This window comes from Cellulophaga baltica (genome assembly GCF_900102165.1).
Lineage (GTDB): Bacteria > Bacteroidota > Bacteroidia > Flavobacteriales > Flavobacteriaceae > Cellulophaga > Cellulophaga baltica.
In genome coordinates this window covers 115,344-230,686 of record NZ_FNBD01000008.1, presented here as the reverse complement: position 1 = coordinate 230,686, position 115,343 = coordinate 115,344, and the positions used below count along the sequence as shown (strand labels likewise).

At 34.1% G+C, this 115,343-nt stretch carries 108 protein-coding genes (2 of these 108 cut by a window edge); 54 read left to right on the top strand and 54 right to left on the bottom strand.

What is annotated here, in order from left to right; all coding sequences use genetic code 11:
• From BLQ19_RS15040 to BLQ19_RS15010, 7 genes are all read right to left on the bottom strand, one after another.
• On the bottom strand, nucleotides 1-273 hold the 5' portion of the coding sequence (locus BLQ19_RS15040) for a sodium:solute symporter family protein (protein ID WP_074538879.1). It extends 1,467 nt beyond the left edge of the window; 273 of the gene's 1,740 nt are visible here — the first part of the coding sequence; its start codon is at nucleotides 271-273; its stop codon lies beyond the left edge, outside the window.
• Nucleotides 274-381: 108 nt separating this feature from the next.
• Entirely contained in the window at nucleotides 382-2,913 is a 2,532-nt protein-coding gene (locus BLQ19_RS15035; protein WP_074538878.1) for a PIG-L family deacetylase, read from the bottom strand.
• An 87-nt stretch (nucleotides 2,914-3,000) separates the two neighbouring features.
• Entirely contained in the window at nucleotides 3,001-3,552 is a 552-nt protein-coding gene (locus BLQ19_RS15030; RefSeq protein ID WP_074538877.1) for a mechanosensitive ion channel domain-containing protein, read from the bottom strand.
• A 3-nt stretch (nucleotides 3,553-3,555) separates the two neighbouring features.
• Nucleotides 3,556-4,506, bottom strand: coding sequence for a hypothetical protein (locus BLQ19_RS15025; RefSeq protein WP_025614964.1), 951 nt, complete (start codon nucleotides 4,504-4,506; stop codon nucleotides 3,556-3,558).
• A 39-nt stretch (nucleotides 4,507-4,545) separates the two neighbouring features.
• Complete coding sequence (locus tag BLQ19_RS15020) at nucleotides 4,546-5,133, bottom strand: Maf family nucleotide pyrophosphatase (RefSeq protein ID WP_024480550.1); 588 nt, start codon at nucleotides 5,131-5,133, stop codon at nucleotides 4,546-4,548.
• Nucleotides 5,134-5,136: 3 nt separating this feature from the next.
• Nucleotides 5,137-5,664 carry a KdsC family phosphatase gene (locus BLQ19_RS15015; protein WP_024480551.1) on the bottom strand — a complete coding sequence of 176 codons (528 nt, stop codon included), beginning with the start codon at nucleotides 5,662-5,664 and terminating at the stop codon, nucleotides 5,137-5,139.
• Entirely contained in the window at nucleotides 5,648-6,412 is a 765-nt protein-coding gene (locus BLQ19_RS15010; RefSeq protein ID WP_074538876.1) for a Rossmann-like and DUF2520 domain-containing protein, read from the bottom strand. The genes BLQ19_RS15015 and BLQ19_RS15010 overlap by 17 nt, the downstream gene beginning before the upstream one ends.
• 228 nt (nucleotides 6,413-6,640) lie before the next feature.
• Here BLQ19_RS15010 and BLQ19_RS15005 point away from each other — a divergent pair, with 228 nt between their 5' ends.
• From BLQ19_RS15005 to bshB1, 3 genes are read left to right on the top strand one after another with little or no spacing between them, the layout of a single operon-like run.
• Nucleotides 6,641-9,823, top strand: a complete 3,183-nt coding sequence (locus BLQ19_RS15005; protein WP_074538875.1) for a cytochrome c biogenesis protein — start codon at nucleotides 6,641-6,643, stop codon at nucleotides 9,821-9,823.
• A 51-nt stretch (nucleotides 9,824-9,874) separates the two neighbouring features.
• Entirely contained in the window at nucleotides 9,875-11,029 is a 1,155-nt protein-coding gene (locus BLQ19_RS15000; RefSeq protein WP_074538874.1) for a trans-sulfuration enzyme family protein, read from the top strand.
• Nucleotides 11,030-11,073: 44 nt separating this feature from the next.
• Entirely contained in the window at nucleotides 11,074-11,796 is a 723-nt protein-coding gene (gene bshB1 / locus BLQ19_RS14995) for a bacillithiol biosynthesis deacetylase BshB1 (RefSeq protein WP_025614969.1), read from the top strand.
• A gap of 65 nt (nucleotides 11,797-11,861) precedes the next feature.
• Here bshB1 and BLQ19_RS14990 read toward each other — a convergent pair whose 3' ends face one another.
• A complete protein-coding gene (locus BLQ19_RS14990; RefSeq protein WP_074538906.1) occupies nucleotides 11,862-12,578 on the bottom strand; it encodes a hypothetical protein in 717 nt (238 codons plus the stop codon).
• Nucleotides 12,579-12,806: 228 nt separating this feature from the next.
• Between BLQ19_RS14990 and BLQ19_RS14985 the strand changes: the two genes are divergently transcribed.
• A complete protein-coding gene (locus BLQ19_RS14985; RefSeq protein WP_074538873.1) occupies nucleotides 12,807-13,358 on the top strand; it encodes a fasciclin domain-containing protein in 552 nt (183 codons plus the stop codon).
• Nucleotides 13,359-13,397: 39 nt separating this feature from the next.
• Here the strand turns inward: BLQ19_RS14985 and pheT are convergent, their stop codons facing one another.
• Nucleotides 13,398-15,824 (bottom strand): phenylalanine--tRNA ligase subunit beta, encoded by a 2,427-nt coding sequence (gene pheT, locus BLQ19_RS14980; RefSeq protein WP_034667866.1) that lies wholly within the window; start codon nucleotides 15,822-15,824, stop codon nucleotides 13,398-13,400.
• A 276-nt stretch (nucleotides 15,825-16,100) separates the two neighbouring features.
• Between pheT and BLQ19_RS14975 the strand changes: the two genes are divergently transcribed.
• Nucleotides 16,101-17,339: a peroxiredoxin family protein gene (locus tag BLQ19_RS14975; protein ID WP_074538872.1), complete on the top strand. Its 1,239-nt coding sequence runs from the start codon at nucleotides 16,101-16,103 to the stop codon at nucleotides 17,337-17,339.
• A gap of 63 nt (nucleotides 17,340-17,402) precedes the next feature.
• On the opposite strand, the gene leuB is transcribed toward BLQ19_RS14975, so the two are convergent.
• Nucleotides 17,403-18,521 carry a 3-isopropylmalate dehydrogenase gene (leuB, locus tag BLQ19_RS14970; protein WP_025614973.1) on the bottom strand — a complete coding sequence of 373 codons (1,119 nt, stop codon included), beginning with the start codon at nucleotides 18,519-18,521 and terminating at the stop codon, nucleotides 17,403-17,405.
• Nucleotides 18,521-19,693: a 2-isopropylmalate synthase gene (locus tag BLQ19_RS14965; RefSeq protein ID WP_025614974.1), complete on the bottom strand. Its 1,173-nt coding sequence runs from the start codon at nucleotides 19,691-19,693 to the stop codon at nucleotides 18,521-18,523. The genes leuB and BLQ19_RS14965 overlap by 1 nt, the downstream gene beginning before the upstream one ends.
• 146 nt (nucleotides 19,694-19,839) lie before the next feature.
• Here BLQ19_RS14965 and BLQ19_RS14960 point away from each other — a divergent pair, with 146 nt between their 5' ends.
• On the top strand, nucleotides 19,840-21,384 hold the full coding sequence (locus BLQ19_RS14960) for a hypothetical protein (RefSeq protein WP_025614975.1): 1,545 nt from the start codon (nucleotides 19,840-19,842) through the stop codon (nucleotides 21,382-21,384).
• 58 nt (nucleotides 21,385-21,442) lie between these two features.
• On the top strand, nucleotides 21,443-22,258 hold the full coding sequence (locus BLQ19_RS14955; RefSeq protein WP_074538905.1) for a DMT family transporter: 816 nt from the start codon (nucleotides 21,443-21,445) through the stop codon (nucleotides 22,256-22,258).
• Nucleotide 22,259: 1 nt separating this feature from the next.
• On the opposite strand, the gene BLQ19_RS14950 is transcribed toward BLQ19_RS14955, so the two are convergent.
• From BLQ19_RS14950 to panB, 4 genes are all read right to left on the bottom strand, one after another.
• On the bottom strand, nucleotides 22,260-22,721 hold the full coding sequence (locus BLQ19_RS14950) for a DUF4252 domain-containing protein (protein WP_254788391.1): 462 nt from the start codon (nucleotides 22,719-22,721) through the stop codon (nucleotides 22,260-22,262).
• A 102-nt stretch (nucleotides 22,722-22,823) separates the two neighbouring features.
• Nucleotides 22,824-23,522, bottom strand: a complete 699-nt coding sequence (locus tag BLQ19_RS14945; RefSeq protein WP_074538870.1) for an RluA family pseudouridine synthase — start codon at nucleotides 23,520-23,522, stop codon at nucleotides 22,824-22,826.
• On the bottom strand, nucleotides 23,522-24,001 hold the full coding sequence (gene lspA / locus BLQ19_RS14940; RefSeq protein WP_024480566.1) for a signal peptidase II: 480 nt from the start codon (nucleotides 23,999-24,001) through the stop codon (nucleotides 23,522-23,524). The genes BLQ19_RS14945 and lspA overlap by 1 nt, the downstream gene beginning before the upstream one ends.
• Nucleotides 24,002-24,065: 64 nt before the next feature.
• Complete coding sequence (panB, locus tag BLQ19_RS14935; protein ID WP_024480567.1) at nucleotides 24,066-24,884, bottom strand: 3-methyl-2-oxobutanoate hydroxymethyltransferase; 819 nt, start codon at nucleotides 24,882-24,884, stop codon at nucleotides 24,066-24,068.
• 195 nt (nucleotides 24,885-25,079) lie between these two features.
• Between panB and BLQ19_RS14930 the strand changes: the two genes are divergently transcribed.
• Nucleotides 25,080-25,643, top strand: a complete 564-nt coding sequence (locus tag BLQ19_RS14930) for a hypothetical protein (protein ID WP_024480568.1) — start codon at nucleotides 25,080-25,082, stop codon at nucleotides 25,641-25,643.
• Nucleotides 25,644-25,664: 21 nt separating this feature from the next.
• On the opposite strand, the gene BLQ19_RS14925 is transcribed toward BLQ19_RS14930, so the two are convergent.
• The 3 genes from BLQ19_RS14925 to BLQ19_RS14915 all read right to left on the bottom strand — a co-directional run bounded on the left by BLQ19_RS14925 (nucleotide 25,665) and on the right by BLQ19_RS14915 (nucleotide 28,611).
• A complete protein-coding gene (locus BLQ19_RS14925) occupies nucleotides 25,665-26,150 on the bottom strand; it encodes a GyrI-like domain-containing protein (protein WP_074538869.1) in 486 nt (161 codons plus the stop codon).
• Between the two features lie 4 nt (nucleotides 26,151-26,154).
• Complete coding sequence (locus tag BLQ19_RS14920; protein ID WP_074538868.1) at nucleotides 26,155-26,931, bottom strand: DUF3050 domain-containing protein; 777 nt, start codon at nucleotides 26,929-26,931, stop codon at nucleotides 26,155-26,157.
• A 255-nt stretch (nucleotides 26,932-27,186) separates the two neighbouring features.
• Nucleotides 27,187-28,611 carry an L-serine ammonia-lyase gene (locus tag BLQ19_RS14915; RefSeq protein WP_024480571.1) on the bottom strand — a complete coding sequence of 475 codons (1,425 nt, stop codon included), beginning with the start codon at nucleotides 28,609-28,611 and terminating at the stop codon, nucleotides 27,187-27,189.
• A 120-nt stretch (nucleotides 28,612-28,731) separates the two neighbouring features.
• Here BLQ19_RS14915 and BLQ19_RS14910 point away from each other — a divergent pair, with 120 nt between their 5' ends.
• The 6 genes from BLQ19_RS14910 to BLQ19_RS14885 all read left to right on the top strand — a co-directional run bounded on the left by BLQ19_RS14910 (nucleotide 28,732) and on the right by BLQ19_RS14885 (nucleotide 34,904).
• A complete protein-coding gene (locus tag BLQ19_RS14910; protein ID WP_024480572.1) occupies nucleotides 28,732-29,100 on the top strand; it encodes a S24 family peptidase in 369 nt (122 codons plus the stop codon).
• On the top strand, nucleotides 29,097-30,362 hold the full coding sequence (locus BLQ19_RS14905) for a Y-family DNA polymerase (protein WP_074538867.1): 1,266 nt from the start codon (nucleotides 29,097-29,099) through the stop codon (nucleotides 30,360-30,362). The genes BLQ19_RS14910 and BLQ19_RS14905 overlap by 4 nt, the downstream gene beginning before the upstream one ends.
• Nucleotides 30,363-30,542: 180 nt before the next feature.
• Nucleotides 30,543-32,447 (top strand): molecular chaperone DnaK, encoded by a 1,905-nt coding sequence (gene dnaK, locus BLQ19_RS14900; RefSeq protein ID WP_025614982.1) that lies wholly within the window; start codon nucleotides 30,543-30,545, stop codon nucleotides 32,445-32,447.
• A 215-nt stretch (nucleotides 32,448-32,662) separates the two neighbouring features.
• Nucleotides 32,663-33,604 carry a hypothetical protein gene (locus tag BLQ19_RS14895; protein WP_074538866.1) on the top strand — a complete coding sequence of 314 codons (942 nt, stop codon included), beginning with the start codon at nucleotides 32,663-32,665 and terminating at the stop codon, nucleotides 33,602-33,604.
• A gap of 66 nt (nucleotides 33,605-33,670) precedes the next feature.
• Nucleotides 33,671-34,465 carry a hypothetical protein gene (locus BLQ19_RS14890; RefSeq protein WP_074538865.1) on the top strand — a complete coding sequence of 265 codons (795 nt, stop codon included), beginning with the start codon at nucleotides 33,671-33,673 and terminating at the stop codon, nucleotides 34,463-34,465.
• Between the two features lie 64 nt (nucleotides 34,466-34,529).
• A complete protein-coding gene (locus tag BLQ19_RS14885; protein ID WP_024480577.1) occupies nucleotides 34,530-34,904 on the top strand; it encodes a hypothetical protein in 375 nt (124 codons plus the stop codon).
• A gap of 191 nt (nucleotides 34,905-35,095) precedes the next feature.
• Here the strand turns inward: BLQ19_RS14885 and BLQ19_RS14880 are convergent, their stop codons facing one another.
• Both BLQ19_RS14880 and BLQ19_RS14875 read right to left on the bottom strand, forming a co-directional pair.
• Entirely contained in the window at nucleotides 35,096-35,683 is a 588-nt protein-coding gene (locus BLQ19_RS14880) for a GNAT family N-acetyltransferase (protein ID WP_024480578.1), read from the bottom strand.
• Nucleotides 35,684-36,328 (bottom strand): alpha/beta hydrolase, encoded by a 645-nt coding sequence (locus BLQ19_RS14875; protein ID WP_024480579.1) that lies wholly within the window; start codon nucleotides 36,326-36,328, stop codon nucleotides 35,684-35,686.
• Between the two features lie 118 nt (nucleotides 36,329-36,446).
• Here BLQ19_RS14875 and BLQ19_RS14870 point away from each other — a divergent pair, with 118 nt between their 5' ends.
• From BLQ19_RS14870 to BLQ19_RS14825, 11 genes are all read left to right on the top strand, one after another.
• On the top strand, nucleotides 36,447-36,869 hold the full coding sequence (locus BLQ19_RS14870) for a PaaI family thioesterase (RefSeq protein WP_024480580.1): 423 nt from the start codon (nucleotides 36,447-36,449) through the stop codon (nucleotides 36,867-36,869).
• 1 nt (nucleotide 36,870) lies between these two features.
• Nucleotides 36,871-37,977, top strand: coding sequence for a chorismate-binding protein (locus BLQ19_RS14865; RefSeq protein WP_074538864.1), 1,107 nt, complete (start codon nucleotides 36,871-36,873; stop codon nucleotides 37,975-37,977).
• A 24-nt stretch (nucleotides 37,978-38,001) separates the two neighbouring features.
• Nucleotides 38,002-39,756 carry a 2-succinyl-5-enolpyruvyl-6-hydroxy-3-cyclohexene-1-carboxylate synthase gene (gene menD / locus BLQ19_RS14860; RefSeq protein ID WP_074538863.1) on the top strand — a complete coding sequence of 585 codons (1,755 nt, stop codon included), beginning with the start codon at nucleotides 38,002-38,004 and terminating at the stop codon, nucleotides 39,754-39,756.
• Between the two features lie 40 nt (nucleotides 39,757-39,796).
• Nucleotides 39,797-40,141, top strand: a complete 345-nt coding sequence (locus BLQ19_RS14855) for a DUF2853 family protein (protein WP_024480583.1) — start codon at nucleotides 39,797-39,799, stop codon at nucleotides 40,139-40,141.
• Nucleotides 40,142-40,250: 109 nt separating this feature from the next.
• Nucleotides 40,251-41,081, top strand: coding sequence for a CvfB family protein (locus tag BLQ19_RS14850; protein ID WP_024480584.1), 831 nt, complete (start codon nucleotides 40,251-40,253; stop codon nucleotides 41,079-41,081).
• A gap of 158 nt (nucleotides 41,082-41,239) precedes the next feature.
• Entirely contained in the window at nucleotides 41,240-41,839 is a 600-nt protein-coding gene (locus BLQ19_RS14845; protein ID WP_024480585.1) for a sporulation protein, read from the top strand.
• 2 nt (nucleotides 41,840-41,841) lie between these two features.
• Nucleotides 41,842-42,750: a 1,4-dihydroxy-2-naphthoate octaprenyltransferase gene (gene menA / locus BLQ19_RS14840; RefSeq protein ID WP_074538862.1), complete on the top strand. Its 909-nt coding sequence runs from the start codon at nucleotides 41,842-41,844 to the stop codon at nucleotides 42,748-42,750.
• Nucleotides 42,751-42,786: 36 nt separating this feature from the next.
• Nucleotides 42,787-43,551 carry a LytR/AlgR family response regulator transcription factor gene (locus BLQ19_RS14835; RefSeq protein ID WP_074538861.1) on the top strand — a complete coding sequence of 255 codons (765 nt, stop codon included), beginning with the start codon at nucleotides 42,787-42,789 and terminating at the stop codon, nucleotides 43,549-43,551.
• 439 nt (nucleotides 43,552-43,990) lie between these two features.
• Complete coding sequence (locus BLQ19_RS21635; protein WP_254788387.1) at nucleotides 43,991-45,076, top strand: tetratricopeptide repeat protein; 1,086 nt, start codon at nucleotides 43,991-43,993, stop codon at nucleotides 45,074-45,076.
• Complete coding sequence (locus tag BLQ19_RS21630; protein WP_254788386.1) at nucleotides 45,021-45,974, top strand: sensor histidine kinase; 954 nt, start codon at nucleotides 45,021-45,023, stop codon at nucleotides 45,972-45,974. Before BLQ19_RS21635 ends, BLQ19_RS21630 begins: the two co-directional genes overlap by 56 nt.
• Before the next feature lie 25 nt (nucleotides 45,975-45,999).
• The gene (locus tag BLQ19_RS14825; RefSeq protein ID WP_024480589.1) at nucleotides 46,000-46,680 is read left to right on the top strand and encodes a metal-dependent hydrolase; all 681 of its coding nucleotides are present in this window, start codon (nucleotides 46,000-46,002) and stop codon (nucleotides 46,678-46,680) included.
• 2 nt (nucleotides 46,681-46,682) lie between these two features.
• Here BLQ19_RS14825 and BLQ19_RS14820 read toward each other — a convergent pair whose 3' ends face one another.
• Entirely contained in the window at nucleotides 46,683-47,477 is a 795-nt protein-coding gene (locus tag BLQ19_RS14820; RefSeq protein ID WP_074538904.1) for an SDR family oxidoreductase, read from the bottom strand.
• Between the two features lie 48 nt (nucleotides 47,478-47,525).
• On the opposite strand from BLQ19_RS14820, the gene menC reads away from it, so the two are divergent.
• The 5 genes from menC (at nucleotide 47,526) to BLQ19_RS14795 (ending at nucleotide 52,575) form a co-directional block, all read left to right on the top strand.
• Entirely contained in the window at nucleotides 47,526-48,578 is a 1,053-nt protein-coding gene (menC, locus tag BLQ19_RS14815) for an o-succinylbenzoate synthase (RefSeq protein ID WP_074538860.1), read from the top strand.
• Nucleotides 48,569-49,528 (top strand): CPBP family intramembrane glutamic endopeptidase, encoded by a 960-nt coding sequence (locus BLQ19_RS14810; protein WP_074538859.1) that lies wholly within the window; start codon nucleotides 48,569-48,571, stop codon nucleotides 49,526-49,528. The genes menC and BLQ19_RS14810 overlap by 10 nt, the downstream gene beginning before the upstream one ends.
• Entirely contained in the window at nucleotides 49,512-50,591 is a 1,080-nt protein-coding gene (locus tag BLQ19_RS14805; RefSeq protein WP_074538858.1) for an AMP-binding protein, read from the top strand. Before BLQ19_RS14810 ends, BLQ19_RS14805 begins: the two co-directional genes overlap by 17 nt.
• 134 nt (nucleotides 50,592-50,725) lie before the next feature.
• Nucleotides 50,726-51,133 (top strand): TonB-dependent receptor plug domain-containing protein, encoded by a 408-nt coding sequence (locus BLQ19_RS14800; RefSeq protein WP_175444439.1) that lies wholly within the window; start codon nucleotides 50,726-50,728, stop codon nucleotides 51,131-51,133.
• Between the two features lie 95 nt (nucleotides 51,134-51,228).
• Nucleotides 51,229-52,575 carry a M24 family metallopeptidase gene (locus BLQ19_RS14795; protein ID WP_024480595.1) on the top strand — a complete coding sequence of 449 codons (1,347 nt, stop codon included), beginning with the start codon at nucleotides 51,229-51,231 and terminating at the stop codon, nucleotides 52,573-52,575.
• On the opposite strand, the gene BLQ19_RS14790 is transcribed toward BLQ19_RS14795, so the two are convergent.
• Nucleotides 52,572-54,200: an acyl-CoA carboxylase subunit beta gene (locus tag BLQ19_RS14790; RefSeq protein WP_025614998.1), complete on the bottom strand. Its 1,629-nt coding sequence runs from the start codon at nucleotides 54,198-54,200 to the stop codon at nucleotides 52,572-52,574. The two genes, BLQ19_RS14795 and BLQ19_RS14790, sit on opposite strands and share 4 nt — an antisense overlap.
• A 76-nt stretch (nucleotides 54,201-54,276) precedes the next feature.
• Between BLQ19_RS14790 and BLQ19_RS14785 the strand changes: the two genes are divergently transcribed.
• The 3 genes from BLQ19_RS14785 to ettA all read left to right on the top strand — a co-directional run bounded on the left by BLQ19_RS14785 (nucleotide 54,277) and on the right by ettA (nucleotide 57,261).
• On the top strand, nucleotides 54,277-55,260 hold the full coding sequence (locus BLQ19_RS14785; protein ID WP_025614999.1) for a Gfo/Idh/MocA family protein: 984 nt from the start codon (nucleotides 54,277-54,279) through the stop codon (nucleotides 55,258-55,260).
• Between the two features lie 84 nt (nucleotides 55,261-55,344).
• Nucleotides 55,345-55,521 (top strand): CAL67264 family membrane protein, encoded by a 177-nt coding sequence (locus tag BLQ19_RS21335; RefSeq protein ID WP_091624683.1) that lies wholly within the window; start codon nucleotides 55,345-55,347, stop codon nucleotides 55,519-55,521.
• Nucleotides 55,522-55,569: 48 nt separating this feature from the next.
• On the top strand, nucleotides 55,570-57,261 hold the full coding sequence (ettA, locus tag BLQ19_RS14775) for an energy-dependent translational throttle protein EttA (protein ID WP_024480598.1): 1,692 nt from the start codon (nucleotides 55,570-55,572) through the stop codon (nucleotides 57,259-57,261).
• 208 nt (nucleotides 57,262-57,469) lie between these two features.
• Here the strand turns inward: ettA and BLQ19_RS14770 are convergent, their stop codons facing one another.
• Both BLQ19_RS14770 and BLQ19_RS14765 read right to left on the bottom strand, forming a co-directional pair.
• Nucleotides 57,470-58,264, bottom strand: coding sequence for an MBL fold metallo-hydrolase (locus tag BLQ19_RS14770; RefSeq protein ID WP_074538856.1), 795 nt, complete (start codon nucleotides 58,262-58,264; stop codon nucleotides 57,470-57,472).
• Nucleotides 58,265-58,272: 8 nt separating this feature from the next.
• Nucleotides 58,273-58,737 carry a GNAT family N-acetyltransferase gene (locus tag BLQ19_RS14765; protein WP_074538855.1) on the bottom strand — a complete coding sequence of 155 codons (465 nt, stop codon included), beginning with the start codon at nucleotides 58,735-58,737 and terminating at the stop codon, nucleotides 58,273-58,275.
• A gap of 152 nt (nucleotides 58,738-58,889) precedes the next feature.
• On the opposite strand from BLQ19_RS14765, the gene BLQ19_RS14760 reads away from it, so the two are divergent.
• A complete protein-coding gene (locus tag BLQ19_RS14760) occupies nucleotides 58,890-59,777 on the top strand; it encodes a DUF8428 domain-containing protein (protein ID WP_024480601.1) in 888 nt (295 codons plus the stop codon).
• A 79-nt stretch (nucleotides 59,778-59,856) separates the two neighbouring features.
• Here BLQ19_RS14760 and fumC read toward each other — a convergent pair whose 3' ends face one another.
• Complete coding sequence (gene fumC / locus BLQ19_RS14755) at nucleotides 59,857-61,254, bottom strand: class II fumarate hydratase (RefSeq protein ID WP_029446333.1); 1,398 nt, start codon at nucleotides 61,252-61,254, stop codon at nucleotides 59,857-59,859.
• A gap of 144 nt (nucleotides 61,255-61,398) precedes the next feature.
• Between fumC and BLQ19_RS14750 the strand changes: the two genes are divergently transcribed.
• Nucleotides 61,399-61,578: a hypothetical protein gene (locus BLQ19_RS14750; RefSeq protein ID WP_024480603.1), complete on the top strand. Its 180-nt coding sequence runs from the start codon at nucleotides 61,399-61,401 to the stop codon at nucleotides 61,576-61,578.
• 92 nt (nucleotides 61,579-61,670) lie between these two features.
• On the opposite strand, the gene BLQ19_RS14745 is transcribed toward BLQ19_RS14750, so the two are convergent.
• The 7 genes from BLQ19_RS14745 to BLQ19_RS14715 all read right to left on the bottom strand — a co-directional run bounded on the left by BLQ19_RS14745 (nucleotide 61,671) and on the right by BLQ19_RS14715 (nucleotide 69,587).
• Nucleotides 61,671-64,145 (bottom strand): TonB-dependent receptor, encoded by a 2,475-nt coding sequence (locus tag BLQ19_RS14745; protein ID WP_074538854.1) that lies wholly within the window; start codon nucleotides 64,143-64,145, stop codon nucleotides 61,671-61,673.
• Between the two features lie 12 nt (nucleotides 64,146-64,157).
• A complete protein-coding gene (locus BLQ19_RS14740) occupies nucleotides 64,158-64,631 on the bottom strand; it encodes a hypothetical protein (protein ID WP_024480605.1) in 474 nt (157 codons plus the stop codon).
• Between the two features lie 105 nt (nucleotides 64,632-64,736).
• Nucleotides 64,737-65,078: an arsenate reductase (glutaredoxin) gene (gene arsC, locus BLQ19_RS14735; RefSeq protein WP_074538853.1), complete on the bottom strand. Its 342-nt coding sequence runs from the start codon at nucleotides 65,076-65,078 to the stop codon at nucleotides 64,737-64,739.
• 20 nt (nucleotides 65,079-65,098) lie between these two features.
• Nucleotides 65,099-66,197, bottom strand: a protein-coding gene (prfB, locus tag BLQ19_RS14730) for a peptide chain release factor 2 (protein WP_139150270.1) whose coding sequence is annotated in 2 segments (ribosomal slippage) — nucleotides 65,099-66,133 and nucleotides 66,135-66,197 — 1,098 coding nt in all. Because the reading frame shifts where the segments join, the coding sequence is not laid out codon by codon here.
• 74 nt (nucleotides 66,198-66,271) lie between these two features.
• Nucleotides 66,272-67,126 carry a transglutaminase-like domain-containing protein gene (locus BLQ19_RS14725; protein ID WP_074538852.1) on the bottom strand — a complete coding sequence of 285 codons (855 nt, stop codon included), beginning with the start codon at nucleotides 67,124-67,126 and terminating at the stop codon, nucleotides 66,272-66,274.
• A gap of 43 nt (nucleotides 67,127-67,169) precedes the next feature.
• Complete coding sequence (locus tag BLQ19_RS14720; protein ID WP_024480609.1) at nucleotides 67,170-68,117, bottom strand: alpha-E domain-containing protein; 948 nt, start codon at nucleotides 68,115-68,117, stop codon at nucleotides 67,170-67,172.
• A gap of 3 nt (nucleotides 68,118-68,120) precedes the next feature.
• Nucleotides 68,121-69,587, bottom strand: a complete 1,467-nt coding sequence (locus BLQ19_RS14715; RefSeq protein WP_024480610.1) for a circularly permuted type 2 ATP-grasp protein — start codon at nucleotides 69,585-69,587, stop codon at nucleotides 68,121-68,123.
• Nucleotides 69,588-69,783: 196 nt separating this feature from the next.
• Between BLQ19_RS14715 and BLQ19_RS14710 the strand changes: the two genes are divergently transcribed.
• Nucleotides 69,784-72,180 (top strand): zinc-dependent metalloprotease, encoded by a 2,397-nt coding sequence (locus tag BLQ19_RS14710; protein WP_074538851.1) that lies wholly within the window; start codon nucleotides 69,784-69,786, stop codon nucleotides 72,178-72,180.
• A gap of 85 nt (nucleotides 72,181-72,265) precedes the next feature.
• Nucleotides 72,266-73,288, top strand: coding sequence for a threonine aldolase family protein (locus tag BLQ19_RS14705; protein ID WP_074538850.1), 1,023 nt, complete (start codon nucleotides 72,266-72,268; stop codon nucleotides 73,286-73,288).
• 1 nt (nucleotide 73,289) lies between these two features.
• Here BLQ19_RS14705 and BLQ19_RS14700 read toward each other — a convergent pair whose 3' ends face one another.
• Complete coding sequence (locus BLQ19_RS14700; protein WP_024480613.1) at nucleotides 73,290-73,610, bottom strand: YegP family protein; 321 nt, start codon at nucleotides 73,608-73,610, stop codon at nucleotides 73,290-73,292.
• A gap of 217 nt (nucleotides 73,611-73,827) precedes the next feature.
• Here BLQ19_RS14700 and BLQ19_RS14695 point away from each other — a divergent pair, with 217 nt between their 5' ends.
• Nucleotides 73,828-74,928 carry an OmpA family protein gene (locus BLQ19_RS14695; RefSeq protein WP_024480614.1) on the top strand — a complete coding sequence of 367 codons (1,101 nt, stop codon included), beginning with the start codon at nucleotides 73,828-73,830 and terminating at the stop codon, nucleotides 74,926-74,928.
• A gap of 389 nt (nucleotides 74,929-75,317) precedes the next feature.
• Here the strand turns inward: BLQ19_RS14695 and BLQ19_RS14690 are convergent, their stop codons facing one another.
• Together BLQ19_RS14690 and BLQ19_RS14685 are read right to left on the bottom strand one after the other, a co-directional pair.
• Nucleotides 75,318-75,770 carry a thioredoxin family protein gene (locus BLQ19_RS14690; protein ID WP_024480615.1) on the bottom strand — a complete coding sequence of 151 codons (453 nt, stop codon included), beginning with the start codon at nucleotides 75,768-75,770 and terminating at the stop codon, nucleotides 75,318-75,320.
• Between the two features lie 14 nt (nucleotides 75,771-75,784).
• Entirely contained in the window at nucleotides 75,785-76,111 is a 327-nt protein-coding gene (locus BLQ19_RS14685) for a YbaB/EbfC family nucleoid-associated protein (protein ID WP_024480616.1), read from the bottom strand.
• 62 nt (nucleotides 76,112-76,173) lie between these two features.
• Here BLQ19_RS14685 and BLQ19_RS14680 point away from each other — a divergent pair, with 62 nt between their 5' ends.
• The 3 genes from BLQ19_RS14680 (at nucleotide 76,174) to capB (ending at nucleotide 80,824) form a co-directional block, all read left to right on the top strand.
• Nucleotides 76,174-78,312, top strand: a complete 2,139-nt coding sequence (locus tag BLQ19_RS14680) for a S9 family peptidase (RefSeq protein WP_074538849.1) — start codon at nucleotides 76,174-76,176, stop codon at nucleotides 78,310-78,312.
• Nucleotides 78,313-78,400: 88 nt separating this feature from the next.
• On the top strand, nucleotides 78,401-79,441 hold the full coding sequence (gene capA / locus BLQ19_RS14675; protein WP_029446342.1) for a cysteate synthase: 1,041 nt from the start codon (nucleotides 78,401-78,403) through the stop codon (nucleotides 79,439-79,441).
• Nucleotides 79,442-79,564: 123 nt separating this feature from the next.
• Complete coding sequence (gene capB / locus BLQ19_RS14670) at nucleotides 79,565-80,824, top strand: cysteate-C-fatty acyltransferase (RefSeq protein ID WP_025615011.1); 1,260 nt, start codon at nucleotides 79,565-79,567, stop codon at nucleotides 80,822-80,824.
• 84 nt (nucleotides 80,825-80,908) lie between these two features.
• Here the strand turns inward: capB and BLQ19_RS14665 are convergent, their stop codons facing one another.
• Nucleotides 80,909-82,027 (bottom strand): hypothetical protein, encoded by a 1,119-nt coding sequence (locus BLQ19_RS14665; RefSeq protein WP_025615012.1) that lies wholly within the window; start codon nucleotides 82,025-82,027, stop codon nucleotides 80,909-80,911.
• Between the two features lie 97 nt (nucleotides 82,028-82,124).
• Nucleotides 82,125-83,186, bottom strand: a complete 1,062-nt coding sequence (locus tag BLQ19_RS14660; protein ID WP_074538848.1) for a transporter — start codon at nucleotides 83,184-83,186, stop codon at nucleotides 82,125-82,127.
• A 112-nt stretch (nucleotides 83,187-83,298) separates the two neighbouring features.
• Here BLQ19_RS14660 and BLQ19_RS14655 point away from each other — a divergent pair, with 112 nt between their 5' ends.
• From BLQ19_RS14655 to BLQ19_RS14640, 4 genes are all read left to right on the top strand, one after another.
• A complete protein-coding gene (locus BLQ19_RS14655) occupies nucleotides 83,299-83,565 on the top strand; it encodes a DUF4834 family protein (protein WP_024480622.1) in 267 nt (88 codons plus the stop codon).
• A 100-nt stretch (nucleotides 83,566-83,665) separates the two neighbouring features.
• A complete protein-coding gene (locus BLQ19_RS14650; protein WP_074538847.1) occupies nucleotides 83,666-86,098 on the top strand; it encodes a YfhO family protein in 2,433 nt (810 codons plus the stop codon).
• A complete protein-coding gene (locus BLQ19_RS14645; RefSeq protein ID WP_074538846.1) occupies nucleotides 86,098-87,369 on the top strand; it encodes a glycosyltransferase family 4 protein in 1,272 nt (423 codons plus the stop codon). Before BLQ19_RS14650 ends, BLQ19_RS14645 begins: the two co-directional genes overlap by 1 nt.
• Nucleotides 87,369-88,826, top strand: coding sequence for an oligosaccharide flippase family protein (locus tag BLQ19_RS14640; protein ID WP_074538845.1), 1,458 nt, complete (start codon nucleotides 87,369-87,371; stop codon nucleotides 88,824-88,826). Before BLQ19_RS14645 ends, BLQ19_RS14640 begins: the two co-directional genes overlap by 1 nt.
• A 59-nt stretch (nucleotides 88,827-88,885) precedes the next feature.
• On the opposite strand, the gene BLQ19_RS14635 is transcribed toward BLQ19_RS14640, so the two are convergent.
• From BLQ19_RS14635 to uvrA, 3 genes are all read right to left on the bottom strand, one after another.
• On the bottom strand, nucleotides 88,886-90,103 hold the full coding sequence (locus BLQ19_RS14635; RefSeq protein ID WP_074538844.1) for a hypothetical protein: 1,218 nt from the start codon (nucleotides 90,101-90,103) through the stop codon (nucleotides 88,886-88,888).
• Between the two features lie 191 nt (nucleotides 90,104-90,294).
• Nucleotides 90,295-92,193 carry an outer membrane protein assembly factor BamB family protein gene (locus BLQ19_RS14630; RefSeq protein WP_074538843.1) on the bottom strand — a complete coding sequence of 633 codons (1,899 nt, stop codon included), beginning with the start codon at nucleotides 92,191-92,193 and terminating at the stop codon, nucleotides 90,295-90,297.
• 239 nt (nucleotides 92,194-92,432) lie between these two features.
• Complete coding sequence (uvrA, locus tag BLQ19_RS14625) at nucleotides 92,433-95,210, bottom strand: excinuclease ABC subunit UvrA (RefSeq protein WP_074538842.1); 2,778 nt, start codon at nucleotides 95,208-95,210, stop codon at nucleotides 92,433-92,435.
• A 249-nt stretch (nucleotides 95,211-95,459) separates the two neighbouring features.
• Here uvrA and BLQ19_RS14620 point away from each other — a divergent pair, with 249 nt between their 5' ends.
• The 3 genes from BLQ19_RS14620 to BLQ19_RS21330 all read left to right on the top strand — a co-directional run bounded on the left by BLQ19_RS14620 (nucleotide 95,460) and on the right by BLQ19_RS21330 (nucleotide 97,618).
• Nucleotides 95,460-96,041 carry an RNA polymerase sigma factor gene (locus BLQ19_RS14620; protein ID WP_024480629.1) on the top strand — a complete coding sequence of 194 codons (582 nt, stop codon included), beginning with the start codon at nucleotides 95,460-95,462 and terminating at the stop codon, nucleotides 96,039-96,041.
• A 781-nt stretch (nucleotides 96,042-96,822) separates the two neighbouring features.
• Entirely contained in the window at nucleotides 96,823-97,404 is a 582-nt protein-coding gene (locus BLQ19_RS14615; RefSeq protein ID WP_024480630.1) for an RNA polymerase sigma factor, read from the top strand.
• A gap of 70 nt (nucleotides 97,405-97,474) precedes the next feature.
• A complete protein-coding gene (locus BLQ19_RS21330; RefSeq protein ID WP_173399764.1) occupies nucleotides 97,475-97,618 on the top strand; it encodes a hypothetical protein in 144 nt (47 codons plus the stop codon).
• Between the two features lie 18 nt (nucleotides 97,619-97,636).
• On the opposite strand, the gene BLQ19_RS14610 is transcribed toward BLQ19_RS21330, so the two are convergent.
• The gene (locus BLQ19_RS14610) at nucleotides 97,637-98,299 is read right to left on the bottom strand and encodes an endonuclease III domain-containing protein (RefSeq protein WP_024480631.1); all 663 of its coding nucleotides are present in this window, start codon (nucleotides 98,297-98,299) and stop codon (nucleotides 97,637-97,639) included.
• 103 nt (nucleotides 98,300-98,402) lie between these two features.
• On the opposite strand from BLQ19_RS14610, the gene bcp reads away from it, so the two are divergent.
• The gene (bcp, locus tag BLQ19_RS14605) at nucleotides 98,403-98,855 is read left to right on the top strand and encodes a thioredoxin-dependent thiol peroxidase (protein ID WP_074538841.1); all 453 of its coding nucleotides are present in this window, start codon (nucleotides 98,403-98,405) and stop codon (nucleotides 98,853-98,855) included.
• Nucleotides 98,856-98,893: 38 nt separating this feature from the next.
• Here the strand turns inward: bcp and BLQ19_RS14600 are convergent, their stop codons facing one another.
• Nucleotides 98,894-100,360, bottom strand: a complete 1,467-nt coding sequence (locus BLQ19_RS14600) for a nicotinate-nucleotide adenylyltransferase (protein ID WP_024480633.1) — start codon at nucleotides 100,358-100,360, stop codon at nucleotides 98,894-98,896.
• An 87-nt stretch (nucleotides 100,361-100,447) separates the two neighbouring features.
• Here BLQ19_RS14600 and BLQ19_RS14595 point away from each other — a divergent pair, with 87 nt between their 5' ends.
• Both BLQ19_RS14595 and BLQ19_RS14590 read left to right on the top strand, forming a co-directional pair.
• Nucleotides 100,448-101,212: an MBL fold metallo-hydrolase gene (locus BLQ19_RS14595; protein ID WP_024480634.1), complete on the top strand. Its 765-nt coding sequence runs from the start codon at nucleotides 100,448-100,450 to the stop codon at nucleotides 101,210-101,212.
• A gap of 18 nt (nucleotides 101,213-101,230) precedes the next feature.
• Nucleotides 101,231-101,728: a hydrolase gene (locus BLQ19_RS14590; protein WP_074538840.1), complete on the top strand. Its 498-nt coding sequence runs from the start codon at nucleotides 101,231-101,233 to the stop codon at nucleotides 101,726-101,728.
• Between the two features lie 41 nt (nucleotides 101,729-101,769).
• On the opposite strand, the gene BLQ19_RS14585 is transcribed toward BLQ19_RS14590, so the two are convergent.
• The 9 genes from BLQ19_RS14585 to BLQ19_RS14545 all read right to left on the bottom strand — a co-directional run bounded on the left by BLQ19_RS14585 (nucleotide 101,770) and on the right by BLQ19_RS14545 (nucleotide 108,980).
• Nucleotides 101,770-102,423 carry an alpha/beta hydrolase gene (locus tag BLQ19_RS14585; RefSeq protein WP_074538839.1) on the bottom strand — a complete coding sequence of 218 codons (654 nt, stop codon included), beginning with the start codon at nucleotides 102,421-102,423 and terminating at the stop codon, nucleotides 101,770-101,772.
• 25 nt (nucleotides 102,424-102,448) lie between these two features.
• A complete protein-coding gene (locus BLQ19_RS14580) occupies nucleotides 102,449-102,769 on the bottom strand; it encodes a hypothetical protein (protein ID WP_024480637.1) in 321 nt (106 codons plus the stop codon).
• A gap of 89 nt (nucleotides 102,770-102,858) precedes the next feature.
• Nucleotides 102,859-103,179 carry a hypothetical protein gene (locus BLQ19_RS14575; RefSeq protein WP_074538838.1) on the bottom strand — a complete coding sequence of 107 codons (321 nt, stop codon included), beginning with the start codon at nucleotides 103,177-103,179 and terminating at the stop codon, nucleotides 102,859-102,861.
• A gap of 50 nt (nucleotides 103,180-103,229) precedes the next feature.
• A complete protein-coding gene (locus tag BLQ19_RS14570) occupies nucleotides 103,230-104,483 on the bottom strand; it encodes a dihydroorotase (protein WP_074538837.1) in 1,254 nt (417 codons plus the stop codon).
• Nucleotides 104,480-106,396: a BatA domain-containing protein gene (locus tag BLQ19_RS14565; RefSeq protein ID WP_074538836.1), complete on the bottom strand. Its 1,917-nt coding sequence runs from the start codon at nucleotides 106,394-106,396 to the stop codon at nucleotides 104,480-104,482. The genes BLQ19_RS14570 and BLQ19_RS14565 overlap by 4 nt, the downstream gene beginning before the upstream one ends.
• 60 nt (nucleotides 106,397-106,456) lie before the next feature.
• Nucleotides 106,457-106,807 (bottom strand): GIY-YIG nuclease family protein, encoded by a 351-nt coding sequence (locus BLQ19_RS14560; RefSeq protein WP_025615027.1) that lies wholly within the window; start codon nucleotides 106,805-106,807, stop codon nucleotides 106,457-106,459.
• A 16-nt stretch (nucleotides 106,808-106,823) separates the two neighbouring features.
• Nucleotides 106,824-107,831: a glycosyltransferase family 2 protein gene (locus BLQ19_RS14555; protein WP_074538835.1), complete on the bottom strand. Its 1,008-nt coding sequence runs from the start codon at nucleotides 107,829-107,831 to the stop codon at nucleotides 106,824-106,826.
• A 9-nt stretch (nucleotides 107,832-107,840) separates the two neighbouring features.
• Complete coding sequence (locus BLQ19_RS14550; RefSeq protein ID WP_074538834.1) at nucleotides 107,841-108,485, bottom strand: SGNH/GDSL hydrolase family protein; 645 nt, start codon at nucleotides 108,483-108,485, stop codon at nucleotides 107,841-107,843.
• Between the two features lie 54 nt (nucleotides 108,486-108,539).
• Nucleotides 108,540-108,980, bottom strand: coding sequence for a hypothetical protein (locus BLQ19_RS14545; RefSeq protein WP_025615029.1), 441 nt, complete (start codon nucleotides 108,978-108,980; stop codon nucleotides 108,540-108,542).
• Between the two features lie 651 nt (nucleotides 108,981-109,631).
• On the opposite strand from BLQ19_RS14545, the gene BLQ19_RS14540 reads away from it, so the two are divergent.
• Both BLQ19_RS14540 and BLQ19_RS14535 read left to right on the top strand, forming a co-directional pair.
• Nucleotides 109,632-111,164 (top strand): alkaline phosphatase PhoX, encoded by a 1,533-nt coding sequence (locus tag BLQ19_RS14540; protein ID WP_074538833.1) that lies wholly within the window; start codon nucleotides 109,632-109,634, stop codon nucleotides 111,162-111,164.
• 32 nt (nucleotides 111,165-111,196) lie between these two features.
• Nucleotides 111,197-112,975: a cytochrome-c peroxidase gene (locus tag BLQ19_RS14535; RefSeq protein WP_074538832.1), complete on the top strand. Its 1,779-nt coding sequence runs from the start codon at nucleotides 111,197-111,199 to the stop codon at nucleotides 112,973-112,975.
• 31 nt (nucleotides 112,976-113,006) lie between these two features.
• On the opposite strand, the gene BLQ19_RS14530 is transcribed toward BLQ19_RS14535, so the two are convergent.
• From BLQ19_RS14530 to BLQ19_RS14520, 3 genes are read right to left on the bottom strand one after another with little or no spacing between them, the layout of a single operon-like run.
• Nucleotides 113,007-113,771, bottom strand: coding sequence for a TIGR02757 family protein (locus tag BLQ19_RS14530; protein WP_074538831.1), 765 nt, complete (start codon nucleotides 113,769-113,771; stop codon nucleotides 113,007-113,009).
• The gene (locus tag BLQ19_RS14525; RefSeq protein WP_025615034.1) at nucleotides 113,771-114,325 is read right to left on the bottom strand and encodes a CPBP family intramembrane glutamic endopeptidase; all 555 of its coding nucleotides are present in this window, start codon (nucleotides 114,323-114,325) and stop codon (nucleotides 113,771-113,773) included. Before BLQ19_RS14525 ends, BLQ19_RS14530 begins: the two co-directional genes overlap by 1 nt.
• Complete coding sequence (locus BLQ19_RS14520; RefSeq protein ID WP_074538830.1) at nucleotides 114,322-114,990, bottom strand: ABC transporter ATP-binding protein; 669 nt, start codon at nucleotides 114,988-114,990, stop codon at nucleotides 114,322-114,324. Before BLQ19_RS14520 ends, BLQ19_RS14525 begins: the two co-directional genes overlap by 4 nt.
• A 259-nt stretch (nucleotides 114,991-115,249) precedes the next feature.
• Between BLQ19_RS14520 and folE the strand changes: the two genes are divergently transcribed.
• On the top strand, nucleotides 115,250-115,343 hold the 5' portion of the coding sequence (gene folE / locus BLQ19_RS14515) for a GTP cyclohydrolase I FolE (protein ID WP_025615036.1). The gene runs 506 nt beyond the window's last position; the window shows 94 of its 600 coding nt (coding positions 1-94); the start codon lies at nucleotides 115,250-115,252; the stop codon falls past the right edge of the window.

The following is a 115,343-nucleotide window of genomic DNA, read 5'->3' as shown; positions in this document are numbered from 1 at the left end:
AAACACAATACAAATGATGACCATGGCAATAGGTAGGCCAAAATAAAATTGAACAAATCCCATCCCGTCATGAAATGCTTGTCCTGGAGTAGATAAGAAGGTGATAGCACTGGCTTGTGTAGCCATCACTGATAATCCAACAGTAGTCCAATTGGCTTCTTTACCACCTAGAACATAGTCTTTTACGTTCTTACTGCCTTTTGTTTTCCAAACTCCATAACCTACAATAAAAGCTAAGGTGCCTATTAATATACTCCAATCAATCGCTTCCATATTACCTGTTTCCTGTCATAATGAAGTAAAATACTATGATGTAAATAATATTCAATATAAGTACTAGAGAGTACTCATTTTTCCAATTAAACTTATCATCCATAGCAGTTAATCTTTTAATTTTTTATCAGCACTAACGGTTGTTTTTCCAACAGACAACATATTGGCAAACAACTTATAGGCACCTGTAACTCCAGCAGGTAATTCTCTGAAGAAACTGAGTCCTGTATAAATATAGGTTCCTTTTCCATAAGGAGCGATAAGTAAGCTCCCTTTTTTTTCTGTTTCCCCTTCATCTTGCATTCCTAAAACAGGGGTAAACTCCTTGCTCCAAGCACTTGGAAAGTATAATCCTCGCTCTTGGATCCAACCGTTAAAATCATTATCTGAAATTTTATTCGGAAAATTCAATAGCGAATTCTTTTTATCTAAAATATGGACAGTTGCATTTTCATCGGTTACACGATCTCTTGATAAGGTAAGGTCAAAAGGGGCAATGTTTTCAAATTGATCACTCCATCTGCCGGCTGTATTGTATTGTACAATCATGGTACCGCCATTTTTTACATAATCCAAAAGATTTTTCTGCTTGAACTTTAATTCCGTAACAACATTGTATGCTCGTATACCTAATACGATGGCATCGTATTTTTTAAGTGATGCATCAGAAATACTTAAAGGATCTATCTCTTGTACCGTGTATCCTATCTGTTTTAAACTTTCAGGAACTTTATCTCCGGCACCAACAATATATCCAATATACTGCCCTGCTTTTTTAATATCTAGGCGTACCACTTTTGTCTCCGCAGGCATTAATACCGTTTGTTCAGGAATATGATCATAGTTTATAGAAATCAATTCTTTAGAAATTTCAAATCCGTCAATCTTTACAATAGGAGAGAGGTAACTTTCATCTTGTGTAGCAGGTGGTGTAACGGTGAAAATAAGGGTCTTCTCATCATTTTTCTTAGTAATAGTAAAGGGCAATGATGGGGTGTTAATCTTCCATCCTTTTGCATGTTGAAGCATTACTTCACCGATGGCATTATCTTTATGAGCTTTAACAGTAACCGCTATTTGCTTTGATGTTCCGTCTGCAAAAATTAGTACTTTATCTTTTATAGCTGCTGTAGCTGAAGGAACTATTTCAAAAGGTTGGTATAATTCTCCTTTATCTGGCTTTGAATACCTATAGACTACAGGTTTCTTAATTACAATTGTTTCCCCTTCAATATTTAAAGTGAAGTTCACATGAAATGGTCTAGGTGTTTCCGGATTCCCTATTAATTCCTGATCCTTAATGGTATACGTGCCTAAGGTTCCTTTTTCATTTAACCAATATGGATTGGTATATTTAGCTGATGCAGGTATGTTTAGCGCCAGTGTATTTTTGTATTCAATATTATTTTTAAGAGCGGCACCCTCAATAACAACTTCATCAGGATTAAGCTCTAAGGCCTGCAATTGTATATTAGCATCACTTCTATTGATGGCTTCAATTGCTATATCAATAACCTTACCTGGTACCGCAAATGATGATGTTGCAGAAGCTTCTAAATAAAGACCCGTTACCGCTTCTATAATGGCAAGTAGCTCTTTTTCTTTTTCTACTTTCCAATCTAAATCTTTGCTATTTTGCAGTAATTTGTAAGCTTTAAGTAGTTCAGGAAGGTGTATCGAAGGATTTTTAAAATTAAAGTTTTCTTCTACTTGGTATAAAATAGCACCAATTGCTTTTCCGCCATCAATACGGGTCCATGTCGTGTTAATTCCGTCAAAAATATCGCTCTTGTCTTTAGGTAAATCTCCTTTTAAAAGTTCGATGTATTCTGTTTCAGAACCTCTTGAAGTGAGCCTTCCAAAACCTTGACATAAATGCTGACTTCTAGCCATATCTGCAATCTCATTGTTAGAAAGCCCTAGGTTAGGATAGTATACACCCGTATCTACATTTAATAAATTAGTTTTATCTGCTTCATCAAATTTTTCTTGACTTCCGTAAAACCACCAAGAGGTGTTGAAAAACAAACGTTTAGGTTGCCATGTACTTGTTTTTGAAAGCTGATCTGGATAGCTAGCGCTATTTCCTGCCAAATCAAAAGCTTCAAAACTTAACATTGCCGAAGAGGTATGATGTCCGTGTGTTGTACCTGGAGATCTGTGATCAAAACGATTAACAATAACATCGGGTTTAAAATTTCTAATAACCCAAACAACATCACTCAAGACCAAATCTTTATCCCATATCTTAAGAGTTTCATTAGGGTGTTTAGAATATCCAAAATCTTTAGCTCTGCTAAAAAATTGATTTCCACCATCTACATTTCTTGCAGCCAATAATTCTTGGGTACGTAGTACACCTAATAATTCTGATAATTCTGTGCCAATTAAGTTTTGACCTCCATCACCTCTTGTTAACGATAAATACGCCGTTTTTGCTTTTACGTTATTTGATAAATAAGAGATTAACCGTGTGTTTTCATCATCAGGATGTGCTGCGATATATAGTGCTTTACCTAAAAAATTTAATTTTTCTATGGCATGATAAATATCTGAGGAAGAACTTTTCTTGGGGGCTTGTGCAAATGTAAAATTTGATAATAGGAGAGCTAATGCAAACAACTTGGTTATTTTGCGCATATATAATTTTTTGAATTTAGTTGGCACTCAAATATAGAAATATTAACTGCTAGAGTGCAATTTTTAAAATATCTTTAACAGCCTTACTTACAATTCTTGGGTGTCTTCATTGTAGGTTTGGACAAGGGATACCCCTTTTTGTAACACCAAACTATTAGGGTACGTTAAAATCTCACCATTTCCTCTTCTTAAATGTAGGTGAAATGCTCGTATATCCTCTATGACAAACGTCTCCTCACCATTCTTATCTGTTTTATGAATTTCCTTATCAAAAATACGGATGGTATTTCCTATTTTAAAAGGATACGAAAAGAAGATGATAACGCCAGCAGTGATGTTACTTAAAATAGACCACTGCGCAAAAAGAGCCACACCAATTACGGCAAAGATAGAAGCTAACAATGCGCCTAAATCTTTGAAGTTTACACTCCAAATCAAAGTTAAAATAGCGATTGCGATTATGGTTAGTGCAATAGAAACATACTTAATAATAAGGTTGGTTCTAACCTTATTAAAATCACCTAATTTTCCAACTTTCTTTACTGCTTTTGTAAATACAAATTTTAAAATTAAAACTACAGCGATGGTGATGAAAGATCGTAATAACTCTTCTTGGTGATTGATAAAAAACTTCGTCATATATTATAAACCTAAACTATCGCGCAAAAATAGGTCACTATTCTTATTTTGTTGCCAATATGGTGTTATAATTAACTTATTTTTAATGGCAGTAGTCGTTAATATTTTTGCCTTATCGCCGTACCCACTACTATAGGTTTCAGACCATCCTTCTATGGTATGAGGAAATGCTTTTGTGAAATCAATTTTCAAAGTTCTTTCTAACTCAGGATAGCTTATGGTATAGGTACTAATGCTATCATTTTTAGCATCAATACGCATAGTTGCTGTATATGCTTTTAGAGGCTTGTGTGTTTGCCTAATATATTCTAAAGAAGGAATAACTTCTGATGTTCCTAGTGGTAAGTTACTAGGATTTATTCTTATTTTATTCCAGATTTCATTTTCAAGGATTGATTTTTCTAAAGTGAAATTTTGATCTGCTTCACGCTCAAAATAGGAGTGCGAAACTACATCAAATTGTTCTCTGTTATTTAATTGAGCGTAAATATGTCCGCACCATTCTTGAGCAGAAAAAGATAGTTTTACCGCATGCGCATCATCGTGAACAGGGTAAAAACTACTTGTCATTAATGAATAAGGATAAATGCCTGTGATGTAGTTCTTGGTGCTATTTAGTTTCAGCACGGGGATATTGTCAACATTGGAGCCATCTGCCTTTACCTGTTTGTCTGCTAAAAAAGGTTCTGTAACGTAGATTAAAACAGCATTACCGCCACGCATTTCGCCATATCTTGCTTGGTCTAAGGTATATGAAGTAAGCTCTGCCGTACCAGAATACCAATATTCTTTAAAATTAGAAGCTAAGGTTTTCTTAGCTTTTGGAGTAGTTTCTTCTGTTGTAGTATCTTTTTCAGGAGCTGTCTTTTTCTCGTTTTGAGCACAAGACTCTAAACTCACTGCGCCCAACGAGAAAATAATGATTAAGAACTCAAATTTCATCCACTTTTTCATAACATTTAAATTTTCATCCTTAAAAATAAAGGAATTTATTTAAGATACCATACCCATCAGCGTTTTATGAACTAAGTGCGTTGGCAAGCCAACAACATTAGCATGAGAACCCTTAATTTCTTCTATTCCAATAAGTCCTATCCATTCTTGAATACCATAAGCACCAGCTTTATCAAAAGGCTTATAGGTGTTTATATAATACCAGATTTCTTCGTCGCTTAATTCTTTAAATCTTACATGGGTAGTACTATTTAACACGATTTGTTTTACCGAAGTGGTAAAACAAACAGAGGTAATAACTTCATGCCAATCGTTAGACATTTTTCGCAACATTTCATAAGCTTCATTACCATCTGCGGGCTTTGCTAAAGATTCATTCTTATACCAAACCACAGTGTCAGAAGTAATAACCACATCATTCTCATTCAGTGTTTCTTTAAATTTTGAAGCTTTAAGCACCGCTAAATAATCAGGAATTTCACGTCCTTTTAAATGATCAGGGTATACTTCGTCTACCGGCCGAACATCTATAGCGACCTCTAGATCTAATTCTTCAAAGAACTTTTTTCTTCTTGGAGATCCTGAGGCTAAAATAATATGTAAACCGTTCAATCTATTATTCCACATATTCTAAGCGTTATATGCGTCAAAATTTTCATACCAATCGCCACGAACTTTTAATACTTGCTCTATCACGTCTCTTACACAGCCATTACCACCCGCTTTATGAGAAATATAGCTGCATATGGTTTTTACTTCTGGCGTTGCATCTTGCGGGCATGTGGCTAATCCTACTATTTTCATAGGAGGAATATCAGGCAAATCATCACCCATATACAAAACGTGTTCCGGGGCTATAGAATTTGCTTTTAAGTAGGCTTCTAAGATGCTTATTTTTTGATGGGCACCTAAGTGAATATCTTTAACGCCTAGTGTTTTCATACGCTGACGTACACCTTCATTGGTGCCGCCAGAAATTATACACACGTTATACCCTTTGTTTAGAGCTGTTTTTAGGGCGTAACCGTCTTTTACATCCATAGTTCTAAGCATTTCACCTTCTGTAGTAATTAACAATTTACCATCGGTGAAAACACCATCAACATCAAAAACAAATGTGGTAATATTTTCTAGGTATTCTTTATAACTTTTTTCCATATTTTTCTTGAATTGATTCGCTTAGTATTTTATAAATCTGTTTTTTGTTTTTCCCATTTATTTGATCCAAATGACGTTGCATGGTGGCAACATCGTTACGTCTTGCAGGGCCAGTTTGTGCCTCTTTTGGAGCTAAAGTTGCTATTTTATCTGAAGTTTCTTTAATTAAAGGACGTAAAATATCAAATGGCACTTGGTGTTCATCGCAAATTTCATTGCCTATGGTGTACATATAATTGGTAAAGTTATTTACAAAAACGGCAGCTAAATGTAAATGCCTGCGTTGTTCTGTAGATATGTGGTATACCTTATCGGAAATTGTTTCCGCAAGAAAAGAAAGTGATTTTAAATTCTCATCATTTTCTGCTTCGATGCAAATGGGAATAGTTCTAAAATTCACCTTTTTACCCTTAGAAAAAGTTTGTAACGGATAATATACGCCTATGTTTTTACAGTTTGCTAAGGCAAGCATTGGTACACTACCCGAGGTATGTACCACCAAACCATTAACATCCTTAAGTTTAGAAGAAACTTCCGTAATAGCATCATCACTTACCGCAATAATATACACATCTGCAGTGGTAATGGTTTCTGTTAAAAGGCAGGTGTCCGTTTTTTGACTAAAATAGTTCAGCGTCTCTTTTTGTCGTCCTACTACCTGCAATACGTTAAGCATGTCATATTGCAAGAAAGTATCAAATAGATGCGTTGCAATATTTCCAGTACCAATGAGCACAATTGAAATCATACCCAAAAGTACTAATTTTCATAAAATAGCTATAGTAATATAGAACTACTTCGCTTATTTTATATTTTAAACAATACAGCGCATTGATGCTGAATCCTTTCGGAGGTAATTGTTAAATAAATTATAAGAAATAATTAACATCTTAAAACCGTTTTTAGCCCAGATTGGTTTTAATTTAGTAGTAAAAGGGCGTACTTTTGTAGACCAAATTCAATTGGTTTATTATCCATGAAAGCACTCCTTCAGAAGTTTTTTTTCTCCACAAGATTAATGTCCGTTTTATTTATTGTATTTGCTGTCTCTATGGGGATAGGTACCTTTGTAGAAAGTTGGTATAGTACAGATACGGCACGTATATATATTTATAACACCACTTGGTTTGAAGCCATTATGGTGTTTTTTGTTATTAATTTTTCAGGTAATATTTTTAGATATCGTTTACTTAGAAAAGAGAAATGGCCTGTATTATTGCTGCATATGTCTTGGATTCTAATCATCGTAGGTGCTTTTGTAACAAGATATATAAGCTTTGAAGGAATGATGCCCATCCGTGAGGGGCAGACAGAAAAAGTGTTTTACTCGGATAAAACTTTTTTGAGCGCTAATGTAGATGGAGATATTGATGGGGAACGCTTACGTAAACCTCTTGAAGATGATATTATCGTAACACCGGAAGGTATAAAATCTAGTTTGCCTTGGAAGATGGACTTTAACGGTCAGCCTTTTAAAATTTCATTTGTAAAATTTATAAAAGGTGCTGCAGAAGGTTTAATTCCTGATGAAAATGGTAATGAATATTTAAAAATTGTTGAAGCTGGTGATGGAGAACGTCATGATCATTACTTAGAAAGTGGAAAGGTAGCCAGTATTCATAACGTATTATTTTCATTAAATAAACCAACCGATGGAGCTATTAATATACTATTTGAAGATGGCGAATATCTAATTGAATCTCCTTTTGAGGGCGATTATATGCGCATGGCAGATCAGTTTAAAGGCGTACTTTTAAAAGATAGTATTCAGCCATTAGTATTGCGCTCTTTATATAATACGGCCGGTATGCAATTTGTAATTCCAGAGCCCATTCTTAAGGGATCTTATGGTGTTGTAAAAGTTCCAGAAGCAGAAGTAAATGAAACGACTAGGGACGCCATGGTGGTAGAAATAGAAACTAAGGGTGAAAAAATACAGCAAACTTTGCTGGGAGGTAAAGGTTCTGCTGAATATTCAGATAAGGTAACCCTAGGCGGACTCGATTTTTCATTACGTTATGGGTCTAAGGTGTATGAATTGCCTTTCGGAATTAAATTAAACGATTTTATAGCTGAAAAATATCCAGGAACTGAAAAAGGATTCTCATCTTTCATGAGTAAAGTAACCATTGAAGATGAACGTCCGTTTGATTATGATATTTATATGAATCACGTATTAGATCATAAAGGGTATCGTTTTTTTCAAGCAAATTTTGATCCGGATGAAAAAGGAACCGGGCTTTCTGTAAATCATGATTTCTGGGGAACACGTATTACCTACATTGGTTACTTTCTTCTGTATATTGGGTTGATGGGTATTATGTTTTTTGGTGATACCCGTTTTAAAGATTTAACGGCATCCTTGAAAAAATTGAATGCAAAGAAAGTAACCGCTACAATAGTTTTATTTTTAGGTCTAAGTTTAGGGATGTCTGCACAAACAGGCCATTCTGAAGATGATGGCCATGGTCATACCGCAGCGCCTACTGTACAGCAGATAGATTCTATGATGCAAGAAACCATTGTGTCTAAAGAACATGCAGAAAACTTTGGAAAACTAGTCATTCAAGATGATGGTGGGCGTATGAAGCCTATAAATACGTATTCTTCTGAGTTGTTACGAAAACTAAGTTTTAAGAATAAATTTAAGGATTTAAATTCAGATCAGGTATTGTTATCTATGATGTTGAATCCTGCTATTTGGTACAATACAGAATTTATAGCCTTAGATAAAAAGGGAATAAATGATAGTATCCGTAAAATAATTAAGGTGCCTAGCGATCAGCGCTATGTAAAGGCAACAGATTTCTTTGATGCAAACGGACAAACAAAGTTTGAACCTTTTTTAGATGATGCTTTTAATACGACAAATCCGAATAAATTTCAGACCGATATAAAAGATACTTATTTACGATTAGGTTTATTGAATAGAGCTTTAGGAGGAGATATTATCAAAGTTTTTCCGTTGTTAGACGATGAAAATAATAAATGGATTTCGGCAGTAGAATACCGTTCTGGAAAATATCAAGTAACGGATTCCTTGTATGGCAATTTTGTAAGTAATGCATTGCCATTTTATTTAATGACACTCAAAACAGCAATAGCAACGAAAGATTATAGTCAAGCAGATAAATTACTCCAGGCCTTTAAACAAAACCAAAAAAATCATGGAGCGGCTGTATTGCCTTCAGATAATAAAATAAAGGCAGAAGTTTTTTACAACAAAATAGATATTTTCAACAACCTGTATAAATATTATGCCCTTGCTGGGATCATAATGTTCTTCATGCTAATCTTTCAAATTTTTAAAGATCGAAAAGGACTTAGAATTGGAGTTACTACTTTTAAAGGGATTATTTGGGTGCTATTTATCTTACATACAGCAGGTCTTATTTTACGCTGGTATATTTCTGGTCATGCACCTTGGAGTGATGCGTATGAAAGTATTTTATATGTGGCTTGGGCTACAATAGGGATAGGCTTGGCCTTTAGTAGTCGAAGTAACTTAACCATAGCATCTACAGCATTTGTAACATCTATGTTGTTATGGATAGCACATATGAATTGGATAGATCCTGCGGTAGCAAATTTACAGCCTGTTTTAGATAGCTATTGGTTAATGATTCACGTAGCAGTAATTGTTGGGAGTTACGGTCCGCTTACTGTAGGGATGATTCTTGGAGTAGTTGGTTTGGTACTGATTTTAATGACTAATGAAAAAAATAAAAAGCGAATAGAATACAGTCTTAAAGAAATTACCATAGTTAATGAGATAGCTTTAACTGCAGGATTAGTAATGCTAACCATTGGAAACTTTTTAGGAGGGCAATGGGCTAATGAGAGTTGGGGAAGATATTGGGGTTGGGACCCTAAAGAAACTTGGGCATTAATTTCTATCATGGTTTATGCATTTGTTTTGCACATGCGTATTGTGCCAGGGTTAAGAGGTAGATGGACCTTTAATTTTGCCAGTGTTGTTGCTTTTGGAAGTATTATGATGACCTATTTTGGCGTGAACTTCTATCTAGCTGGTTTGCATAGTTATGCGAGCGGTGCACAAGTAATTACGCCTACTTTTATATATTATACCGTTGCGGGAGTTTTGCTGTTAGGCGGATTAAGTTTTTGGAAATATAGAAAGTATTATTCTAAAAAATAAGGCATAGATTCCTTAATTTAGTTATCAAATAAAAAATACGCAGGAAGCAGCATGGAAAACAAAAAAGCAGGATTCAATACTATTTGTACACATTTTGGAGAATTAAAAGATGAAAAATATAAAGGAGCAGTTTCTCCTCTTTATATGAGTACTTCTTATGCTTTTGATGATGTGGAAGTAAAACGGTATCCAAGATATTTTAATACACCAAATCAAGTCGCATTATCGGAAAAAGTAGCTGCATTAGAACATGCAGAAGCAGCGATGATTTTTGGTAGTGGTATGGCGGCAGTAAGTACGGCATTAATGGCTTTTTTGCGAGCGGGAGATCATGTTGTGCTTCAGAAAACTTTGTATGGTGGTACCTATAATTTAGTAACGGAAGAATTTGAGAAATTTGGAATTTCTTACTCTTTTACAGACGGATTAAAGCCAGAAGATTTCACGGCAAAAATAAAAGAGAATACGAAAGTAATTTATATAGAAACTCCTTCGAATCCTTTATTGACTATTACAGATTTAAAAGCTGTAAGCGCTATTGCAAAGAAGCACGGATTGGTTTCCATGATCGATAATACTTTTGCGAGCCCCGTAAATCAGAATCCTATAGATTTTGGAATTGATGTGGTTATACATAGTGCTACTAAATATATGGGAGGTCATTCAGATATATTAGCAGGAGCTGTAGCTTCTACAAAAGAACATATGGAGCGGATTTTTCAATTTGCGAAGAATTTTGGCGGTAGTTTAAGTGATTATACGGTATGGTTATTAGAACGTAGTATAAAAACAATGGGCTTGCGGGTAAGAGCGCAGAATGAGAATGCGCAAAAAATGGCAGAATACTTATATCAGAATGAGTTTATTCAAGCAGTGTATTATCCGGGATTGCCAAGTCATCCTGACCACGAATTGGCAAAAACTCAAATGCGTGGTTTTGGTGGAATGCTTTCTTTTGAATTAAAAGATGGGATAGATTCCTATACCTTCCAACAAGCTTTGAAGCTAATCAAATCATCGATGAGTTTGGCTGGAGTTGAAAGTACAGTATTATCGCCAACAAAAACATCTCACTCTTTATTGAGTCCAGAAGAACGGGCAAACCAAGGCATTGTAGATGGGTTAATTCGTTTTTCATTAGGGATTGAAGATATAGAAGACATTATTGCAGATATAGAACAAGCAATTGCTGTTGCGGTAAAGTAAGTAATTGGTTGCGGTGTGCGACTGAGGAATTATAAAATAGAATTATGAAATTAGATATACTTGCTTTTGGAGCGCATCCTGATGATGTAGAATTAGGTGCAGGAGCAACAATAGCTAAGGAAATTGCAAACGGTAAAACAGTTGGCATCGTAGATTTAACTAGGGGAGAACTAGGTACCCGCGGTAGTGCCGAAATTAGGGATAAAGAGGCGAATGCTGCTGCAAAAATTTTAGGCGTTGCTGTTCGTGAAAATTTGGAGTTTGCAGACGGGTTTTTTACCAACGATAAGGAGCATCAATTGGCGGTAATAAAGATGATACGGAAATACCGACCAGAAATAGTACTTTGTAATGCTATTGATGATCGTCATATAGATCACGGAAAAGGGAGTAAGCTTGTAAGTGATGCTTGTTTTTTAAGTGGATTGATTAAGATTGATACGAAGTTTGATGGTGATGAGCATTGGCAAGACCCTTGGCGTCCAAAAGTTGTGTATCATTACATACAATGGAAAAATTTGAATCCAGATTTCTTAGTAGATGTATCAGGTTATATAGAAAAAAAGACGGAGGCTATTTTTGCATACGGTTCTCAATTTTATGACCCAAAAAGTTCTGAGCCAGAAACGCCCATCAGTAGTAAGAATTTTACAGATAGTGTTAATTATAGGGCTAGAGATTTAGGTAGATTAATAGGAGTAGAGTACGCAGAAGGTTTTACTACAGAACGTCTTCCTGCAGTAGGACAATTAGGAGATCTTATTTAATAGATTTTTCTACATACAATTAAAAAAACAGCGGCATTTTGCCGCTGTTTTTTGTAATACAAATTTTATATAAACTTGCTATTCCAAATAGCGGGGTTAAAATTTTTTCCTTTGGCAAATCCATAAAAAATGGTGATTGCGGCAATGGTTTTAAACATAAAGAAGCACATAATCCAAAATTGAGCACTAGACTCAGACTTAGAAAATAGGCCAGACGGAACTAATAAGGTTAAGCCGTAACTCAAAACAATAATGAGAAGTAATAGGTTGATGATGCTTTTAAAAGGCAACATTCCTAACTTTCGGAATGCGCTCATGTCATTTCCCCATTTATGTATGAGATAATAATAGTCATTGCCTAAGCACGCAAATAATAACGGATCGTCTTTATCTTCTAATTTAAAGAGTTTTGACGGGGCTATAATTTTAAAATTCTTTACTTCGGTATGATGCTCTTGTTCTAGCTTTTTAATTTTTAAAATAGCCTCTTTCGGGATTTTACCTTTGAAATAAGAACTGTCTAAAAACCGAAGTCGATAATCAATACAGATTTTTTTTATTTCTGTTACATGATAGATTTTGTCAGTATCTAATAGGTCAAGCTTAAAGTGATTGTAATTTTCTTGATTCTTTTCAATAGTATTCCTACGGATTTTTGAGGAAGTTTTGTGGTCTTCTTCTAAGGTGTGGTAGAATTGATCAATCAAAGTATTAGAGGAGAAAGTGGACCTCTTTTTTTGTTTTTTGAGTTGATCTTCAAGGTTAATCTTTTTCAATAGCATTTGAATAATTTTTGAGATCATCTCAAATTTACAAAATTGTAGCTTTAGTTTTGTTGAGAATTTTTCCTAAACGTATGTTAAATAAATGTTAATTTCTATGAAATGCATCTTATCACCTACGAACTACCCGATAATAGATGTATCTTGTCGTTATTATTTGGTATTTCAACGATGAACTACCTTCCCAGATTTTTTAAATTGATTAAATTTTAATACCTACACTGAATTATGAAGTTACTAAAATCCCCTCTTTTAGTGCTGTTAACCCTTGCTATGCTTAGTGTTAATGCGCAGAAAAAAAATAGTGCTGCTAAAATGGATCCTGAAAAATCTATTTTAAAAAATACTGAAGACTCCGGAAATCATCAATTACTTATGGCGGCAGTACATGTTTCAGAATTGGAAACATTATTAGATGGCGAAGCTCAATTTACTGTTTTTGCGCCTAGTGATGCTAATTTTGATTCTTCCACGAAAGCAAGAATAACAGATTTAGTCCTTGCTAAAAATAAAAAGGAAATACAATCTATATTAGGGTACCATATAATTGCTGGGAAACTAACTGCTTCAAGAATATTAAAAGCACTTTGTAGTGGAAAAGGTAGAGCTACTTTCACGACCATTTCAGGAGATACTCTTGTGGCTACGATGAAAGGTTTAGATATTGTATTGACGGATAAATACGGTCAACAATCTATCATCACAAAAGCAGATGCTACACAATGTAACGGTGTTATTCATGTGATTGATAGTGTAAGTCATATTGCAAGTAAAGCTTAGTTTTAAGCTTTACTTGCGTTTACAATACGATGATAATTATTATCTTAATTCTGCTCCAAGCTTAGTTTCAAAATTCTGCTTGAATTTTGTCATGATCTTTTCAATCTGCTTATCTGTCAATGTTGCTTTCTCTGATTTAAGAGTAAAGCTAACCGCATAAGATTTTTTCCCTTTTGGTAATTTTGATCCGGTGTATACATCAAAAAGACTCACTTCTTTTAGTAATGATTTTTCTGTTTCAAAGGCAATGTTATGTATGTCCTTAAAATACACCTCATCATTAATAAGCAAAGCAAAATCTCTTTTTACTTCAGGGAATTTAGAAATTTCTTGGTAAGCTATCTCATGATTGCTTATAAGTTTTAAGATCTCATCCCATTTAAAGTCGGCATACAACACTTCATTTTTCAAATCAAAACTTTTAAGGATTGATTTTTTAACGGTTCCAAAGTTTACTAGTTCTATTTTTCCAGATTTTAATGCTATGGCTTCAGAAAATTCATCGCTTTTAGAAATCACGGTGGCTATGTTTTTCACACCTAAACGTTCTAAGATACTTTCCACATGAGATTTTAATGTAAAGAAGCTTGTTTTGGCTGCAGGAGCAATCCAAGAGTCTTCATTCTTATTTCCTGTTAAGAAAAGCACTAAGTGTTTATTTTCTTCTTTCTGCCCGTTGTAATTGTGGTAACTTTTTCCAAACTCAAAGAATTTTAAATTCTGTCTTTTTCTATTACTATTATATAATACGGCTTCTAAACCAGAAAATAATAAAGTTCTTCTCATTACGGAAAGATCATTACTCAAAGGATTAATGATTTTTACCGTGTGGTCTTCGTTTAATTTGTCTAGCTGCTCGTTATAAGTAGGAGCAGTTAAACTGTTAGTCATGATTTCATTAAAACCTTTTGCAGATAGGAAATCACCTATAATAGACTGAATTTTATAATCTTCAAACGGACTCGTAGTAGCTATAGAGGCGTTTAATTTTTGCTTAAAATTAATATTGTTATAGCCGTATACTCTTAAGATTTCCTCAATAACATCTACTTCTCTACGCACATCAACGCGATAGAAAGGAATAGTTAAACCTAACCCTGTTTCTGTAACGTTATTAAGTTTTATATCTAAAGAAGCGAGTATAGATTTTATAATGTCTTGAGGAATTTCTTGTCCTATTAATCTGTTGATTTTCTTATAGGTCAAGAACACCTGATAATCGTTCTGTTTATTCGGGTACTGATCAATAATATCAGAAGTGATATCACCACCGGCTATTTGTTGTATTAAAATAGCAGCCCTTTTTAAACAGTATTCTACACTATTAATATCTATACCTCTTTCAAATCTAAAAGATGCATCTGTATTAAAGCCGTGTCTTTTTGATGTTTTTCGTACAGAAATTGGATCAAAATAGGCACTTTCTAAAAATATAGAGGTTGTATCTTTTGTAACACCAGAATTTAAACCTCCATATACACCAGCAATACAAAGTGGTTTTTCTGAGTCACAGATCATTAAATCATCTTCATGCAACTCAATCTCTACGCCATCTAAAGTTTTAAATTTAGTGCCTGTAGCAAGAGTTTTTACTTGTATTTTATGGTCCTTTATTTTGTTAACGTCAAAAGCATGTAAAGGCTGTCCTAATTCATGAAGTACATAGTTAGTAACATCTACAATATTATTTATTGGGCTTAGACCAATAGCTTTCAATCTATTTTTTAACCAGTTAGGAGACTCTTGTACCGTTAGGTTGTTAATGGTTACCCCGGCATATCTTGGAGCTAGTTTATTATCTGTAACATTAACATCAATTTTTAAAGACCTGTTGGTAATATGAAAATTACTAACGGAAGGGGTAATTAGTTCTAGCTGAATATCTTTTTGCTTTAGTCCCGCTTTTAAATCTCTAGCAACTCCTAAATGACTCATGGCATCTGCTCTGTTCGGCGTTAAGCCAATTTCAAAAACAGTGTCAGTTTCTACTTCAAAAATTGCAGCACAAGGGGTTCCTGGTTTTAGATCATCGCTTAATACCATGATGCCATCGTGACTTTCTCCCACGCCAATTTCGTCTTCAGCGCAAATCATTCCGTGACTTTCTTCACCACGAATTTTACCTTTCTTAATAACCCATTCTTCACCTTCTTTGGTGTAAAGTTTAGTGCCAATAGTAGCTACGGGTACTTTTTGTCCTTGAGCAACATTAGCCGCGCCACAGACTATTTGAACTGGATGTTCTAATCCAATATCAACAGTGGTAACTTTTAATTTATCTGCGTTTGAATGTTTCTCACAAGTTAAAACATGACCTACAACAATCCCTTTTAAACCGCCTTTAGTAGATTCAAATGCTTCAATTCCTTCTACTTCCAAACCAAGATCGGTTAATAATTCCGCAGTTTGTTCCGCTTCCCAGCTAATCTGTAAAAATTGTTTTAGCCAGTTGTAAGATATTTTCATTTAATAATATTTTCAATTCCGAGTTTAAGTAAGTTGTACAGTTCTAATTCTTAGAACCATACTTCAATACTTAAGTATCCTTATCGGATCGTTAGTGTTGGTTTTTGATTTTTGTTTTAGTAAACCTTGCTATTATTAGCTTCTAATAATTTGCAGATAACAGCGCACAAATATAAAACAATGTGTCAAGACATTCAATAGCTATTTAATTGAATTGATTTTTATTTTTAATTGTAACAAATTAATTGTTATTTCGGCTTTGAAAAAGAAGGAATTATGAAGAAGTTGGTGCTTATTGTTGGAGTTTTTGTCTTATTATTTTCTTGTAAAGAGGATAAAGCGGCTAAAGAAAATCAAGAAATACTGAAAGATGGAAAATGGCTCGTGGAATTGCAAGTTATGGATCATCAAAAATTACCGTTCAATTTAAGTATTAACAGAGAGCCGGATGATTCTTATACCGCTGATATTTATAATGCGGAAGAATTAATTCATACCGATGAAATTACAATTTCTGGAAATTCGGTTGCCATTAAATTTCCTGTATTTGAAGGGTATTTACAAGGAACATTTGAAGGAGATACTATTAAGGGTAATTTTATAAAGGAAAGTTTAGACCGGGTAGTGCCGTTCATGGCTACTTTTGGTAAAACTGATAGATTTGTTGTCAATACAGATAGTAAAGCGTCTATGTCTGGTGTTTGGGAAACAAAATTTAGTCCAGATACTGAGGATTTTTACCTTGGCAAAGGTATCTTTCTACAGAAAAATAATAAGGTTCATGGTACTTTTAGAACCACAACAGGAGATTACCGATATTTAGACGGTGTTCTAGATGGCGATTCCCTGAAGCTATCTGCCTTTGATGGGGCGCACGCTTTTTTGTTTACTGCTAAAGTGAGTGACAGTACATTAAATGGTACATTTTACTCTGGAAATCATTTTAAAGAGCCATTTACTGCTGTTCGTAATGAGGTATTTGAACTACCAGATGAAGATTCTCTTACCTATTTAAAGGAGGGTTATGATGAATTTAGTTTTTCGTTTCCGGATGAAGAAGGAAATATCGTGTCTTTATCAGATGCTAAATTTAGAAATAAAGCAGTTTTGGTGCAGATTATGGGTACTTGGTGTCCTAATTGTTTAGATGAAACTAAATTTCTGGTAGATTTTGTAAAAAACAATCAGGATTTAGAATTGGAAGTAGTAGCGCTATCCTTTGAATATGCCAAAACAGAAGAAGATGCCTTTAAAGCTATAAAGCGTTTAAAAGAACGAGTAGGTATTGATTATCCAGTATTGTTGGCGCAATATGGTACAGCAGATAAAGAAGAAGCGCAAAAGAAATTGCCAATGTTGAACCATGTCTTATCCTATCCTACTACCTTATTTATAGATAAGCAGGGTGTAGTTCGTAAAATAAAAACAGGGTTCAATGGGCCTGCAACAGGGGAAAAGTATACTGCATTTAAAGCAGAATTTACACAGCTCGTAAAAGGTTTAGCTCAGGAGTAAAAACCGAAAAAGCCTTTCAAAATTTAATTTGAAAGGCGTTTAACGGACTAATTCTGGGTATTTTTAAATAATAGTGGATTTACCCAATCCAATATTTTCATAATTCATATTAAGACTGTCATCGGTATCAACAATATTGTTCGCAATAAAATCGCCCACATCGTTGGTGCCATATTTGCTTTTTGAATTTATATCGGGGGTAACTATATTTTTCTTTAATGATTTATTTACAGCAGATACGACTGCTCTAGATTCTTCTTCTAATCCAAAATGTTGTAATAACATGGCGGCAGAAAGTATAGCAGCTATTGGGTTGGCAATATCTTTTCCTGTAGCCTGCGGATATGATCCGTGAATAGGTTCAAACATAGCAATACCATCTCCTATAGATGCCGAAGGCAATAAGCCTATAGAGCCTCCAATAACACTGGCTTGATCAGAAATAATATCTCCAAAAAGATTAGGAGCTAAAATTACATCAAACCTACTAGGGTTTAAAATCATCTGCATAATAGCATTATGTAAATAAATACACTCTAAGGCTACTTCAGGATAACTCTCACTAATACGCTTTACCACTCTACGCCATAATCTAGAAGTTTCTAATACATTAGACTTATCGATTAGCGTAATTTTTTTTCCTCTTTTTTTAGCAGCTTTAAATGCTAAATGGGTAATTCTACTAATTTCACTTTCGGTATAGGAAGCTATGTCTGTAGCTTCTGTGCCATCATCACTTAATGAATGTTCACCTCCGTAAATTCCGCCAGTAAGTTCTCTGTAAATTACAAAGTCTGTTCCTTTTAAAACGGCTTCTTTTAAAGGAGATTTTTTTAATAAGGTAGGAAACACAGCTACCGGTCTAATATTTGTAAAAACTCCTAATGCCTTACGCAATTCAAATAAACCATTTTCTGGTCTAATTTTGGCGTCAGGATTGTTGTCATATTCTGGTAAGCCAATAGCTCCAAAAAGTACGGCATCAGATTCTAAACAAAGCTTTATAGTTTTTTCTGGGAGTGCTTTTTTGGTTTCCAATATAGCCGCACCGCCAATAAGTTCTGTAGTAAATGAAAATTGATGGCCAAATGTTTCCTCTACCGCTTTTAAACATTTTACTGCTTGTGCGATAACTTCTGGGCCAATACCATCTCCTGGTAAAAGAGCAATATTAATATTCATTAGGCGACGCTTTCAATATTAATATTACTTGTTTCAATAATTTCATGAATATCTTCATCAACTATTTCTTTCTTTTTATCCGCATATTTCAAAAACTCCTCATAAACAATATCCAATTGTTTTTTGGTTAATTCATAACCGACAATTTTTGCTCTATACGCCAAAGCAGCTCTACCACTTCTTGCTGTTAGTACTATGGAAGATTCATCAACGCCAACATCTAAAGGATCAATGATTTCATAGGTTTCCCTATTTTTAATCACACCATCCTGGTGAATACCAGAACTATGTGCAAAGGCATTTGCGCCTACAATTGCTTTGTTAGGCTGTACCATCATTCCCATTTTCTGAGAGACCATACGGCTTGTATCGTTCAATAATTTACTATTAATATTGGTGTCTAAACCTAGGGTAGGGTGTTGTCTTAAGATCATGACAACTTCTTCTAAAGCGGTATTACCAGCGCGTTCGCCAATACCGTTTATGGTACATTCAATTTGTCTTGCACCATTAATAACACCAGCAATAGAGTTTGCTGTAGCTAAACCTAAATCATTATGACAGTGACAGGAAAGAATGGCTCTGTCAATTCCTTTTACATTTTCATATAGGTACTTAATTTTAGCACCATATTCATCTGGTAAGCAATATCCTGTTGTATCAGGAATGTTAAGTACCGTTGCTCCAGCTTTAATCACCGCTTCACAGACTCGAGCTAAAAACTCATTATCTGTTCTACCGGCATCTTCAGCATAAAATTCTACATCTTCCACAAAAGATTTTGCATAAGAAACCGCCTCTACAGCACGTTCTATAATAGCATCTTTGTTAGAGTTAAACTTAAATTTTATATGAGATTCAGAAGTTCCTATTCCCGTATGTATTCTTGGTCGCTTAGCAAATTTTAAAGCTTCTGCAGCAACTTCTATATCTTTTTTTACAGCTCTTGTTAATCCGCATACGGTTGCATTTTTAACAAGTTTTGCGATTTCTTGAACAGATTTAAAATCACCAGGACTAGAAACAGGAAAGCCTGCTTCTATGACATCTACGCCAAGAAGCTCAAGACGTTCTGCAATCACCAATTTTTGGGTGGTGTCTAATTTACATCCAGGAACTTGTTCTCCGTCTCTTAGTGTGGTATCAAATATTTGTACTATATCTTTGCTCATTATATTTGCGTAGTTTTACTAGTCAATACGAATATAGACGTACTCCTATTAATTAAAGTAGAGGTATAAAATCATTTACAACGTTTAGATGGTTTTGAGGATATTCAAGTATTTGATAAACAGGTAGTTAAATAATATATTTTACGATGACAAATGCCAATAAAGATTCTTTATTTGTTCTTATAAAATCACTTTCTAAGTCAGAAAAACGACAGTTTAAATTATATGTAGGTCGTTTAGGGGTGAATACCGATGCTAAATTTCTAGCATTGTTTAATTTGTTAGATAAAGTAAGGGAATATGATGAAAAAGTTATTCTAGAAACAGGAATTGTTAAAAAAGCGCAGCTTTCCAACTTAAAAGCACACCTATATAAACAAATTTTAATAAGCCTGCGGTTAAACCCTGTAAACCAAAATATACGTGTTCAAATTAGAGAACAATTAGATTTTGCCACTATTCTTTATCAAAAAGGCTTGTATAAGCAGAGTCTTAAAATTTTAGATAAAGCAAAAGCTACAGCCATAGAGAATGAAGAAAAGAATATAGCTTATGAAATTGTGGAGCTCGAGAAAATTATTGAAACTCAATATATTACACGTAGTATTCCAGATCGTGCAGATGAACTAGCGGTACAAGCTAAAGAACTTTCTGCTCAGAATGTGATGACGAGTAAGTTGTCTAATTTGTCTTTGCAACTGTATGGTCAAATGCTAAAGATGGGCTACGTACGTAGTGATGAAGATTATCAATTTGTAAAAAAATATTTTGAGAGTCATTTGCCTAAGTATAAAATTGAAAATTTAGGTTTTCGGGAAAAATTATGGTTGTACAAGGCACATTTATGGTATAGTTTTTTAATACAGGATTTTTTATCTTGTTATAAATATGCTAGTAAATGGTCAGATTTGTTTTATGAACATAAAGAAATGATCTATTTAAACCCTGTATTTTATTTAAAGGGGAATAATTATTTATTAGAGTCGCTTTTTTATGTACGCTACAGTTCTCAATTTAAAGAAGTTTTAGAGCATTTAGAAGTTACTATCAATGAGAAAGATTTCCCTCAAAATGACAATGTAACCTCCTTAGCTTTTTTATACATCAATAGCAATAAATTAAACCTTCATTTCTTAGAAGGTACCTTTGAGAAAGGGGTGTATTTGGTGAAAATTATTGAATACGGAATTGTAAAACACAAAGACCGTATCGATGAACACCACATCATGTTATTCTATTACAAAATAGCTTGTTTGTATTTTGGAATGGGAGATAATAAGACCTGTATTTCTTATTTGAAGAAAATTATAAATAATAAAAACCTTAAAATGCGTGAGGACTTAATGTGCTTTGCACGTGTTTTAAGTCTGGTGGCTCATTATGAAGCAGGAATGGATTATCATTTAGAGGTGCAATTAAAAAGTACGTATAAGTTTTTATTAAAAATGAACGATTTGCATGCTGTTCAGAAGGAGATGATTAAATTTTTACGTGGTTTAGGAGATATCTATCCAAACGAATTGCGAAATGAGTTTCAGAAATTATATGATTCACTTAAAAAATATGAGGATCATCCTTATGAGAAAAGGGCCTTTTTATATTTAGATATATTATCGTGGTTAGAAAGTCATTTAGAGAATAAACCAGTGGCACAAATCATAAAAGAGAAAGCTGCTACTTTAACGCGATAGACCACATTTTTTGAAGAATCCCAATCATCTTAATCATTTAGTAGAATTAAATTTAGCCATGCTTTTTGTGAGTACTTCTGGTGCTCTAGGAAGGTATGTGAATTTACCAGTACCGGTAACTATTGGGGTAAGAGCGGTCATTGCGGTGGTGTTATTATTCCTTTTTTGTAAGTGGAAGAAGATATCGCTTCGGGTGCCAAAGAAAGATTTGGGAGCGGTCTTAGTTAGTGGTGTTCTATTGGGACTTCATTGGATTACCTATTTCTATGCATTGCGCTTGTCTAATGTCGCTATAGGGATGATCTCTCTGTTTACCTATCCAATATTAACCGCTTTTCTAGAACCCTTATTACTGAAAACCAAATTTCAAAAAATACATTTGGTTTTGGCGCTACTTGTTTTAGCAGGAATTTATTTTCTAGTGCCTAGTTTTGATGTAGGCAATGATTATACCCTTGCGGTTGGTGTAGGAACCTTGTCAGCCTTATTTTATTCGCTACGGAATTTATTGCTTAAAGCGAAAGCAGCCAAATATAATGGCTCCATGTTAATGTGTTATCAATTATTAGTGATTAGTGTATTGCTATCTTCGTTCTATAGTACGGTGCAGTTAGATGTGGTGTTGAGTGAATGGAAAGGATTGGCTGTTTTGGCATTACTAACTACCGCTATAGGGCATACCTTATTTTTGAATAGTTTTAAAAACTTCTCGATTACCACCGTAAGTATTTTGAGTAGCGTTCAGCCTATTTATGGAATTCTTTTAGGGGCAATTTTTCTAAGCGAATTTCCTAAAATAAACACTCTTATTGGGGGTGTCTTAATTCTAAGTTCTGTAGTGATTGAAAGTATCCGCTCCTCAAAAAAAGCGTAGCTTAATCATTTCTAATTGCAGAGCTCTGGATATTGAATTGCTGAATTAAACCATTGGTTAGCTCGTCGAATTTTGCATTCTGAGCCATTTCCCGTACTTTTATAGGGTCAAAATTCCCATTAAAATAAAGGAAAGTAGCTTGCTGTGCATTGTTGTTGTAAATCAATATTTCTTTGACCACATTTTTGCGTTCTCTCACAGCAATCACACTACGTTTTAAGTCATCATTTTTACGGTATATTTCAATAAATTTAGATCCCGCTATGATATTCATTTGGGTATTGAGAAAATCAGTTTTATCTGCAGTAGTGCTTGGAAACTTAATATAGCGAAGATCCTTGGTGTCTCCGATTAGGGCTTCAATTTCAGGAGAAATACCACTCAAGAGGCTAAGCATAAATTGTGGCACTCTCACGGCACTAACTTGATTGTCATTCTTATGGGCAGCATAGAAATTTTCCATACTGTTGTGACTGCCACAAGAAGTAAAGCATGTAATAATTACGATTAGGGTAATTTTTCTAAAGAAGATCATAGTGTCGTATTTCTTTAAAAGTAAGAAAATTTACAAACATGCATTCCAGATAGGCTCATTAGGTGGTTCGGCAAGAATGGTGATGGCTTCTTTTTTTACAGGATGTATAAACGATAGTTTTCTTGCGTGTAGGTGAATGCTTCCATCTTTATTGCTGCGATCTGCACCGTATTTTAAATCGCCCTTAATTACGCAACCAATTGCTGTTAGTTGTGCACGAATTTGATGATGTCTTCCGGTATGTAGATCAATCTCTAAAAGAAAATAATTATCAAGTTTCTTAGCAACGGTATAACTTAGAATGGCTTTTTTGCTTTCCGGAACTTCTTTAGTATTTGCGTAAGATTTATTCTGCTTGGTATTACGTTTTAGCCAATGGGTAAGCAAATCTTTTTGTTTTGGTGGCTGATTTTTTACCACAGCCCAATAGGTCTTCTTTGCGTCTTTTTCTGCAAACAACTTATTTAATCGAGGTAATGCTTTTGATGTTTTAGCAAATACAACAATGCCTGAAGTGGGTCTGTCTAAGCGGTGGGCAACACCGAGATATACATTACCTGGTTTATTATATTTTATTTTGATGTATTCTTTGACCACATCACTTAAAGGAACGTCGCCAGTTTTATCTCCTTGAACAATATCTCCAGGGCGCTTATTTATAGCAATTAAATGATTGTCTTCGTAGATGACTAGAAGATTTTTGGCGGTAGAAAGTGTTTTGTTATCCACTAAAATTGAAGGTTTTTATAACGCATGCTTAAAATAAAAATAAGAATAACACCAACAGTGACCGAAACATCGGCCATGTTAAAGATTCCTGTCTTGAAGAAGCCTAGTTTAATGATGAAAAAATCAGTAACACTACCAAAAGCAATCCGATCCATTAAATTTCCAATTCCGCCACCAATGACGCAAGAAAAAGCAACAATTAACCATTTATTTAAATGTGTTTTTCTCAAGATATTGATAAGAATAAACACTAAAACGAGCACCGGTAAAATTTGCAACAAAATTATTTTTAATAGGGGAGGGAAGCTTTGTCCAAAACCAAGCATAGCTCCCGTATTTTCTACATTTGTAAGAATAAAATTGTCTTGTACTAATTGAATATAATCGTTTTTGTCTACGGTGTTACGGACCATCTTTTTACTGATTTGATCACAACCAATGTTTAAAAGAACGAGAATGAGAATGGCTATTTTTTTCAAAAAATTAAATAAAATATTAAAAAGTTTACTATTTGTATGGGGCTACTGTTATATTGTTTAAAAGCTAGTACTGCTCATCATCACTAGGGAAATCTCTGCTTTTTACATCAGAAACGTAGTCAGAAATAGCTTTCCCCATTTCTTCAAATAAATTCATATACCTACGTAAGAACCTTGGATTAAATTCTTGAGTAAGTCCAACTAAATCATGAACTACTAAAACTTGGCCATCTACACCATTACCTGCGCCTATTCCTATAACAGGAATATTTACTAACTCAGCTACTTCTTTTGCTAAAGTTGCGGGAATTTTTTCTAAAACGATAGCAAAACATCCAGCTTTTTCAAGCATTAAGGCGTCTTCTTTTAGCTTTTTAGCTTCTTCCTCTTCTTTGGCACGTACAGTATAGGTTCCAAATTTATAAATAGATTGAGGGGTTAGGCCTAAATGCCCCATGACAGGAATCCCTGCGTTTAATATTCTCTTCACAGATTCTTTAATTTCTAAACCACCTTCAACTTTAACGGCATGACCACCACTTTCTTTCATGATTCTAATAGCCGAACGTAAAGCTTCTTTAGGGTCACTTTGGTAGCTTCCAAAAGGAATATCTACAACAACTAAAGCTCTATTTACAGCTCTTATTACAGATGATGCATGATAAATCATTTGATCTAAAGTAATAGGTAGGGTAGTTTCGTGTCCTGCCATTACGTTACTAGCAGAGTCTCCAACAAGGATAACATCTACATTGGCGGCATCAACAATTTTAGCCATAGAATAATCATAGGCTGTTAACATTGAAATTTTTTCACCGTTCTTTTTCATCTCTACAAGAGATTTAACAGTCACTCTTTTGTATTCTTTTTTTGCAACAGACATTAGTTCTTTTATTTGGTGCGTTAAAAGTAAGGAAATTGATTCGGTTTTATGAGCTTGATGTATTTCAGTTTTAATTTTTTATTGCGGTGTAAAAAGTAAATGCTAAGAATGGTGCGTACTTTTTCATAGATTAAATTCGGCATAATTCTTGTGTCCTAAGGATAGACTCATCATAACCCTCTTAAAATATAGAAAATGAAAATATTTTTAGCAACATTAGCTTTCTGTAGCTTTAGTTTACTAGTGCATGCTCAAAGTGCAAGTGTGGAGCAATCTACCTACAGCATTCAAACAGGATTTCTTGGAATTTGGGTGCAAAACGAATCAAAATTATCAACTACAATAGCCTTACGTTCCGAAATAGGTTTTGATACAGGAATTTGGGGTGGAGATTTTTATGATGAAACAGGGTTTTTATTAACACCGGTATTGACCTTAGAGCCAAGATTGTATTATAATTTGAATAAACGAATGCATAAATCACGAAGAATTGATGGGAACAGCGGAAATTTTATCGGCTTAAAAACGTCCTATCATCCAGATTGGTTTGTCATCTCTAATTACGAAAATATTAGGGTTATTAGTGATATATCAATTATTCCTACTTGGGGTATTAGAAGACCTATTGGTAAACATGTTATGTATGAGACAGGGATAGGTATTGGTTATCAATACACTTTTGCTAAACAGGCGGGCTACCTAGAGAACGAAGGTGAGGTTGCTGTAAATTTACATCTAAGGATTGGCTATAGATTCTAATTCTTTACGGGGTAAATTAATTTAGTTTTTCAATCGGATAGGAATCCAAATTTCTTCTTCTGAATCTAGAGCCGTATTGCTATATTTTTCACCTAATAATTCAAAATGTTCCCGATCATCAATGAGGTAATCTGAGGTAGGTAACCATGCTAAGAAAATAGCATCAAAAGTTTTTCTAAACTCCATGGCAGACCCTACGTGTTTAAACACGGCATACAAGCCACCCTGAAGGGTGTAGGTTTCAAAAATGTCAGGTATATTGTCAAAGCTAGTAACGGCTATAGCCGCCCATTTGGTAAAGGGGGTGTTAGGATCAAAATCTTGATAACTGAAAGTATTTGTATACCGTTGCATACTGTATAAATCTGGAGCAGCACTATTTGAAATCAATTTTTTAAAAGGCATAAAACTTTTCCAGAGTTCAGGAGTTCTGTCATGAGCAAAAGACATGGTTAATTGTTTGCCTGCTAGTTTTATTTCAGGAAGTTTTTCAATGCGGTAGTTCATTTTTCTAAGCGTTTTTTTTCGTTAGAATTATTTTAGTTATTCCATCCCATAATTCAATCCGCTTTTGCAAGGCCTCCTTAGCGCTACCTAATGTTTCCTTCCATTTTGTCTCATCATCCCCACATAATTCTGAAATCATTTTTAAAGAAAGCGGACCGTGTTCATCGCCATCTAATTCTATATGGCGCTCTAAATAGTACCTCAATTTATTATAATGTGTATTCTCTTTGTCAGCTTGCTTTAAGATTTCAAAAAACATATCTGGAATTAAGTCTTCGCGACCAAAAGTAAAGGCAGAAGCCACTACATGCGTTTTTTTAGTGGCAATAGCATCAAATGAAAAGTTAACAAAATTAATAACAGAGGAGTCAATTGCACTTGCTTCTAATGCGCTTGTCACAGCAGTACCATTTTCAATCGCTTTAATAAATGAGGCTATAGTTGTGGTACTAGCACCAATTTGATCCATGGCCTCTAAGTACATTTCAAAATGGCTTCTTGGGATTCCTTCTTCGTTCACATCACTTTCTTCGCCGTGAACAATTTCATTGATAAAACGAGCTAAAGTGGCGTTTTTTCTAGGAATCCATGGGGTAGTGGTTGTGGTTAGGTCAATCTGTAATGCTTTTAAAAGCGACATAAAGTCCCAAACAGCAAAAACATGATGTTCCATGAAAACCTTAACATCATCTAAATCATTAAGATTTTTATAGAGGGCATGAGATTTTAATTGTAGCCTTAAGTCGGCAAGCTCATTCTCTATATGGTCTAATTTATTCATGATTCTGGAATTTTCTTACGAAGAAACAAGAAAATCGTCGAAAATAAAATTAAAACTATTTATATAGGAATAAACTTAATAGAAAAGAAAAAATCTCTGGAAGATGATCCTCTCAGAGATATTAGCATAAGGTTATTTTTTTTTGGCTCTTTTCTCCTCTTTCTTTTCTTTAGCTGTTTTTAGAGGTTCTTTTTTTACATTCTTTTTTGCGTCTTTACTTTTTGCCATGGTTCTTTTTTTTAGAAATTAATTTAGTTAACAATCACTCAAGAACACCCCTACAGCCAAACCTCCTTCAGAGGTTTCTTTGTATTTAGAGTTCATATCTTTTGCTGTTTCCCACATCGTTTGTACCACTTTATCTAACGGTACTTTAGCATCTTTAGGGTCTGAACCTAGGGCTAATTCTGCCGCATTAATGGCTTTAATGGCGCCCATAGAATTACGTTCAATGCAGGGTATTTGTACCAAGCCACCAATAGGATCACAGGTTAATCCTAAGTGGTGTTCCATAGCAATTTCTGCGGCCATTAATACTTGCTCTGGAGTACCGCCTAATAGTTCTGTTAATGCACCTGCTGCCATGGCAGAAGATACGCCAATTTCTGCTTGGCACCCGCCCATAGCGGCAGAAATAGTAGCGCCCTTTTTAAAAATGCTTCCTATTTCACCAGAAACCAACAAGAATTTTTTGATATCTTCAAAACCTGCGGTATGATCTTCAATAACCAAATAATACATCAAAACGGCAGGAATTACTCCTGCGCTACCATTGGTGGGGGCTGTAACAACTCGTCCTAATGAAGCATTAACTTCATTAACGGCTAAAGCAAAACAACTTACCCATTGTAAAATTTGTCTGAATTTAACTTCGGTTTTTCGTATAGCAGAAAGCCATTCCTGTGGGGTAGTATAGGGCTCGCTATCTTTTAATTTTAAATGCATGTCAAAAGCACGTCTGCGGACATTTAATCCGCCCGGTAAAGAACCTTCTGTGTGGCAACCGGTATACATACATTCAAGCATGGTATCCCAGATGCGATGTAATTCATGGTCTATCTCAGCGTCTGTACGCAAGGAGCGTTCATTCTCTAAAACTATTTCTGATACTGTTTTTTGCTCTTTAGCGCAGAAAGCTAACAATTCTACGCCATTGGTTACTGGAAAGGGAAAAGCTTTAAAAATTTCTAAATTCTTTTTTGCTCTTTTCCGTTCTTCTTTTACTACAAATCCGCCGCCAATAGAGTAATATGTATTTTTAATTTTTTTTCCTGTGTTCAAGAGGGCCTCGAATGTCATCCCATTGGCATGAAAAGGAAGGAATTCTTTTTTGAATATAATATTTTTATCAGGGTTAAAGCTAAGGGTTAGTTTCCCGTCAAATTCTATTTTTTGTTCTTCTTTAATCCGTTTTACTATGCTAGAAATGTGTTCTATAGGAATATATTCAGGGTCCTGACCAGACAGGCCTAACATCACGGCATAATCGGTAGCATGCCCTTTACCTGTGAGTGATAATGAACCGTAAATAGATACATTGATTTCAACAACATCTATGAAGTTTTCATTGGCATGTAATTCTTTAATCCATTTTTCAGCAGCACGCCAAGGTCCTAGGGTATGTGAACTTGAGGGTCCCACCCCAATTTTAAGCATATCAAAAGTACTGATTGACTCCATAAATAATTTGTTATAAATACAACTTTCAAGGGTAAATGTACTGACTAATTTCACAATTTCTAAATTTATTTATTTAAGGATATTATCCATTAATTAGGAATATATCCATATTTTTGTTTCATGGAATTGTTTTCTCACGGAAAAATTAAAAAAGTAGAACAGCGGCATGCACCAGAAGTCTCAAAACAGACCGGGTTTCCGAGTCCCGCTACGCATTATTTAGAACCTTCTATTCATCTTGATCAGGAGCTAATCACCAATCGTGATGCTACTTTTTTTGTACGTATAGATAGTGATGAACTGGCAGATTTTCTTATCTATAAGAATGATGTTTTAATTATAGACCGCTCTTTATATCCTAAAGAAAATAATTTGGCGATGGTAGTTGTAGAAGGGGAGTTTAAGGTCATTCGTATTCCACCAAAAGAAAAATCTACCACATTTACCTTATGGGGTGTCATAACCTATATCATACATTCTTGTAAATGATTGCATTGGTAGATTGTAATAGTTTTTATGCCTCTTGTGAATTGGTTTTTAGACCATATCTTGTGGGGAGGCCAGTGGTTGTTTTAAGTAATAATGATGGTTGTATCATTGCTGCAAATAAAGAAGCTAAGGCTTTGACGAATATCCCGATGTTTGAGCCTGTTTTTAAAATTAAGAAGCAATTGCTAGAACACAAGGTTGTTTTCTTTTCTTCTAACTATACCTTGTATGGTGAAATGTCGCAACGGGTGATTAATATTCTAAAGACTTTTTCTGATCGTGTAGAGGTGTATAGTATCGATGAGTCTTTTTTAGATTTGAGTGATATACCAGAAGAGACTTTAGAATCCTATGCACATCAAATTAAAGATACTATTCTAAGATATACAGGTTTGCCTGTTGGAGTGGGTATTGCGCCAACAAAGGTACTCTCAAAACTGGCAAATAAGATGGCTAAAAAAAGACCAGAAAATAATTATGTATGTGTTATTCGTTCTGAAGCAGATCGGATAGAGGCATTAAAGTGGTGTGCTGTTAAAGATGTTTGGGGTATTGGAAAAAAACATAGGGAGCGTGTTATGAATATTGGCGTGGCTAGCGCTTATGATTTTTCTAAGCCGCCTTTGGCATGGGTGCGTAAAGAAATGACGGTGGTAGGAGAACGCACATGGCGTGAATTAAATGGAGAAGTAGCAATGGATTTTACGACGGATTTTAAAAAGAAAAAAGCCATTGGTACCGCAAAATCTTTTGGTAAAAAATTGGCGAACCTAGATATTATAGAAGAGGCTTGTTCTTATTATGTAGGAGAGGTAACAGAAGTTTTGCGTGCACAGGGCTCTTGTGCAAGTGCGTTACAGGTATATATTACAACCAATTACCATAGTGATAGGGACCAGCAGTATGCTAATAGTATAACGGTAAAACTAGCATTACCTACCAATGATACCTTTGTATTAATCAAAGAAGCTAAAAAGGCCTTACACCTTATATATAAGGCGGGCTACCGTTATAAAAAAGTTGGAGTTAATTTATTAGGGATTATTCCAGAACACTATGTCCAAGGCAATTTGTTTGAGCTTCCTTCTACATCAAATAACAAGTTGGCACAAGTCGTAGACCGTTTAAATCTCAAATTTGGGAAATCTAAGGTTTCTTCCGCCTTAGTCGGTACTCGGATTAAAGAGTGGGAATTGATAAAAGAAGAACGTAGCCCAAGGTATACCACTCAGTGGAATGAGATGTTGCGGATAAAAGGCTGAAATAGTTGCAGTAACAATTTTGTATTCTAGTCTTTTTTATGTCAGCTATGGCAAATAAGGACTACTATTTATCTTGATTAGTTTATAAAAATGACATCCTGTCAGTTTTGTTCTCTTGGCATATTGTTTGCCAAATAGTAAGAGAATATAAAAAGCACTAATAATTAAACTAAATAAGAGATGAGTAAAATTATAGGAATTGATTTAGGAACTACAAACTCTTGCGTTTCTGTAATGGAAGGTAATGAAGCTGTAGTAATCCCGAATGCAGAAGGAAAAAGAACTACACCATCAGTTATCGCATTTGTAGAAGGTGGAGAGATTAAAGTAGGAGATCCTGCAAAGAGACAAGCAGTTACAAACCCAACAAAAACGATTTATTCTATAAAGCGTTTTATGGGGAACAAATTCTCAGAATCTAGCGCAGAAGCTAAAAGAGTACCTTATAAGGTAGTAAAAGGAGATAATGATACTCCAAGAGTAGATATTGATGGTCGTTTATACACACCACAAGAATTATCTGCAATGATTCTTCAGAAAATGAAGAAAACAGCAGAAGACTATTTAGGTCAGTCTGTATCAAGAGCAGTAATTACAGTTCCTGCTTATTTTAACGATGCACAAAGACAAGCAACAAAAGAAGCTGGTGAGATTGCTGGTTTAACTGTAGAGCGTATCATCAACGAACCAACGGCTGCTTCTTTAGCATATGGTATGGATAAGAAAGATACCGATCAAAAAATTGTTGTTTTTGATTTTGGTGGAGGTACACATGATGTTTCTATCCTTGAATTAGGAGATGGCGTTTTTGAAGTATTAGCTACAGATGGTGATACACACTTAGGTGGTGATGATGTTGATCAAAAAATTATCGATTGGTTAGCTGATGAATTTAAAGGAGAAGAAAGTATTGATTTACGTGATGATGCTATGGCATTACAACGTTTACGTGAGGCTGCTGAAAAAGCCAAAATCGAATTATCATCTTCTGCTTCAACAGAAATTAACTTACCATATGTTACGGCTACTGCAAGTGGACCAAAGCACTTAGTACGTACGTTGACTTTAGCTAAATTTAATCAATTGATTGATGACTTAGTAAAAAGAACTATTGAGCCTTGTGCTACAGCATTGAAAAATGCAGGTTTATCTAAGAGTGATATTGATGAAATTATCTTAGTAGGTGGTTCTACAAGAATCCCTGCAGTTGTTGAGGCTGTTGAGAAATTCTTCGGAAAAAAACCATCAAAAGGTGTTAACCCTGATGAAGTTGTAGCGGTAGGTGCTGCAATTCAAGGTGGTGTATTAACGGGTGATGTTAAAGATGTATTATTATTAGATGTTACGCCATTATCTTTAGGTATTGAAACTATGGGTGGTGTAATGACTAAGTTGATTGAAGCGAATACCACGATTCCTACAAAGAAATCTCAAGTATTCTCTACAGCAGCAGATAATCAGCCTTCAGTGGAAATTCACGTTTTACAAGGTGAAAGACCAATGGCGGCAGATAACAAAAACATCGGACGTTTCCATTTAGATGGTATTCCACCAGCACAAAGAGGTACTCCTCAAATTGAAGTAACTTTTGATATTGATGCAAACGGAATTATTAAAGTATCTGCAACAGATAAAGCGACTAATAAAACTCAGGATATTAGAATTGAAGCTTCTTCAGGTTTAACAGAAGAAGAAATCAAGAAAATGAAAGCAGAAGCAGAAGCTAATGCGGAGTCTGATAAAAAAGCGAAAGAAACTGCAGATAAGTTAAATGAAGCTGATGGAATGATCTTCCAAACAGAAAAGCAATTAACTGAATTTGGTGAAAAATTATCTGATGATAAGAAAAAACCAATCGAAGATGCTTTAACAGAGTTAAAAGCAGCATACGAGTCTAAAGACATCGCTGTAATTACTCCAGCTTTAGATAAAATTAATGAAGCTTGGAAAGTTGCCTCTGAAGAAATGTACAAAGCGCAAGCTGAAGCACAAGGTGGAGCTGCTCCAGGACCAGATGCTGCTGCAGGTGCAGATACAGCTGAAGGTGATAACGTTGAAGACGTAGATTTCGAAGAAGTTAAATAAGCCCAAAAGCTTTTCCCAACGCAAGTAGGGATCTTTTAAGAATACATAATAACAAAAAACTCCGACTAGTACAGTCGGAGTTTTTTATTTTGTACTAGAATTGAAATCACCATATCTAAGGTAATTTTTGTTTATATAAGTGCTAGTTTTAGAATTATCACAATTAATTACTATTCGCTAAATAGTTTTCATAGAATAACTACTAAATTTGTACTATGATGAAAAACTACCCTTCAACCCTTGTAAGAACTTTTCTAGTACCAACTTTAATGTGTGTCGCTTTTACAGCGAAGGCACAAAAGGCTAAAATTTTTACACTTGTAGATTTCGATTTAGTAGGAAAAGTTAAGACATGCCTAGTGATCACCGATTATGGGAAGGAAGAATTTAACTTTAATGAAAAGGGCGTACTTACAAAACTTACCACACGCTATAATGAAGCTGATTATGACATTACATATTATAGATTTGTAAATGAGGCCATCAGTGAAAAACGTGTTGAGAACTACCGCGATGGCGTTTTTGATAAAACGACATCTATAGCCAACTTCTATAGCACGGATACCATACCTTCCGGAAAAAAAATAACCGAAAAGATAATTTCGTATACGAAAGAATTCTTAGATCAATATGAGTATTTCTATGATGCAGAAAATAAGCTTATTGAAATTAAAAGAAATAATGATAACGGTATTGAAAGTACGCTAGTTACCTATGCTACGGATAAAGGAGAGACTACCACGACGTATACTATAAATGAAGAGGTACAGAAAACGGTGCGTACATCTGAACGTAAAACAAAAACAAAAGGAATACAGCGTATTGAGCTGACCAAAGAATTTGTAGAGGGGAAGCCGTCAAAAGCGTTAGAGCAAATTTTTAATGAAAACGATAAGTTAGTTTCTGAAAACTTTTTTGATTTTGATACCAAAACAAATGCATTCTATTCTAAAGAATTGAAGACCTACAGCTATAATGCCTTAGGGATGCGTACGGGAGTAAAAACACAGCAGGGTAAGTTAATACGTGCAAAAGAATATATTTATCAGTATGATAACGGAGAAAAGGGGAATTGGATCAAACAGATTATAACCCCTGATAACACATTTATCAGCCGTAAGATAAAATACTATGAGCCTACCACGGCTGAGGACTAAGATACTTTTTTTATTAATTTCATTTATTCTGTAAAAAAAATTAGCAATAGTATTTAATTTAGCTTGATGAAACGATTACGGAATACTGGAATTTACTACCTGATCTTCGGTATTTTATTGGCAGTCAGTTATGTTTTTAGCAATTTATGGCCAATTAGTATTTTAGGCGTATTGCTTTTGTCAATTTTTTTAGTGTTAAAATATTTCTTTAAAGAAGCATCCTTCGCTTTCTCTTGGAATAAGAGAGCACTACAATTATTAGATGTTTTACTCATAGCGCTACCCTTCATATATGTCGCATTAATTTCTTGGTATGTTTGGAGGCCTTATAGGCAGACTGTTATTTTGCCTAATAATTACGAAGGTATTGTTGCTGTAAAATACAATGTAGTTAATAGTCAAGATGAAATCTGGACCAGTTCATTTTTTGGTTTATGTGGTTCTAGATTGATAAAAGTTGATACTTCTGGTATTGCAAGAACTTCTTTTAAGTTTCATGACAATTCAGTTCCGCTTCTCGGAATTAAACAGATGAATTACAATCGAGAGGGATTAAAAATTTATTATGAACATAATCTTGATGATGAAATAGTAGAAGGATTTGATGGTACTTGGCTTGTTAACGATAACACTGAGGAAAGCGGAAAACAAATCTATAGTACAGATTATAACTATTATCCTTTGATGATTTTTGTAGTGGCACAACCAGAGCAGTATTTCGATTATTTTATGACAGCGAAAGAAATAGAAATTTGGTTAGCAAAGGATAAGAAGAAGTATCCTAATTCTTATATAGAACAGCCAACCCATAAATTAAATGCTAGAAGTAGTAAGTTTTTACGAAAGGCTGGTATTTTATAATTGAAACAGAACTTATTATTTCAGTACTTTGTGCTAACAGGTGTTATTTTTAATTAATTATTTTATGGCCATCAAAACATTAGAAGGTGTATATCAAATTATAGGTTTTAATCAGGACAGAGACCAATCTGGTTATACTGGTTATTTACGATTAATTGTGACTAGTAAAAATCGTGTGGATGCTATTTGGACGATTGGAGGTGAACAAACGCAAACGGGAAAAGGGTTCTTCAAGGACGACGTTTTAGTCATTAACTTTTCTTATCGTGGAGAATTAAAAAACAGACCTAAAACTTTTAAGGGTGTTGTGGTGTACAAGATGATAAATGACAATGTTCTAGATGGCTTTTGGTCAGAGAAATTTGGTGATGATGATTATTTAGGTTTTGAAGAAGGAAGAAAGCTATCTGTTGATGAAGTCTCAAAATTGAAATTATAAGGGTTCTAATGAGGTTTGTTTGATCACTCGAACTGACAGCGTGATTTTTTTTTGATCTTGACACTTGTGCTTGAACTTTTTACTTGTCATTGGTTTTCGATACTATTTTTATTTCATTACACTATATGAAACTCACTCGAACTGACATTTTTTAGATTTGATACGTGCACTTGACACTTTAACTTTGTTATTTAAATCTTGTTTTTTAAGGTCGAATTTTTCAAATTACCATCAATCCATTCTTCTTTCAAGAGTCCGTAACAGCACGTATTTCGTTTAAACCCATCTAATAAATACACATTCTTACGTAAAACTCCTTCTAGGACGCAGCCTAGTTTTTCCACAGCTTTACGGGAAGCGGTATTGCGCTCATCTATTCTAAATTCTACTTTTTCCATCTGCAATTCTGTGAATGCATACTGGAGCATTAAGGCTTTCATTTGCGTATTTAATCCTGAGCCATGAAATTCCCGGCCAATCCAAGTAGCGCCAATCTCTAGTATTTTATTTTTCCAATTGATGTTCATAAAACGGGTGCTACCAGCATAACTGCTGATTCGTTTATCATATATGATAAACGGAATACTAGTTTCTGCCTCCTGTTGCTTTAAAGCAATCTTCACATAGTTTTCTAAATCTACCGGAGTTTCAATGGCAGAAGGCGAGTACTGTACTAATTTAGGCTGTTCGGCAATTGGACAGAGGTATTCAAAATTTTCCAAGCTCAGTGGTGTGAGTTTTACAACATCGTTTTCTAGTGTAATGGCTTTTGTTTTCATTTAGACTAAACTATTAATAATTTCTTTTCTCACTTCATGTCCGCCTTCAAAAGTGGTGATTTCTGCTTTATTATTAAATAAAGTCGCTATTTTTTTGGACTCAGATTTCATACGCTCCTCATTTAAGTATTCGTCTTTTGTACCAACAATAATTTTTACTTGCGTGTGTTGCCCTTCTAAAAATTTAAATTCTTCAGGAGTCATCTCATTCGGTATTCCTCCTGCATAAAGTACGAGCTGATTACATTTTACGCAATTCAAGGCAGTCCACCTAGAAGCAATAGAAACTCCTTGGGAGAAGCCGAAAACAATAAGGTTGGTGTTTTCTGGTAATTGTTCCGCAGCAAAAACAGCATCTAAATAGCTAGAAACATTTTCCATTTCTGCAAGGGTGTTTTCTTTGGTAAGCCAACTAGCGCCAACATGGGTATATTTTCCGTTTAAATAATATTTAGAAGGTGCTTGTGGAGCAATGATGTAATTTTCTTCAGGAGGTAATTCGTTGAAATACCTAAGAAAATATCGACTTAAATAACCGATACCGTGAAAAACAATCCAAATATTTTTTGTCTTCGATGTAAGTGTATTTAGTGTTTCATACGTGTTTTTTGTAGTGTAGGAAACGTGCTTTTCGGTAGAGTTCATGGTAGTTTTTTTCTAGAATAGGTATTCAGTCATGAAATTTAAAAAGAATATTCAAATTGAGCTTCTAATCATGGCTTTTGTTTTTCTAGGAATCGTTAATTTTACATAAAATGATTTCATGGAAGATTATAAAGAGAAAATATTAAAGATTTGCAACGAAACCTGCAAAGGTACTTTGATGGAAACTTTAGATATTACTTATGTTGATGTTGGAGAAAATTTTTTGGTAGGTAAAATGCCAGTAACATCAAAAGTGTTCCAGCCAGATGGTGTTTTGCATGGTGGTGCTATGGTGGCTTTGGCAGAAAGTGTAGGGAGCGCTGCTTCTTATATATTTCTAAATGCACAAGAGGTAACCGTTCGTGGCTTAGAAATATCTGCAAATCACGTAAAAAGTATTCGTGAAGGGTATGTGTATGCTAAAGCGATTATCATTCATAAAGGGAGAACTACTCAAGTTTGGGATATTAAACTTACAGATGCTAATGATAATCTAATCTCTATCTGTAAACTTACGACCATATCATTACCTAAAAAGTAATATGCAAAACGATTTTTTTCAGAAAGCTAAGAACCATCTTAATGCTTCAAAACCTTTTGTTTTGTACCGTAAGCCGTTAGAGACAGCCATTACTGGGTTGTTTCAATCAACAGATGCGCTTCATGTAGTGACTGATTTTTCTAAAACAGGCTTTGTTTTTGCTCCATTTGATTCGGACGGAAAAACAATTTTATTGCAGGTTGATGAGAAAACAGTAACAGAATATATAGCGAAAGAAGTAAACTCTGCGACAGGTATATTTAAGTCTATTACAGAAGATCAAGATCAAGAATTTCATATCAATTTAGTTCAAAAGGGAATTGATGCCATAGCGCAGTATGGCTTAAGAAAGGTGGTACTCTCTAGAAAAATAGAGGTAAAAACATCTAAATCTGCATTCGCTTTGTTTAAGACATTGCTAGATAACTATTCTAATGCCTTTTGTTATCTATGGTACCATCCAAAAGTAGGTTTGTGGTTAGGAGCAACTCCAGAAATTTTACTAAGAACAGAAAATAGGCAGCTTAAAACCATGTCTTTAGCAGGAACAAAAAAGGCAGAAGGAGCGCAAGCACCAGTTTGGGGAGCAAAAGAATTAGAAGAACAGCAAATGGTTACAGATTATATTGCTTCGTCTTTAAAAGAAACGGTTTCTAAGTTAACAATTTCAGAAACAGAATCGGTAAGAGCGGGAAACCTCTGGCATTTAAGAACCTCGGTTTCGGGAGGCTTATCTAACTATAATCTAAAGGAAATTATTGCAGCGTTACACCCTACACCTGCAGTATGTGGCTTACCCAAGAAAGAAGCGAAAGCTTTTATCTTAGAAAATGAAAATTACACTCGAGAATTTTATACTGGATTTTTGGGGGAATTGAATTTTAAAGAAGAAAATTTTAGATCTAGCAATAGACGAAATAGAGAAAACCAAGCCTATAGAACCGTCAAAAACACCACATCGCTCTATGTAAACCTTAGATGTATGCAATTGAAAGATGATAAAGCATGGGTGTATGTAGGTGGGGGAATTACGCAAGAATCAGATCCTGAAAAAGAATGGGAAGAAACGGTAGCAAAAAGTAATACAATGCTCAAAGTAGTATTGTAATTTTGCACCTATAAAATTATTAATTTGAAATACGCTACAATACCCTCTGCTCAAACCGTTGCCCATTATTGTAAAACATATGGCATAAAAGATATTGTTATTTCTCCGGGTTCCCGTAATGCACCGTTAACCATAACGTTTACAGAAGATAATTATTTTAATTGTTTTAGTGTCGTAGATGAGCGTTGTGCGGCATTCTTTGCTTTAGGTATGGCACAGCAGCAACAAAAACTTGTAGCTGTATTATGTACTTCAGGTAGTGCACTTTTAAACTACTATCCTGCTATTTCAGAAGCTTTTTATAGTGATATTCCATTGGTGGTAATTTCTGCAGATAGGCCACCTTATAAGATAGATATTGGAGATGGGCAAACCATTCGTCAGGATCATGTTTTTGATCGTCATATTGGATATTCAGCAAACTTAAAATTAGATGTAAGTCACGCTACAGAAACCATACGAAAGCAAGGAAAAGGCTTATTAGAGGCTAATAGTACCATTGCAGAGCAACAGAGAAAAATAGAATTATATAACGATAAAGAATTGGCGCATGCTTTTCAACTGGCAATTGAACAGATGTCTCCTGTTCATATAAATGTTCCTTTTGAAGAGCCTTTGTATAATACGACTACAACGCCTAACCAGCAACCTGTACTAAGCTATCAAAAACCAGTTATAGATGATGTAGAAGATTTGACATCCTTTGCAGCGACTTGGAATAAGGCACAGCGCAAATTGGTTTTGGTGGGCGTAGAGTATCCTAACGCGGTAGCTCAAGAATATCTTGATTTTTTAGCGAATGATGCATCGGTTATTGTATTAACAGAAACAACATCAAATTTACATCACCCTAATTTTTTTACAAGTATTGATAGTCTTATTGCGCCTATAGAAAAATCAGCCAACAGTGATGAGCTGTTTAAAAAATTACAACCAGAGGTTATTCTGACTTTTGGTGGACTCATTGTATCAAAAAAAATAAAAAGTTTTTTACGAAAATATAAAGCAACAGCACACTGGCATATTGATGCTAAAAAAGCCTACGATACTTTTTTTTCGATTACGCATCATTTTAAAACTTCTGAAAATACGTTTTTTAAAGCCTTTATTCCGCTACTTACTCCTATTGAAAGTGATTATTACGCATACTGGTCAACAGTGAAAATCAAGTATGAAGAGAAAAGAAACCAATATTTGAAGCAAATTCCTTTTTCAGACATGTTGGCTTTTTCTACCGTTGCGAAGACTATTCCTAAGAATTATCAATTACATTTAGCGAATAGCTCTACAGTGCGATACGCGCAATTATTTTCAATAGATCCTAGTATTACAGTTTTTTGCAACCGGGGAACTAGTGGTATAGACGGTTCTACCTCTACAGCTGTAGGGGCGTCTATCTATAATAAGGAACCAACGCTTTTAATTACGGGTGATATCAGTTTCTTATACGATAGTAATGGCTTGTGGAACAAGAAGATACGACCAGATTTTAGAATTATTGTATTTAATAATGATGGTGGTGGAATTTTTAGAATTTTACCAGGGCAAGAAGATACTGCGAACTTTGAAACATTTTTTGAAACTACACATACCGTAGATATTGCAAAACTATGCAGTAGTTTTGATGTTATTCATGAAAAAGTTGATACTGAGGAAATCTTAGAAAAAGCCTTAATTAATTTTTATAAAAGCAGTAAAAAGCCTAAATTGTTAGAGATAAAAACACCTAGACTTATTAATGATAAAATTTTGCTTAGTTATTTTGATTTTATATCTTAGGCAAACATTAATATTCTAAATAAAAAGAACACTAACAATTATGAGTAAAAGAGACGAATTAATCGTAAAGTATGCAGCAGACATTAAAGATAAATTTGGTGAAGCGGCTGACATGGATTTATTAACAAAAGTTGCGATAGGATTAGGTCCAGCAATATACAATGCAGATGCTTCTAAAGTATCTGGAGGGGATCAAAAAGAGAAAGACACTGTTAAAAATAATTTCTTAATTAAAAAATTAGGAATGACAGAGAGTGATGACATGATGCCAGCAATTGAAAGCGTTTTAGAAAAGTACGGTTCTTCTAACCGTAACAAGCATAGAGCGGTTGTTTATTATATGCTAGCGAAACACTTTAAAAAACAAGATGTTTATAACAAATAAGTAAGCTACAATATAAAAAGCCGTTTCATGAAAATGAAACGGCTTTTTTGTTTCTAAGAAACAACGAATGTTTTAATAAAAATTATGTTATAAAACGTACTTTTGCAGCATGATAGAATTAGGGAATTACAACACATTAGAAATTTTAAGAGATACAAGTGTAGGACTCTTTTTAGGTGATGAAGAAGGTAATGATGTATTATTGCCCAATAAATATGTACCAGAAATCTACGAAATTGGTGATAAACTTACCGTTTTCTGTTATTTAGATTTTGATGAGCGCCCTGTTGTAACATCATTGACACCTTATATTTTTAGAAATACTTTTAAACTATTAAAGGTAGTAGAAGTAAATAATATTGGCGCCTTCTTGGATTGGGGTTTGGAAAAGCACCTTTTAGTTCCTTTTAGAGAGCAAAGAGAGCGTATGCAAGAAGGGCAGTGGTATGTAGTGTATTGTTACCTCGATGAGAAATCTTTTAGACTGGTAGCCTCAAATAAGTTAGATAAATTTTTAGATAATGAGGAGCTTACCATAGAAGTTAATGAAGAAGTAGATTTAATTGTAACAAGACAAAATGACCTTGGCTGGGATGTTATAATTAATAATAAGCACAAAGGTTTAGTCTATAGTGATCAAGTATTTAAAAAGGTAGCTGTAGGAGATGTTATTAAAGGCTATATAAAGCACATAAGACCGGATAATAAGATTGATGTAAACTTAAAACCAATTGGGTATGAAAGTATAGAGCCAGCAGCTAATGTGATCTATGCTAGATTGCAAAAGGAAGGTGGGTATTTAAATTTACACGATAAATCTTCTCCAGATGAAATTACGGCTAAACTGCAAATGAGTAAGAAAGTTTTTAAGAAGAGTATCGGTACTTTATACAAGGATCGTAAGATCACTATTAAGCCAGATGGCATTTATCTACTTTAAAACGAAACTTAAGTCGTATTAGAACCACAATATCATGATATTCAATTAAATAATAGGGCGAAATGTTTCATTTATTTTTAAGAAATATATACATTTACAAGACAGCTAATGAAATTTATACTTTAACTACAAATAACGTCCCCTAATCCAAGTTTAATATGCCATTTATTGAAGAAAGCGATTTACTTGATTTACATAAAGATATCGATAAAGCTCAAATACTTAATGAGCGACTTTTAGACCAGATTAAGTTTAAAAATAAAGAGCTTAAAAGAAATAAGATTCAACGAAATATTCTTGCAGGGGTTACCAGTGTATTTTTATTAGGAGTTTTTGCCTTATATGTCTTCAATGCAGGCAGAAGAAGTAGTGCGCCAGAAACCAATAATAATTTGGTGGTGTATGACTTAGATAGCTTACAAGTGATTAAGTCTAGAATGGATAACTTAAAGTTAAAGAACGAGGAACTCAGTAATGTAAAGGAATTTTACTTGGCTAAAGAATTCCTAGAAAGAGAAAAAATATATTCGGTTCAAATTAAATCGTTCGTAGATAATAATGTAACCTTAGCATCAGAATCCTTATCAAATACCCTGTTCGTTAAAACAAATCCGTTCTATTCGTATTCTTTGGGTAACTTTGAAACTATAGAAGAAGCAAGATCATTTAGATACCAATTAGTGAAAATGGGCTTTGAAGATGCTTTTGTGGCTTCGTATCAAAATGGAAAACGCATACAAATAGAAGATCCCTACTAGCATTGACAAAATTTAAAGCCTGGCTTAACGCAGCAAGATTACGTACTTTACCATTATCTATCTCCGGAATTATTGTGGGTGCTGCATTAGGAAACTTTTATGGACATCAAAATTGGATTATTTTTATCCTTGCTTTGTGCACCACCATTGGTTTTCAAGTAACCTCTAACTTTGCTAATGATTATGGAGACGGAGTTAAAGGAACAGACAATGAGGAAAGAGTAGGGCCTAAAAGGGCATTGCAAAGTGGTATACTTACTAGAGCAGAATTAAAAAATGGGATTTTCATTTCCATAATTGTCGATTTAATCCTTGCCATCACCTTATTAGTTTATTCTTTTGGCACTGAAAATTATCCTTTAATTTTATTGTTTTTTGCTCTTGCACTCGCAAGCGTTTGGGCTGCAATAAAATACACAGTAGGAACTTCGGCCTATGGCTATAGGGGTTTAGGAGATCTTTTTGTTTTTATCTTTTTTGGATTATTAGGGGTGTTAGGATCACTATTTTTATTTACTAAATTCTTAACGCTCACTGCCATATTACCTGCAATAGCAATAGGTTTATTGAGTACGGCAGTTTTAAATTTAAATAATTTAAGAGATGCCATATCAGATAAAAACGCAGGTAAAAACACTCTAGTCGTAAAAATGGGTTTTGAAAATGGAAAAATATACCATTATGTACTTTTGGCTATTTCTTTCGTAAGCATGGTAGCTTTTACGATGCTAAATTATAGTTCTTGGTGTAATTTTATACATTTAATAATATTTATTCCGCTTGGCGTACACGCCCTGAGAGTGTCAAAAACAAAAGAACCCTTTTTATTAGATCCTGAGTTAAAAAAGGTAGCATTAAGTACATTTTTTCTTGCTGTTATCTTTTATTTAAGTTTTAATATTTTTTCGTAGCTTTGGCTTACATAACTTAATAAACTAAAACCAAATTTGGAGCAGCCCATTAAAATTCTTATCGTAGAGGATAACGTTATCATTGCTGATGATATGCAATCAATGTTAGAAGAGATTGGTTATGAGATTGTTGATAATGTCATCGTTTATGAACAAGCGATAGAAGTACTGAAAACTAAGCAAGTAGATCTTGTTTTGATCGATATTATTCTTGCTTCCGATAAGACAGGGATAGATTTAGGAAAACACATTAGAGAAAAGTACAATATCCCTTTCATTTTCGTAACCTCAAACTCAGATAGAGCCACTGTAGAAAATGCAAAGACCGTAAAACCAAACGGGTATCTTGTAAAGCCTTTTGAGCAACAAGACTTATATACTTCTATAGAAATTGCATTATCTAGTTTTAATTATAATGAGAAGGCGGCGGGCACGACTAGTGCTCCTACAGAAGAAGTTCCGGATGATAAGTTGGTTTCAAACAGCGTACTTAAAGACTCAATTTTCGTAAAAAAACAGCATCTGTATTATAGAATTCAGTTTGGTGATATTCAGTTTATAAAAGCGGATAATGTGTATTTAGAAGTAAATACAGTAGATAAAAAAATCTTAGTACGTTCTCCTTTAAAAGATTACTTAGAGAAGTTACCTTCTAATAAGTTTTATAGAGCGCATAAGTCTTACATTGTGAATGTAGATCATATAGAAGCGATTAATTCAAAAGATATTTTAATAAATAATAATTTAATACCGATCTCTAAAGAGTTTAAGGAGTTTATAATTTCGGCGATGAATTCTTAAACAGAAGAATTTATTAAATTAATACGTAAGGCTGGTTAATGAAAATTAACCAGCTTTTTTATATCCATAAAGACGATGAAATACATGATGTAAACTTAAATGGTTTGTTCACCACATAAATTTAAGAGTACACAACAAAATGATGGTAGCTTTGAATCTTAGACATACCTTTGAGGCATGATTAAATAAAGATCCCAAATCTTATCATTTTCATAATCAAATACAAAGACCGAGCAATGCGTTGTTCGGTCTTTTTAATTTAGGGCAAATCTATTTCCAGTTTAAGGGAATATGCGCTAATTTTGATTTTTTTGTAAATTGTTTACATTGGTATACAACAGCATGATTTCAATTGACAACAATATTGCCCGTAATTAATAGTAATTACGCTATGTTTGAATAACACATAAGACCATAAACCTATAATATTAAGAAGCGGATGCACTCTAACCTTATAAAACTGTTTTCTAGAAAAACACTTGTACAGTTTTTATTTCTTTTCTTGTTTGCCGCTGCGATCGGTCAAGAGGATGTAAATGAAGATGTAAATACATACAAAGTATTTCAGAGCGCAAGTAACGCTTCAGCAAGATTTAAATTATTTTTTAATTCTACAAACCGGTACAATCAGACTTCACCTTTTGATTGGAAAAAGACATTAGAAGAATACCTGGTAGATGCAGAAAACTCAAGCGATACCACAGCTATCTTTCAGTACAAGACCATGCAGAGTCAGGTGATGTTTGATTTAGGAGAGTATTCTAAATGCGTAGCCTTAGCCAATGATTTATATCAGACAAATGAAAATATGTCTGTGACTGAGAAAAAAATCATATTAGAACTTTTAGATAAAAGTTATGAAAAGCTTAAACTTTATGTAAAACAATCTGAAGTACGCAAAGAACGAAAAGAACTTGGTATTTCAAAAGATATAATTTTCTACGATATCTATTCTAATATGGGCTTGCCGAATAAGGCAATGAGAGATTATATTGAAGAAGTAAGTAAAACAATAGATCCAAAAGATTACTATGCCAATGCGGTTTATAACAATAATGTAGGATATTATTTATGGTTAGATAAATCTCCCCCAACAGCGATTACTAAATTTAAGAGTGCAGAATCTTTTGTAAATCTGTATTTAGGCGATGTGATGTTGGCAAAAACAGAAAATGATATTATTAAAGGAAGTTTGCTAAAAGGTATCATTGCCGGTAATATTGGGAAGTGTTATGCTGATTTGAAAAATTTTGAAGACGCTGTTTTTTATCTGGAGAATAGCATTGAGGCTATTTATAAATATAAGATGGGTTCCTACTCTTCTAACCTTATAGAGAATACCTTATACTTAGCAGATTGTTTGCTGCAAACTAATGAGCTTAAAGATGCAAAAAAACTATTAGATAAAGATTTTAAATATGTTGAGGCAGAGCATCAGTTAAAAAGAAACAGATTGTTAGCTGCGTATTATGATAAAGTGGCAGACTTTTCTACTGCGTCTTTCTATTATAAAAAAAAATATTAGACTTTCAGATTCCATAGCGTCTAATGAACGTCTAATTACTGGTCAACAATTAGAGGCCTTAGTACAATCAGATTTAGAGAATTCTAAGGCAATGTATCGCGAGTCTAAAGAAAGTTTAGAGCTAAAGAGTAGAGAGTTAGATGCGTTGGATAATGAAATATCCTATGTGTATATCTCTTTAGTATTTACTTTATTGGGTTTTGCAGGTTTGGTATACGCTTACCTTAGAAGTATTAAAGTACAGCGCATAATTGTACAGCAAAAGCATATTATTGAAGCTTCGTTGGTAGAAAAAGATTCACTTCTTAAAGAAATACACCACCGGGTTAAAAACAACCTTCAAATGGTATCTAGTTTGTTGAGTTTGCAGACTAAAAACACGAAGAGTAAAGCGGCCATTGAAGCTTTAGAAGAAGGAAAAAGTAGGGTGAAGGCTATGGCATTAATTCACCAGAAATTATATCAAAATGATGATCTTTCGGTAATTGAAATGCAGGGCTATATTGAAAGCCTTGTAAACAGTATACAATCTGTTTATAAGAAAGGCGGGCATAAGATTAATATAAATATTGATGCAGAAGCGGTAGAACTAGATATTGATAGAGCAATACCTTTTGGTTTGATATTAAATGAACTAGTTTCCAATTCTTTTAAATATGGTTTCCCGGAAGATGATGGGAATGGAAAAATCTATATTCACTTGAGAAAAACAACAGAAGAAGGCGGTGGTTATTTTGAGTATTCTGATAATGGAGTAGGAATGCCTTCAGATATGGAAGAACGTGCAGGAGAATCTATGGGGATTAGATTAATGAACCGTTTGGTAAATCAGTTACAGTCAACATTAAATATTGATAAAGTTGAAGAGGGAGTTAAATTTTGGTTTAATTTTAAATAAGTCAAATTAAAAATAGCTTAAAAATATGAAAATAACTTTTCTGGGTCATGCGTCTTTATTGATAAAGACCACAGCAGCGACTATTTTGGTAGATCCTTTTATTTCAGGAAATGATTTAGCAACAGGCAAAATAGATATAAACGACTTGAAGCCCGATTATATTTTACTTACACATGCGCATCAAGATCATGTCTTAGATGTAGAAGTTATTGCTGAAAATTCTGGAGCCACGATTGTTAGTAATTATGAAATTGCTACTTATTATGGGAATAAAGGTTTTACAACACACCCTATGAACCATGGGGGAAGTTGGAATTTTGATTTTGGAAAATTAAAGTATGTCAATGCTATTCATACTTCGTCTTTTGCAGACGGTACGTACGGTGGGCAACCAGGTGGCTTTATACTTTCGGCAGACGATAAACACATCTATATTGCAGGAGATACTGCTTTGCATATGGATATGAAATTGATACCATATACTTGTGAGTTGGATCTTGCCATTTTACCTATCGGAGATAATTTTACCATGGGAATAGAAGATGCTATTTTTGCTTCAGATTTTGTAGATTGTGATACAGTTTTGGGATATCACTATGATACTTTTGGTTTTATTAAAATAGATCAAGAAGCAGCTAAAAAACAATTCTCAGAAGCAGATAAAAAATTACACTTATTAGAAATAGGGAAGTCTATTTTAATTTAAAATTAGCGTACCTCGCTTTTTAAAACAATTTTATGAAGGAGTTTTGGTAAAAATCGCTTTAGATAAATTCCTAAAACTTCTTTTTTTCCTATATAAGCCTCAAACTTTTTCTTTTCGATAGCATTTTTCATTCGGGCAGCAAATACATTCACCGCTAAACCATTCTCAGTAGCTTTGTCTTCGGTGTTATTTTTAGAGCCATCTCCAACAAGCGCATTCTTTGCGACATCGGTTTGTATAAATCCCGGACAGATGATGGTAACGGTAATTCCATCTTTTTCGTGCTCCATCCGTAAAGCGTCAAAAAAGCCATGTAAAGCGTGTTTAACCCCACAGTATCCAGAACGATAGGGAGAAGAAAATTTACCCATTAAGCTGCTTACTACAGCAAACTGACCTTTATTTTGTAATAGAAATTTGGGCAGTATGGCCTTAGATAGGGCAACAGTTCCTAAATAGTTAATATCCATCAGTTTTTTGTAAACCTCCATGTCCGTTTCTATAATTAAAGAACGTTGGCTCACGCCTGCATTATTTATCAGAAGATCTATAGTTCCGAAAGCATTCCATGCTTCATTAGTTTTTATATTAAATTCTTCAAGTTTTAAGAGATCTAGGGGTAAGATATAGATGTCATTAGGTCTAGGACATTTTTGCTTTACCGCCTGCAGTCCTTCTATATTTCGAGCAGAAATTACCACTTTGGCTCCAGAAGTGGCGTAGGCATACGTCAACGCTTCTCCAATACCCGATGACGCTCCTGTAATCCAAACCACTTTTTCTTGACCCAATCCCATTTCCATTCTATTTAGACCCAAAATATAGTTAAATTTGAATTCTAAATTATGGAAGCAAACTATAAAAAATATATTTTAGATTTTAAACGCCCGAGCGGGACTTCTCGGGGGGTATTAAAACAAAAAGAAACCTGGTTTATTATCCTTAAATCTAATGATGAAATAGGAATTGGAGAATGTGGAATATTAAGAGGTTTAAGTATTGATGATGTTCCTGAATATGAAGAAAAGTTAAAGTGGTCATGTGATAATGTTCATCTAGGAAAGGATGCGCTGTGGGATGCTTTGATAGCATTTCCAAGCATTCAATTTGGCATAGAACAAGCCTTTTTATCGTTAGCTTCATCCAATTCTTTTGAATTATTTTCTTCAGATTTTATTAAGAAAGAAGCACCTATACCTATCAACGGTTTAATTTGGATGGGAGATGAAGCTTTTATGCTAGAGCAGATTCAACAAAAATTAGCTAGTGGTTTTCGATGTATAAAAATGAAAATTGGCGCCATAGATTTTGAAACAGAACTAAAATTATTGGCTTCTATTCGAAAAAAATACACTCCTGAAGAAATAGAACTTAGAGTAGATGCCAATGGTGCATTTAAACAAGAGGAGGCTTTGACGAAATTAAAAAAATTAGCAACTTTTAATCTTCATTCCATAGAACAACCTATAAAGCAAGGTAATCCGCAGCAGATGAGAATCTTATGCAGTAAAACACCTTTGCCGATAGCTTTAGATGAAGAATTAATTGGTGTTTTTGATGTAACAAAAAAGCAAGAACTGCTACAAACAATACAACCACAGTATATTATTTTAAAGCCTAGTTTGGTAGGAGGTATAAAAGGTTGTGAAGAGTGGATTGCCATAGCTGAAGGCTTAGGAATAAAATGGTGGATTACTAGTGCCTTAGAAAGCAACGTAGGTTTAAATGCGATAGCGCAGTGGACATTTACGTTACGGAGTACGTTACCACAAGGTTTGGGAACAGGAAGTTTGTATACCAATAATTTAGATAGCCCTTTGACTGTGGAGAATGGCAATTTGTATTATAGAAAGAATAAAAATTGGAAAGCTAATTTGATAAGTGATTTATGTATATAGAGCAGGCGTATAAAGGATTAAAGGATTCTTGGAGGTATGTATTAGGGTTTATAATTGTCCTAATAGGATGGCAAATTTTGGGGATGGTCCCGTTACTAATAGCCATGGCTGTTCATGCAGTAAATGGTGGCGGAATGGTAGCTACTATTCCCCAAATGGCAGAAGCTTTTGGAAATAATATGTTTGTCTTTCTTATGCTTATCTCTTTTGCGATAGGCTTATTGGTGTTATTTTTAGTAGTGCTCTTTCTGCACCGGCAATCTATCACAGCGCTGACCACATCTAGAGCTAGAATAGATTGGAAACGTATCTTTTTTGCCTTTACTTTTTGGGCGGTGATTACTATTTTAATTACAGGTGTTGACATCTATATGTCGCCAGATAATTATGTATGGAATTTTGATGTAAACAAATTTTTGATATTGGCTGTAATAGCTATTTGTTTAGTGCCCTTACAAACAAGTTTTGAGGAATATTTATTTAGAGGTTACCTCATGCAAAGTCTTGGGATCTTAACGAAGAACAGATGGATACCTTTAGTCGTTACTTCAACTATTTTTGGCTTGATGCATATTTTTAACCCAGAGGTACGGGAGTTAGGCTATGGCATCATGGTGTATTATATCGGCACAGGTTTCTTTTTAGGTATTTTAGCATTGATGGATGAAGGTCTGGAGCTTTCTTTAGGTTTTCATGCAGCAAATAATTTAGTTACGGCGTTATTAGTTACTGCAGATTGGACCGCTTTTCAAACAGATTCTATGTATAGAGATGTGTCAGAACCAGCATTGGGTTGGGACGTTTTTATACCGGTAATTATAATCTATCCTGCGCTTTTATTTATCTTTTCTAAAGTCTATAATTGGACCAATTGGAAAGAGAAATTAACAGGGAGCGTGTTAGCGGAAGAGGCATTTTTAGCACAAGAAAATAATGAATTTGAATCATAAGTTTGTTCATCCAAATTTTAAGTTAAACGGAATTTCGTTTTCATATGAAGCACTAAAAGAAGTAGCTTATTGCTTAATTAAAGAAGGGCTGCCGCATGAAAAACCTATAGGAAGTTTTCTTTTAGATTGGGTGAATGAGGATGAATACTTGGCAGTTGCTACTTCCGGCTCCACAGGTGTACCCAAGATTATAAATCTAAGAAAACAACACATGGTAAATTCTGCGATGGCTACCGGTGATTTCTTTGGTCTTGAAGGGGGTAATACCGCTTTACTCTGTTTGCCCGTTGATTTTATAGCAGGTAAAATGATGTTGGTGCGGGCTATGGCTTTAGGCTTGGCATTGGATTATGTGGCTCCAAATTCTAATCCTTTAGAAAGTATTACTAAATCTTATGATTTTAGTGCGATGATACCTCTACAGCTAGAAAATTCCTTGCAAAAACTAAAGCAACTCAAACTATTAATTGTTGGTGGTGCTAAAATGTCAGATGCATTAAAAGTCGCAGTGACTAACAATATTTGTAAGGTGTATGAAACGTATGGTATGACGGAAACTATTACCCATGTTGCACTAAAATCAGTGAACCATTTAGAAGATTCCACCAATACTAATTTTACGGCATTACCCAAAGTAGAATTTAGTACAGATGCTAGAGGGTGTTTGGTTATAAATGCGCCCAATATTTCTGATGAAGAAGTGGTGACAAATGATTTGGTGGCGTTAGTTTCTTCAACAGAATTTGAGTGGTTAGGCAGGTATGATGCTATAATTAACTCCGGGGGTGTTAAATTGTTTCCAGAAAAAATTGAAGCCAAAATTTCTAAAGTAATTAATATTAATTTTTTCGTAGCAGGAATTTCTGATACAGTATTAGGCCAAAAGCTAGTGCTGATAACCGAAGGGAATGTGGATAAGGCACAGTTATGGAACACGCTTCAGAATTTGGACACTTTAGACAAATTTGAAGTGCCCAAAGAGATTTACGCTGTAACATCTTTTATCAAGACAGCTAATGGAAAAATTCAGCGAGCAAAAACAGTAGCCTTAATTTCTAAATAGTCTTGCTCATTCAAACGTACACTTCCCTAAGTTAAGGTTTCTAATTGTCTTTTAGTGCTGTAAGTTTATAGGAACTTAAAACTAAAACGATGAAAAATTTTTTATTTGCACCAATTATTTTATTAACGTTATCCTTGAATGCTCAAGCAATTTTAGATCCGGTTTTAGAAAATAACCTCGCTGGTATTTCTGGATTTTGTAATGCGACGGTACAAATTTCAAACGGCTTGGTCCATGGAGTTGCAGTAGCTGATAATATTTACCCGTTTAAGCTGTATGAGATTGAGAGCTCATACTTAAATAGTCAACAGGATCTCTATACCGCAATACAGCGTGCAGCGCCGGGAGTAAGTATCGCCAATACGCAGCTGGGACAAACACCGGTGATTACTATGCGTGGTGATCGTAATACGGTAGTAATTATTGATGGTGTTCGTTATGATACGTCTATATTACATACGCTTAACCCTCAGGATATAGAGCGCATTAGTGTGGCTACAAGTACTATTTCAAATAATTATTTGGGGTATACATCAAATTAGAACGTGTTAGCTGGTAGATTTTAATAAAGTGTCGAAAGACACTTTATTCTTTTTTAATATTTTGTATTTTCAGGCTTGATTTTAAATCGACCACTATGAAAATAACCATGTTAAGTTTTGCATTATTTTGTGTTGTATGTAGTTTTGCGCAACAAATTCTCCCAGAAGTAGAAAGAGCTACCGTAGTAGACGAGATTTTAGAAGAGCGCTTTAATGTTTTACTTCCAGAATTGATGGATACTGCAGCTATTGATATGTGGGTGGTAATTTCTAGAGAATACAATGAAGATCCTGTTCTTAAAACCATGCTCCCTGCTACTTGGTTAAACGCGCGTAGAAGAACAATACTTCTATTCTACAGGAACAAATCAAAAAATACTATTGAAAAATTAGCAGTGGCACGTTATGATGTGGGTAAAAGTATTGTTTCTGCTTGGGATAAAGAAAAGCAACCAGACCAATGGAAAAGACTTATAGAATTAATTCAAGAACGTAACCCAAATAAGATTGGGTTAAATTTCTCTAAAGATCATAATATCGCTGATGGCTTAGATAAAACAGATTATGACGAGTTCATGAGCTATTTACCTAAGAAAATGCATTCCAAAGTAATCTCTGCAGAACAACTTGCAGTGCGTTGGATAGAAACGCGTACGCCTCGTGAAATGGTTATTTACAATCAATTGGTAGACATAACACATGATATTATCGCAGAAGCATTTTCAGAAAAAGTAATTACTCCAGGGGTTACGACCACAACAGAAGTGGAGTGGTGGATGCGTCAAAAGGTAACAGATTTAGGCTTGGAAACTTGGTTTCATCCTACGGTAGATGTGCAACGCAGTAGTGAAAAATTAGTAGATCATTTGTATTCCTTTTCAGGAAGACCTGATGGCCTGACTATTGTACCCGGAGACTTGTTGCATTGCGATTTTGGCATTACGTATTTAAGGTTAAATACTGATTGTCAAGAATTGGCTTATGTGTTACAACCAGAAGAAAAACAAGCGCCCAAGTTTTTGGTGGAAGGCCTAAAAGACGGTAATAGCGTTCAAGATTTTCTGACAAATAATATGATTGAAGGGAGAACAGGAAATGAAATTTTAGCGAAATCATTACAGGAAGCTAAGGTTGCCGGTCTTAGGCCCTCAATTTATACACATCCTTTAGGTTTGTATGGTCATTCGGCAGGAACAACGATAGGCATGTGGGATGCTCAAGATGGAGTAATGAAAGACGATGGAGATAAATACCCCTTAAACAAAAATACCGTTTACGCTATAGAATTGAATACCACGATTACAGTTCCAGAATGGAACAGAGATATTCGTATTATGCTTGAAGAAGCAGGTTTCTATGGCGAAAACGGATTTAGATATGTAAATGGCAGACAAACGGAATTACTTCTTATTCCGCGTATAAAAAATCATCAAGGGAATTAAACTTGAATAACGCCTAAATTAAAAGGTTTTTCTATGGGAGCATGATTCGCAGCATCAATTCCCATAGAAATCCATTTACGAGTATCTAACGGGTCAATAATGCCATCGGTCCATAAACGCGATGCTGCATAATATGGAGAAACCTGATCATCATATCGGTTCTTTATCTTGCTAAATAATTCGGCCTCTTTCTCAGGAGTAATCTCTTCTCCTTTTTTCTTTAAAGAAGCTTTTTCTATTTGCAATAATACCTTAGCGGCAGAATTACCACTCATTACTGCTAGTTCAGCACTAGGCCATGCAACAATTAATCGTGGGTCATAAGCTTTACCGCACATTGCGTAATTACCAGCGCCATAACTATTTCCAATAACAATCGTAAATTTAGGGACTACAGAATTACTCACAGCATTCACCATTTTAGCACCATCTTTTATAATACCGCCATGTTCACTTTTGCTGCCTACCATAAAGCCGGTAACGTCTTGTAGAAAGACTAACGGAATTTTCTTTTGGTTGCAATTGGCAATAAAACGGGTTGCCTTATCTGCAGAATCGGAATAAATAACGCCTCCAAATTGCATTTCTCCATTGGTGGTTTTTACCACCTTACGTTGGTTAGCTACGATACCTACAGCCCAACCATCAATACGTGCATAACCTGTTAATATGGTTTTACCGTACCCTTCTTTATATTGTTCAAAATCAGAATCATCTACTAATCGTTTAATGATTTCAACCATATCATACTGGTCAGATCTTGATTTAGGTAAGATCCCGTAAATGTCTTGCGGATTTTCTTTTGGTTTTTCAGCCTTTATTCTGTTATAGCCAGCTTTGTCAAAATCACCAATCTTACTCATGATGTTTTTAATGGTATCTAAGGCATCAGCATCATCTTTAGATTTATAATCAGTTACGCCACTTATTTCACAATGTGTAGTAGCACCGCCCAATGTTTCGTTATCGATACTTTCGCCAATAGCAGCTTTCACCAAATAACTTCCTGCTAAAAAAATACTTGCAGTTTTGTCTACGATTAGTGCTTCGTCACTCATAATTGGTAAATAAGCACCACCAGCAACACAACTGCCCATAACGGCAGATATTTGTGTGATCCCCATACTGCTCATCACGGCGTTATTTCTAAAAATACGCCCGAAATGCTCTTTGTCTGGGAAAATTTCATCTTGCATGGGCAAATAAACACCAGCACTATCAACCAAGTAAATAATTGGTAATTTGTTTTCTATGGCAATTTCTTGAGCTCTTAAATTCTTCTTGGCAGTAATAGGAAACCAAGCTCCTGCTTTAACAGTAGCGTCATTGGCTACCACAATACATTGTTTACCTTTTACATATCCAATTTTAACAACAACCCCTCCAGAAGGGCATCCGCCATGCTCTTTATACATACCGTCGCCAACAAATGCACCAATTTCTATAGCATCTGCTTTATCATCTAATAAATAATCAATACGCTCTCTGGCAGTCATTTTCCCTTGAGCATGTTGTTTTTCAATTCTACTTTTTCCGCCTCCTAATTTAACGGCCGTCAGTCTTTTTTTTAATGCTGATAAAAGTAATTTATTATGATCTTCGTTTTTATTGAAGTTGATATCCATACGTATTAAAATTTCTTTAATGGGTATAAATATAAGGAGTAATTATTGATTAACTTTGATAATATATAAAGAGAAAATGAAACAAAAACTACGTTGGGGAATAGTAGGATTGGGCAGTATTGCAAATCACTTTGTGAAAGATTTGGCCTTAGTTGAAGATTCTGAATTGGTAGCCGTAGCTTCCAGAAGTATTGAAAAAGCGGAGGAATTCTCAAAACATTACGCCTCAAAATATGCATTTGGCAGTTATGAAGAGCTATTTAAATGTCCAGAAGTAGATGTGATCTATATTGCAACACCGCATTCTTTTCATGCTAAATTGGCTATTGATGCAATGTATTACGGGAAGCATATTTTATGTGAGAAACCTTTAGGGGTGAATACGGAAGAGGTTACAAAAATGATTGCCGCAGCGAAGGAGAATAATGTTTTTTTGATGGAAGCCTTATGGAGTCGTTTTAACCCTGCAATCCAAAAAGTAACAGAATTAATTGCCGAGGGTGTTTTAGGTGCTATTAAATATATACAGGCAGATTTTGCATTTCCAGCCTTGCATAGAGATGATGAGAATAGGTTGTTAAACCCCAATTTGGCTGGAGGTTCTTTGTTAGATATAGGAATTTATCCTGTTTTTTTGTCCTATTTAATTTTAGGGAATCCTGAGGCTATTATGGCTTCTTCTAAGTTTTATAAAACGGGAATAGAAATGCAAACGGCTATGATTTTTGACTATCCAGATGCTCAGGCTGTTCTGTATAGTGGGTTAAATTCTAAATCGGAAATGAAAGCTGAAATTTCAGGAACTAAAGGAACCATTTTTATAGATCCGAAATGGCATGAAGCGCAAGGTTTTGAGTTGGAACTTAACCAAGAAATTACGAAATTTGACTTACCTACGGAAGGTAGGGGGTATTATTATGAGATTTTAGAAGTTCAAAACTGTTTAGCAAACGAAGCTATAGAAAGCACATATTGGAGTCATGAAGATAGTATGAATTTAATAGGACTATTAGATACCATAAGAGCAAAAGCGGGTATTGTTTTTCCTTTTGAAGAATAAAAGTTGCAGTTTCTAAATAGAAAACTCCTTAAAATAACGATATTTGACCCCACCAACGAACTAAAATTACAAGATATTATGGGAATGAATAAAAACACGGTACTCGCATGGGCTACTTTTATAATGATTTTTGTAGGATTATCTTTAATAGCTTTAGGAGCTTTTAGGTACTACGAGGTTGCAGGCTATGGTTTTGCAGCTGTTGGAATCGGATTTTTAGCAATTGCTTGGGTTTTTAATGCTTTAAAAGGAAGAGTTTAAATTTTACCACAAAATAAAGTACAAACAATTAAATATAGTTAAACACATATGTCTGACGATAAGAAAGTAATTTTCTCCATGTCTGGGGTTACAAAAACCTTTAAAACGGCAAATACTCCAGTATTAAAAAATATTTACCTTAGCTTTTTTTACGGCGCTAAAATTGGAATTTTAGGTCTCAACGGATCAGGTAAATCAACACTTCTAAAAATTATAGCGGGTGCAGATAAAAACTACCAAGGCGATGTTGTTTTTTCTCCAGGATACCGCGTAGGCTATTTAGAGCAAGAACCACAATTAGATGAAGAAAAGACGGTTCTAGAAATTGTAAAAGAAGGTGTAGCCGATACGGTCGCTATTCTTGATGAGTACAATAAGATAAATGATATGTTTGGATTAGAAGAAGTATATTCTGATGCAGATAAGATGGATAAGCTAATGGCGCGCCAAGCAGAATTACAGGATCAGATAGATGCTTCTAATGCTTGGGAGTTAGATACGAAACTAGAAATTGCTATGGATGCTTTACGCACGCCAGAGCCAGATAAAAAAATAGGAGTATTATCTGGAGGAGAGCGTAGACGTGTTGCTTTATGTCGCTTATTATTACAAGAACCTGAAATTTTATTATTAGATGAGCCTACGAACCACTTGGATGCAGAATCTGTACATTGGTTAGAACATCATTTAGCAGAATACAAGGGTACTGTTATAGCCGTAACGCATGATAGGTACTTTTTGGATAATGTTGCCGGTTGGATTTTAGAATTGGATAGAGGTGAAGGTATTCCTTGGAAAGGGAACTATTCTAGCTGGTTAGATCAGAAATCTAAACGTATGGCAGATGAAAGTAAAGTAGCTTCTAAACGCCAAAAGACCTTAGAGCGGGAATTAGAATGGGTACGTCAAGGTGCAAAAGGTCGTCAAACAAAGCAAAAAGCGCGTTTGAATAACTATGATAAGTTAATGAGTCAAGATCAAAAACAACTTGATGAAAAACTAGAAATTTATATTCCTAACGGACCTCGTTTAGGGACAAATGTAATTGAAGCTATTGGTGTAAGTAAAGCTTACGGAGATAAGCTGTTATATGAAGATCTTAATTTTAAACTTCCTCAAGCGGGTATTGTAGGTGTTATTGGTCCAAACGGTGCCGGTAAAACAACCATTTTTAGAATGGTCATGGGAGAAGAGAATGCGGATAAGGGTGAGTTTGTAGTGGGAGAAACTGCTAAAATTGCGTATGTAGATCAGAGTCACTCTAATATAGATCCAGAAAAAACTATTTGGCAAAACTTTAGTGACGAACAAGAAATGATTATGATGGGTGGCCGTCAAGTAAATTCTCGTGCGTACCTAAGTAGATTCAACTTTTCAGGAAGTGAACAAAATAAAAAAGTGAACATGTTGTCTGGAGGTGAACGTAACCGTTTACACTTAGCCATGACATTGAAGGAAGAAGGCAACGTACTTCTTTTGGATGAGCCTACGAATGATCTTGATGTAAACACTTTAAGAGCTTTGGAAGAAGGTTTAGAGAATTTTGCAGGTTGTGCGGTAGTTATTTCTCACGACCGTTGGTTTTTAGATCGTATTTGTACCCACATTTTAGCTTTTGAAGGAGATTCTCAGGTATATTTCTTTGAAGGATCATTCTCTGATTATGAAGAGAACAAGAAGAAACGTTTGGGTGGCGATTTAATGCCGAAACGTATCAAGTACAAAAAACTGATTCGTTAAGTATCGAATTGTTTGACTTTAAAAAGGCCTTCCAAAATGTGGAAGGCCTTTTTATTTTGATATTTTGTAAACCGTTATAATTTGTTAACGCGGTCTATTAAAAATGCAATTCTTTTGACATTTTCATAAGGTTATCTACTAATAAGCTAGACATATAATCAATGTAATTACTACGGTGCCTAGAATATTTTCTGATGCTGCAGGATTTTTAATAATCCATTTTCGGGTACCAATCCAATTGAATAACTTCAATAGTTGGGTCACCTTCGTTGACTAATTTTCTGAATTTAACAACATCACTCACCTCTGGTTTTCCTCTATAATGATATGGGTATACTTGTTTTGGTTTAAACGCTAAAACAGCACTGGCAGCACTTTCTTCCGTCATCGTATAGGGTAGGTTCATACAAATGAAAGCTTTATCAATATTTTTTAACGCACGCATTTCTGGTATGTCTTCCGTATCTCCTGAGAAATAAATGCGCTCATCACCTTTACTTAATACATAACCGTTTCCTCTCCCTTTGGTATGGAATTGTAAAGCTTCTTCTCTAAGGTTGTACATGGGTATAGCTTCTATCGTAATACCGTCAAATTCTTGTGTAGCTCCGTTTGCCAAAATATGTAGCTGAGCAGTATATTTTTCTGGTAGTTTGTCTGCTACAGCCTGTGGAACTATTATTTTAGTTTTAGAAAGGTCTAAAGAATCTAGAGTTTCAACACTTAAATGATCTCCGTGGATATCTGTAATCAGCAGAAGATTAGGGTTCTTTTGATCAGTGTAGGCGGATGCTCCTCCAACGGGATCAATGTATATGGTGGTTTCTCCCCATTGCAAAACAGCAGAAGCATGTTCTATGGGAGTTACGTTTACCACCTCCTTAATGGTTGCTATTGTTTCTGTTACTTCAGGTGGCGTTTCTGAAACAGGCTCTTTCTTTTCATTCTCTTTACAAGCTATTGCTAAAATTCCTAAAAGGCTTAGGGTAACTAACTTTTTCATAAGTGTTTTTATTTTAATTGTAATTCCATTTTAATATCACTTCGTTCATAGGGTAAGTCCTTTTCTAAAGGAACTATTTCGAAATTATATTTTTCATAAAGGTAGAGGGCGTGTGGTAATTTTGTACTTGAATACAATATAATTTTATCCCAATTGCTTTCCTTTCCAAAAGCTATAGCAAATTTTAAAAGCTCTTGTCCAATTCTAAGTCCTTGGTATTTTTCGCTAACCGCCATCTTTCCTAACTCAAAAGTGCTAGCATTAATTTTAAGGAACGAAAAACAGCCAACGATTTTTCCTTCATACTTTGCAAAGAATATATGACCATCTTTTTTCAGAATAGTGTTTTCACAATCATTAAGAAGTTCTTTATCCTTTTCTTCTACATAAAAATATTTTTTTAACCATTCTACATTCAAATCGTGAAAGGCTTTGGAATGTATTGGTTCATAGGGTATTATAGTGATTGCCATATTTTATTGTTTTAAAACACCTTAAAATTAAGGCATTTGTGAACTATTTTTTGCCTAAAAAATCTAAAAATAAGTTTAAAACGTATATATTTCTGATACAAACAAACGCCCTTGTAAGAGGAAAACTAAAAAGAACTTTAATTTTTTAAATTATGGCAGAAACAAAAAGTAACAATGGATTAAAAGTAATAGCTGGTCTATTACTAGTATTGTTGGTTGGATTGGTAATTTATACCGTGAGTCTTTATAAAGAAAAGCAAGACAACACAGACAAGCTTAGCAAAGAAAAAGAATTAGTTGTTGAAGATTTAACAAGCTTACGTTCTGAATATGACAAAGCAATTTTAGAAAGCAATGCAACTAATGAAGAATTAGTTAGTGCAAGAGATAATATTGCAAAATACATAGATTCTGTAAAAACGATGAAACTTGATATTTCTGCTTTAGGAAAATACAGAAGACAAGTGAGTATTTTAACTAAAGAAAGACAACAATTAATCAGAAAAGTAGATTCTCTTACACGTTCTAACGGAAGATTAGTAATGGAACGAGATAGTACTTTCACAGAATTAGAAAAGCAAACAGTTTTCAACGATTCTTTAGTCGTTCAAAATACACAATTAGCAAATGTTGTTGAAAGAGGTTCAGCATTAAACATTTCTAAATTAGCTGTAGATGCAGTAAAAGAGCGTAATAGTGGTAAATTAGTATCTACTTCTAGAGCTGGTGCAACAGATAAATTTAAAGTTTGCTTTACATTAACAAACAATACCATTGCTCAAGCGGGTGATAAAGCTTTTTATATTGAAGTATTAGATCCTCAAGGAAATGTATTAGGAGAGAGTTTTACTAAAACTAGTGATGCTGGAGCTTCTGTAACGTATAGTAAAGCAACTTCTTTCTACTATGAGAACAAAGCTTTAGATGTTTGTGATTATATCAATAAGCCATCAGGTGATTTCCAAAAAGGAAACTATATGGTTAATGTTTATGACAACAAGCTTAAATTATTAGGAACTAGCAAGTTCACTTTAAAATAGTCTTAGACTAACCATTAACAAAAAAGGGGTAATCTTTCATAAGAGTACCCCTTTCTTTTTATACTATATTTCTTAGCTACTATTTTAATGTTCCAACCATTTCTTCTGGTTTTACCCAATCATCATAGTCTTCAGCAGATACATAACCTAAATTAACGGCTTCTTCTTTTAAAGTAGTTCCATTTTTATGAGCTGTGTTCGCAATTTCAGCAGCTTTGTAATATCCTATTTTAGTATTCAAGGCCGTAACGAGCATTAATGAATTGTTAAGTAATTGCTTAATAACTTCATGATTTGGCTCAATACCTACCGCACAATTTTCTTCAAAACTTACACAAGCATCTCCAATTAATTCGGCAGATTGTAAAATGTTTGCAGCCATCATAGGTTTAAAAACATTAAGTTCATAATGTCCTTGAGTGCCACCAACACTAATAGCAACATCGTTACCCATAACTTGTGCACAAACCATAGTTAGTGCTTCACATTGCGTAGGGTTTACTTTTCCTGGCATAATAGAACTTCCTGGTTCATTAGCAGGGATAATGATTTCACCAATACCTGAACGTGGTCCTGATGCCATCATTCTAATATCATTAGCAATTTTATTTAAAGAAACAGCTAATTGTTTTAAGGCACCATGGCTTTCAACAATAGCATCATGTGCAGCGAGAGCCTCAAATTTATTTTCAGCAGTTACAAAAGGTAATCCTGTAAACTCAGCAATAAAATCTGCCACCATCACATCATATCCTTCTGGAGTATTTAAACCGGTTCCTACAGCAGTTCCTCCAAGAGCAAGTTCTGCTAAATGTGGTAATGTATTTTTTAATGCTTTTAATCCGTGATCTAATTGAGATACATATCCAGAAAATTCTTGTCCTAAGGTTAGGGGAGTGGCATCCATTAAATGGGTACGTCCAATTTTTACAACGTTTTTAAATTCGATAGTTTTTTTATGTAACGTATCTCTTAATTGTGTAATTCCAGGAATAGTGACCTCAACTATTTTCTTATAAGCGGCAATATGCATCCCGGTAGGAAACGTATCATTAGAAGATTGAGATTTGTTAACATCGTCATTGGGTTGTATTACCTTGTCACCTTCACCAATAACCTTACCAGCAAGTTCTTGCGCTCTATTGGCAATAACTTCATTAACGTTCATATTACTCTGGGTACCAGAACCTGTTTGCCAAATAACTAAAGGAAATTGATCGTCATGTTTTTTAGATAGAATTTCATCACAGACTTTTGCGATTAGATCTCTTTTTTCTTCAGTAAGAACACCTAATTTATGGTTGGCGTAGGCAGCAGCTTTTTTTAAATAAGCAAAACCATAGACAATATCTAATGGCATAGAGCCTACAGGACCTATCTTAAAGTTGTTTCTTGAGCGTTGTGTTTGTGCGCCCCAGTATTTGTCGGAAGGGACTTCTACGTTGCCCATCGTATCTTTTTCTATTCTATAACTCATAAGAAATTTATTAATGTATAGTACAAAGATATTGTATTGTGATTTTTTTTTGGAGTCTCTAGAAATTTTTTATAGATTTTTTTTAAATTCATTTGTACTATTCATCATTTTCAAAGTATCTTTGCAATAATAAAAATTAATAGCATGTTTGAATTTGACCAATATTTAGGTTTTTTAGCGTTTTTAACCATCTTAACAATCGGTTTTTGGCTAATGATTTTCTTATTAACTTTTGTAATACCTTACTGGTTAGGAGGAAATCTTATAGAATTTTTCAAAGAAAAGCGTGATGCTAGAAAAGCAAAATTAAATAACGAGGAATAAGAAACTTCAATTCATTTCTAAATTCTTAGTTTTTATCATAAAAAAAAGAAGCCATTTGGCTTCTTTTTTTGTTTCTATAGGTGAGGTGGTTTTTAAAATTCATCCCCACCATCATCGTCATTTCTTTGTTGTCCTCGCTGTTTCGTTTTTCCTTTAGGTTGATTAAATCTATAAACCAAACCAAGTGTAATTTGTCTTCTTCTCCATTGAAACTCACTCTCTGAAGTGAAAAATTCTGTTTCTGTGAAAGATCTTCTTTTAGCAGAATTGAATAAGTCACTTACGTTAAATGATAGTGTTCCATTATCTCCAAATACATCTTTACTAAAGGCAAGACTTACAAAAGTCATGCTCTTGCTTTCTGTTTGTGAATTCTCTGATGGGCCTCTGTAAAATACATTGGTTTGCCAATCAATACTAGCAGGTAAAGATACTTTAGAACTGAATCTAGAAAACCAACTTGTGTTTTTAGCACCATAATCTACCTCATTAAAAATTCCTTCTGTTTCAAATTGAAAGAAATTGAAGCTTCCGTTTAAACGCAGCCACTTTGCAGGATTATACAAAATCCCTAACTCAGCACCAATACGCTGGTTAGAAGATAAATTAATAGGTAATGATCTTATGATACTAATACCATCAGAAGTAAGCTCACCGGTCTCCTCTTGGATTCTTTCAAAGGAATTCGTTTCCTTTTGATAATATATAGAAGAAGTTAAGGTTAATTTTTTCCATCGCTTTAGGTATCCTAAATCAAATGCATTCGCATAAGCAGGATCTAAGTCTGGATTTCCTTGAAATACATTTGTTCTACTAGATCTTGATGGGAAAGGATTGATATAACGACCTCTAGGTCTGTTAATTCTTCTATTGTACCCTAAAGAGATGCTTTCCATATCACTTAATTCGAAGATTAAGTTTACAGTAGGGAAGAGGCCTAAGTAGTTTTTGTCAAAATTTAAATCTATCTCAGATCCTAGAACTTCTTGTAACGCTTCTTCATCGTATTCAGAATCTACCTTACCTTTTAATTGGGTATTTTCTAACCGTAAACCTAAAAGAAAAGAGAACTGGCCATATTTATTACCATATTGAGAGTAAAAGGCATTTATATTTTCGTCATACGTAAACTTATTTGTCAAATCTAAATTGGTAGCAAATTGATTGGTCTCCTGATTTAACGTGTCTAATTGATAATCTGTAATGCTTTGTTTAAAATTTCCACGATATCCAGCTTCAAATTGAGCATCGCCCATTGGAAGTACATAATCTACCTGAAATAAGTATTCATTCTGAGTTTCATCTTCGTATATGTTTTCCCTAGCTAAGAGTGCTGTATCAGGGATAGTATTGTTTTCTACTATGGTGGTCAAGATATCCTCAACATCATAAGAATATTGAAAATCTGAAGTTAACTTATGCCCTTTGTCATTAAAATTATTAGTGTAGTTTAAGGACACTTGATAACTTTTATCATCTTGCCCTTCATCTTCGGTACGGAAGGTTTCATTCGTCACGGTAGTGCCTTCATAACGCTGACTTTCGTTTTCCGTAATATCAGATTCATCAGAAAAACGCCCAAAAACGCTAGCCGTTATAGATGATTTTTCGGTCAAGAAATATTCAAGTCCTATGTTGGCATTGAAAGATTTATCTTTTCTAGTGATATCTCTATCTTCAAAAATACGATCATAATCGCCCGTCGTGTAGGTGTTATCAAAATAGGCATTACCCGGAGAAGTACGGTACGAATAGCCTAAAGTGTTAAAAATATTAAACTTGTCAGTACGTAAGTTTAAATTACTACTAATTTGACTAGAAGTAGGGTGGCCTATAGTAGTGTTTATAGAGCCATTAAATCCTAAAGTTTTTTCTTTTCGTAAAATGATGTTTAAAATACCTGCGGTACCTTCAGCATCATATCTAGCAGATGGGCTCGTAATTACTTCTACTTTTTCAATAGCATCTGCAGGAAGTTGGCGCAAGGCATCTGTAGAGCCAAAACCAGCCATAGCAGAAGGTTTTCCATTGATCAAGATTCTAACATTTTCATTCCCTCTTAAGCTAATGGCGCCATCTACATCTACAGTTACAGAGGGTACGTTATTAAGAGCATCACTTACATTAGCACCGCTTGTGGTAAGATCTTTACCAATATTGTACACTTTTTTATCTAGCCGAACCTCAACAGTTGTTTTTTCGGCAACGACTTCAACACCTTCTAATTGAGAAACATCAGGATTTAGTTTAATAGTTCCTAAATTTATAGATTTTGAAAGCGTTTGATTGGGTAGTCTATAGGTCTTGTATCCTATATATTCAATACTTACGTTATATTTTCCAGGTAGTGCTTCTACCTCGTATTTTCCAGATTCATTGGTAATACCACCAGAAATTTTACTAGGATCTTCAACATTTTGCAGAACTAGTGTTGCGTATTCTAAAGGTTGTCCTGTATCTTGTTCTACTACAGTTCCTGTTATTTTAATGGGGTTTTGCTCTTGTGGTCTTTGAGCAGTTAAGCTAAATAATGATAGTAGAAGGGTAATTGGTAGTAGTAGTTTCATGCTGTTTTTTAGTTAATCTTTGTTTTTCTTTTTTTTCTTTTTTTTCTTTTTTGTTTTGAATCTGTCTTTTTGTAATTTTTCAAAAGCTTCATACTTATCTTCCGGTAAGCCTGCTCTTAATTCTTCTTCTTGCTCTTTCACAATTTTCTCCATGGCCTCTCTTGTTTTTTCAGGAGCCAATTTTAAAATTTGCAATTCAATTCGTTTCTGTACACTTTTGGTTAAAATACTTCTAACAATAGCCTCTTCAAAAGGATTTAATCCTACAGATTCCGTGATGTTAGGCATTTCATTATCTACAATTTCTTCTGCAGTTAAAGCTTTTGGTTCTTCTTGTGGCGTTTGTGCTTGTGGTATAGAATTTCGTTGTCTACCATAACCATTTCCGCTACCGTTTCCGTAACCATTACCGTATTGTGCATTCACCTCTACAGAGGACACTATTAAAGCTAAAATTGCAATTAAAGAGTTTAAAAATATTTTCATGGTTAATAATATTATAAGATTATAAAACTAAAATAAGGTTTAAATTAACTTGGTTAAAAGTTTGTTAAAATGATTTAACCAAGTTTTATGCCAAAGAATAGCAAATTATATAATAGATAGAATAGAAGAAGAAGGGCGTCCAGTTACGGCTTTACTACCATTTACAATAATTGGTCGTTCTATTAGCTTTGGGTTTGCGACCATTGCCTTTATAACAGCTTCTTCGGATAGTACTTTTCCTTTAAATTCTTCCTTCCAAATTTTCTCGTTTTTCCGAACTAAAGCAATGGCAGGAATACCTAGCAGCTTTACAATTTCTGTAAGCTCTTTTTCGGTTACCGGTTTTTCTAGGTACTTAACCACTTCAAAATCTTTATTAGCATGTTCCAGAACAGCTAAGCCCTCTCTAGATTTTGAACATCTTGGATTATGATATATTTTGATCATTATATTTTTCAATTAAAAGGTTATTCTTCGTCTTTCTGGCCCATCATCATTAGAAAAGCTTTTAAAAACGTATCAATGTTACCATCCATAACCGCATCAACGTTTCCGGTTTCAGCACCTGTACGTACATCTTTAACCAACTTGTAAGGATGCATGACGTAGTTTCTAATTTGAGAACCCCATTCAATCTTCATTTTAGTAGATTCAATTTCTTGGCGCGCTTCCATCTTTTTGCGTAATTCTATTTCATAAAGCTGTGACTTAAGCATTTTTAATGCTGTAGCTCTATTATCATGTTGCGAACGAGAGTCTGAACACGAAATTTGAATGCCACTTGGTTTATGCGTTAATTGAACCTTTGTCTCTACCTTGTTAACGTTTTGCCCTCCAGCACCAGAAGACCTTGCCGTTGTAATTTCTATATCGGCAGGATTAATATCAATCTCAATACTATCATCTACTAATGGATACACATAGACAGAGGCAAAAGAAGTATGGCGTTTTGCATTACTATCAAAAGGAGAGATCCGAACCAATCTATGTACGCCATTTTCACCTTTTAGCCACCCAAAAGCAAATTCTCCATCAATCTCTAGGGTTACTGTTTTAATCCCAGCAACATCACCTTCTTGGTAATTGAGTTCTTTTATTTTAAAGCCATTTTTTTCACTCCACATCATATACATCCGCATTAACATGGCAGCCCAATCACAACTCTCTGTGCCTCCGGCACCGGCGGTAATTTGAAGAATAGCAGGAAGCTCATCACCTTCCTCAGAAAGCATGTTCTTAAACTCTAAATTCTCTATCGTATCTAAGGTCTTTGTGTAATGTTTTTCTACCTCTTCTTCTGTAATAGCACCTTCTTTTTGAAATTCTATCAGCACTTCAAGATCGGTCACTAAGGCTTCTGCGGTGTTGTAATCATCGACCCATTTTTTCTTAGATTGAATGAACTTCATATGCTCCTGAGCTTTTTGAGGATTATCCCAAAAGTCCGGTGCTAATGTTTTTTCTTGTTCATTTTCTATCTCTATAAGTTTGGTATCAACGTCAAAGGTACCTCCTTAACGCACCAAGGCGATCTAAAAGACCTTTGTATTGGTCTGTAGTAATTATCATTATTTATTTTATTTAAAGCAAAAATAAGCTTCTTTTTATAGGTATTCTCTACTAAAGATAAAAAAGATGTCTTACTGTTGTCGGCTAATTACTTGAACGGAATATTGGGTTTCATTTTGCCCTTGGCTACATACAATTCCTTTTAAAGGGGCGCAATCTTGGTAGTCTTTTCCATGACAAACTTTAATGTGATTAGAAGCTACTAGTACGTTATTGGTGGGGTCAAAACCTACCCAGCCTATGGTAGGAATATAGGCTTCAGCCCATGCATGCATTTGAGAATCACCAAAATATCCATTTCCTTGATGCAAGTAACCCGATACATACCTTGTAGGTATCTTATTATTACGGGCAATGGCGCAAAATAAATGCGTGAAATCTTGGCAAACCCCGTATTTTTTGGTAATGATATTGTTAAGTGTGGTATTCACATCGGTTACACCTACTTTAAAATAAATAGACTGATACGTCCAAGTGTTTAAAGCTTGTAAATTATCAAATAGTGATAGCGTATCATCTAATTGATATAACCCCATACTGCTATCAGGTAAAGTAGTAAAAGGGGTGTTTTTTAAAAATTGATCAAAATCTACTTTAAAATTTAATGAATTGAGCCTTAGATAGTCCTCTTTTATATTTTGTGAAGGATCAAATTCAAAGGGGTTAGCATCTTTTTTTAAAACCTTAAACTCAGCGTTGAAAGTAATTTCTTGAAAATTCTTTCTGGGGTTTACTCTTATCGTACTAAAACCATAACCATTTATTGAAAACTCATTCATTGCAGCCAAAGAATTGTTGAAGTCTGTAGTGATTAAATCTTGAGATTCATTAGTCTCTGGAATAATTAAAAATTGCCAATACGCACTGTGTACTTTATTTTCATAGGTGTTAGTAGTGTTATATCTAATACAGTATTCTAGTGGCATAAATTTTAAGAAATTGAGGCTGAGTTAAAGCCTTATAATTAGTTTAATAATTAAAAAATTCTTTTTCCATTTTTAAGCTTATTTCAGATAAATTATTCAAAATATTTTCAATAAATGCTTGAATATTACACTCAATTTCTTCGATGTGCTTATATTGTATCTCTGAACGAACCTTGCCAATTAAGAAAGCGGTCGCGTTTTTATTATAGTTTGTAGTGGTATCTAAAACTTTAATATGCCTATAAACCTGATTTAAACTATTCATTATAGAACGTGGGCAGTTTGGATTTAGAATTAAAAATTCTAAAGTTGAAACACTCGTAGGGGTTTTTTTGTAATGCCTTCTCATCATATCGTAAGATTCTGCACATTTCAACAGGGTTGTCCACTCAAAACTTTTACTAAACTTGTCTCCGTAGCCGCCTTGAGAGTTTAGAGCATCATTGTATTTTGCATTTATTATTCTGATTACTTGGGTAGCCCGCTCCATATTTATTCCTAACATAATAATTGCATACACCGGATCATGTAATAAAGTACCTCGTATTTTACCTCTTAAAATATCGGTCATTTCGGTGATATGCAATGTAAAATCATGTAAGCCATTTTTTACGAATATCGCTGGGTCATAATTTAGAATAAAATGGTAAAACTTATTTATAGCTTCATACAACTCTGTAGATATTAGGTCTCTAGCGCTATTAGCATTTTCTCGAGCTAGTTTTACATTATTAATTATAGAGTAAGGTGTATCGTGATCAACGCCTATTTTATATAATACATGCTCTTCTAATAGATGTTTATCATCATCTAGCTCTGGATCACCTACCATGAATAACATGGAACGTAAAACAAACTGTCTTGATTGCGAAAGTTGGTTTGGCGCATCAAGAGAAGAAAAATAATTTACATTTAGGTAGCGGGCAATATGTTCTGAACGTTCTATATATCGACCCATCCAGAATAGGTTGTTAGCGACTCTTGCAAGCATATGTTATATATTTTTTAGAACCCAAGTATCCTTGGATCCACCCCCTTGGGATGAGTTTACAATTAGATTTCCTTTTTGAAGAGCAACTCTCGTTAGACCACCCTTGAGTACAAATTCTTTATCCTTACCTAGAACCGTAAATGTTCTTAAATCAACATGGCGTTGTTCAAATTCTTCCGTTTCATCAATATATGTGGGGTGAACCGATAGCGACATGATAGGTTGTGCTACATATTTTCTAGGGCTCTCTATTATTTGCTCTTTGACTAGTTCAATTTCTGATGTAGACAATCGATTACCAATGGATATTCCGTATCCTCCAGCTTCATCTACAGGTTTAATAACTAGTTCATGTATATGATCTAAAACATACTTTAATTCTTCTGGTCTAGAACAATGATAGGTATGTACATTATTTAAAATAGGTTCTTCGTCTAAATAGTATTTTATAATTTGAGGCATATAGGTATAAACAGCCTTGTCATCGGCAACTCCTGTTCCTGGTGCATTCGCCAAAGTTACATTACCCTTTTTATAAGCAGCAAATAAGCCAGGAACGCCTATGGCAGAATCTGACTTAAATTCTAATGGGTCTAAGAATTGATCGTCTATTCTCCTGTAGATTATATCTACTTTAACAGGGCCTTTAATAGTTTTCATATAAACAAAATCATTCTCTACAAACAGATCCCGTCCTTCTACTAGTTCAACCCCCATTGTTTTTGCTAAATAAGAATGCTCATAAAAAGCAGAGTTGTACATTCCTGGAGTAATGACTACACAGTTGGGGATATCAACACCTTGCGGTTTTACACTTTCAAGTAGATCTAATAAATTTTCTGCGTAATTGGTTACGGAATAGGTTTGATAATGGTTGAAAACACCAAAAAGGGCACGCTTTAATGCCGTTCTATTGCAAATAACATAACTAACACCCGATGGGCAACGGATATTATCTTCTAAAACGTAGTATTTCCCGTCCTTATGTTTAATTACGTCAATACCAGAAATATGGTTGTAAATACCACCCGGAGGATCTACACCATTCATTTGATCTAAATAATTAGCGGAGGAGCTAATTAAATCCATTGGAACAATACCATCTCGGATGATATTTTTATCGTGGTAAATATCCCATAGAAACAGATTTAAAGCTTTACTGCGTTGTATGGATCCTTTTTCGATTATTTCCCATTCTTCTGGGTCAATAATTCTTGGGAAAAGATCAAAAGGAAAAATTTTCTCTTTAGTTTCTTTATCTCCATATACTTGAAAAGTTATACCTTGATTGAAAAAGGATGATTTTGCTTTTGAATTTAGCTTGACATAATCTTCAATAGAATGTTCTCCATAAAGATTAAATAATTTTTGATATACCTGCTTAATGGCTCCTTCTTCGTCAAAAATTTCATCATACAATTGACTATCTCGTTGGTACGAAGAAAATATTTTATTTTCAATATTTGTCATATGGTTAGAGTTTTAGTTAAGGTACTGGTTTTCATTAAATTCGATAGTGGTAAATTGATAATAAACACGCTGTATTTTAGTATTCAAATAAAAATAAATACTAAAAATTAACAAATTGCTTAATTTCTTATTTTAGGGCTATTAGGCTACCCATTCCATTGTTTTTTTATAGCTTTAAAAGCTAAAACCACCTGAAATGATATCGAAGAAATTACTTCTCTTAGTTTTATTATTAACTACACTAACTATTACCGCCCAGCTCGCTGAGAAACAAAAGAATTTTCAGAAATTTAAAGGACTGTTTAATTTCTCTTATGACAGTCAAAATGATAAAGTGTACTTAGAGGTAAACCAACTGAATAAAGAGTTTTTATATATCTATGCCTTAAGTAATGGAATAGGGAGTAATGATATAGGTTTAGACCGCGGACAATTGGGAAATGAGCAGGTGGTTTATTTTAAAAAAGCAGGGAACAAATTATTATTAATTCAGCCTAACTTAAAATACAGAGCTTTAACGGATAATGTTTTAGAGAAAAAATCTGTAACACAGGCTTTTGCCACCTCTGTCTTATTTGGCTTTAAAATTGAAGAAGAGAAAAATGGTGTCTATGTAATTGATATTACGGATTTTCTAATGCAAGATACCCATGGTGTGTCTAGTAGATTAAAGAGAGCACAACAAGGGTCATATAGTCTGGATAAAAGTAAGAGTGCTTTTAATTTAGAGCGGACCAAAGCTTTTCCTAATAATGTAGAATTAGATGTGTTATTAACTTTCAAAGGTGATGCTAAAGGGTCAGAATTAAGAAGCGTTGTTCCTAATGCAAATTTAGTTACTGTAGCACAACATCACTCTTTTATAGCATTGCCGGATGATAACTTCAAACAAAGAGTTTATGATCCTAGAAGTGGTTCTTACCCTTTTTCTTATTACGACTATGCCACTCCGGTTCAAGAGCCCATTTTAAAACAATTTATAAGAAGGCATCGTTTGGAAAAGAAAAATCCTCAGGCAGAAATTAGTGAGGCGGTTGCACCTATAGTTTATTATTTAGATAATGGTACCCCTGAGCCCGTAAGAAGTGCTTTATTAGAAGGAGGAAAATGGTGGAATCAAGCTTTTGAAGCTATTGGGTATAAAAATGCTTTTCAATTAAAAATGTTACCAGCAGATGCAGATCCTTTAGATGCTAGATATAATGTGATACAATGGGTGCACCGGTCTACAAGAGGGTGGAGTTATGGGAGTAGTATTACAGATCCTAGAACAGGAGAGATTATAAAAGGGCATGTAAGTTTGGGGAGTTTACGTATCCGTCAAGATTTTTTGATTGCGCAAGCATTGATGGATAAACCTTTTGAAACGCGAGATGATAACTATCAACCAATGTTAGCGTTAGCGCTAGCTCGAATACGCCAACTATCAGCACATGAAATTGGGCACACCCTAGGATTTGCGCATAATTTTGCAGCAAGTACCAATATGAATGCTTCAGTGATGGATTATCCACACCCTAAGTTTAATATTAAGAAAGATAAGATAGATTTTTCAGAAGCGTATGCAAGCGGAATTGGAGCTTGGGATAAGGTAACCGTAGCGTATTCTTATTCAGATTTTACCGAAGGAGAAAATGAATCCCAAGAATTAAATGCCATTCTAGAAGCGGCACAAAAAAAAGGATTGAGATATAGTACGGATCAAGATGCCAGACCTAAAGGAGTTACCAACGCCTTGAGTCATTTGTGGGACAATGGAAGCAGTCCTTCCGAAGAGTTAGAACATGTTTTAAAAGTTAGAGCCTTAGGTATTGACAATTTTTCGGTAGATAATATAAAGACGGGGGAAACCTATACTACTCTAGAAGATGTTTTTGTGCCCTTGTATCTTTTTCATAGGTATCAGGTAGAAGCAGCTTCCAAAGTAATTGGAGGAATAGATTTTAATTATGCGGTTAAAGGTGATGGGCAAATGGTAGTAAAAACGCTAGATGCTAAATTGCAGAGAGAAGCCTTGAAAAGTGTTCTTAAAACATTAGATGCTGCGGTAATTGCTATTCCTAAAGAAAAGTTAGCCTTATTTCCACCTAGGGCTTTTGGTAATTCTAGATCTAGAGAGTCTTTTGAAAGTAAAACGGGAATTGCCTTTGATCCTATTTCGGCGGCAGAAACAGCAGCAGACGTTACCTTAGGTTTTTTATTGCATCCTGAGAGAGCGTCAATACTAGTGGCGCAAAAAAGTATCGATGATAAAAACTTAGGTTTAGAGGAGGTGATACATCAAGTAATTGCGGCAACCTTTGAAAATGATAGTAAGGACGCTTACTTGTCTGAGGTACAAAAAGCAATTAATTATCGGGTGCTGTATTATTTGATGAATTTAGCTCATTCAGAAAAAGTACATAACCAGGTGAATGCTATTGCGCGGTTAAGCTTAAATAATTTAAAGCATGCGTACCAGCAGAAGAATGATGCTTTTTATTTTGAATTAGTTCATAGGATTAAACAATTTCAAGAACATCCAGATCAGTTTAAATTACTACCTGCTGAAAAAATCCCTGATGGCTCTCCTATTGGTATGGATTGTTATTAAATGAGTTGAAAAACAACCTTCTATATTTGATTAATTAATTTATAAGCAATAGGTTTATTGCTTTAAATAACAATACGTGCTATCCATGAGAATAAATTTAATTAGTGATACGGTTACAAAACCAACTCCAGGCATGTTGGAGGCTATGTTTACCGCAGAAGTAGGAGATGATGTTTTTAAAGAGGACCCTTCTATAAATGCTTTAGAAGAGAAAGTGGCTAAAATGTTTCATAAAGAGGTTGCTTTGTTTTTTCCTAGTGGCACAATGGCCAATCAGGCAGCTATAAAATTGCACACTCAACCGGCAGACCAATTAATTTGTGATAAATATGCTCATGTCTATAATTATGAAGGAGGAGGTATTAGTTTCAATAGCGGTGTCTCTTGTAAATTAGTAGATGGTAATAGAGGTATGATGACCGCTCTACAAGTAGCAGAGGCTATAAATCCGCCCGACTTTTATCATAGTCCGCTTACCACATTGGTGAGCATAGAAAATACTACAAATAAAGGTGGAGGTGCTTGTTGGGATTTTGATGAGCTAAAAAAAATACAAGCAGTTTGTAAAACACATCATCTAGGATATCATTTAGATGGCGCGCGTTTATGGAACGCAATGGTGGCTAAAAATGAAACACCACAACAATACGGTGAGCTCTTTGATACCATAAGTGTATGTTTTAGTAAAGGCTTAGGATGCCCTGTTGGATCTGTTTTGGTAGGGAATAAGGACATAATGCATAAGGCAATCAGAATCCGTAAACTATTAGGCGGAGGAATGCGCCAAGCGGGGTATTTAGCCGCAGCTGCAACCTATGCTTTAGACCACCATGTAGATAGATTGGCGGAAGATCATAAGAGAGCTAAAGAAATAGGAGAGCTCTTAACGCAATTACCATTTATTCAAAAAGTAGAACCTATAGAAACGAATATTATCATCTTTGAAATAGATGAATCCCTATTGAGTGCAGAACGTTTCTTAGAAAAACTAAAAGCAAATAATGTGCATATTATAGGAATGGGGCAAGGTAAACTACGCATTGTTACCCATTTGGATTATACAGAAGTAATGCATGAGGCATTTCTATCAATCTTAAAAAAAATATAGCTTAGGGTGTTGAAGTGGTATTGGGTACTACGATGTTTCGTAGGTTCTTAATACCATTTTCCATTCCGGCCTCTGAGGTATACAATTTAGAATTTCCTACAACTTTCCCTTGGTCATCCTTTAACATAAATAAAAACTCGCCTTTGTAGTTTGTCTTTCGTTCAAATAACAAAGGTTTCGTAACCAATATAGTTAAGTTTGCTGCAACTTGCTCTAAATCAGTCTTGTTGTTATAGGATATGCTTTCTAGTAGGGTATTCCCATTAGTACTTTCCAATTTAAACGCGTGATTTCCAAATTTATCTGTAAAATATTTAATCATGGCCTATTCTTTTTTGATCAAAATACGAAAAAAACAGGGAAATACTAGGCTTTATTTTGTAGGAAAATACAGTAAATTACATTTTAAAGTGTATTTTACCGATGAAATATGCATTTTAGCGATAAATTCCTTTTAGGTTTCTTTAACATATAGGTTTGACTCCAAAAGCCAATATATTTGCAATACTAAATATTAACATAACAAAACACATTTTAAAATGAGAAAAATTTTATTTTTATTGTCAGTTTTTTCTGCATCTATTTCGATGGCGCAAGATTTGCCGTCAAATCCTGAACCAGGTAAATGTTACGTACGTTGTACAACACCAGATGTATACGTAAATGAAACAGTAACGATTACCTTAAAGCCTGCTTATTCAGTTTTAAAAACTGTTCCTGCAACTTTCAAAACAGTAACTGAAAGCGTAGAAATTAAAGCAGCTGGAAAAAAATTAACGGTTGTTCCTGAGAAATGGGGTACAGAAACAATCAGTTATACATCTAAGCAAGGTGGTAATACTTTAAGTATTTCTCCTGCATCTTTTACAACAGGATCTGAAACAATTGAAATTAAGCCAGCATACGCACAGTGGGAACTTGGTGCAGCGGCTCCTGATTGTTCTTCTGGTAATCCGGATGATTGTAGATACTGGTGTTACAAAGGATACCCAGCAGAGTTTACTACAGTTTCTACAACCTTATTATCTTCTCCTGCTAGTGTTAGTAAAACACCAATAGGGTCTAAAGATGCTTCATATACAAGAAGAATTTTATTAGAGCCAGCTAAAGTAATTGAAGAAATTATTCCTGCTGAGTATAAAAACATTACTAAAACAGTTTTAGATAAAGATGCTTATACCGTTGAAGAAACTATTCCTGCAGTAACAAAAACTGTTTCTAAAGAAGTTTTAAAGGAAAAAGGTGGTTTAACAAGCTGGAAAGAAGTTGAATGTTCATTAGTAGAGTACCAAGCCTTACCAATTAACTGGAACTTAGGTAGTGCAACTTTAACTACGGAAGCTAAAAGCATCATTGATAATAGATTAATGCCTGTATTAGCTCAAAACCCTGGTGTTAAAGTAGAATTAGCTTCTCATACAGATGTAAGAGGTAATGCTGGATCTAATCAAGATTTGTCTGAAAGAAGAGCTAAAGCGGTTGCTGATTATTTAATATCTAAAGGAGTTAACTCTAGTTTATTAGTGGCAAACGGTTATGGTGAAACTAAGATTAAAAACAGATGTAAAGAAGGTGTTACTTGTACTGAAAGAGAGCACGCAGTAAATAGAAGAACTGAGTTTAGGTTAATTAATAACTAAATTCATAGTGTAGTAAGTTAGTCATAAAAGCCTTCTGATATCAGAAGGCTTTTTTAGTACCTAAGATTTAAAGTTTAGGTAGATATGTTTGTAGATAAGTAGCTGCATTGTGAATAATAAGTGTTTATAGTTGCTAATGGCACTTATCGCATGATACAACTACAAGCAATTAAAAACATCAGTAGGCTCAAAGTTACAACTGCAGTTGGCCAATTCACAGGGTATAATTTACTTCTTTAAAGCTCTTATAGAGAGATGTACTTACAATTTAATACAGTATGTATCTTGGTTATGGCCTATGTCTGGGCTATTGTAAACAATAAAGCCGCATTTTAGAATTCTAAAATGCGGCTTTCTTTACAAGTTTTTTGTAGTAAATTATAACACTTTTATTTGTAATATTTATCTAAGAACTTGGTGTGATACTGAATCTCTCCATTCATGCTATAACCAGATAAAGCACCTAGTTCTTTGCCATTATCATTTAAGATTTTTAACATAGGAACACTACCTCTTTTATTATATTTAGAGGCTAATTCTTTATTATGAGCTAATTGATCAGCACTCAATAAATCTCTATTTCTAGGAATATCAATATAAAGTAATACATACTCTTTAGCATAGGTATCAAAACTAGCTGTTTCAAAAAAATCTTTTTTCAAAGCAATACAAGGGGGACACCAATCACTACCCGTAAAAAAAACAAGAATATTTTTATCTTCTTTTTCTGCTTTTTTCACTGCGGTTTTATAGTCTGTAGTCCAATCTGACTTTTTTACGATTAGTTCTCCTTGTGCACAAAGTAGCACAGGAAACAAGAGCGCAATTAATAATTTTTTCATTGGTTTGTATTTAATTATTTAAATAACGAATCCATTCCAGGAATATTGGGCATACCATCTTTCGCAACGGCAGAAAGTTCTGCTTCATTTACATTGGTAGCTTTTTCTATAGCTTTATTTAATACTAGTATGAGGTAGTCTTCTAATTGTTCCTTATCGGCTAATAATTCGTCATCAATAGAAATTTCTTTAATAACCCTATTCGCATTTAGAGTAACCTTAAGTTTTCCATCAGAAGATTTTTCATCTACTAGTATCGTATGCATTCTTTCTTTGGTAACTTTAATTTTTTCTTGGGTTTCTTTTAGCTTACCCATCATGCCCATCATATCTCCAAACATAGTTGTTGTATTAGTATTTAATTTTCAAAAGTAATAAATTGTGGTGTTAAATTTTTTATGCAATGAGATGTATCCTAAAAAAAGCGTTTATTTTTCTTTTAAGTATTAGTTTTGCTGCTTCTTGTAAAAGCGATAAAAAAATTATGTCTCAAAATACTGTACCTGTTGCAAAAAAGATGCCGAAATCATTATCGATTCACGGAGATACACGAATTGATAATTATTATTGGCTCAATGATAGAGAAGATAAGGAGGTTCTTGATTATTTAAATGAAGAAAAAACCTACTACGAAAAAATGATGCAGCACACGGTTTCATTTCAGAACACATTATTTGAAGAAATGAAATCTAGAATAAAAGAAGATGACTCTTCTGTACCTTATAGGCAAAATGGATATTGGTACGCTACGCGTTATGAGTTGGGAAAAGAATATCCCATTTACTCTAGAAAGGCAGATCTAGACAATGCAGAAGTTCAAGAATTGTTTGATTGCAATGTTATGGCGCAAGGTTTAGATTATTTTAAATTGGGTGGTATTGCGGTTAGTCCTAATAATGAATTAGCAGTTTATGGGGTTGATGACGTTTCTAGAAGAGAATACACTTTAAAGGTTAAAAACTTAAGTACCAGAGAACTGTATAAAGATACGATAGAAAAAACCACAGGAGGTGCGGTTTGGGCCAATGATAATAAGACCTTTTTTTATTCTAAGAAAGATCCTGTAACCTTAAGATCAGACAAAATTTATAAGCATGTTTTGGGGACTTCGACAGTAGAAGATGTTTTAGTTTTTAATGAAGAAGATGAAACTTTTGACTGCTTTGTTTATAAGACAAAATCTAAAAAGTATATAGTAATAGGTTCTTCTAGTACACTAACCTCAGAGTATAGAATTATAAAGTCTGATGATCCTAATGGTGATTTTAAGGTTTTTGCAGAAAGAGCACGCGGTATAGAATATTCTATAGCACATTATAAAGATGATTTTTATATCCTTACTAATAAGGACGATGCCACCAATTTTAAATTAATGAAAACGGCTGAAGCGAATACGAGCTCAGCATCTTGGGAAGACTTTATTCCGCATAGGAAAGACGTTCTTTTAGAGGATATTGAAATATTCAAGGATTTCTATGTCATTTCTGAGAGAGAAAATGGATTGGCAAAAATTAAGATTGTTCGTTGGGATTCTGGAGAAAGTTATTTTTTACCATTTGAAGACGAAACTTATACGGCTTATGTGGGTACTAATCCAGATTTTGATACGGAAATAGTTCGTTACGGTTATAATTCACTGACAACCCCAAGTTCTATTATCGATTTTAATATGCGTACCCAAGAGAAAGATATTAAAAAAGAACAAGAGGTTTTAGGAGGTAAATTCCTTAAAGAAAATTATACTTCAGAGCGCATTTGGGCAACGGCAAGAGACGGGGTGAAAATTCCTATGTCTGTAGTTTATCATAAGGATACGAAGCTAGATGGTTCAAGTCCGCTTTTGCAATACGGTTATGGTTCTTATGGTTATACCTTAGATCCAAATTTTTCTACGGTAAGATTAAGCTTATTAGATCGTGGGTTTATTTACGTGATAGCTCATGTACGTGGCAGTGAGTATTTAGGAAGGCAATGGTATGAAGATGGAAAACTTCTAAAGAAACAAAATTCCTTCACAGATTTTATAGATTGCTCAAAATACTTGATAGCGCATAAATATACCAGTCCAGAACATTTATATGCAGAAGGCGGTTCTGCAGGGGGCTTGTTAATGGGCGCCGTGGTGAATATGGAGCCTAGTTTATATCATGGTGTTATCGCAGCTGTACCTTTTGTAGATGTGGTGACCACAATGTTAGATGATACTATTCCGTTAACGACAGGAGAATATGATGAATGGGGAAACCCTAATGATAAGGCGTATTATGAGTATATGAAAGCGTATTCCCCTTATGATAATGTAACATCTATAGAGTATCCCAACATGCTTATAACAACAGGGTTACATGATTCTCAGGTACAATATTGGGAACCCGCAAAATGGGTAGCCAAACTAAGAGATTTGAAAAAAGATTCAAATTTATTATTGTTTGATATTAATATGGATGCGGGTCATGGTGGTGCATCTGGACGTTTTGAGTCCCTAAAAGAAGTGGCAAAAGAATACGCTTTTTTAATTGATTTGGAAAAGAAAATCAATTAATGGAAAAAATTCAATAAATTTGTAGCTTATTGTTGTGTTTATATCAAAAAAACAACGTAGCAGTAATTGTATAACTTAGATCCAACAAATGGAAAATAAGATAAACGCTCATAATAACGTTTTAGAACTAATAGGAAATACGCCATTAGTTAAATTAAATAGAGTAGCAGAATCATTCACTGGTAATTTTTACGCCAAAGTAGAAGCTTTTAATCCAGGACACTCTTCAAAGGATAGAATTGCTAATTTCATTATTGAAGAAGCAGAACGCAAAGGTTTACTTAAGCCAGGTAGTACAATCATAGAAACAACTTCAGGTAATACGGGTTTTAGTATTGCTATGGTTAGTATAATTAAAGGCTACAAGTGTATTTTAGCGGTTAGTTCAAAATCTTCACTAGATAAAATTGATATGTTACGCTCCATGGGAGCTGAGGTGTATGTGTGCCCTGCACATGTAGCTCCAGAAGATCCTAGATCCTATTATCAAGTAGCGAAACGTCTTCATGAAGAAACGAAGGATAGTATCTATATCAATCAGTATTTTAATAAATTAAATACAGAGGCACATTATAGATCTACCGGTCCAGAAATTTGGAAACAAACCAACGGTCATATTACACATTTAGTAGCGTGTAGTGGAACGGGAGGAACGATTTCAGGAACAGCAGCCTACTTAAAGGAGCAAAATCCCAATATTAAAGTTATTGGAGTAGATGCTTACGGTTCTGTTTTAAAAAAATATCACGAGACTAGAGAGTTTGATAGTAAAGAAATTTATCCGTACCGTATTGAAGGTTTAGGGAAAAATTTGATTCCAGATTCTATTAATTTTGATGTGATTGATACTTTTGTAAAAGTCACAGATGAAGAAAGTGCACACTCTGCTAGAGAAATATCTAGAAAAGAAGGTATGTTCGTCGGGTATACAAGTGGTGCGGCTTTACAAGCTATTAGACAATTAGATGCGGAAGGTGAATTTGATGAAAACAGTAACGTAGTCGTTATTTTTCCTGATCACGGGTCTCGTTATATGAGCAAAGTGTACAGTGATAAATGGATGTCGGATCAAGGTTTTTTTGATGCAAAATCTACAGAAGAAGTGCAAGAAGTGCAGTATATTAAATAGCACATTAAAATAATATTTATTTAAAGCAATGGTTCATTTGAATCATTGCTTTTTTTTGTATGTATATTTTATGAAAACATCCTAAAAATCTTTACTTTTGCGGTAAATTCAATTTAATTTAGAATGAGAGATTTATTTGAAAGAATAATCGAGAATAAAGGACCATTAGGGAAATGGGCATCACAAGCTGAAGGTTATTTTGTATTCCCAAAACTTGAAGGACCTATTTCTAATCGTATGAAGTTCCAAGGTAAGGAAGTTCTAACGTGGAGTATTAATGATTATTTAGGTCTTGCTAATTTACCGGAAATTAAAAAAGTTGACGGAGAAGCAGCAGCTGAATACGGAGCTGCATACCCTATGGGGGCGCGTATGATGAGTGGTCATACCGATTTTCATGAACAATTAGAGCAAGAACTAGCTACTTTCGTAAGTAAAGAATCTGCTTATCTTCTAAACTTCGGATACCAAGGTATCATGTCTGCAATAGACGCGTTGGTAGGTAAAGATGATATTATTGTTTATGATGTAGATTCTCATGCATGTATTATAGATGGTGTTCGTTTGCATATGGGTAAACGTTTTACCTTTAAGCATAATGATATAGAGAGCCTTGAAAAAAACCTTGATCGTGCTACGAAAATGGCAGAGCAGACAGGTGGTGGTATACTAGTGATTTCTGAGGGAGTTTTTGGTATGCGTGGAGAGCAAGGTAGATTAAAAGAAATTGTAGCTTTAAAAGAGAAATACAATTTTAGACTTCTTGTAGATGATGCACATGGTTTTGGTACTTTAGGTAAAACTGGTGCAGGAGCAGGTGAGGAGCAAGGCGTTCAAGATGGTATTGATGTTTATTTTGCAACTTTCGCAAAATCTATGGCAGGTATCGGAGCTTTTTTAGCTGCAGATAAAGGCATTATTGATTATTTAAAATATAACTTACGTTCTCAGATGTTTGCTAAATCATTACCAATGGTTTATGTAAAAGGAGCTTTAAAACGTTTAGATATGTTACGTACCATGCCACAACTTAAGAATAAGTTATGGGAAAACGTAAATGCATTGCAAAACGGACTTAAAGAACGTGGCTTTGATATTGGAACAACAACTAGTTGTGTAACTCCTGTATATTTAAACGGGAGTATTCCTGAGGCAATGGCTTTAGTAAAAGATTTACGTGAGAACCACGGTATCTTTTGTTCTATCGTTGTTTATCCAGTAATTCCAAAAGGATTAATTTTACTTCGTATGATTCCTACAGCAACGCATACTTTAGAGGATGTTGCTGTTACTTTAGAAGCTTTCTCTGCAATTAGAGAACGCTTAGAGAATGGAACTTACAAAAGACTTTCTGCTGCCGTAGCTGCTGCTATGGGTGAGTAATAAGTTTTATAATGTAGTATAAAAAAAGTCCCGAGTGTAATTAAATTACACTCGGGACTTTTTTATTTTAAGTAATCTTGTATGCTATAGATTTTTGCGATACGTTCTTCTGCGTTTATAAATTTCGGGATCAAAATTTTTCCACAGTTGTTTTATCGCAATATTTTCTTCTAACTCAGGAGTTCTTACACAAGTTTGAATTCCTCTTTCCGTAAAGGTTTTGTAGTATTCGTTAAATATAATCGCTGTAACGCCTTTATTTTGATAATCTGGGTGTACCCCTATTAAATAAAAGATTACTTCTTTACTGTGCTTCTTAGACTTTAATAGGTGAAAAATTCCTGTTGGAAAAAGTTTCCCTTTAGCTTTTTGTAGCGCATGAGAAAAAGAAGGCATTACAATACCAAAAGCAACTAGTTTATCATCTTTATCTACCACAAATTTTATATACTCAGGATTTATGAAGCTGATGTATTTTTTCTTGAAATATGCTTTTTGTATTTCTGTAATCGGCACAAAGGAAGATAAAGAGGCGTAAGACTCATTAAATAAATCAAACATCTTGTCTGCCATTGGCATCACATCTTTAGTCTTGGTAAAATTTATAGGACGTAAATTATATCGTTTTTTTATGAGTTCATTTGCTTTAGCATAGAACTTAGGGTCGGCATTAGCAAAAGGAAATCTATTTTCCATGTATTCCTTTTCTTTGGCAAATCCTAAACTTTCATAATGGTTCACGTAATAAGAATGGTTATACCAAGTAATCATGGTTCCAATCTCTTCAAAGCCTTCTGTAAGTACACCAACTTTGTCTAAATTAGAAAACCCAACAGGGCCCTCCATATACTCCAGATTATTTTTACTTCCTATTTCTTTAACTTTAGTAATTAATGCTTTAGAAACTTCCAAATCATCAATAAAATCAAACCAACCAAATCTCATTTTAGAAACTTTTTGTTGCTTAATTTCAATCCAATTGACAATAGCTACCACGCGTCCTACAATTTCATTATTCTTATAGGCAAGGAATAAAGTAGCTTCTGCATCTTTAAATGCAGGGTTTTTGTCTTTGTTAAAGGTTTCCATTTCATCAGCAATGATCGGTGGAACCCAATATTTAGAATCTTTATATAAGGTAAAAGGGAATTTTACAAACTTTTTAATATCTGCTGTTGTCTTAACTTCTGAAACTGTAATCATGTGTGCTCTTTTGAAGTATCAATATTAGCAATATTAATCAACATCTTAAAGCGCGTTGAGAAGTTAATGTCTAAAATTATTTTTTAAAACGAAGGTGTTAAAAGTCAATAGCCCCATTATCTCCTTTTTTCTTTTTCTTTTCTGCTTTTTTTAGCTTCTTCAATTGTTTTTTTGTCGGACCTAAATCTACATCTTCTGCTCCTGAACCATCATCTTTCTTAGATTTTTTGGCTTTCTTTTTCATATCCTTTTTACCAATTTGACCGTTTTCACCACCTTTCTGCTCGTCAATCGGTATAATCTTATCTTGATGTTTGTCAATACGGTAGGAAAGGCCAAGGGTGCCAAACATTCGCGTTGGTGTATCTTTAAAGCTTCCTCCAAAGGTGATATCTGCTTGCATGTTTTTACTAAATAAATGGGCAATACCTGTGCGATATAATGCATCGGCATAACGATCACTTTTAATACCTTGTTGTTCTAAAAAGATACTCCACTTAGGGTTTCTAAACGCGTGCGTAAGCGATACGATGTAGCTCCATTCTGGAAATTCAGAGCCGATTCTATCGTAAGCAATGTTAGATATAAATACAACTCTTGGCGAAATTTTACTTTGAGTAGCCAGCATCACGCGGGGTGTAACAGTGCCATCACCAATATAGTAAGGGTTTTCTCCTAAATTAAATGTAGCTCCTGCGTATAATGATACGGCAGGAAGTAAATTACGCCATCTAAATTTGTGATTGGCTCTCCAACTTAGTAAATTAGGTTTATTGCGTTCTGGATTTTTAAAAGGATCATAAATTAAATATTTTAAACCAACTCTATTTCTTGAAAAATCGGTTATAGATTGATCTGGTAAAGAGTTCGTATACGTAATGTTTTCTTTTTGATATGTGCCCTCGTAAATTAATTCTAACTTTTCAAATAAAAGACCATAACGCAATGCTAATTCTGCACTCCATATACTAGAATCAGAATTTAAAAGAATATGATCTTGTTGCTCATATCCTACACCAAATTCTGCTTGAATTACATTTTTACCAACAGCATACGCACTAACAGATTGTCCTGGACGGTTAGAATTTATCACATCTGTATACTGTGATGATGCTACTAGGGTATAAAGAAAAACAGTAACTGCAAGAATTTTTTTCATGATATAAAGTTCTGTGACGTACGGTATGCAACGGTTTTATTAATATTTTAAGATTTTCATCGCCGTAATGCGGATTGATAATTGTATTTTTGATATTAATTATTTGAACAATATGGCTTTCTTAAAAACGATATTAATCATACTATTAGTATATTATTTATTTAAAATATTAATAAAATTATTTGCGCCTAAAATATTGAATTATGCGGGCAAAAAAGCAGAACAACATTTTAGAGAAAAATTTCAGGGTTTTAATACGCAACAACCATCTCAAAACAGTACAGAAGAAGGTGATGTGATTATTGAAAATAACACTACAAGAAAATCTAATTCTTCAAAAAAAGTTGGAGAATACATAGATTTTGAAGAAATTGATTAATTTCCCTCTTTTTTAAACAACCAACCAAGATACCGTAGTGCATCTAAAGATTTTTGATTCTTTAATTTGGCGCTATATTTCCTTGAAAACAGTCTTATAAATGAAAAGTAATCTTAGAGCTTTTTTAATTCATTTTTTTGCTATTGCCATTTTTGTTTTTGCTGCTATTGCCTACTTTACACCAGTGTTACAAGGTAAGGTCATTTTTCAGTCAGATATTGCCCAGTATACGGGTATGGCTAAAGAGCAAACAGATTTTAAACAAAAAACAGGGGAGGAGCCTTATTGGACCAATAGTGCTTTTGGGGGGATGCCTACGTACCAATTAGGAGCACATTACCCTCATAATTTTGTGAAGCAATTAGATCTAGCTTTACGCTTTTTACCAAGACCTGCAGATTATTTATTTCTCTATCTTTTGGGTTTTTACATATTATTAAGTTGTCTAAAAGTAGATTATAGACTCGCCGTTTTGGGCGCTCTTGCTTTTGGTTTTTCTACCTATTTAATTATAATTTTAGGAGTAGGACATAACGCAAAAGCACATGCTATTGCTTATCTCCCAATGCTTTTAGGAGGGATTGTCTTAGTTTTTCAAAAAAAATATGTCTGGGGTTTTATTTTAACTGCTATAGCAATGGCATTAGAAATAAATGCCAATCATTATCAAATGACGTATTATTTTATGCTCTTGGTATTAATCCTAGGGGTTGTTTATTTAATAGATGCCATCCGAAAGAAAGATTTAAAGCACTTTTTTTCGGCAGTTGGTATGCTGCTAATTGCCGTTGTTTTAGGAATAGCAACCAATGCTACTAGCTTGATGGCCACGAAAGAATATGCTGATTGGAGTACTCGCGGTAAAAGCAGTTTAACCATAAACCCTGATGGCTCACCAAAAGAAAGCACAGGAGGCTTGAGTAAAGAGTATATTACCCAATATAGTTATGGAATTACGGAGTCCTTAAATCTTTTTGTACCTAGACTTTTTGGAGGTTCTAATTCGGAAGATTTAGGAGATAGCTCTAACACGCATGATTTTCTTGTAGAACGTAACATATCGCCTTCACAAGCATTAGAATTTAGTAAAGGAATGCCATTATATTGGGGAGATCAACCTGGTACCTCTGCTCCAGCTTATATCGGAGCAGTACTCTTCTTTTTATTTTTTCTAGGGTTATTTTTAGTAAAATCCAATATAAAATGGTGGTTGCTTGGGGGCGTTATTATGTCACTGCTACTTTCATGGGGCAAGAATTTTAGTTTCTTGACAGATTTAATGATTGATTACTTTCCATTATATGATAAGTTTAGAGCGGTTTCTTCCATTCAAGTAATTCTAGAATTATGTGTTCCTATTTTATCCATTTTAGCGTTAAACGCACTTTTAGATGGCAAGGTAGATAAAGCGAAGAAAATCACCGCACTTAAAATTAGTTTTATTATCAGTATTGGTTTAGGATTAGTACTGCTATTGAGCAAAAGTTTGTTTTACTTTGAGGGGGCTAGTGATCCGTATTTAGAGAAAAATTATGGGAATGAATTAATGACTATGATTCGCTTAGATAGAGAAGCGGTCTATACCAATGATACCTTACGTTCCTTATTGTTTGTATTTCTTGCTGCAACAGTGCTATGGTTTTTTATAACAGAAAAACTGAACAAGAATGCCTTTGTAGTGCTAATAGGCCTTTTAATTCTTTTTGATTTGGTGGGTGTTGCAAAACGGTATGTTAATGATGATGATTTTGTACGTCAACGTGCTATGATTGCTCCGTTTCCAGAAACGGACATAGATAAGCAAATTAATCAAGACGAAGGAATTTTTAGAGTTTACAATCCGGCAGAAGGTTTAAATGGAGCCAGTACTTCTTATTACCACCAATCTATAGGAGGGTATCACGCTGCGAAACCTGCAAAAATGCAAGATTTATTTGATTTTCATATTTATGCAGGCAATTTAAATGTGTTTAATATGCTTAATGTTAAGTACATTATTCAGCAAGATGAAAAAGGGAGTTTTCCTGCATTGAATCCGGATGCAAATGGCAATGCGTGGTTTATTTCTACTTTAGAAAAGGTGGACTCAAGTTCGGAAGAAATTTTAGCACTTAAAGAGCTAGATACAAAAAATAAAGCAGTCATTAATAACAATAAATTTCCTAGTTTAACAGAATTTCAGTTTAAGAAAGATTCTCTTGCGACTATAAAGTTAAACAGTTATTTACCTAATAAACTAACATATACATCTGATAATGCGAACAAAGGTTTTGCTGTATTTTCTGAAATGTATTATGAAAAGGGTTGGAATGCTTATATAGATGGTGCCTTAACACCGCATATGTGCGTTGATTATGCTTTAAGAGGATTAGTGATCCCGGCAGGAAAGCATAAGATTGTATTTAAATTTGAGCCAGAAGTGATTAAAAAAGGATCTACTATTGTTGCTGTTGGCTCAGGAATTTTAGCTTTATTAATTTTGGCAGCTATTGCATTTACTATAGTAAAGAATCGTAAAAAAGAAGAAGCCTAATGAAGAAGGTTTTAATTATCACTTACTACTGGCCACCTGCGGGCGGTCCTGGGGTACAGCGATGGTTAAAATTTGTGAAATATTTGAGAGATTTCAATATTGAGCCAATAGTTTTTATCCCAGAAAATCCTAATTACCCTATTACTGATGCGGCCTTCTTAAAAGAAGTGCCAGAAGGAATAAAAATTATACAACAACCTATTTTTGAGCCATACCAATTGGCTAGCTTCCTGTCTAGTAAGAAAACAAAAAGAATCAGTTCAGGTATTATCCAAACGAAAAATCAATCTACTTTAGAAAAAATTTTACTGTGGATTCGAGGAAATTTATTTATTCCTGATGCGCGAAAATATTGGATAAAACCTTCTGTAAAGGCTATCGCGAACATTCTACAACAAGAAAGCATTGATACCGTTATAACTACTGGTCCACCGCACAGTGTGCACCTTATTGGTTTAGGATTGAAAGAAAAACTAGGGGTTACTTGGCTTGCAGACTTTAGAGACCCATGGACCACGATAGGCTATCATAAAAAACTTAAGTTAACTGAGGGGGCTAAAAGGAAACATAAATTTTTAGAGAAGAGGGTTTTGAATGTTGCGGATCATGTTATTGTAACTAGTCCAAGTACTAAAAGCGAATTTCAGGCACTTACCCAGCAGCCAATTTCAGTAATTACTAACGGTTTTGATGAATATCATATTACTGAACAACCCTTGGATAAAGAGTTTACAATGGTGCATATAGGCTCTTTATTAACCGGTAGAAATCCTGAAAATTTATGGCGCGTCCTTTCAGAAATTATATCAGAAAACATTGCATTTAAAAAAATCTTTAAACTTAGGTTAGTCGGCGTTGTGAGTAAAGATGTCTTAGAAACGATATACGCTTATAAGTTAAGACCTTTTGTAGATTTAGTAGGGTATGTTTCTCATGATGCAGCACTACAATTGCAGAAACAGTCTCAGGTCTTGTTACTAACAGAAATTAATGCTAAGGAAACACAGGGTATTATCCCAGGTAAACTTTTTGAATATTTAGCAGCAAAGAGACCTATATTGGCAATTGGCCCAAGAAATTGGGATGTCTCTGCCATTTTGGAGGATACCAATGCAGGCAAAACATTTGAGTATACTGATGATTTGCGCTTAAAAGAATTACTTTTAGAGTGGTTTAATAACTATCAGAATTCAGGATTAGAAATTTACTCAACTAATATTGATACATATAGTAGGAGGGAACTTACTCGAAAATTAGCAGCAATTATTTAATGGGAATCGTACTAAAGCAATCTCTTAATAATACCATTATAACCTACATCGGTTTTGCTATTGGCGCCATAAACACGCTATTTTTATACACTCGTTTTCTAACCGATGAATATTACGGGTTGGTGGGGGTTATTTTATCAGCCTCTGCAGTGTTGATGCCGTTGTTGGCTTTTGGTATCCCAAATACTTTAGTGAAATATTATAGTGGCTTTAAAGACAGTACCTATAAAAATGGGTTTTTAACTCTAATGCTTATTCTGCCTTTATTCTTGATGCTTCCGCTAGCACTGGTATCCTATTTTGCTAATGATGCGATTGGTAATTTTTTGTCGGACGAAAACCCTATCGTAAAGGGCTATGTCTGGTATATTTTTATCATAGGAATGTCTATGGCTTATTTTGAGATCTTTTACGCTTGGGCAAAAGTGCAAATGAAATCTATTTTTGGAAATTTTTTGAAGGAAGTGTTTACGCGTTTAGGCGTAACTGCATTACTGGTATTGGTATACTTTGAATGGATTTCGGTGGATGTTTTTCTACTATGTTTAGTAGGCCTGTATGTTTTGAGAATGCTGCTCATGAAAATTTATGCCTACAAGCTAAGAATGCCAGTTTTGAGTTTTAAGCTTCCAACTAACACCAAAACAATTATTCAATATAGTGCTTTGATTATTTTAGGGGGCTCTGCAGCTGTAGTTTTATTGGAAGTAGATAAAGTTATGATTAATCAATTTATTAAAATTGAAAATGTAGCTTATTACAGTGTGGCAATTTTTATAGCAACAGTAATTTCAGTACCATCAAGGGCTATGCATCAGATTGTCTATCCTTTCACAGCCGAAATTCTTACCAAAAAAGATCATGGAGCATTAAACGATTTATACCAGAGAAGTGCCTTAACCTTGTTTATAATTTCAGGATTAATTTATTTATTGATCATTTTAAACCTTGAAGAGCTTTATACTTTATTATCCGATGATTATAGTAAAGGGTATCTTGTGGTTTTTTTGATAGGATTAGCAAAGGTATATGATGCAGTACTAGGGAATAATAATGCAATTTTATACAACTCAGACTACTATAAGATGCTTTTAATTTTAGGTGTTTTCTTAGCGATTATTACTATTTTATTTAATATGTGGCTGATTCCTGAATATGAATTAATAGGAGCAGCTATTGCATCATTTTCTGCAATTTTTATATACAATACGCTAAAACTTATATTCGTAAAAATCCGTTTTGGGATTCTTCCTTTTTCTACAGCGATGTTTAAAGTTCTTCTCGTACTAGGTGTTTTAGGGATCGTTTTTTATGCCATAAGCATTCCTTTTCATCCCATACTTAGTATTCTTATAAAAAGTGTAGCGATTGTAATTATTTATACCTGGATGTTATATCGGTTTAAACTATCAGAAGATGTATCGGGAATACTTGACAAGTACTTAAAAAACAAATAAACCCCGCAGTGAACGTATTCACTACGGGGTTAACAACTAACCAACCTAAAAAACTATTTTTAACTTCTTGATCTACTACTTCTAGTAGAAGTACTTGTTGACCTTGTACTTCTAGACGGAGTACTACTAAATTTTCTAGTTGAAGTACTTTTTGTACTTACACTTTTCTGTCTTGTAGGAGTACTTTTTGTGGCTCTTGAAGAGGATGAACTTCTTGAAGACACTCCGCTATTTCTAGTAGAAGTACTTGTTCTTTGTGTGCTACTTTTATTATTAGAAGGACTTCTATATGTAGTACTTCTTGTAACCGTTGTAGAACGTGGATTTTTTGTTACACTAACTTCTCTTTTAACATTAGTGGCATTTCTAGAGCTTGTATTAGATCTAGTGGCTGCATTCTTACTATTGCTTCTAGCAGGAGTTCTATAATCAGCTCTTGTATTTGATTTTCTATTAGTTGTACTAGTTCTACTTGCTACTCCTCGTGTATTACTTCTTGTCGCAGGAGTTCTGTAATTAGATCTAACAGTACTCTTAGATGATCTAGGTGAATTATAACTTCTAGAATGTGTTGTTCTTTGCGCTACTCTTCTATCATTTTTGTAGACCCTAGCTCTTTCGTTACGAACTTTATTATATCTATGCTCTCTACCTACTACTGCGTAAGTTCTACGAGTGTTGTAACGGTAAGGATTGAAATACGTATATCTTACTGGGCTATAATATCTTCTGTAAGGATTTGTATTTACTAAACAGAATCCGATAGCAGGTCTTGCAAAATAACTGTGAAAAGGACGGTAAACATATGATCTGTTGTATACGTTGATAAATCCTCTATTGTGACTGTAGTATCCTCTGTTATCATAAAAAACATACATTCCGCCTACACGAGTAACTCTGTTGTTGTTATAATTGATTACTACCTCACCAATTTCAGTTACACGTCCGTAGTAATCATAATATACAGGAACATTTTCTACTTGAATAATAGCACCGTAATCATCGTATTGTACATATGGATTGTAGTCATAACCAGAATTAAAAGTGATGTTGGTACGACCAATATTTACATTAGCATTTACGCCAGCTCTTTCATCGATATAAAAATCGAACTCACCATCAGGATAAACTGAAAACGTAATGCCATTTTCAACAAATATGAAAGAGTTAGTATTTGTATAAGCATTGCGAGGTGCAACCTTATCTTCTGTGTTAACAGCTAAGGCACTTGAGGTGCTTAAAACTAAAGCTGATAAAAGGAGTATTAAATTTCTCATGATATAAGGTTTTAATAATTCATGAAAGCAACTATTTGCGTTCGGTTAATACATTACAAACAGCGTGCCAAAAATAAAACACAACTGATTATCAGTTATTTATGTGTGTTTCAGTTATTTTGTATGAGCTATGAAATAAAAAAGGCGATGCTAAATTAATAGCATCGCCTTCATCAATTTAAAAAATGTATTTATTTATAGTCGAAAATATAAGCTTCTTTTCCATTGGTATAAAAGACTCTTTTCTCTACTTGATCAACATGATAATTAGGTTTATTATCTAAAAAGATAAATTTATCTACTTCTTCACCGGTGTTTTTACTTACTTGAGCTAGATACTTTGTACCTGAATCATCCTTAGTAAAATAGAAGGCATAATCTTTAGAGTCCGAAAAGGCATTTAATCTATTTGGATTGTAGAGCGCTTCTGAGGCCATTTGACCATAGTAACCTGCTTGATGCTGTTTTACACCTTTATTGGCTTGATTAAAACTTCCAGTTCCTGGAGGAACCACCCCTGTCAATGTTTCTGCAGCGGCAGAAGTACCGCCCATACCTGCATTATATAATCCAGATACTTGATATGCAGCACCAGCAACGGAACCCACAGCAGATAGGGTATTTAACCATTTTCTTCCAGATTCTCCTGGTTGTTCAAAATAGTTGGTTTTAATAATCGTTCCTTTTTTATCAACGATTACATATTCCCATGGGCTACTTAAGAAGTAATTATCTCCTCGCACTTCCATTAGATTAAAATCTCTGTGCTTCTTTAATTGCAATTTTTGTTTGTTATCATCAGTAAGCCCTTTGTCTGGGTTAATGATATATAAGTTCTTTCCGTCTAATACAATTAAGTTTTTTTCATTGGCATCGTAAGCAATTTTAGTGTCTTCATCTGCTGCCATTTTCCAAATAGGCTTTTTTACATCCTTTTGGTAATATGCTATTCTATATGATGTTGCAATGATACTTCCATCTTTATATTCAAACTCATCATAAGAATCATCTTCAGCTAAGTTTTCTAAAAATGAATTTCCTTGGTATTGTGGTTTTTTCCAAAGTTCTTTTCCATTGTTATCTAATTGCATTTTTCTTGAACCGTAGTATACCATATACCCTTCGGCATTTTTTTCAATATCATTTATTTTTCTTTTTTCAAAGACACGCTTCCATAAAGGTTCTCCAGAACTATAATCATATACATTCCCACCTTTTTCATGTTGAACAAACATTTTACCATCAACTTCTTCACTGAATAAAAAACCTTCGTCCAATTTTAAGGGTTTTTTCCATTTCTGTTCTCCAGTAGCAGCATCAAAAGCATATATCTTGTCTCCTAATGCCATTAATTTATTTGCATTCATTGTTATTGCAGCTCCCATCATGGATCCTAAACCTCCACTTGCAGCTTCTACGGCGTAGTAGGTGTTACCTTGAGGATTTTGGTAAATAGCTCCAATTTTTTCTTCTTCATTAAGAACTATGTCGCCCGTGTTACTATTTAAAATAATCAAATTACTACCTACCGTAAGAGCAATAGTATTGGAGTTGCTGATGCTGATATTATCAATAGTTCCTTTTTTATCTAGGTTTAGCGCTTGTTCCCATTTAGTTTTATTGGCTGATAAATCTACAAGGAAAAATTTATTCACCTCTTTATCATCGGTTTTACATTGAATTAAATAAGATTTTATTTCTGGTATTAAATTGAAAGAAGTAATACTTTTATAATTATTTTCTTTATTCAATATAATTTTTCCATCTCTTGTATCTACAAGTAATTCATCCACTATAATATAAGGTGAGTAGGGTACCATTTGGTAATTCTCTTTATCTTCTTGAAGAGCACCTCCTAAGGCGGAAAATCTATCTCCTTCAATTTCCCAAATTTTGGTTCCAGTACTCGGATCTATTCCTGCAACAGTTTTATCAGTTAAGATAATTGGTACTGCAGAAAATTCATGAAAGAATAAATCTTCAATTTTATTTTCAAATGTAATTTTTTTGTCGGCTTCTCTTTGTGCGAATAGATTAAATGAAAAAATCATAAAAGCTAAAGAAGCTAAGCATGTAGTTTTTTTACTCATTTTGAGGTAAGTTTTTTAGGTTATTTTGAAAAGTTTTAAAAAATAGTAACGAATACGGTCAACAAATATTATTGGCATTGGATTTTTTTATTGCCAGCAAATACTCTCTCTAGCCACTTCTTTGTAGACCATATTTTATATAAATTCTTATATTTTGAAATATAGTAAAAAAAAATCAGCAAATTAACATAACATTACGTTATTTAAAATGCTGATCTTTTACTAATTTATAAAGAAGTTTATAATTTATCTTTTAAATATGGAGCAGTATATGAGATTTTATTCTTTGCAATTTCTTCAGGGGTACCGGCAGCAATTAGTGCTCCTCCTTTACTACCACCTTCCAATCCTAGGTCTATTATATAGTCGGCACACTTGATTAAATCAATATTATGCTCAATAACCACAATAGAATGTCCTTTATCAATTAATGCATTAAACGATTTTAATAATTTCTTGATATCATGAAAATGAAGCCCTGTGGTAGGTTCATCAAAAATAAAGAGTGCTTTTTCTTTGGTAGTACCTTTTACTAAGAAAGAGGCTAGTTTAATTCGTTGTGCTTCTCCTCCAGATAAGGTAGATGAAGATTGCCCTAAGGTTACATACCCTAAACCAACATCTTGCAAAGGTTTTAGTTTTCTGTATATTTTTGTTTGTTGATGTTTTTCAAAGAATGCCAGAGCATCATCAATAGTCATGTTTAGGACATCATCAATATTGGCATCTTCAAATTTTACTTCAAGTACTTCTTTCTTAAAACGTTTTCCTTTACAGGTATCGCATTCTAAATGAACATCCGCCATGAATTGCATCTCTACCGTAATTTCACCCTCACCTTTACATTTTTCACAGCGGCCACCATCTACATTAAATGAAAAATGTTTTGTTTGATAATTTCTAAGTTTACTTAGTTTTTGTGCTGCATATAATGCACGGATATCATCATAAGCTTTTATATAGGTGACGGGGTTAGAGCGTGAAGACCTACCAATAGGGTTTTGATCTACGAACTCTACATGCTTTATTTCGCTGTATTTCCCTTTTACAGCGGTAAACTGTCCGGCTTTTTCACCATAGCCACCTATCTCCTTTAATATAATAGGATACAATATTTTTTTAATCAAAGTACTTTTTCCACTTCCAGATACTCCGGTAATTACGGTCAGCATGTTTAAAGGAAAAGTGACATCTATATTTTTAAGGTTATTTTCTCGGGCACCAATAATCTCTATATAGTTTTTTGAAGTTCTTCTTTTCTCTGGAACTTTTATTTCTAAAGTACCATTAAGGTAACCAGCAGTAAGCGAAGAAGAGTTTAAAATATCTTTCATAGTACCATGTGCTACAACATGGCCCCCTTGAGTTCCTGCCTCGGGACCAATATCAATAATTTCATCGGCAGCATTCATAATATCTTCATCATGTTCTACTACAATGACGGTATTGCCTAAATCTCGCAGTGATTTTAGTACATCTATTAAATTTTCTGTATCCTTAGGATGTAGTCCAATACTAGGTTCATCTAAAATGTACATAGAGCCCACTAAACTACTCCCCAAAGAGGTTGCTAGGTTTATTCGTTGACTTTCTCCTCCAGATAAGGTGTTAGATTTTCTATTAAGGGTTAAATAGGTAAGTCCTACCTTATATAAGAAGCCTAATCTACTTTTTATTTCAATTAACAAACGCGATGCAATTTTCTTATCTGTCTCATTCAATGTTATCGCATCAAAAAATGTGATTAGATCTTCAATAGGTTGTTCTACTAAATCTGAGATAGATTTGCCATCTACCTTAACATAATCTGTTTCTTTACGTAATCGTTTTCCTTTGCAGGTAGTACATCTTGTTTTACCTCGGTACCGGGATAACATCACGCGGTTCTGAATTTTATAACTCTTTTCTTCTAATGCTAAAAAGAAATCACTAATTCCTGTAAAATGTTTATTTCCGTCCCAAACCAATTGTTTTTGCTCATCGGTAAGTTGAAACCATGGCTTGTGTATCGGAAAATCGAATTTGTAAGCGCTATTTACTAATTGATCACGGTACCAACCCATACTATCACCTCTCCAAGGAAATACGGCATTTTCAAATACCGATAGCGCGGTATTCGGAACTACCAGATCTTCATCAATACCAATAACATCGCCGTAGCCTTCACAAGTAGGGCAAGCTCCATACGGGTTATTAAAACTAAATAGGTGTACATTTGGTTCTAAGAACTTCATGCCATCTAATTCAAACTTATTACTAAAAGGGGTTTGTTCGCCAGTTGTTAAGCTCTCAATAATACAATCTCCTTTGCCTTCAAAAAAAGCAGTATCAACAGCATTTGCCAATCGATTTAAAAAATCTTCATCATCTTTCGTTATAATACGGTCTACAACTAGGCTAAACTCTTTATCTATTTCTGTAATCGTATCATCAATACGAATTACTTCTCCTTTATATTTAATACGTGCATAACCTTGTTGTGAAAAAATCTGTAAAGATTTAAGAGCATCTCTATCCTCGCGTATTTTTATGGGAGCTAATAAAAGTAATTTAGTTCCTTCTGGAAATGTTTTTACAAAATTAACAACATCGGTCACGGTATGCTTTTTTACTTCTAGACCAGAAATAGGGGAGATGGTTTTTCCTATTCTTGCATAGACCAATTTTAGGTAGTCATAAATTTCGGTAGTAGTACCTACGGTAGAACGTGGGTTGGTAGAGTTTACTTTTTGCTCAATAGCAATTGCAGGAGCTATACCTTTTATATAGTCAACATTAGGCTTGTCTAATTTTCCTAGAAACTGACGAGCATACGAAGAAAGACTTTCTACATACCTACGTTGTCCCTCTGCATATAAGGTGTCAAAAGCTAGACTAGATTTACCAGAACCAGACAAACCAGTTATAACAACAAGCTTGTTTCTAGGGATAACCACATCTATATTCTTAAGATTGTGCAACTTGGCACCTTTAATAATAATATTCTCTTTAGGATTTACATCTAAAATGCTCTTCATACATGTATTTATAAAGCACAAAGATACAATTTGAGCACTTTAATACCGAGAATACACGTTTTAACATCGAAAATATTGCATATCACAACAAACTTTTTTTAAAAGTACCCATTGTCTCTACATTTGAAATGTAATTAAAAGTCACTAGCCTAGAACGCTAAATTAATTTACACACATTTTGCACATAAAAAGGTTCAGATCCTTAATAAGAGAAGAATTCTAATATTAACCAATAAAACATAAATTTGTATGGAACTACAGATTGAAGATTCAGTATTAGTAAAAAATTATATCAACGGAGAAGAAAAAGCTCTAGAGATTTTAATCAACCGCCACAACCAAAGAATTTCTAGCTTTATTTATTCTAAAGTATTAGATAGAGATATTACAGAAGATATCTTTCAAGATACTTTTATTAAAGTAATAAAAACACTTAGAAAAGGATCGTATAGTGAAGAAGGTAAATTTTTACCATGGGTAATGCGTATTGCACATAACCTAGTTATAGATCATTTTAGAAAGAACAAAAGAATGCCTAAGTTTGAAGGTAGCGATGATTTCAACATCTTTTCTGTTATCGGTGATGATCAATTAAATGCAGAAAAGCAATTAATTAAAGATCAAATAGACAGTGACTTAAATATATTGATTGAGGAATTGCCAGATGACCAAAAAGAAGTTTTAATGATGCGTATCTATAAGGATATGAGCTTCAAAGAAATTTCAGAAAACACGGGAGTTAGCATTAATACCGCATTAGGGAGAATGCGTTATGCATTAATCAACCTTAGAAAAGTAATAGACAAGAATAATATTGTCTTAACCAATTAAGTAGTCTTCAACATAATTAAACAATAATTCCATTTAAGTAGCGTTATCTTATCATAATAATACTGTGAAAATGGGAAAAATATATTCTGAAAATCAAAATGTTAGTAAGCCTAGAAAGGCTTGTCCAGCAACTGTACAGTTCCTGATTAATTATTCAAAATCATTAGATATCATTACCTATAATAATATTCAATTTGAAAATAATCTAAATTAAAAAGAGCCGCAATTAGCGGCTCTTTTTAATTTACAGCCTTTTTTTTCTTCATTTTCTCCCCACTTCATTTAGGCAACTGCCTGGCATTTGTAATTACTGATGGCTTTTCCATTCGTTTAAAAAAATTGCATCTTTTTTATTTAAACATGATTTTTTCCTTCGGTCTCATTTATTTTTATATATTCGTTTGTATATAAGTGAGTTATTGATGAACTACAAGGTTTAAATGGGTCATTTATGTAAGAATAGAAGAGGAGGAATGCGCTTGTATTTTAGATTTTTTTTAAGAAATACATCTAAAACACCAAGTATGATCGTACTTATATGGCAGAAATAAATACTATGAGCAGTTCAATGCGCACAATACACGTTTTAACATCGAAAATATTGCATATCACAACAAACTTTTTTTAAAAGATACCTTTATCTCTATATTTGATATGTTATTAAAAATCAACCGCCTATAAAGCAAAATTACTTTTTTAAACATTTTAGCACACAAAACGAAAGTTCACTTCTTGAAAAGGAGGTGGGTCCCTAATTTTAACCAATAAAAAAGTAATTTGTATGGAACTACAGATTGATGACTCAGTATTAGTAAAAAATTACATCAACGGAGAAGAGAAAGCTTTAGAGATTTTAATTAATCGCCACAACCAAAGAATTTCTAGCTTCATTTATTCTAAAGTATTGAATAGAGATGTTACAGAAGATATTTTCCAAGATACTTTTATTAAAGTAATAAAAACACTTAGAAAAGGATCGTATAGTGAAGAAGGTAAGTTTTTACCTTGGGTAATGCGAATTGCACACAACCTAGTTATTGATCATTTCAGAAAGAACAAAAGAATGCCAATGTTTGAAGGCAGTGATGATTTTAATATCTTTTCTGTTATTGGTGATGATCAATTAAATATTGAAAAACAATTGATTAAAGATCAAATAGACAATGACTTAAATATCTTGATTGAGGAATTGCCAGAAGATCAAAAAGAAGTTTTAATGATGCGTATCTATAAGGATATGAGTTTCAAAGAAATTTCAGAGAATACAGGAGTAAGCATTAATACGGCTTTAGGAAGAATGCGTTATGCATTAATTAACCTAAGAAAGGTTATTGATCAAAACAATATCGTTTTAACGAATTAATAAGCCTTACAGCGAAACAAACAATATTTCCTTTTTGGTAGCGTTATCTTAACATAACAATACTAAACATATGGAAAAAATCTACTCTGAGAATCAAAATACGTGCAAGCTTGCAAAGGCTTGTCCAGAAACTATTCAGTTCCTGATGAGTTATTCCAAGTCTTTGGATATTATTACATATGATAATATTAAGTTCGAGAATAACTTAAATTAAAATTTAAAAGAGCCGCAATTAGCGGCTCTTTTTAGTTTTATAATAGGCCTCTAAAACTGATTTTCTACCTATAGTTTTGGTTATAATATCTTTTTCTAAATCCCATCCTCTCGCAGGTGAATATTCACGGCCATACCAGATAATTTGTAAATGTAAATCGTTCCAAATCTCTTTTGGAAATAATCTTTTGGCATCTTTTTCTGTTTGTACCACGTTTTTTCCATTCGTAAATCCCCATCGATACATTAACCTGTGAATATGTGTATCTACAGGGAAAGCAGGAATACCAAAAGCTTGTGATACCACAACACTAGCCGTTTTATGACCCACGGCAGGGAACTCTTCTAATAATTCTAATTCTTGGGGAACGATACCATCGTATTTGTCTACCAGCATTTGTGATAATCCGTGAATGCCTTTAGCTTTCATAGGAGATAAACCAACAGGGCGAATAATAGCACGAATCTCCTCAACCGTAAGCTTAATCATATCGTAAGGATTATCTGCCTTAGCAAAGAGTAACGGAGTAATCTGGTTGACTCTAACATCGGTGCTCTGTGCAGACATCAATACTGCTATTAATAAGGTGTACGGATCCTTATGATCTAATGGAACAGGGATTGTAGGGTATAATTCTTTTAGTTTTTGAATAGTGAACGCTATTTTTTCTGCTTTTGTCATTAAAAAATTTTATAAATCAATATATAAAAGGAATCGCTAATAGGTGGTGCCAAAAAATGTAATTTGTATTTTTACAAAGAACGAATTTAATTAAAAAAAAGCTATGCAAACTTTAAAAATAGGAGATATGGTTCCTTCATTTTCTGTAAATGATCAAGATGGGAATACTATTAATTTATCGGATTACTTAGGAAAAAAATTAATTGTATTTTTTTACCCAAAGGCTAGTACTCCCGGATGTACTGCTGAAGCGTGTAATTTACGCGATAATTATGCAGCATTACAATCACAGGGTTATGAACTATTAGGGGTAAGTGCAGACTCAGAAAAAAGACAAGCAAATTTTAAAAATAAATATGAATTCCCTTTTCCATTATTAGCAGATGAAGACCATACGGTTATTAATGCTTTTGGTGTTTGGGGGCCAAAAAAGTTTATGGGTAAAACCTATGATGGTATTCATAGAATGACATTTGTCGTTGATGAAAAAGGAGTAGTGTCTAATGTGATTGAAAAAGTAAAAACTAAAGATCATGCGGCGCAGTTATTAGCTTAATAAAAAAGCCCTAAATCATTTGATTTAGGGCTTTTTTATTATTTTGTTTCATCTGTGCTACCAGCATCAATTTGCTTTCGCTTAAACAAACTTCTATTCTTTATGATCTCAGCGATACCTTCTGGTAAAACATCTTCCCATCCTTCATCGTTATTAATAATTTTCTTTAAGACATCTCTAGAAAATATATGTAATACATCAGGATCATAATCAATAATATCCATCACTTTACCATTGTATTTAAAGAATTTGTACAATTCTTTCATACGTGGGTGTACTTTAACATTATTACTGGTCATTATTTGCCCAGTTTCTTCATTCTTCATAGGGTACAAATACACCTTTAAATCTTTAAAGAACAATTTTCCAAAAGCTTCTAAAATGCCACCACTTAAATGACGGTAATATTTTTCATCAAAAATATCAACTAGGTTATTTACCCCCATAGTTAATCCAATCTTCGACTTCGTATAATTATTAAAGTATTCTACTAACTTAAAGTACTCTTGAAACTTAGAGATCATTACCGTATGGCCTAATGAACATAAGAGTTCAGCTCGGTCCATAAAATCCTGTTCATCTATTTCTCCAGATGCTTTTAGGTTAGATAAGGTAATTTCAAAAATTACAATAGTATTCTCCTCTTCTACGCTAGTCTCTCTGATAAAGATATCATGAGATTTTTCTAACATATCCATATTTACTTTTGTTACAGGTCTAAAACTACCCCGTAACGCAAGAATATTCTTTTTATATAAAACTGCAGCAGGCAATAAATTATTGCCATCAGGACCGAACATAACAGCATCGGTCATGTTGTTTTTAATAAGCTGTAAACTCATTAAACGGTTATCTACATTTTTAAAGTTAGGTCCAGAAAAGTTAATCATATCAACTTCTAAGGTATCCTTATCCAGATGATCGTATAAATATTTAAGAATTTTACGCGGCTGGTCATGCTTGTAAAAGGCACCATAAATAAGGTTTACACCTAAGATACCTAAAGTTTCTTGCTGTAAACGAGCTTCATTTTGCTTAAACCGTACATGTATGATGATTTCATCATATTCTTTTTGAGTTGGGTCTAATTGGTACCTAATCCCTAGCCACCCATGACCTTTATATCTTTTAGAGAAGTCTATCGTTGCTACGGTATTTGCATAAGAGAAAAATAAACGCTCGGGGTGTTTTTTTCTACTAATACGATCTTCCATGTTCATCATCTCGTGAGTCAACATTTTTTTCAATCGCGATTGCGTAACGTAACGGCCGTCTTCTTCTATGCCATAAATAGCATCACTAAAATCTTTGTCATAAGCACTCATTGCTTTTGCAATAGTACCAGAGGCACCACCAGATCTAAAAAAATGCCCGGAGGTTTCTTGGCCAGCACCAATTTCTGAAAATGTTCCGTAAATATCTGGATTCAGATTTATACGAAGCGTTTTAGATTTTATCGAGGGGATATTTTCAAATCCAGTATCCTTTCTTAAAACAGAAGTCATGTAATTTATTTGTTTGCAACAAAGTTAACAAGATTGGGCAATCTAATAAATAAATAAGTTATAAATTTGGATAAAATAGACAATCAGGTGACAATTACATTTTTAGGAACTGGAACTTCTCAAGGAATCCCTGTAATTGGGAGCACACATCCGGTTTGTATGAGTGAAAACCAAAAGGATAAAAGACTACGAGTTTCTGTTCTAGTCTCTTGGGATAATTTTAATTATGTGATTGATTGCGGTCCAGATTTTAGGCAACAGATGCTTAAAAACCCTATTTCGCAATTGGATGGTATCCTATTTACCCATGAGCACTCAGACCATACCGCAGGAATAGATGATATTAGACCTTTCTTTTTTAGGCAGGGTGATATACCTATTTATGCCCATGAACGTGTTATCAAATCACTAAAAATAAGATTTGATTATATTTTTGCCAATGAAAATAGATACCCAGGAGCTCCAGCCGTAGAAATTAAAGAGGTGAAAAATGGGAGTACTTTTAAAATTGGGAATTTAAATGCTGTTCCTATAAATCTTAAACATAATAGATTACAGGTTTTTGGATATCGATTACGAGACTTTGCTTATTTAACGGATATAAAAACGATAGAGGAGCAGGAAGTTAAGAAGTTAAACGGACTCAAAGTTTTAGTCGTAAGTGCGTTGCGTATAGAATCTCATCATTCCCATTTTAATTTAGAGGAAGCTCTAGCGTTTATTTCTAAAGTGAAACCAGAGAAAGCGTACCTCACCCATGTGAGTCATCTTTTAGGTTTTCATGATGAAGTGCAAAAATCATTGCCCAAAAATGTATATTTGGCTTACGATAATTTAAAAATTACCATATAACTTTATAAAATCAACCAAATGAAAAGTAGAATTTTTCTATACCTATTTCTTTTTGCATCATTAATAGCTCTTTACCTTTTTGTAAGCAGTGGTACATTGAGTAAGGATAAAGACGCTAGGATAGAAAGCTTAAGTGCGCAAACCGACAAATTAAATGATTCTATTAGAGATTTACATTTGAAATTTCTTGAAATGGAGTATTTTTCTTTGGATAATAATGATGATGCTTTTGCATACTACCAGCATTTGAATTTAAAAAATCCTACCGGGTACATTACGGATAAGTTATTAGAAACTAACGAAAGTAAAGGTGATAATCCATTAGTACCTTATGAAGGTATGGAGGGTAATTTTAAAATTAATAAAATTAAAGTATTAAACCATAAATGGATTGTAGCAGATTTTTCTGATGGACATTACTGGGGAGATCTTATTATAAAATATGAATTGAAAGATGATTTAGGCGTAGATTTTTCACTGCTAGATCATTTGCTCTATGCTAGGAGTAATGAATAGATATAAAAAAAGCTTCTATAGGATATAGAAGCTTTTTTTATTTAATTTTCTGACAACCATTTTTTGAAAGAATAGAAATTTTGAGTTGCCACTCCATGGCCCACAGGAAATTCTTCGTAGGTATTTAAAATACCTAAATGATCTAGGAATTTAGGAGCTTTAGCAGCCCAGTCTACAGGAATAACTTGATCTACAGAGCCATGAGAAGCGTAAATCTTCAAGGCAGAAAAATCATTGTTCGTATAGTCGTCTTTTAGTATATTTTCATTGATATAACCGCTTAACGCAATTACACGCTTTACTTTTTCAGGATATGATAAGGCTACAGCATAACTTAATATAGTACCTTGGCTAAAGCCTAGAAGGGTCACATTATTTTGATCTATGGAATAAGCCTCACAAGCTTCTGTTATAAAGTTCGCAATTTTATCTCTAGATTCAATAGCTTGTACATCATCACTCCATTTGCCTTTTTCTGCATCAAAATTGATGGCATACCAAGCATTTCCATAAGGTTCTAATGTATAAGGGGCGCGTACAGAGATTACAAAATATTCTTCTGGTAATTCTGCAGCAAAAGAAAATAAGTCTTCTTCGTTACTTCCATAACCATGAAGCATAAAAAGAACGGGAGCATTCTTTTCTAGTGAAGACGGGCGAATTATATGTTCTAGTGATAAGGATTTTGTTTGCATAGGGGTGCTAATGTATATCTTATAATTATTTAATGAATGTAAACCACTTTTGGTAAAGCGGACCAACAATTGGCATTTCTTGTTTCTTACCAGTTAGTGCTCCTGTAAAGCCATAGCCCCATAAAACCACGTAGAATATATATAAGCCATAAAAAGCATAGGCACCGCCCCATAAATTAATTAAAATAGCAAAGGCTATAAAGGTGAGGTGTAAACCAAAGGCTTGTCTTGTTTGGTATCTAGCAAAATCATGCTGTGGTTCATTGTTCATGCTAGCAGCTATAATGGCACCTACAATAGTAAAGTAAGATACAATAGCTATAGTTTTTCCTGGTATTTCTTTCATGCTTCAAATTTACAGCTAGTAAAAGTAATGGGCAAAAAAAAATAGGCTCCAAAAGGAAGCCTATTTTTAAATATATTTTTTGAAAAGAATTATCCTCCAATTGTTCCAATCACAGGAACAGGTTCTGCCTTCAGGCTATTTGCATTCATAGCTCCTAGGACAGCTAAGATCCACGGAACATAGCTTAAATAACTCAATGCACTAATACCGGTAATCATAATTAAAACAAATACCGCTATTGATATTACTAATGATAATATCCAAATGCGTACAGCTTGACCGATATGAAAACTTACAAACTCATTCTTTTTATCTCCTTGGTTTGAAAAATAAGCAATTATTGTTCCGATTAAGGTTACATAGCTTATGATAGCCATTGTTTTTCCTGCTTCTTTCGTGGTTTGATCCATAATTTTTTGTTGGTATTTATTGTTTGTTTGTATTACTAACTCTAAACTATTTAGATTAGTATATTTTCTTCTGAAATTATTCCATAAACATGCCCTAGAATCGGTTGGCCAATAAAGGCACTATTTTTACATGAAGCGTAAATGTCATCTTTTGAGAATTCTTTTTCAGCGTCTGGATTAAAGAGCGTAAGGTTTGCTTTTTCCCCTTCCGCTAGTATTGGAGTAGCAATATTATAGCGTTCTCTTCCTTTTGTTAGTATGTGTATAGCGGTAGCTACTTCAAAAATTTTGTTTAGGGCTCCAAATGCAGATTCCAAGCCTATCGTGCCATAGGCAGCATTGTCAAATTCTATAATTTTTTCTTCCACATCTAACGGAGTGTGGTCTGAAGTTACAAAATCAATAACGCCATCAAGAACGCCCTTTATAAGCATTCTAGCGTCTTTTTTAGTGCGAAGCGGGGGCATCACTTTAAAATTAGTATCAAAGCCTTCTAATTCTTCGTCTGTGAGTACAAGGTTGTGAATAGCTACACTACAGGTAACATCTAAGCCTTTCTTTTTTGCCGTAGCAATTAACTTTACGGCATTTGCCGTAGATATCGTAGGGATATGTAATTTTCCTCCTGTATATTCTAAAATAAATAAATCTCTAGAAATTTGCAATTCCTCCGCTAAAGAAGGAATTCCTTTGAGTCCTAAACGAGTTGCGACTACTTCTTCATTGACTACTCCCTTTCCGGCGATCTGAACATCTAATGGAAAAGAGTACACTAATGCATCAAAACCTTGCGCATATTGCAAGGCTATTTTAAGAAGGTTAGAGTTTTTAGTGGGATTTTTATAATCAGAGAAAGCAACGGCGCCAGCATTTTGCATATCAAACAATTCTGCTAAAACTTCTCCCTCAGATTTTACGGTTAAGGTTCCTAGTGGATGTAATTTAGTAGGTTTGTTGTTGGCTTTGTTTTTTAAAAATACAATATCCGAACTAGAATCGGGTAGTGGGTTCGTAGTCGGATTTAGAATCACATCGGTAAAGCCACTTTTTGCAGCGGTAAACAAACCATTCTCAATGGTTTCGCGTTCTTCATGACCAGGTTCTCCAAAAGATACGCTGCTATCAAACCAACCAATAGAGACATGTAGGTTTTCTAGCGCAATAATTTTTGTTTGCTTTTCGGCCTCAATTTTAGGAGCAATTTTAGAAATGATACCATTTTTAATTAGAATATCTCTTTTCTCAAGATGGTGTTCTTTATTTGTGGCATCTACAATTTTTGCAGCTTTTAAAAGTACGTTCATTTTAAATATTTTTGAATACCAATTTCAATCAAACCAAATAGTAATGCTAAAATAACAAACCATTTCCAAAGCTCGTTTTTACTATCATCTTTTTCTAAAGTGTCAAACAAATCTGATATTGATGTTGGTGTATAAATGTCTTTACTATTTTCTAAATCCAAATAAGTTAAATTACTCTCTGTTCTTGGATAATTAAAACCAAGGTGTTTAAAATTTGTTTCTTTATTTTTTACTGTAAATAGTCCATCTTCAGAAGGTACTTCATTAAAGTTTAGAACTATTTTGTTGTTTAGAGATTGTTGCTGCGGGATGTATTCATTCGTTGCATTTGAAATCTTCAAAACTGCATCGTTAATACCTTCCACGGCTATGGTCACAGAATTATTTTTTCCTACGGTATAGTATAGCTCCTGTTGCTTTAAGCTTTCTACGCCCATATTGTATAACGTAGGAACAATCAAAGGCGAATTTTTAAAGTTTGATAATTCTGATGATAAAGGAGAGGTGAAAAAATAAAATCCTCTTTTGCCAAGTAAGAAAGGTTCATTGCTAGCATAAGAGAGTAATGGACTTTGTTTAGCATCTAAAGAGTAATAGGTTTTTACCTCTGGATATTGAAAATTGTTAACTTTTTGATCAAACACATTGCTATAAATTGGATGATCAAAATTAATATGGGTAATCTCTTGGGAAGTAGTTATTTTTTGATTCAATTTTACGCCAAAATTACTTAGAAGAGTATTGTAATTTGTAATGGTAATATCGTCATTTGGAATCACTATTAAGGTTCCTCCTTGTTGCGTGAATAAATGCAGTGCCTGCACCAATGCTTCTGGTAGCGCTTCTAATTCATTTAAGATAATGGTATGCTGACTTTCAATGAGACTATAATTTAATTGGGCAATGCTATTTTTCTGGTACTCAAATTCTTCTGCAGTATAAATTCTTTCTAAGTAGCCTGTTTCAACTCCGTAGATTTCTAGAATTCTTACTTTTTCCTTTTTATTTCTACTGAAAAAAAACTGGTTGTCATAATTTAGTCCCGTATCTTCTAATTGTATTTTTCCAAGGATAAGGTCATTCTCAGGAAGGGAAATGGTGACGCTTGCACTTTTTGTATTGTTAAATTCTGCAGCTGTTTTTGCAATTAATTGATCTCCATTGTATACAGAAATAGGCTGATTTTCTAAATCCTGAGAGGCTGATAATTTTATTTTTATCGTTGTCGTCTCGTTAGATTCGGGACTATAAAAAATACTATCAATAGCAATGTTTTCAACCTTAGAAGGGGTTAATTGTATGTAGTAATTATTTAATTCTTTGGATGGTTTTAAAGACGCTTCCTTATTTTTTTGAAAATCACTGATTACAATTAGGTTTTTTATGCTATTTGAAGCAGTACTAAAAAGAGCGGTAGCTTTTAGGGTAATAGCCTCAAGAGGTAATTGATTTTGTGAAAAATTTAGCGATAGCAAATCATTTTGTATGGCTGCAATAGTAGTATTTGAAAAGGTATTGTTATTTGTAAATAGGGTAATTGGTGCGTTTTTCGGTGCGTTTTTTACAATTTCTTGAACTGCTACTTCTAATAGAGAGGTATTTCCTTTTTTGGCTTGCATGCTAAAGGAATTGTCCAAATATATAATGGTTTCTTTATTTTTAAAAACGGTATTCTTTGCAAAAAAAGGTTGGGTAAATGCAATGATCAATGCTGTAAAGAGCAGCATCCTTGTGAATAAAAGCAACCATTTTTTAAGAGATCTACTTTTCTGAGATTCGGCAACTACCTGCTGCAGCATCTTTACATTCGTAAATGCTGTTTTTTTAAACCGACGTAGTTGTAAAAGGTGAATTAATATAGGAATCAGTAGTAAAAATAAGCCCCAAAGTATTTCTGGATGTTTAAAATGCATTCCTAATAATTGTTTGACAAATATAATTAAATAATTATTGGATTGTTTGTAAAACGGACATTAATTAAACCAAACGGCGTAGCCTTTTCTTCGTAATTCTAAGGCTACCAATTCTTCCATTTTTAGGCCTTCTTGCTTTGTCTTTAAAATGGGAATGTGGTTGTATAAGCTAGGACGCAAATAGCTACCATATTTTTGCACAATTGCGGAAGATAATTTATGACCTTTTTTGTTTCTATACCCTGTTTTATGTTGTTCTAAACGCTCTTTAGGGGTCTTACTCGTCATGCCTACATATACGCATTCTAGTACTCCGTTAAATTGCGGATTAGCAGCTCTAAACCTCCAATTTTCCGTAAAGACCTTTTTTTGCAGTTCGATGACGTAGATTCTATATTCGGTTTTGGCCATAGTGTTTTAGATGTGTTTAGCAGAAGAAATAATAATCTTTATAAGTGCTTAAATTAAGATGTTCTAATTGATTTTTAATATGTTTTTGGTCCTCATGATTGGCAACGGTAATAATTACTTGAGGGTTTTCTTGTTGCACTAAAATACTAGATTCCAGCATTTCTATATCATAAATATGTTTCCCTATCTTCTTTTCATTATTACAAATCCATTTAAAATCTATATTATTTGCTAGTAGCTTTTTGGCAATGGTTTTTCCTTTTTTTCCAGCGCCCCACAATACAATATTCTTTTGAGGATCTAATTCAATTTCTTTAAAGTAATCAAATTTTATGTCTAAAAAGGTATTCTCTGCATAATGATCGCTGGTTCTAGATGTTCTGGTAGAATAATCGCGCCATAAATGCAATACGTCATTACATGGAATACAGATGAGTTTATGTTTATAAAAACGAAAAGCTAAATCATAATCTTCAGGGTACGTATTTGTATTAAAACCGCCACAAGCATCAAAATCTGAGGAATAGACCATCCAACAGGGAGAGGGAATAACACATTCCTTGTAAATTTCACTGAAATTTGTTCCTCTTGAGGTCAAGCCGTTCAGCCATTTCTCATACGCGGCATAACCATCATTCACACCTGTTTCAGAAAAATAGGAAACTTTTCCCACGGCGATATGATTGTTACCATGTGCTAGTAGTGATTGTACCATCACTTCTAGCCGGTTAGGTGTCATAATATCATCAGCATCCATTCGCGTGATGAATGTTCCTGTAGCTTTGCTGTATGCTAATTGCAATGCTGGAATAATTCCAGTACCATTATTAGTAAGAATAGTAAAACGCGCATCTTTTTCTGCCATTTTCATGCCAATTGCTTTACTATCATCAGTAGATCCATCGTCTACGGCAATCACTTCAAAATTTGAATAAGTTTGCTCATGAATAGAAGCTAGACACACTGAAAAAAAATCTTCTGTATTTTTAAAAGGAATAACAATACTTACTAATGGCTCTTGCATGTTTGGGTGTTAATTTTGTTTTTGTAAGACCTCGTTTATGGCTTCTAAAACTAATGGAGTCATGACCTCATAACCAGCAATGGTGGGGTGCACTCCATCTTCTGAATAGATGTCTATCATTCCTTTTTTATCATCCACTAATGCAGCATAATAATCTAAGTAGTAACAATCGTTTGCTGTAGCATAAGCTTTAAGAAAGGTATTCATTTCAATAACACTGTCTGCAGGATTGATGCCTGGTTTCCATGCAAACTTATTTGCAGGAAGAATGGAAGAGATTATAACTTTGATTTGATTGGCGTGGGCTAGCTCTACCATAGACACAAAATTGTTTTGAATCATTTTTAATGTAGAAGGTCCTGTATTACCAGCAATGTCATTAATGCCTGCCAAAAGTACAACAGCTTTGGGTTTTAAATTGATTACATCTTGTCTAAAACGCAGCAACATCTGCGGCGTTGTTTGTCCGTTGATACCCCTGTTAATGAAAGTGTTTTCCTTAAATAAATTTGGATTTCCATAGTCTATCCAGCCTTGTGTGATAGAATCTCCCATAAATACAACCCGGTCCTCAAGTGGACTAGCTGCAGGTAATAATTCATTATCAACCGCAAAACGTTTTAAATTTGGCCAATCTTGTTGTGCTATTGTCATAACTAATGATAAACTTATATTTTGTGCCAAATTTTTCTCAAAAACGGAGTGAAATTATAGCTCTTTTTGTTCCGTATCTTTTAATGAAAGCTCTGAAATTGCTTTAGCTTTGGTGGGACTTTGCATGGCTAGATAGAGTAGTAGGGTCGTACCAATAGTAAAATATAAAGTGTAACCGTTAGACATGAACTGTAGAAATGCTAAAAAAGCAGGACCTTCCAATAGCGCAAATTTTAAAATATTTGCTTTTTGATAGAGCGCTAGTTTCGTTTTTAAGTCTTCAGAAGCATTTATAGCAGTAAGTTCTCTTGAATACAAATATTTACTAGCAAAATAACCTACCATAGCTACAATGGGCACAATGTAAATGAAAATATCATTTTCCATAGAAAACTCATTAACAAAACCAGGGCCACCGAAAAAAGTAAAAGCAGCAAAAGCTGCGAGGCTAAGTACTAAAAAAGCGTGAATAATGGTTAATGTTTTGATAGCCATATTTTGAGATGTAGTTAAGACTACCAATTTACTATATTTTTAGTTTCTAAGGACCCAATAAACTAAAAATAGCACAAGAAAGGTTGCTAATGCCGCAGAGAAGTTAATCCATCTATCCAAAGCTTTATACCTTTTAATTTTAGTTTTTATGTTCCTCATTAATTCAGGAGTAGTTTTTTTAAATTTTGGTTTTTCAGCATTATCAATAACCCGCTTATAATTGTTAGTACTTCGTACAGTACGTTTTTTTTAAAGTTTCCTGTTTGCATTTAAAGATTTAATGGCATGCAACATATTTCCGGCTCCACTCATAATAAGTTTATTTACAACTACTTATAGGTGTGATAAATAGAAAAAATGTTACAGTATTGGAATGAAATAGCAGCGATTTAGGAGGCTAGATGATCTTTTATTGTAAGAATATAAATGTAAGATTAAAAAGGATTTGCAAGCAAATAATTGATTGTCAGTAGTTTAATTTTAAAATTTACATTACAGCAAAGTTTACCATATGTTCTTCTAACCTTTAAATAACCTCTTAACTTTTTTATAAGAATGAGGTAATAAAAGCAAAATACTGAATTAACATAGCTCTTAAGGTTTATAAATAGTTTTGGCAGCGAGAATAAATAACTATAAACTAAAAATTTTATGAAAACCTTTAAATCAACTTTTTTAAGTGCCTTATTGCTTTCTGCATTGGCATTAACTTTTAACAGCTGTAACCCAGAAGATGGTGTAGATGGCACAGATGGTGTGGCCGGTGTTGATGGTGCAGACGGTGCAGACGGAATTGATGGTGTAGACGGAATGGATGCTTCCGTGTATTTGACAAGTTCAAAGTCACCAAATTTATTTAAGGTAACCAGTGATTTCGTGAACTTAAAAATGTCTTTAGTATTAACATCAGAAGATATAATTCCTAATTCACCCGATTTCGTGTATGGTTCTTTAGCAGATGGTGCTGGATTATTAGATAACGGTGATGATACTTTTACTTTAATCAATAATATAGAAGGTGATTATTCTATAGCCCGTATCATGTTGAATAAAAACTTAAGACCTTTTTATGGGGAATATATTTTAAATGCTGAAGCTACAGCATCCACAGCTATGTGTTCTGGTACTTTAATCACCAATGGAGAACACGGATTTGGACCTTTATATTTATCAGGCGGCGAATGGGGTGGTGCTTCAAAAGGAGTATTTGTTGTAGATCCTGCAAAAAGTGCAGATGCGGCTAGTACAGGAGAAATGTTACCTGCTTTAGGGCAATGGTCTACAGAAAACGCGGTGCCAATTGGTAAAGATGCTTATGCAGATAAAACAGTCGTATTTATTGGTGATGATCACGCAGATAATAGTGTTCCTTCTGGTCAATTAGGAATGTATGTTGGTGACAGAGGCGATTTAAGTGGTGGAAAATTATACGGTTTAAAAGTTACTTCTTCTGGTGTCGATTTTGAAATGGATATGGAAGAAGGTACTGAGTATGATGTTGAATTTGTAGAGCTTGAAGAGAAAGAAATTGATGCATTGGATGCGGAAGCAAAAGCAAAAGGTGTCATGGGCTTTTCTAGATTGGAAGATATTGATTGGAGAAGAGGTTCAGCTGCTAATCAAAGAGAAATTTATTTTTGTGTGACAGGTCGTTACAGTGCAGATTTAGTAGGTAAAGGATCTATTTTAGGTCGTGTTTATAAAGTAGTATTAAATGAAAATGACCCAACTGGAGCCGCAAAAATTACGTGTGTTTTAGATGGTGATATAGTAGGAGGTAAGGCAGACGGTTTTCATTCTCCAGATAACATCTTGGTTACTGAAAATTACGCTTATATTCAAGAAGATCCTAACGGATATTTAGATACAGCGGTAAATGGTTATGCAAAATTATACCAATATAATCTTGCAACTGGAGAAATTAAAACAGTTTTAGAATGTGATCAAAATAGAGCTGAAAGCTTGGGGTATGGTACCGTTGCAAGTACCTGGGAAATTACAGGTATGATTGATGTTACTGATGTTGTGAATAATGGTGAAAACACCTTTTTAGTTATGACTCAAAACCACGGTTGGGAACCAGCAGACGGTACATCTTTTACAGATCCTAAAGCGGTATCAGATATATCATCGGCAACTAAAGAAGGTTCAATGATGTACATGATCAAAGGTTTAGATAGATAATATTGAAGAACATCATGAATAAAATACTATTTATGAAAGCTAAGACATATACTTTTGGTATATGTCTTTTGCTTTTACTCACAACTGCTTGTAAAAATGATAAAAAACCAATTGCCATACTAACGACAGACGATGAAATAACAAAATTTTATAAGTCAGAATTAAATGATTGTATTCAGTACTTAGAGGCTATGGAGGGTACAAATCAGACAAAAATTAATGTTGATTTATATACAAAAGCGCGATTTAAGTTTAAAGCTATTGAACCTATCTTATCAGCAATTGATAAAAATAATTACAAGTCCCTCAATGCACCGAATATTTTGCAAGTTCAAGAAGAAGATCTTACGGATATTAAGATCAGAAACCCCTTTGGTTTTCAGGTGATAGAAGAATTACTTTTTGATCCTGAGGCAGACAGCGTAGCACTTTATAATACTATAAATCTAACAAAAAACCGACTCAAACTAATTGAAAAAAACACCCAAATAAACCTTAAAGATCATCATTTAATATGGCTTTTCAGAAATCAAATTGTACGTACAGCCACAACAGGTATTACTGGCTTTGATTCTCCTGTATTAGGGCAATCTTTGTTAGAATGCCAAACAACTTACCAAACTTTAATTGATTTAACAGAGATTCTAAAACCAAAATTTAATTCTAATACGTTGTATGTTGCACTAATAGAATCATTCAAAAATTCAATTTCAGCACTAAATCATGATTTTGATAGCTTTGATCGCTATGGTTTTATTAAAAATAATACCGACAAACAGCTAGAATTATTGGTAAAAGTTCAAAAAGATTGGAAGGTTCAGTTTCCGTTTGAAATGGCTATTTCTAATGAGGCAACTTCTCTTTTTGATTCCAATACACTGAATGTATTTTATTTTTCAGATTATAAAAGTGATACGTTAAAATTGAAAGAAAAGCAGCTTTTAGGTAAGCAGTTATTCAATGATAAAATGCTTTCCAAAAATTATGAAATGGCTTGCGCTACCTGTCATATAAAAGATAAAGCTTTTACAGATGGCAAAAAAACATTCGATAAAAATCAAATAAGAAATACACCCACCTTACGCTATGCGGCCTATCAGCAAACGTTTTTTATGGATGGGCGTTCCGGTAGCTTGGAAGGTCAAATAGTAGGAGTTGCCGATAATCACGACGAGTTTAATTTGCCAATGGATTCTATTGTAAATCGTGTACGCAATGAACAGCATTATAAAATTCAATTTGACACGCTATATCAAGGAAAACGAATGGAATATAATGTTCGGCATGCCATAGCTTCCTATATCAGAACTTTAAATAGTTTTGATTCAAAATTTGATAAAAACATAAATGGACTTGAAGATACATTAACAGAAGAAGAAATTTCTGGATTTAACTTATTTATGGGAAAGGCTGTTTGTGCCACATGTCATTTTGCGCCATTATTTAATGGAACCGTACCTCCTGACTATAAAGATACGGAAGTGGAGTTGATAGGTGTGCCTCAAGAAAATGATACTATTAATGCTTTAATTAGTCAAGACTTAGGTAGGTATGATAAGTTTAAAACAGAAGAGCGGAAACATTTTTTTAAGACACCGACGGTTAGAAATGTTGAAAAAACAGCACCTTATATGCATAATGGAGTGTACACATCGCTAGAACAAGTGGTTGATTTTTATAACAGAGGTGGAGGGCAAGGAATAGGAATTGAAGAGGCATATCAAACGCTTCCTTTTGACAATCTGAATTTAATTAAAAAGGAGCAAGCTGAATTAGTTGCATTTATGAAAACCTTAACCGATTCAGAATAAGATAGTGTAATCCTCTCAACTTTTGAGGGGATTAAAATTTCTCAAATACACCTAAGCCAAATAAGGCAAAATCATACTTAGCAGGATCATTTGCATCCATTTTACGAAGACTGGTATCTAATTCCGCTAAAGCTTTAGCATCGTTTTGTTTTCGCTTGAGGAGTTTTAATTTGCGCGCTACATTCCCAGAGTGAACATCTAGCGGACACGATAAATAGGCAGTTGGAATGGTATCCCATATACCAAAATCGACACCAGTAGCCGCATCGCGCACCATCCAACGCAGAAACATATTAATACGCTTAGCGGCAGAACCTTTCATGGGATCTGAAACATGTTTAGTAGTTCTGCTTGGGTGTGGGATTTCAAAAAATACTTTTTTAAACCCAGATATGGCAGGTTGCAGGGATTTATCAGCAATATTTGCCTTAAAAACAGCTTCTAATCCACCATGATGTATATAAATATTATGAAGACTTTTGATGAAAAATTTTAGATCTTCACCATTAAAGGTACGGTGCACAAATGCATCAAACCTAGCGAGATCATCTTCTTGATGATTTAAAATAAAATCATAAGGAGAATTATCCAATAAGGACATCATTTTTTTTGCGTTGGTAATAATACTTTTCCTATTTCCCCATGCAATGGTGGCTGTTAGAAAAGCACTAATTTCAATATCTTCTTTCTGTGAAAATGTATGTGGAATCTGAATAGGATCTGTATCTAAAAAAGTGGGCTTGTTATATTGAATTACTTTTTCGTCAAGAAATAGTTTGAGTTCTGTTTTCTTCATTAAGGAATAGTTTCTCCTGCAAATTTAAAGAATAACATTGGAGCAAGTAGAATTCCATTATGTAATGCGTGCAATAGCATAGACCATACTAATCCTAATTTTACCCGAGCAAATCCAAGAAATATTCCTGCAGCTGTTTGTGGTAATACCAATATAGGAGCCAACCAAAGGTGGTCTGCGTATGTTTCAAAATTAGTTAAGTGTACTGCTCCAAATAAAAAAACAGACCCATAATAAGCATATGAAAAATATTTAGGATTTTTAAAAAAAGTTAAGGTTCCTCTAAAAATTAGCTCTTCTAATACAGGAGCCAAAATTACAGCCAGAAAAAAAATACCATAAATAGGATATTTTTTAAACATTTCTGCAACGCCATGCGCGCCTAGATTGGCACCCACGGCAGTAGTGATAACTCCCATCACAATTCCTAAACCAAAACTAGCGGCAATATTTAAAACCAGTAGTTTCTTAAGAATGCTCCATTTTTCAGAATCATGGATTTTGTAGGGTTCATTTTTTGGATTTTTAAAATACTCCCATACTTCAGAAATCATTCTGCCGTCATCATTTTACCATCAACCATGGTTAGTTTTCTATCTGCCATTTCAGCCAACTCTTCATTGTGGGTTACGATAACAAAGGTTTGGCCAAATTCATCTCTTAGTTTAAAAAATAATTTATGAAGATTATCGGCACTTTCCGTATCTAAATTTCCACTAGGTTCATCCGCAAAAATAACACTGGGGCTATTTACTAAAGCACGTGCTACAGCAACACGTTGTTGTTCTCCACCAGATAATTCATTTGGTTTGTGATGATACCGATGCGATAGGCCTAAAAAGTCTAGCAATTCTTTGGCTCTTTTTTCAGCATCATTCTTTGCCGTATTTTTAATGAAAGCAGGAATACATACATTTTCTAAAGCAGTAAACTCAGGAAGTAACTGGTGAAATTGAAATATAAATCCAATATTTTCATTTCTAAATTTAGCCAATTCCTTTTCTGATAAAGCAGTAATATCTCTTTCTTTTATTAGAAGATGACTTCCCTGTTTATTTGTTTGAATATCTAGTGTGCCTAGAATTTGTAGTAAGGTAGTTTTACCAGCTCCAGAAGGGCCTACAATAGAAACAATCTCTCCTTTTGCAATGTGTAAATCTACACCTTTTAAAACCTGAAGATCTCCATAATATTTCTGGATATTTTCTGCCTTTATCATTCTTATAAAATTATGGCATGAAAGTAAGCATTAGCCTAGACATGACAAAACCCGTGCCTATAGATTGATTATATTTTAAGAGGAAAACCTTCTTTGTCTATGCCACTATAAAGAAATAGAATTAAGGGGTAACAGATAGTATATTATATTTGTGACTTAAATATTTCCCATATTTTCATTTATGCAATGAATTTAATGTTTAACTTTGTTTAAGTGTTTTATTTAAAACATGAACAAAAAGCTAAGAAAAAGAAATTTGATGGATCCATATAAAAAGTTTGAAGAGTATGATATAGAAATTACGGATGATGTACGTAGTAACTATAAAACAATTATTGAAGGCGTAGGAGAAG

Coding starts and splice junctions, on each gene's coding strand:
- BLQ19_RS15035 (WP_074538878.1), bottom strand. CDS start 2,913: ATGCGCAAAATAACCAAGTTGTTTGCATTAGCTCTCCTATTATCAAAT.
- BLQ19_RS15030 (WP_074538877.1), bottom strand. CDS start 3,552: ATGACGAAGTTTTTTATCAATCACCAAGAAGAGTTATTACGATCTTTC.
- BLQ19_RS15025 (WP_025614964.1), bottom strand. CDS start 4,506: ATGAAAAAGTGGATGAAATTTGAGTTCTTAATCATTATTTTCTCGTTG.
- BLQ19_RS15020 (WP_024480550.1), bottom strand. CDS start 5,133: ATGTGGAATAATAGATTGAACGGTTTACATATTATTTTAGCCTCAGGA.
- BLQ19_RS15015 (WP_024480551.1), bottom strand. CDS start 5,664: ATGGAAAAAAGTTATAAAGAATACCTAGAAAATATTACCACATTTGTT.
- BLQ19_RS15010 (WP_074538876.1), bottom strand. CDS start 6,412: ATGATTTCAATTGTGCTCATTGGTACTGGAAATATTGCAACGCATCTA.
- BLQ19_RS15005 (WP_074538875.1), top strand. CDS start 6,641: ATGAAAGCACTCCTTCAGAAGTTTTTTTTCTCCACAAGATTAATGTCC.
- BLQ19_RS15000 (WP_074538874.1), top strand. CDS start 9,875: ATGGAAAACAAAAAAGCAGGATTCAATACTATTTGTACACATTTTGGA.
- bshB1 (WP_025614969.1), top strand. CDS start 11,074: ATGAAATTAGATATACTTGCTTTTGGAGCGCATCCTGATGATGTAGAA.
- BLQ19_RS14990 (WP_074538906.1), bottom strand. CDS start 12,578: ATGCTATTGAAAAAGATTAACCTTGAAGATCAACTCAAAAAACAAAAA.
- BLQ19_RS14985 (WP_074538873.1), top strand. CDS start 12,807: ATGAAGTTACTAAAATCCCCTCTTTTAGTGCTGTTAACCCTTGCTATG.
- pheT (WP_034667866.1), bottom strand. CDS start 15,824: ATGAAAATATCTTACAACTGGCTAAAACAATTTTTACAGATTAGCTGG.
- BLQ19_RS14975 (WP_074538872.1), top strand. CDS start 16,101: ATGAAGAAGTTGGTGCTTATTGTTGGAGTTTTTGTCTTATTATTTTCT.
- leuB (WP_025614973.1), bottom strand. CDS start 18,521: ATGAATATTAATATTGCTCTTTTACCAGGAGATGGTATTGGCCCAGAA.
- BLQ19_RS14965 (WP_025614974.1), bottom strand. CDS start 19,693: ATGAGCAAAGATATAGTACAAATATTTGATACCACACTAAGAGACGGA.
- BLQ19_RS14960 (WP_025614975.1), top strand. CDS start 19,840: ATGACAAATGCCAATAAAGATTCTTTATTTGTTCTTATAAAATCACTT.
- BLQ19_RS14955 (WP_074538905.1), top strand. CDS start 21,443: ATGCTTTTTGTGAGTACTTCTGGTGCTCTAGGAAGGTATGTGAATTTA.
- BLQ19_RS14950 (WP_254788391.1), bottom strand. CDS start 22,721: ATGGAAAATTTCTATGCTGCCCATAAGAATGACAATCAAGTTAGTGCC.
- panB (WP_024480567.1), bottom strand. CDS start 24,884: ATGTCTGTTGCAAAAAAAGAATACAAAAGAGTGACTGTTAAATCTCTT.
- BLQ19_RS14930 (WP_024480568.1), top strand. CDS start 25,080: ATGAAAATATTTTTAGCAACATTAGCTTTCTGTAGCTTTAGTTTACTA.
- BLQ19_RS14925 (WP_074538869.1), bottom strand. CDS start 26,150: ATGAACTACCGCATTGAAAAACTTCCTGAAATAAAACTAGCAGGCAAA.
- BLQ19_RS14920 (WP_074538868.1), bottom strand. CDS start 26,931: ATGAATAAATTAGACCATATAGAGAATGAGCTTGCCGACTTAAGGCTA.
- BLQ19_RS14915 (WP_024480571.1), bottom strand. CDS start 28,611: ATGGAGTCAATCAGTACTTTTGATATGCTTAAAATTGGGGTGGGACCC.
- BLQ19_RS14910 (WP_024480572.1), top strand. CDS start 28,732: ATGGAATTGTTTTCTCACGGAAAAATTAAAAAAGTAGAACAGCGGCAT.
- BLQ19_RS14905 (WP_074538867.1), top strand. CDS start 29,097: ATGATTGCATTGGTAGATTGTAATAGTTTTTATGCCTCTTGTGAATTG.
- dnaK (WP_025614982.1), top strand. CDS start 30,543: ATGAGTAAAATTATAGGAATTGATTTAGGAACTACAAACTCTTGCGTT.
- BLQ19_RS14895 (WP_074538866.1), top strand. CDS start 32,663: ATGATGAAAAACTACCCTTCAACCCTTGTAAGAACTTTTCTAGTACCA.
- BLQ19_RS14890 (WP_074538865.1), top strand. CDS start 33,671: ATGAAACGATTACGGAATACTGGAATTTACTACCTGATCTTCGGTATT.
- BLQ19_RS14885 (WP_024480577.1), top strand. CDS start 34,530: ATGGCCATCAAAACATTAGAAGGTGTATATCAAATTATAGGTTTTAAT.
- BLQ19_RS14880 (WP_024480578.1), bottom strand. CDS start 35,683: ATGAAAACAAAAGCCATTACACTAGAAAACGATGTTGTAAAACTCACA.
- BLQ19_RS14875 (WP_024480579.1), bottom strand. CDS start 36,328: ATGAACTCTACCGAAAAGCACGTTTCCTACACTACAAAAAACACGTAT.
- BLQ19_RS14870 (WP_024480580.1), top strand. CDS start 36,447: ATGGAAGATTATAAAGAGAAAATATTAAAGATTTGCAACGAAACCTGC.
- BLQ19_RS14865 (WP_074538864.1), top strand. CDS start 36,871: ATGCAAAACGATTTTTTTCAGAAAGCTAAGAACCATCTTAATGCTTCA.
- BLQ19_RS14855 (WP_024480583.1), top strand. CDS start 39,797: ATGAGTAAAAGAGACGAATTAATCGTAAAGTATGCAGCAGACATTAAA.
- BLQ19_RS14850 (WP_024480584.1), top strand. CDS start 40,251: ATGATAGAATTAGGGAATTACAACACATTAGAAATTTTAAGAGATACA.
- BLQ19_RS14845 (WP_024480585.1), top strand. CDS start 41,240: ATGCCATTTATTGAAGAAAGCGATTTACTTGATTTACATAAAGATATC.
- BLQ19_RS21635 (WP_254788387.1), top strand. CDS start 43,991: ATGCACTCTAACCTTATAAAACTGTTTTCTAGAAAAACACTTGTACAG.
- BLQ19_RS21630 (WP_254788386.1), top strand. CDS start 45,021: ATGATAAAGTGGCAGACTTTTCTACTGCGTCTTTCTATTATAAAAAAA.
- BLQ19_RS14825 (WP_024480589.1), top strand. CDS start 46,000: ATGAAAATAACTTTTCTGGGTCATGCGTCTTTATTGATAAAGACCACA.
- BLQ19_RS14820 (WP_074538904.1), bottom strand. CDS start 47,477: ATGGGATTGGGTCAAGAAAAAGTGGTTTGGATTACAGGAGCGTCATCG.
- menC (WP_074538860.1), top strand. CDS start 47,526: ATGGAAGCAAACTATAAAAAATATATTTTAGATTTTAAACGCCCGAGC.
- BLQ19_RS14810 (WP_074538859.1), top strand. CDS start 48,569: ATGTATATAGAGCAGGCGTATAAAGGATTAAAGGATTCTTGGAGGTAT.
- BLQ19_RS14805 (WP_074538858.1), top strand. CDS start 49,512: ATGAATTTGAATCATAAGTTTGTTCATCCAAATTTTAAGTTAAACGGA.
- BLQ19_RS14795 (WP_024480595.1), top strand. CDS start 51,229: ATGAAAATAACCATGTTAAGTTTTGCATTATTTTGTGTTGTATGTAGT.
- BLQ19_RS14790 (WP_025614998.1), bottom strand. CDS start 54,200: ATGGATATCAACTTCAATAAAAACGAAGATCATAATAAATTACTTTTA.
- BLQ19_RS14785 (WP_025614999.1), top strand. CDS start 54,277: ATGAAACAAAAACTACGTTGGGGAATAGTAGGATTGGGCAGTATTGCA.
- BLQ19_RS21335 (WP_091624683.1), top strand. CDS start 55,345: ATGAATAAAAACACGGTACTCGCATGGGCTACTTTTATAATGATTTTT.
- ettA (WP_024480598.1), top strand. CDS start 55,570: ATGTCTGACGATAAGAAAGTAATTTTCTCCATGTCTGGGGTTACAAAA.
- BLQ19_RS14770 (WP_074538856.1), bottom strand. CDS start 58,264: ATGAAAAAGTTAGTTACCCTAAGCCTTTTAGGAATTTTAGCAATAGCT.
- BLQ19_RS14765 (WP_074538855.1), bottom strand. CDS start 58,737: ATGGCAATCACTATAATACCCTATGAACCAATACATTCCAAAGCCTTT.
- BLQ19_RS14760 (WP_024480601.1), top strand. CDS start 58,890: ATGGCAGAAACAAAAAGTAACAATGGATTAAAAGTAATAGCTGGTCTA.
- fumC (WP_029446333.1), bottom strand. CDS start 61,254: ATGAGTTATAGAATAGAAAAAGATACGATGGGCAACGTAGAAGTCCCT.
- BLQ19_RS14750 (WP_024480603.1), top strand. CDS start 61,399: ATGTTTGAATTTGACCAATATTTAGGTTTTTTAGCGTTTTTAACCATC.
- BLQ19_RS14745 (WP_074538854.1), bottom strand. CDS start 64,145: ATGAAACTACTACTACCAATTACCCTTCTACTATCATTATTTAGCTTA.
- BLQ19_RS14740 (WP_024480605.1), bottom strand. CDS start 64,631: ATGAAAATATTTTTAAACTCTTTAATTGCAATTTTAGCTTTAATAGTG.
- arsC (WP_074538853.1), bottom strand. CDS start 65,078: ATGATCAAAATATATCATAATCCAAGATGTTCAAAATCTAGAGAGGGC.
- BLQ19_RS14725 (WP_074538852.1), bottom strand. CDS start 67,126: ATGCCACTAGAATACTGTATTAGATATAACACTACTAACACCTATGAA.
- BLQ19_RS14720 (WP_024480609.1), bottom strand. CDS start 68,117: ATGCTTGCAAGAGTCGCTAACAACCTATTCTGGATGGGTCGATATATA.
- BLQ19_RS14715 (WP_024480610.1), bottom strand. CDS start 69,587: ATGACAAATATTGAAAATAAAATATTTTCTTCGTACCAACGAGATAGT.
- BLQ19_RS14710 (WP_074538851.1), top strand. CDS start 69,784: ATGATATCGAAGAAATTACTTCTCTTAGTTTTATTATTAACTACACTA.
- BLQ19_RS14705 (WP_074538850.1), top strand. CDS start 72,266: ATGAGAATAAATTTAATTAGTGATACGGTTACAAAACCAACTCCAGGC.
- BLQ19_RS14700 (WP_024480613.1), bottom strand. CDS start 73,610: ATGATTAAATATTTTACAGATAAATTTGGAAATCACGCGTTTAAATTG.
- BLQ19_RS14695 (WP_024480614.1), top strand. CDS start 73,828: ATGAGAAAAATTTTATTTTTATTGTCAGTTTTTTCTGCATCTATTTCG.
- BLQ19_RS14690 (WP_024480615.1), bottom strand. CDS start 75,770: ATGAAAAAATTATTAATTGCGCTCTTGTTTCCTGTGCTACTTTGTGCA.
- BLQ19_RS14685 (WP_024480616.1), bottom strand. CDS start 76,111: ATGTTTGGAGATATGATGGGCATGATGGGTAAGCTAAAAGAAACCCAA.
- BLQ19_RS14680 (WP_074538849.1), top strand. CDS start 76,174: ATGAGATGTATCCTAAAAAAAGCGTTTATTTTTCTTTTAAGTATTAGT.
- capA (WP_029446342.1), top strand. CDS start 78,401: ATGGAAAATAAGATAAACGCTCATAATAACGTTTTAGAACTAATAGGA.
- capB (WP_025615011.1), top strand. CDS start 79,565: ATGAGAGATTTATTTGAAAGAATAATCGAGAATAAAGGACCATTAGGG.
- BLQ19_RS14665 (WP_025615012.1), bottom strand. CDS start 82,027: ATGATTACAGTTTCAGAAGTTAAGACAACAGCAGATATTAAAAAGTTT.
- BLQ19_RS14660 (WP_074538848.1), bottom strand. CDS start 83,186: ATGAAAAAAATTCTTGCAGTTACTGTTTTTCTTTATACCCTAGTAGCA.
- BLQ19_RS14655 (WP_024480622.1), top strand. CDS start 83,299: ATGGCTTTCTTAAAAACGATATTAATCATACTATTAGTATATTATTTA.
- BLQ19_RS14650 (WP_074538847.1), top strand. CDS start 83,666: ATGAAAAGTAATCTTAGAGCTTTTTTAATTCATTTTTTTGCTATTGCC.
- BLQ19_RS14645 (WP_074538846.1), top strand. CDS start 86,098: ATGAAGAAGGTTTTAATTATCACTTACTACTGGCCACCTGCGGGCGGT.
- BLQ19_RS14640 (WP_074538845.1), top strand. CDS start 87,369: ATGGGAATCGTACTAAAGCAATCTCTTAATAATACCATTATAACCTAC.
- BLQ19_RS14635 (WP_074538844.1), bottom strand. CDS start 90,103: ATGAGAAATTTAATACTCCTTTTATCAGCTTTAGTTTTAAGCACCTCA.
- BLQ19_RS14630 (WP_074538843.1), bottom strand. CDS start 92,193: ATGAGTAAAAAAACTACATGCTTAGCTTCTTTAGCTTTTATGATTTTT.
- uvrA (WP_074538842.1), bottom strand. CDS start 95,210: ATGAAGAGCATTTTAGATGTAAATCCTAAAGAGAATATTATTATTAAA.
- BLQ19_RS14620 (WP_024480629.1), top strand. CDS start 95,460: ATGGAACTACAGATTGAAGATTCAGTATTAGTAAAAAATTATATCAAC.
- BLQ19_RS14615 (WP_024480630.1), top strand. CDS start 96,823: ATGGAACTACAGATTGATGACTCAGTATTAGTAAAAAATTACATCAAC.
- BLQ19_RS21330 (WP_173399764.1), top strand. CDS start 97,475: ATGGAAAAAATCTACTCTGAGAATCAAAATACGTGCAAGCTTGCAAAG.
- BLQ19_RS14610 (WP_024480631.1), bottom strand. CDS start 98,299: ATGACAAAAGCAGAAAAAATAGCGTTCACTATTCAAAAACTAAAAGAA.
- bcp (WP_074538841.1), top strand. CDS start 98,403: ATGCAAACTTTAAAAATAGGAGATATGGTTCCTTCATTTTCTGTAAAT.
- BLQ19_RS14600 (WP_024480633.1), bottom strand. CDS start 100,360: ATGACTTCTGTTTTAAGAAAGGATACTGGATTTGAAAATATCCCCTCG.
- BLQ19_RS14590 (WP_074538840.1), top strand. CDS start 101,231: ATGAAAAGTAGAATTTTTCTATACCTATTTCTTTTTGCATCATTAATA.
- BLQ19_RS14585 (WP_074538839.1), bottom strand. CDS start 102,423: ATGCAAACAAAATCCTTATCACTAGAACATATAATTCGCCCGTCTTCA.
- BLQ19_RS14580 (WP_024480637.1), bottom strand. CDS start 102,769: ATGAAAGAAATACCAGGAAAAACTATAGCTATTGTATCTTACTTTACT.
- BLQ19_RS14575 (WP_074538838.1), bottom strand. CDS start 103,179: ATGGATCAAACCACGAAAGAAGCAGGAAAAACAATGGCTATCATAAGC.
- BLQ19_RS14570 (WP_074538837.1), bottom strand. CDS start 104,483: ATGAACGTACTTTTAAAAGCTGCAAAAATTGTAGATGCCACAAATAAA.
- BLQ19_RS14565 (WP_074538836.1), bottom strand. CDS start 106,396: ATGCATTTTAAACATCCAGAAATACTTTGGGGCTTATTTTTACTACTG.
- BLQ19_RS14560 (WP_025615027.1), bottom strand. CDS start 106,807: ATGGCCAAAACCGAATATAGAATCTACGTCATCGAACTGCAAAAAAAG.
- BLQ19_RS14555 (WP_074538835.1), bottom strand. CDS start 107,831: ATGCAAGAGCCATTAGTAAGTATTGTTATTCCTTTTAAAAATACAGAA.
- BLQ19_RS14550 (WP_074538834.1), bottom strand. CDS start 108,485: ATGACAATAGCACAACAAGATTGGCCAAATTTAAAACGTTTTGCGGTT.
- BLQ19_RS14545 (WP_025615029.1), bottom strand. CDS start 108,980: ATGGCTATCAAAACATTAACCATTATTCACGCTTTTTTAGTACTTAGC.
- BLQ19_RS14540 (WP_074538833.1), top strand. CDS start 109,632: ATGAAAACCTTTAAATCAACTTTTTTAAGTGCCTTATTGCTTTCTGCA.
- BLQ19_RS14535 (WP_074538832.1), top strand. CDS start 111,197: ATGAAAGCTAAGACATATACTTTTGGTATATGTCTTTTGCTTTTACTC.
- BLQ19_RS14530 (WP_074538831.1), bottom strand. CDS start 113,771: ATGAAGAAAACAGAACTCAAACTATTTCTTGACGAAAAAGTAATTCAA.
- BLQ19_RS14525 (WP_025615034.1), bottom strand. CDS start 114,325: ATGATTTCTGAAGTATGGGAGTATTTTAAAAATCCAAAAAATGAACCC.
- BLQ19_RS14520 (WP_074538830.1), bottom strand. CDS start 114,990: ATGATAAAGGCAGAAAATATCCAGAAATATTATGGAGATCTTCAGGTT.